The organism is Mesorhizobium sp. P2_C7 (assembly GCF_056404515.1).
Genome location: NZ_JBFUDW010000005.1, coordinates 281,502 through 393,734 on the forward strand (window position 1 = coordinate 281,502; position 112,233 = coordinate 393,734).

Below are 112,233 nucleotides of genomic sequence, written 5' to 3' on the forward strand. Positions count from 1 at the left end.
ACTTGCCGGCCTCGCCTTCAGTGATCCGGGTGAGGAACGCGCCGCCTTCGCCGACATGTCCAGCCGCTGGCCGAACGCCATCTATGTCGAGGACATGGCCGCGACGGGGCCCTATGCGGCGCGCATCTTCGACCCGACCCTGTGGCGCCCCGACCAGCCGCTGCATGTCGTCATGATCGGCACCGACTTCCAGGTTCGCGTCTGGGAGGCGCTGCTCAACATACCGATGGGCAAGGCCCGCACCTATTCCTCGATCGCCGCCAGCATCGGCGCGCCGAGCGCCAGCCGTGCCGTCGGTGCCGCCAACGGCGCCAACCCGCTCTCTTTCGTGGTTCCCTGCCACCGCGCCATCGGCAAGTCCGGCGACCTCACCGGCTATCACTGGGGTCTGACCCGCAAGCGAGCCATTCTGGGTTGGGAAGCAGGGCAAGTGTCGTCGTGAATGTCGATTTTCCAAGAACCCCCCGCAGAATCTATAAATGCCGGACTTATCAAGTATAAGTGCGATTATTGCATCAGATTTTCTTGATTGCAACCAAAAGCAACCTCTGGTTTAGCGATTGTTATTTTAAGCAATTGTTCAAGTTAACTCTAAATTAACTACGATAAAGTGATGATGACCCATATTAACTCGGACTATCCGGCTTAATGGGAGGTCTCGATGACATCGTTTCGCGCCGTCTTCGGCGCAGCCCTGCTGGTCGCCTGTATTGACCAGTCCGCATTGGCCACAACGCAAAATGTCATTTTCAATGGCACGATCACCGCAACCTGCACGCTTGTGGTCGCCACCAACGGCACGATGACGGTGAGCCCCGATCTTCAGTCGCTAAGCTCGCACAACAGCGGCGGCTTGGCCGGAACGGTCACGCTGACCACCACCGGAGGCGTATCGCTCAGCGTAGACCCGGTCACCATCACCACTGTGCCCGCTGCCGACACCACGTCGACCACCTGGACACCGACCTACTCCGCCGCCGGTACGCACTCCATCGCCGAGACCGGCTCGGCCACCAGCCTCGGCACACCCGGCGCCGACCTCGTCTCGGTCAACCTCGCCGGCACCAAGGGCGGCAGCAACCGCTTCGCCTCCGGAAACTACCAGGCAACGGTGACGGTGCGCTGCGAATAAGCTCTCGGAAGGAGGGGCCTTTGACACATGCTCGAACCTTGGCGACGGCGCTGGCCGTCGGCCTGATGCCCATTGCCGCCGCTGCCCAGTCGATGTCGCCGATGCGAGGCGAGGTCAACAGCTTCACTGACGTCTTCGCGGTCCGCGTATTCCCGGCCAATCCCTACGACCAGAAGATCAGGGTCGAAATCCACGTCTACGATCAGGATTTTCAGCCGGTGGCCGCCAGGATCTCTCCGAGTGCCTTCCAATTGGCTTCCCAGGCTTCCCGTCCTGTCCTTGTGGTCGTGCCCTTCGGCGGCGCTGCCGAGCGCAAAGTGCGTATCTGTACCGAAAGCATCCCCTTTCCCAATCAACAGACGCAGATAAAGGCACAGATATGCGGCAAGTTTTTTGGGCACCGCAAATCCTGACAGTCGCACTTGCAGCGATGTCTGCGGGGATTTCGCCGGTTCTGGCCGAGGATGTCTACAATCTCAACCAGAATGAGAGCGGCTTCAACCTGCCCGGCGTAACCTTGCCTCAGGGGCAGGACGAGGTCCACGCTTCCGACGGCACCACCTGCCGTTCGGCGGTATCGGGTACCGGCGCCTATGTCGACCTCGGCGTCATCAGAGGGAATAACCAGTCGAACAATGACGTCGCGACCTACGGTCGCGTGGTGATCCCGATCGGGCGCTCGCCCAAGCGCGTCGATTGCAGCCGCCTCTACGAGCTTGAGGTCGAGCGCCTGCAACTGGAGTTGAAACTCCTCAAAATGGGCCTCGGCGCCGACGGCCCGACGGCGAGCGTGGCCGCCAGCGCTCCCGCTCCCGCGGTCGCATCACCGGGATGGGCCAACGAAGGCTGGAGCATCAGGACCGGAAATGGCGATGGCAAGAAAAAGAAGAAGAAATAACCGCGCGGTGCTTGCGACCGCAGCACTTGCCGGCCTCTGCCTTCCGGTGCAAGCGGCGATCATCGGCACCTGCACCATCATGGTCGGGGCGTCGGGAACGATGACCGCAAATCCTGCCATCAGCATCCTGGGCTCCAAACAGGCAGGCGGGTCGAGTGCGACCGCCACCATCACCGCCAGTTCGCTGCTTTGCACCTTGCTCAACCTGCTCGACTGTTATTCCGTTTCCGCGCCGGCGCCCGCCTCGTTCTCGTCAGCGCCAAGCGGCGGCGGTACCAACGTCAACTTCAGCACCGTCTACCGCCTCGACGGCACCGGCGTCGACACCTCCGGAAGCGTGGCGCAGCGTGTCGTCAACGGCACCCACCCCATGCAGGTCGACCTCACCGCCACCAAGTCGAGCGGTATCTTTCCCGCCGGCAACTACCAGGGCACGGTCACCGTGCGCTGTGAATAGGCACAAATCGAGCTGGACCATTCGCGTGGTCTGGCAAGCCGCGGCCTTACAGGCTAGCTTCCCGCGCGATAGGAACGACCTGCGTTCGCCCGGACGCTCAAAAGACGCTCCAATATTTGAATTTGTGCTGGCAGGAGGCCTTGCTTGATTATCGTTATCGGCTCGATCAACCTCGACCTGATCGCCAATGTCGACCGCTTGCCGAGCCCTGGCGAAACAGTAGCCGGCTCGACTTTTGCCACCGCGCCCGGCGGCAAAGGCGCCAACCAGGCGCTGGCGGCGGCACGCGCCGGCGCTTTGGTGCGCATGGTCGGCGCCGTCGGCAAGGACAGCTTCGCCGCCGAGGCGCTGGCATTGCTGCGCGACGGCAAGGTCGATCTGTCCGGCGTCGCCGAGACTTTTGCGTCGACAGGCACAGCCCTGATCATGGTCGGCGACGACGGCGAGAACATCATCGCCGTGGTGCCGGGCGCCAACGCGTCCGTATTGCCCGGCGACCTCTCCAAAGCCTTCTTCAAAAAGGGCGATATCGTACTCCTGCAACATGAGATCCCGCTGGCGACCGTCGGTGCCGCGCTCGACCAGGCAAGGGCGGCTGGCGCCATCACCGTGCTCAACACCGCGCCTTTCCAGGGCGAAGCAGCCGCCTTTCTTGCCAAGGCCGATTATGCAGTCGCCAACGAAACCGAATTCGACCTCTATGGCGAGGCGCTGTCTCTCAACGGCCGCGACCGGGCGGCGCGCATGCGAGACTATGCCGGGAAGACCGGCCGCACCATCGTCGTCACGCTCGGCGGCGACGGCGTGATGGCGGCGACGCCAAGCGATTTCCTGACCGTTCCGGCAATGAAGATCACTCCTGTCGACACGGTCGGCGCCGGCGACACATTCTGCGGTTATTTCGCCGCCGGCCTGTCATCCGGCCTGACGCTCGAACAGGCGCTGGCGCGCGCCGGCGCGGCGGGCTCGCTGGCCTGCCTGAAGCCAGGCGCCCAGCCGGCAATTCCGCTGGCCAAGGATGTCGACCAGGCATTGCAGGAAACGCGTTGAAATGCTGCGCCCTCAGACGAAACATGCCGTGGCGCCGGCCAGCGACATCTGTCGCCTGTCCGCGGTCGCACTTGCCGACGCGATCCGCCAAAGGAAACTTTCCGTCCGCGAGGTGGTGACGGCATTCGTCGACCGGATCGAGGCGGTCAACCCGCTGGTCAACGCCATCGTCTCCTTGCGCGACCGTGGCGACATCCTGCGCGAGGCCGACGCTGCCGATGCCCGACGGGCAGATGCCGAAACCGGCTCGTTGTTCGGCCTGCCAATCGCCATCAAGGACCTCGCCTCGACCACTGGCCTCAGGACCTCGCTCGGCTCGCCGATCTTCGCCGACTTCGTGCCGCAGGAAGACGATTTCTTCGTCGAGCGTATCCGCAACGCCGGCGCCATCATCATCGGCAAGACCAACGTTCCGGAATTCGGGCTTGGCTCCAACACCTACAACAATGTGTTCGGGCCCACGCTGAACGCCTTCGATCCGGCGCTGACCGCCGGCGGCTCGAGTGGTGGCGCGGCGGTGGCGCTGGCGCTGGATATGCTGCCTGTCGCCGATGGCAGCGACTTTGGCGGCTCGCTGCGCAACCCGGCCGCCTGGAACAATGTTTTTGGCTTCCGCCCGTCGCAAGGGCTAGTTCCCGGCGGACCCGACGTCGAGGTCTTTCATGCGCAGATGGGTGTCGATGGGCCGATGGGCCGCAACGTCTGCGACATGGCCCTGCTGCTCGACGTGCAGGCGGGTTATCATCCGCAAGCGCCATTGTCCTATGAGAAACCTGGCTCGTTCCTCGACGGGCTTGCGACAGGGACTACTGGCGGCCGCATCGCCTGGTTCAGCGACCTCGGCGGTCATCTGCCTGTCGAAGCCGGGATTCTCGATCTCTGCAAGACAGCGCTCGGCCGGTTGGCGGATGCATCCTCCTTCCCCTGGCAGCCTCTGCAGCCGGATTTCGATTTCGAAGCGCTGTGGCAGGCTTTTGTCACACTGCGCCAGGCCAGCAGCGGCTGTGCGCTCAAAACCCACTACGACGATCCCTCGAAGCGCGGCCTGCTGAAGCCGGAAGCCGTCTGGGAGGTAGAGAACGCTATGCGGCTGACGGCGCCGCAGATCCGCGCGGCCTCAGTCATCCGCACGTCCTGGCATCGCACGCTGCTGTCGATCTTCGACCGCTATGATCTGATCGCGCTACCGACCGCGCAGGTCTTCCCCTTCGATGTCGGCACGCCCTGGCCGCGCGAGGTCGCCGGACGGGCGATGGACAGCTACCACCGCTGGATGCAGGTTTCCGCATTCGCCACCCTGGGCGGCTGCCCGGCGGTCAACGTGCCGGTCGGCTTCGACGACAAGGGCCGGCCAATGGGCATGCAGTTGATCGGCCGGCCACGCGGCGATCTTGCAGTGTTCAAGGCGGCAGCCGCCTATGAGGCAACGCTGCCGTGGCAGACCGGCGCCTGAACCGGTGCATTGGCGTATCGCAGAGCTTGGCGTACCGGCTTGCGCCGGCTGCGCTGCCATGCATTGATTGCCGTCAGCCCGCGCCGCTCTGGCGGCATCCTTGAGGAAAAATCATGTCGCTGGAACTCTACGCCGCCTATGTCCTCGCTTGCATCGTCATCATCCTGGTGCCCGGCCCAACGGTTACGCTGATCATCGCCAACAGCATCCGCCATGGCTCCCGCGCCGGGCTCGCCAATGTCGCCGGCACGCAGGCCGGGCTTGCCGTGATGATCGCCATCGTCGGCATCGGCCTCAACACGCTGATCTCGGGCATGGGTCATTGGTTCGAATGGGTACGGCTGATCGGCGCCGCCTATCTGATCTGGATGGGCGTGCAGATGTTCCGTTCCAAGGGCACGCTGAACGCCGACGGAACGGCAAGGAAACCGCGCGGCGGCTTCTTCCTGCAGGGCCTGCTGGTGGCGCTCAGCAACCCCAAGACGCTGGTGTTCTTCGGCGCCTTCTTTCCGCAGTTCATCGCGCCTCAGGGCAATTACTCGCTGCAGATCGTCGTCATGGGCCTCACCGCCATGATCTTCGCCGCCATCTCTGATTCGACCTATGCACTGGCCGCCGGCCGCGCCGGGCGGCTGCTGTCGGCCAGCCGCATCAAGCTGATGTCCACGATCAGCGGCAGCTTCCTGGTCGGCGGCGGCCTGTGGCTGGCGTTTTCACGGTCGAAGTAGTCGCAGACCTACGGCTGATGAGGGCTGATTGAAAATCAGCCTTCTCGCCACCAAATGAATCCGCGCCGGGGATTCATATCTATGTCTTGGACTTATGCTGATTTGAAAAGGAACGCGCCTGGCGTGATCCTGGTTGGCTCTCTGTTCGCGGTGATGGTTCCCTCGGCTCTGAACAAATGGACCAATGACGCAAGCCCGATCCATTCGGTTGAGGCAGTCGAGGCAACGATCAAAAGTGCTCAGTGGGGCAAGGGTCGCAGCGTCTACGTGCTATCCCTTGAGAGCGGTTCGTTAGTTCTCGTCGACGACGATCGCCCGCCCCTGATCGGCTCACGCGTTGGCATCGAGCGCGTGACACGCGACAGTGGCTTCGTTTTCTACCGGTTTGCGGATTGAACCATGGCCAAAGCGCGGTATGGCCTTGCCTTCATGACCCTTCGCGAAAATCTTCGGGGCATAGTCATCACCAGCCTAGTTGTGGGCGCATGCGCTGTGGCAATCGGCACCTTGATTGCGAGGCAAAGCAGGCCGATCGTCAATGTGGAGCGCGTAACAGGCACGGTGGTCAACGTCCTCAATGCGCCTCCGAACCCAGAGGGTTATGTCGGTGGCAGACCCAGCTATCTCTACGGAATCCGCCTTTACGAAAATAATCTGCTGGTGTTCGCGTACGGCGACGCAACATCACCGCGAGCCATCGGTTCGGAGGTTTCGGTCGAACGGCAGCATCGCCGGAATGACACCGAAACATATCGCCTGCTTCGCGAGTAATCGCCTGATGCACGCCGCCCAAAAGCGCAAGTGCTTTTGGGCGGATGATATGCATCTGGAACAGGGAACTAAAGCCGCCCCAGCCTCTCGACCAGCAGCGCAAAGAAGCGATCATGGTCGATGTCGCGCATCACCATGGCGTTCTTCGGCCGCTTGGTGACGCCCCACCAGTCGATGACGGTCATCCCCATGGTCAGTTCCGAGGTGGTTTCAACGCTGACATTGCAGGTGCGGCCTTTGAACAGCTCCGGCTTCAACAGATAGGCGATGACGCAGGGGTCGTGCAGCGGCCCGCCGTCGGTGCCGTATTTCTCCTCGTCGAAGCGCTCGAAGAATTCCAGCATGTCGGCGGTCGCCGTGCCGACCTTGGTGCCGAGTTCGCGGAAGGCCTGCGTGCGCTTGGCGGTGGTCAGCGCCTTGTGGGTGACGTCGAGCGGCATCATCACGATCGGAATGCCGGATTTGAGCACGACGTCGGCGGCTTGCGGATCGACATAGATATTGAACTCGGCGGACGGTGTGACATTGCCGCCTTCGAAGAAGCCACCGCCCATCAGCACGATTTCCTTGATGCGCTGTGCAATCCGCGGTTCGCGGATCAGCGCCAGCGCAATGTTGGTGAGCGGGCCGAGTGCGCAAAGCGTGATGGTGCCGCTCTCTTCCTTCATCAGCGTCTCGACGATGAAATCGACGGCATACTGGTCCTGCAGCTTCATCGTCGGTTCGGGCAATTGCGGCCCGTTGAGACCGGTCTTGCCATGCACTTCCTCGGCGGTAACCAGCTCGCGCATCAACGGCCGGATGGCGCCGGCATAGACCTTGATGTCCGGCCGACCGGCCAGCTCGCAGACCTTGCGGGCATTCTTTTCGGTAAGCTTCAGCGGCACGTTGCCGGCAACGGCTGTGATGCCGACGATCTCCAGCTCGGAGCTGCCGAGCGCCAGCAATATGGCGACGGCGTCATCCTGGCCGGGATCCGTGTCGATGATGATCTTGCGTAATTGAGGCATTTCAATTCCTTGTTTGGCGAAGCCATGGACTTGGGATGAATCCGGAACGACGCCGAAGCGGCTGCGGGCTGCCAAGTCGAACCGCTCGACCGGGGAAGACAATCCCGACCTGCGCGCTTCTCCTTGCATCTGCTGGCCGTTTCAAGCGCCATGTCGATCATTCCTGTGAGTCCACGACCTGGTCTTTTTGGGCGGGTCTTTTGATGGCTTGAACTTGGTCGCGGGGCGGACCATATCAAGACCACCGGGAAAAATGCCATCTGGGTTTTTCCACTTTATGTCGCTCTACAGAGGACAGTGTAACATGAGCCGAATGACGCCCTTTTCCAGCCCGCTTCTCCTTGGTTTCGACGCCATGGAAAAGACTCTGGAACGCCTGGCGAAGTCCGGCGACAGCTACCCTCCCTACAACATCGAACGCCTCAGCGGCGCCGACGGCAAGACCGAAAGGTTGCGCATCACATTGGCGGTCGCCGGTTTCGCCGAAAGCGATCTCGATGTCACCACGGAGGAAAACCAGCTGGTCGTGCGCGGCCGTCAGTCCGACGATACCGAGCGCGAGTTTCTTCATCGCGGCATCGCCGCGCGCCAGTTCCAGCGCTGTTTCGTGCTGGCCGACGGCATGCGGGTGATCGCGGCGGAACTGAAGAACGGTCTTTTGTCGATCGATCTTGATCGGCCGGAGTCCGAACGGCTGGTACGGAAAATAAACATATCGGTGAAAGACTGATCTTTACCGATGGCTCTCATGCGGGATGGCCTTGAGCGGCGTCCTCGCGCCAAGGAGGCTTTGAAATGACCAGAACTGATGAAAATCTCACCATGACCAGCGGCGAATTCGCCCATCTCGGCGAGGGCTCGGTCGCCTATCTGCGCAAGGTCTCGAGCGACGAATTGCTCGGCCGTTTCCCGAACCTCGGTGAAATCGCGCCCGGCATGGAACTGTGGGCGCTGTTTGCCGCCAATGGCCAGCCGATCCTGCTTTCGGATGCGCGTGACCGCGCGCTGGCCGGCGCCATGGAAAACGACCTCACCACGGTCGCCATTCACTAAGTCAGGCGCGCCGGGCTTAAAATGGACAGGGCCGCCCGTGGCGGCCCTTGGCTGGATGTTCCAATCAGAAAATGTCAGGCCGCGTGCGAGGCCTGGGTATCCGACAAAAGCGCGTGGATCGCCGCGGCGTCACGCGTCCCCCTGATCTTGGCCACCGTGTCGGCGTCGCGCAGCACCCGCGCGATGCGCGACAAGGCCTTGAGATGGTCGGCGCCGGCCCCTTCCGGCGCCAGCAGCAGAAACACCAGATCGACCGGCTGATCGTCCAGCGATTCGAAATCGACCGGCGTCTCCAGCCGGGCGAAAACCCCGGCGATGCGCTTCACGCCGGCCAGCTTGCCATGCGGAATGGCGATGCCGTTGCCGACGCCCGTCGAGCCAAGCCGTTCACGCTGCAGGATGGTGTCGAACACTTCCCGCTCCGGAATGCCCGAAATCGCGGCTGCCCGTTCGGAAAGCAATTGCAACAGCTGCTTTTTGGAGTTCGCCTTCAACGCCGGCAGTATCGCCGGAACGTTGATAAGATCGCTCAGATCCATGCTTGAAAATCCCTTGTTCGCCTGCCGTCACCAGTCCTCACCCCTCGTGCGGCCGGCTCTTATCCTTGTGCGACCTTGGTCGTGGACGGGTCGATCCAGCCGATGTTTCCATCGGGCCGGCGATAGACGATGTTGAGATGGTCGTTTCCGGCGTTGCGGAAGACGAAGACCGGGCTGTCCTTGGTGTCGAGCTCGATGACTGCCGAAGCCACCGACATGGTCTTCAGCGTCATGGTTGATTCGGCGACGATGGCCGGCGCGAAATTATCCGGAATATCCTCGTCGTCATCGGCCAGCGGCGCCATCACCGTGTAGGCAATGTCGGTCGGATCGCCATTGGCGGCGCCTGAATTGTGCGATTTCAGCCGGCGCTTGTAGCGCCTCAGGCGCGTTTCCAGGCGATCGGCGGCGGCCTCGAAGGCAACCGTCGGATCCTGGGCATCGCCGGTGGCCTGCAGCGAAGCACCGGAATCCAGCCGGATCATGCAATCCGCCGAATAGCGCGAACCTGATTTGATGACTGTGACGTGTCCGGCAAAGCCGCGATCGAAATATTTGCCGATCGCTTCGCCGACACGATCGTTGATGCGTGTACGAAACGCATCGCCGATATCCATGTGTTTTCCCGATATGCGCAGATTCATCTGAAAACTGACCTTCCTTGCTCAGGCTTCAAACTCGCCCGAGTTTATACTCGTGGTCCGTGCGCACAAGCTTTGCGGCGTCACTCGCGCCGATTTTAAATCCGAACTTTCCGGTTGATCACAAGCCGCCCTTTTGACCGTCCCGAGGCCAACGTCGTGACGGACCATCCACACGCGGGCATCTAGCCCCACTCATGCGGGCGGGCTTCTAGCCACTTCGCCGCGGCTTGTCAATGAAGTGCTGGCCTGAGGAAAATTGAACCGTGTCAGCGCCCGGCGCTGGCCAGCGCCCGTTTCTCGCGCCGGCGCTGCACCGAGGAGGGAATATTCATGCCTTCCCGGTACTTGGCGACCGTGCGCCTAGCGATATCGACGCCACTCTCGCGCAACATGTCGACGATCGCATCGTCGGAAAGCACGTCGACGGGTTTTTCCTCATCGATCAGCTGCTTGATGCGGTCACGCACCGATTCCGAGGAATGCGCATCGCCGCCACCCGACGCAGCGATCGAAGCGGTGAAGAAGTACCGCAGCTCGAACACGCCGCGCGGCGTCAGCATGTATTTGTTCGCGGTGACCCGGCTAACCGTCGATTCGTGCATGCCGATGGCATCGGCCACCGTGCGCAGGTTGAGTGGCTTCAGCTGGCGCACGCCATGGACGAGGAAGGCATCCTGCTGGCGAACGATCTCCGAGGCGACCTTGAGGATGGTCTTTGCCCGCTGGTCGAGGCTGCGCGTCAGCCAGTTGGCGTTTTGCAGGCATTCGGCGAGGAAGTCCTTTTCCGCCTGGTTCTTCGCCTGCGGCGAAACCTGGGCGAAATAGATATGGTCGACCAGCACGCGCGGCAGCGTTTCGGCATTGAGCTCGACCGTCCAGCTGCCGTCATTGGCGGCACGCACCTCGACATCGGCGACGATGGCGTCACTGGCGCCGCCCGAAAACGCCATGCCCGGTCGGGGATCGAGGGCACGGATCTCGGCCAGCATGTCGAGCAGATCCTCCTCGTCGACGCCGCAGATCCGCTTCAGCGCATGGAAATCACGCCGTGCCAGCAGTTCGAGATTGGCGACCAGCGCCTTCATCGCCGGATCGAGCCGGTCCCGCACGGCAAGCTGCAGCGACAGGCATTCGGCAAGGTCGCGGGCAAACAGGCCGGCCGGCTCGAAAGTCTGGCACACCGCCAGCACCTTTCTCACCGCAGCAGCGTCCGTGCCGAGGCGGGCGGCGATCTCGGCCAGGTCGCCGCGCAGATAGCCGGTCTCGTCGAGGCCGTCGGCAAGGTCGGCGGCGATCAGCCGTGCCGCCGGATCGACGAAGGCGAGCGCCACCTGTTCGCCGACATGGTCGCGCAGCGTGATCGCCGCGGCCGCCATGTCGCCGGCATCAATGCCCTCGGATGAGGAACTCGCACCATTGCCGGAAGCCGATTTCCATTGCGCCGTCAGGTCGGGACCGAGTCGCTCGCTCGTCCCCGGATCATCGGGAAACAGGTTTTCCAGCGACGTATCGAGCTTGTCGGAGATCGCCTCGGCGCTCCACTGCGTCTCGTTTTCGAACCAGTCGCCATCGGCGGCAGCGGCGGCTTGCGGCTCCGCCTCGATCTTCTGCGACTGGTCGCTGGCTGCATCGTCCTGCGGCTCCGCGCGCTCCAGCAGCGGATTGCGCTCGATTTCGTCATCGATGAAATGCTCGAGCTCGGTATGGGTGAATTGCAGCAGCCGAATCGACTGCATCAGCTGCGGCGTCATCACCAGCGACTGCGATTGTCGTAGCTGTAGTTTCGCCGCCAACGCCATTGTCTAGTTTCAAACGCCTCGTCTACGCATCCGGGCTTCCGGACAGGAATTTTTGCAGCGGGTCATAGAAACTGGCCCAGCTTTTGCTTGTCAAGGCAATAGCTAGCAAAACTCACTTACCGGAGCGTTATCTGGCGGCAAAATCGGAGAAAAAGCGCGGTGAAGGCACCAAAAATCGTGTCAGGAAACAAATTTCACGCTCAGAGCGTGAAACCCTCGCCGAGATAGAGCCGGCGGACATCCGGGTTTGCCACCACTTCGTCGGCCCGCCCATGGGTCAACACCTGACCGGCATGGATGATGTAGGCGCGGTCGATCAGGCCGAGCGTTTCGCGCACATTGTGATCGGTGATGAGGACGCCAATGCCGCGCGCCGTCAGGTGACGCACCAGTTGCTGGATATCGGCGACGGCGATCGGATCGATGCCGGCAAACGGCTCGTCGAGAAGCATGTAGGCCGGGCGCGTTGCCAGCGCACGCGCGATTTCCAGGCGCCGCCGCTCGCCGCCGGAAAGCGACATGGATGGCGCCTTGCGCAGATGGCTGATGTGGAATTCCTCGAGCAGTTCGTCGAGATTGCGTTCGCGCTCCTTGCGGCTCTTTTCGACCACTTCGAGCACGGCGCGGATGTTCTGCTCGACACTCAGGCCGCGAAAGATCGATGCCTCCTGCGGCAGATAGCCGATGCCGAGGCGCGCACGACGGTACATCGGCATCGAGGTGACGTCGAAGCCGTCGATCTCGATCGTGCCCTCGTCCACCGGCACCAGGCCGGTGACCATGTAGAAGCAGGTCGTCTTGCCGGCGCCGTTGGGGCCGAGCAGTCCAACCGCCTCGCCCGCGCGCACACCGATGGTGACGCCGCTGACGACCTTGCGGCCCTTGTAGCTCTTGGTCAGACCCTTTGCGATCAGGGTCCCCTTGAACTTTCCCGTATCGACGGTCACCGTGGCCGGCGCCGAAAGCTTGCCGGCGGCCCGCCCCGGAAGACGCGCCGTCAGCGACGACAGGCTGGCCATCAGGGGTTCGCCGCTCCCGATTTCGGCGGCGGTGTGATCGACATCTGGACCCGTTGCCCAGCGCATGGATCAACCTGGGCCAGCCCTGTTTTCATCTGCACGACGAGCTTGCAGCCGACCAGCACGTTGTCGTTTTGCGACAGGACGACCTTTTTGCCCGAAAGCACCAGAACCTGGCTCTTCATGTCGAAGCTGCCTTGATCGCCGGTGGCGATCTGCGCGTCCGACTTGATGTAAACCTTGTCGGAAATCTCCAGGTGGTCAATGTTGGCCGAGCCGGTCATCGCCGCGCCTGCGGCTTCCGTGCCCTTGGCCGCGGCGTTGGGATCCTTCACATAATAGACCGTCATCTTGCCAGCCTTCATCAATGTCGGCCCCTGGACGACGCTGACATTGCCCGTGAAGATGGCGACATTTTCTGCCTGGCGGACTTCCAGCTTGTCGCTTTCGATCTGGATCGGCTTGTCGCCGGACAGTTTCAGACCTGATTGGCTGGTGGACTGCGCCAATGACGGCACCAGCCCGAGCAGCAGCAAAGCCGAAATTGCAGCCGCGAGCCGCGTCGAACTACTGAGCCGCATTGATTTCTCCGCTGTTTCCCTCTGCCGTCTTCAAGGCGGCGGAATCGATGTTGACGCGCACTTTGTTCTCGAAAACCAGAACCTTGCCATTGTCCTGGACCGACATCGAATCCGCCGTGATCCGTGACCCCTCACGGCTGACATCGACGGGATCTCCCGTCTTCATAGTGCCTTTGCCCATGTCGAGGAAGACCGATTTGAACTTGGCCTGCATGCCGTCAGTTGTGGTGATGTCAACGTCGCTGGTCAGGTTCATCGTATTGCCGTTGCGATCGTAGGTGCCGTGCGAGGCCTTGATCGCCGCGATATTGTCAGGTCCGACCGGGATCTTGGCGTCGATGCCTTCCAGTTCGATGATGCCTTGCGTGCTGACATCCTGGATGGCGCGCAGCGCCGTCATCGAATAGGGCTGCTTCTGCTTGGTGAACCCGTTGAGCTTGGGATTGGCCATCACCAGCTTGCCGTTGGAAAAAGCGGTGCCTTCCGCCTGGACCGCGACGGAGACCGGTGCGGCCAGATAGGAATAGACCGGGAAGGCGACAGCGATCAGGACCGCGGCCAGCGGCACGGCAAACTTGAGAACACGCACGCGGCGCGAATGACGCTGGGCGCGGTCGAAAGCATCGCCACGCATCCGGACGTCCGCCGGGGGAGCCAACTCCGTCTCGGCGTTGGTCGATTCAATCGGTCGCGCTAACATTCAACGCTTTCTTCTAACCCCTTGCCCACCCGCGAGCACCGCCTATAGGTGGGACGCCGCCGCCTGCAAGCAAGCACAAGCCCATGAAAACTGCAAAAATGTGACAGCCGCGTTTGTACAGATGAAAATGAGATCCGCACAACTGCCCGTTCTTCATAGCAGAAACAGACACGCGGCGTAAAATTTATCAGCTGCCGATCTTCGCCGCCAGACCTCGCGGCGATTGCACAAATACGTGAAGAGACCTGTGCCTGGAGAGGGGCGGAGCCCGCCCTGACCTGCCCGATGGCGCAACCGGCATGGCCAACTCGACTGTCCGCGCGGATTGTCTTGTTGCGCCGGAAAAGAGAATTGCTTCCAGATGGGAAGATGATGGTCTAAAAGCGTCTCCTCCCGCCGACTGAAAGGCTGACCATGGCACTGAGAGCCGACGACCTGATCGACCGCCGCCGCTTGCGGCGCAAGCTGACATTCTGGCGGATTGCCGCCATCGGCATCGTGGCACTTGGGGTGATTGCACTTTCAACCTGGTTCTATGGCGACGATTTCACCGGCTCGGCCGTCGACCATATCGCCAAGGTCAAGATCGAAGGCACCATCACCGAGGACGAGGAGCTGATCAAGCGGCTGGAAACCATCCGCCAGTCGTCGAAGGTGAAAGGCGTGATCTTGTCGATCGATTCGCCTGGCGGCACTACGGTCGGCGGTGAATCGATCTATGAAGAGGTGCGCAAGCTGGCCGCCGACAAGCCGGTGGTCGCGGAAGTCGGCACGCTTGCCGCATCGGCGGGCTACATGATCGCCAGTGCCGCCGATCATATCGTTGCCCGCAAGACCTCGATCGTCGGCTCGATCGGCGTGCTGATCCAGTATCCTGATGTCAGCGGCCTGATGGACAAGCTCGGCGTCAAGCTGGAGGAAGTGAAATCCTCGCCGCTGAAAGCCTCGCCATCTCCCTTCAAGCCGACCAATGACGACGAGCGCGCCATGGTCCGCAAGCTCATCCTCGACAGCTACGACTGGTTCGTCGGCATCGTCGCCGAGCGCCGCAAGATGACCCGCGAGCAAGCGCTGGCGCTCGCCGATGGCTCGATCTTCACCGGCCGCCAGGGCGTCGCCAACGGGCTGATCGATGCTGTCGGCGGCGAGACCGAGGCGGTCGGCTGGCTGGCGACCAAGGGCGTCGATGCCAAACTGAAGGTCGTCGAGTGGAAGGATACGGGACGGCGCGGCGGCTTTTTGTTCTCGAAAGCGATGGCGCAAACCATCGGCAGCGCGCTCGGCCTGCCCGCCTACAGCGGCGATGTCATTCATGAACTCGGCGCCGACCGCTTGTTTCTTGACGGTCTCGTTTCCGTCTGGCACCCTTGAGATGCCGTTTGGGGCAAGTGAAAAAGCAAATAAAATCATCCTCATAATTTTGACCGTACTGCTTTCACGGGGACCCGTCTGATGATCAAGTCCGAACTTGTGCAGATTATTGCCACGCGCAATCCGCATCTTTTCCTGCGCGACGTCGAAAACATCGTCGGCGCGATCTTCGATGAGATCACCGACGCTCTTGCCGAAGGCAACCGCGTCGAGCTGCGCGGCTTCGGTGCATTTTCGGTGAAAAACCGTCCCGCCCGCACCGGCCGCAATCCACGCACTGGCGAGTCCGTCGAGGTCGAGGAGAAATGGGTGCCGTTCTTCAAGACCGGCAAGGAGCTGCGCGAAAGGCTGAACGGCGGCAAATAGGCGCGGCGTCAGCGCCAGACAGCCATTCCGACGGAAAACATCATGTTCAATCGCTTCATGCTCATCGTGGTCTTCGTGCCCCTGGCGATCATCCTGATCGCGCTCGCCGTCGCCAATCGCGAACTGGTCGCCTTCACGCTGGACCCGTTCAACCCCGGCAATCCAAAGCTGACGCTGACCTTGCCGCTGTTCATCTTCCTGTTTTTGGCGCTCGCCATCGGCATGGTCGTTGGCAGCCTGGCAACCTGGGTCAAGCAGGGCCGCTACCGCAAGCTGGCGCGCCAGCGTGGCGTCGAAGCCGAGAACCTGCGCCAGGCGGTTAGCCGCGCGCCGGCGGCACCACAAGGATCTGCCCAAGGGTCAGCCCAGGCATCGGCCTTGCCGAAGCCAACCACTTGAACCGCCGGTCGGCGGTTTTCTCTCCGCGGAGTTTTCCATGCTGACCATTTCGGCCGCCGAGGTCGATCATGCGCTGACCTTTTCCGGACTCGTGGATACGCTGCGCGCCGCGTTTCGTGACGGTGCGGTGCAGCCGGTCAGACATCATCACTCGGTCGAACGGCCCGACGGCGCCGCCTCGACACTGCTTTTGATGCCGGCATGGACCGACTTCAACGCTGCCGGCACGTCGGCCAGTGGTCACATCGGCGTCAAGATCGTCACCGTTTCGCCTGACAACAACACCATCGGCAAGCCGGCGGTGATGGGGCTCTATCTGCTGCTCAATGGCGCCACCGGCGAACCCGAAGCCTTGATCGACGGCCAGAGATTGACGCAGTGGCGCACCGCCTGCGCCTCGGCGCTGGCTGCTTCCTACCTCGCCCGCGAGGACGCCTCGCGGCTGCTCGTGGTCGGCGCCGGCGCGCTGTCGCCCTTCCTCGCCAAGGCGCATTGCGCCGTCCGGCCGATCAAGACCATCCGCATCTGGAACCGTACCCCTGCCAATGCCGAGAAGGTCGCCGCCGATCTGCGCGCCGAAGGCTTCACGGCCAGCGCGGCAAGCGATCTCGATGCCGAACTTGGGCAGGCCGACATCGTCTCCTCGGCGACGATCACCACGACACCGCTGATCAAGGGCGCGTTGTTGCAGCCGGGAACCCATGTCGACCTGGTCGGCGGCTTTACGCCGACGATGCGCGAAAGCGATGATGACGCGATCGCGCTTGCCCGCGTCTATGTCGACACCCGCGCCGGTGCCACTAAGGAGGCCGGCGATATCGTTCAGCCACTGGCCTCCGGCGTGCTGAAGCCGGACGCCATTGTCGCCGACCTGCACGAATTGACGCGCGGTCAGAAGAAGGGGCGCGAGAGCGCCAGTGAGATCACGCTGTTCAAGTCGGTTGGTGCTGCACTCGAGGACCTTGCCGCCGGCATTGCCGTCTACAAGGCGCTCGTGGCTTAGTTCACCGCCGCAGCCGTTTTGGCGCCCATCGCCTCTGCGATCAGCGAAAAATCATGCGCGCTGATTTCGAAAAGGCCGAAGCGCAGTTGATAACCCCAGTTGGACTTGCCGGCGCTGAAGTCCAGCCTGTCGAGCAACGGTTTGATCGATGTTTCCTCGGCCTTTGCCCACGCGACATCGCGGCGGAACGGCGTGAAGCCGGCGCCCATATCGCCCTGATAGGGCTCGCCTTCCCGCACCGTGCCAATTGCCGTGAACGCTTGCAGGCCGTCTTTTTCGCCGAGAATGGTGGTTGGCGAATAATAGGCGATGCCGTCACCCGGCTTGACGCGGCGCAGGGGTGCTGCCTTGCCGTGATTGACCTGCATGAAGCCACCCTGGCGCCCGCGCCGGACATGTTCGGCCGACGCCACCGCGATCCAATGCGCACTCATTTCTGCCCCCCATCGGTCTGTTCCTCATCGGACAGCCAGCAGACGCGCAGGCGATGATTGTCGGGATCGAGCGCGACGAAGGTGCGGCCGAAATCCATGTCGGTCGGCGTCTGCAGGATCTTCAGCCCGCGCCCGGCCCAGTCGGCATGGGCGGCATCGACCGCGTCCGGCGTATCCAGCGCAAAGACGATTTCGGCGCCGCCGCCCGCCGCGGCTGCGGCCGGCTCCACCGTATGGCGCGACCAGAGGCCGAGCTTGAAGCCCGCATCGAGTACGAACAGCACGAAGGTCGGCGAACTTTCGACGGGCTCGCGACCGAGCAGCGCGCTATAGAAGGTGCCGCTCTGCTGCGGCTGGTCGACATAGAGGATGACGAAATTCGGGGCGATCATGTCTGCTCTCCAAGGTTCAGTGTTTCAACTTGGCGACCATAGAATGAGCTACTGTCAGATTCTGGCAGCAGTCGTCACGAACTGCGAGGCTTGTCGAGCGTTGCCCGCCATTCCTTGAGGAGCGCCTGGCGACGGCGCGGATAGCGCGTATCGGTGGCGTTGAGGCCGGATATCCGATCGGCGCGAAAATGCCGGAAATCCTGGCGCATCTCGCACCACGCCACCACGACCCGCACCTTGTCGAAGAACCCCAGCGCAAACGGCCAGACCACCCGTTCGGAGGCCGCGTCGCCGGCGTCGCGGTACAAGAAGCCGAGCTTGCGCTCGTTGCGGATCGCCTGCCGCACCAGGCCGAGGTCGATGCCCTCGATGACTGCTGCGGGAGGCCCGACCAGCAGCGTGCTCGCATCGAGATCCTCGCGCAGATCATCCGGCAGCACGGCGGCGATCTTGGCCAGCGCGTTGGCGGCAGCGGCCGACAGACGCTGGTCCGGCTGCTTGGCGACCCAGCGCGAGCCGAGCACGATGGCTTCGATCTCCTCGTCGCTGAACATCAGCGGCGGCAGCATGAAGCCGGGCTTGAGCACATAACCCAGTCCCGTCTCACCCTCGATCGGTGCGCCCTGGCCCTGCAGCGTGGCGATGTCGCGGTAGAGCGTGCGGATCGAAATCCCGAGTTCATCGGCCAGCGCCTGCCCGCTCACCGGCCGGCGGTGCCGGCGCAGCGTCTGGATCAGGTCGAGCAGGCGTTCAGAGCGGGACATGATTCTCCGGGCTTTGTAGTCTCCACGATAATGCATCTCGTTCGGAAGTGTACGGGTGGTCCAAGCCGCGACATCAGAGATGGAATACCTTGACTTCGTTGCCGCGTTCCAAGGCCTTGTTGGCGACGAACATCTGCGTCTTCGACATGTCGACTTCACGGTCGGCAAGGACGCGCAACATCGCCTCCAGCCGCCTCAGTGCGATCGCCTTGTTGCGGTGTTGCGATCGCTCGTTGCGTGCCGTGACGACAATGCCTGTCGGCAGGTGAACGGCCCGCACCGCGCTGTCGGTGGTGTTCTGATGCTGTCCGCCGGGACCACCAGCCCGCAAGGTTTCGAACCGGACATCGGACAGTGCGACCGACACGGCAGCGGCCACCGTCAAATCCACGGTCTGCACGCCGACGAACCAGTTCTGCCGTTTGTGGCCCCGCCGCACCGGGCTCTTGAAGACGAACTTGACGGTGCCGCAATATTCCTCGGCAAGTGCCTCGGCGTTGCGCCCCTCAAGGCTGAGTATGGCGGATTTGGCGCCATGCCGGTCCGGTTCGTGACCAAGCGTAACTTCGATCGCATAGCCAAGCCTGCCAGCTTCGCTCTTGATTATGTCGACCAGAGCCATCAGGGCGATGCGGCATTCCACCGGTCCGCTGCCCGATGTGAGAAGCATGTCAACTGCGGCCATGATCTGCCCTCCTCGATGCGCGTTCACGCGATGGCTTCTTGCGCGTCCGGTCGAGCGGGCCGTCTATCGCCTTCTTGTAAGTCACCAGCGGTTTCATCGCCGCCAGCGTCACGACCAAGCCGGCATCGGCGAGATCTTGCACCACTTGCCCGGCATCCTTGTAGGCCGAAGCCGCTTCCTCGATGACCAAGTTACGGTCATCGCAGATCAGCTGCCCTCCCCACACGTTCCTCAGCAAGGCGTCGCGCTCCGACCTGTTGCGCCCCGAACGGCCATGCATGGTGGCGCGGTCGTATTTGCGCCCGGCGCCATGCGAAATGCCGCCCAGCGATGGACCTGTTCCGTCGAGCGCCCGCACGACATAGCTCAGGCTGGCGCGCGAACCCGCGATCGGCGCGACATCTCCCATCCGCACGGCGGCCGACCCCTTGTGATGGACGAAACCATTGGCCCGGTCGCGGACTAGATTATGCGGCACATCAGCCACCACCCGGACCTCGCTGCGCAAGGCGCTTGCCGCACGCTCGGCGATCAGCCTGCGGTTGAGCGATGCCCAGGTGACGCAGAGATCATGCTGGCGGCGCCAGTTCCTTCCCTCGGCGGACTGCGGATCAAGCCCAGCGATGAACGCGGATTGAAGGTCGAACATCTGCCCGAACACAAAGGAACCAAGCCCACGCGAGCCGGAATGCACCAGGAGATACAGCTTCTGGCGGTCGAACAGGCTTTCACCAGCCGCATCGATCGCCCGATCAACCGCCTGCAGCTCGCAGAAATGATTGCCGCCGCCGATCGTGCCCAACGCATCAGGGTAGAGATCCAGCGGCAGGTCCGCGCCAGCGAGCGCCGCATGCGGGTCGATATCCTCCGCTTCGATCTGGCGCAGGCATTCGACGGCCTTGTCGATCCTGAGTTTGCGCAGCGGCAGATCGAGCTCGAACAGCGACATGCCGCAGCCAATGTCATTGCCGATCAGCTGCGGATGCAGCCGTTCCGACAACACGGCAATCCCGGTCGGCCCATATTTGCCGGGATGTAGGTCGGGGAACGCGGCAACCGAGGTAACGCCGGGCAGAGCCGCGACGGTTTTCAGCTGCTGAAGTGCTGCTCCTTCGATCCAGGTACGCGGTGAAAAACAATGCTGGATATGCGCCGTCGCGACGACGCGCGGCGAAGAGGAGCCTGAGCTCCCAATCAAATTGCCCATGATGGAACACTTCTGGATACAGGTCAGAAATCGGACGCCATCAGGCATCCGTTCGACCGGCGGCAGTCAGCAAGATGCTGGCTTACGCCGGAACCCTCGAGGGGTGCGCGGTGAAGATGTTCGTCATCTATCGCTCCCATTCCAGAAAACAATCCGGGCCTCATAAACGAAGCGCGTGGAAAAACAAGCGCAATGCTGCAACACCCGCCGCACTGTTTCGAACGCGAAGGCTTCAGGCCTGCGCCAATCGACCTGCAGGCCATCGCTTGTTGCACCGCCGCTGTCCGCATGCCAAAAGCGGCCACGCCGCTCGGAGTTGCTCACGCTTGAAGTCTTTTCGCGACAAACGCCGCGACAACCGTCCGCATCAATCCGCGAAGGGTGCGGGGGACCAGCCACGTCCGCAGGCCGGCCGCGCCCCCGCCAGACCGGAACCGCAGCCGCGCGAGCGGCTTGAGGCGAAAGCCGACGACCGCTCCGAGCCGAAATCGGTGCCGCGCATCCTTGCCCGGCGCGATGGCGCCCTGCCCACCGAGCACCTCCCCGTGATCCTCGAAGTGGCGCCGAATGCCGATTATGCGCTGCTCGACAGCGGCGCCGGGCAGAAGCTCGAACAATACGGCCCCTACCGCATCGTGCGGCCCGAGGGCCAGGCAATCTGGCAAAAGGCCTTGCCGGCAAAGGACTGGGAGCGAGCCGACGCCATTTTTACCGGCGATACCGACGAGGAAGGCATCGGCCGCTGGCGGTTCCCGAAGACGCCGCTCGGCGAAACCTGGCCGATGAAGCATGACGGCATCGACTATCTCGGCCGTTTCACCTCGTTTCGCCATGTCGGCGTCTTTCCGGAGCAGGCCTCGCACTGGGACCATATGGCCGGGCTGATCACTGCGGCCAAGCGGCCGGTCAAGGTGCTGAACCTGTTCGGTTATACCGGTCTTGCCTCGCTGGTGGCGGCCCGCGCCGGCGCCGAGGTCACCCATGTCGATGCCTCGAAGAAGGCGATCGGCTGGGCCCGCGAAAACCAGGAAATGGCCGGGCTCGGCAGCAAGCCGATCCGCTGGATCGTCGACGATGCGGTGAAATTCGCCGAGCGCGAGGAGCGCCGCGGCAGCCGCTATGACATCATCCTGTTCGACCCGCCGGCCTATGGTCGCGGCCCGAAGGGCGAAGTCTGGCAGTTGTTCGAGGACCTGCCTGACTTGACCGACCTTTGCCGCGCGATCCTGACACCGAAACCACTCGCCATGGTGCTCACCGCCTATTCGATCCGCGCATCCTTCTTCGCCATCCATGCCTTGATGCGCGACACCTTTGCCGGCATGGGCGGCACGGTCGAATCGGGAGAGCTCATCATCCGTGAAAAGTCCGCCGGCCGGGCGCTTTCGACCTCATTGTTTTCGCGTTGGGTGGCCTGAAATGAACGAGCGGCATGCGGGCGCACCCGGGCTGGTGAAGGAAGTCACCAGCCTCGCCAATCCGCTGGTCAAGGACATCAAGGCGCTCGCCCAGAAGAAATTCCGCGACCAGCAGAATGCCTTCATGGCCGAGGGGCTGAAGCTGGTCATCGATGCGCTCGATCTCGGCTGGCAGATCAGGACACTGGTTTTCGCCAAGGCCGGGCGCGGCAACGCCGCGGTGGAGAAGGTCGCTGCACGCACCGTTGCCGCCGGTGGCACGGTGCTCGAAGTGTCGGAAAAGGTGCTCGTCGCCATCACCCGCCGCGACAATCCGCAAATGGTGGTCGGGGTCTTCTCGCAAAAATTCCTAGCCTTGAAGGATATCCGCGCCGACAATGGCGATGTCTGGGTGGCGCTCGACCGGGTGCGCGATCCCGGCAATCTCGGCACCGTCATCCGCACCGTCGATGCTGTCGGCGCCAAGGGTGTCATCCTGGTCGGCGACACCACCGATCCCTTTTCGGTGGAAACGGTGCGCGCCACCATGGGTTCGATCTTTGCCGTGCCGGTGGCCAAGGCGACGACCGAGGCCTTCCTTGCCTGGCGAGGCGGATTTTCAGGCCTTGTCGCCGGCACCCACCTGAAAGGCGCCGTCGACTACCGCTCGGTCGACTTTTCCCGCGGTCCGGTGCTGCTGATGATGGGCAACGAGCAGCAGGGGCTGCCCGAAAGCCTGGCGGCGAGTTGCGACAGGCTGCTTAGAATTCCGCAGGCTGGCCGCGCCGATTCGCTCAATCTTGCCGTTGCCACCGGCATAATGCTGTTCGAGATCCGGCGCGGCGCGCTGAAGCTCGAACCAATCGTGGACCCGCAATGAAGGTTGCCCGCCCGTGAGATCATGGTCCCCCTACGCGATGCTCGTCGTCGCGGCCATAGCGCTCGACCAGTGGATAAAACATCTCGTCGAGACCGGCCTGCCCTTTCAGGAAAAGCTCGATCTCGTGCCGTTCCTGGCGCTCTTTCGCACCTACAACACCGGCATCGCCTTCTCTATGTTCTCGACCTTCGGCGACACCGGGCTGATTGTCATCTCGCTGGCGGTGGTTGCCTTCGTGCTGTTCCTGGCGACGCGGATCGCGCCGTCCCAGATCCTTGCCCGCACCGGCTTTGCTCTGATCGTCGGCGGCGCCCTCGGCAATCTGATCGACCGCGCCATATACGGCCATGTCATCGATTATATCCTGTTCCATACGCCGGTCTGGTCCTTCGCCGTCTTCAACCTGGCCGATGCCTTCATCTCAGTGGGCGCGGCCCTGGTCGTCTTCGACGAACTGTTCGGCTGGCGGCGCGAGCCCAGACCTTCGAATGCCAAGTCTTCCAAAGATTGACCCCGTGCGGCCATCGCCGCACAGTCCATGTCGCCAAACAAGATCGCGGAGAAAGAGATGCCCGAAACCTTCAAAGCCATCCTCGTTTCGCGTGACGCCGAGAAAAAGCAGTCGGTAGCCGTGACCGATCTCACCGAGGCCGACCTAATGGAAGGCGATGTCACCATCGCGGTCGAGGCGACGACGGTGAACTACAAGGACGGCCTTGCAATCACCGGCAGGGCGCCGGTGATCCGCCGCTGGCCGCTGGTGCCGGGCATCGATTTCGCCGGCACCGTCATCTCGTCTTCCCATCCTGACTGGCGCACCGGCGACAAGGTCATCCTGAACGGCTGGGGCGTCGGCGAAACCCACTTCGGCGCCTACGCTGGCCGCGCCCGCGTCAAGGGCGACTGGCTGGTGCCGCTGCCGCAAGGGATGAGCCCGCATGACGCAATGGCAGTCGGCACCGCCGGCTATACCGCCATGCTCTGCGTCATGGCGCTGGAACGACACGGCATCCTGCCCGATCGCGGCCCGGTGGTGGTGACGGGGGCGGCAGGCGGCGTCGGCTCGGTCGCGGTCTCGATCCTGTCCAGCCTCGGCTACCATGTCGTTGCTTCCACCGGCCGCAACGCCGAAAGCCCCTATCTGATCAACCTTGGCGCCGCCGAAGTGATATCGCGCGACGAGCTTGCCCAGCCGGCCAAGCCGCTGGCCAAGGAGCGTTGGGCCGGCGGCGTCGACGCGGTCGGCAGCCACACGCTGGCCAACGTCCTGTCGATGACCTCCTATGGCGGCGCGGTCGCCGCCTGCGGCCTGGCCGGAGGCATGGACCTGCCTGCGAGCGTCGCCCCCTTCATCCTGCGCGGCGTCTCGCTGCTGGGCATCGATTCGGTGATGGCGCCTAAGGCAGTCCGCCTCGAAGCATGGCGGCGCATCGGCACCGATCTCGATCTGCAGAAGCTTGCCAGCCTGGCGACGACCATCGGCTTCGACGGCATCATCGATGCCGCCCATGACATCGTCGACGGCAAGATCCGCGGGCGCGTCGTCGTGGATATGTGAGCCGCTCGACTGCCCTGAGAGGGCGGACGGATTGCCACGTGTGCCGGCAAATCCACCACCGCCGGGGCGAAAAGCACTCATCCGCTAAAATTCGAACGATCCGCCGCAATTTTCCATAATCTCTATCTGGCAAGGGTTTCGCATGATCGCGGAATCCGGCAGCCAACAGGTGGACACGGGCGAAGACGTCGATGCGGCGCCGACGCCAACGCGGCGCTTTGTCGCCGCGCCGCCGCTGGTGCCCGAGCCCGAACCCGCCGGGCGCGAAGGCCTTCCGTTGCTGGCCTTCGCCGCCATCGTCGTGCTGGCAGGCCTTGCGCATCTGACCGGAGCACCGATCTTTATCAGCGTCGCATTGCTGGCAGTCGGCCTAGCCGGCGTTGCCCTGCATCTGCGCGTCAGGCGGAGCGAACACCGCACGGCGGTCCTGCTCGACGAGACCACTGCCCGCAGCCGCGCCGAGATCGAGACGCTGGCCGACCGCATGTGGGAAATGCAGGAGAGCGAGGAGCGCTTTCGCGGCCTGATCGACGCACTTGGCGACCTCGTCATTCATCGCGACCGCGATGGCTACATCGTTTATGCCAACAAGATCTTTGCGGACCTCGTCGAAAGCGATCAACGCGACCTCGCCGGCAAGACCCTGGCGGAACTCGGCATCGATGTCGGCATCGTTCCCGATGCCGCCTTTTCCGATCATGAATGCCTGAGTTCCACCGATGTCTCCATCCGCACGCCGAGCGGTCCGCGCTGGTTTTCGTGGATCGAACTGTCGGTGCGCGACAAGGACAGCGGCGCCGTTTCGCATCGCGCCATCGCGCGCGACATCACCGCCCGCAAACGCGCCGAATCCTCGCTGATCACCGCTCGCGAGCGGGCCGAATACGCCAGCCAGGCCAAGTCGCGCTTCCTCGCCACGGTCAGCCATGAAATTCGCACGCCGATGAACGGCATCATGGGAATGGCCAGGTTGCTGGCCGACACCAGGCTGTCGCCGGAACAGCAGACCTATGTCGGCGCCGTCTCGACCTCGGCCAGCGCATTGCTCGCCCTGATCGAGGATCTGCTCGACTACTCCAAGATCGAGGCGGGGCGCTTCGACCCGGAGCCGCAGCCGATGTCGGTGCGCGAGATCGCCGACAACATCGTCGAATTGCTGGCTGCCCGCGCCTTCACCAAGGATATCGGGCTGGGCTGCCATGTCGAACCCGACGTGCCGCAATTGATCACCGCCGATCCGGGCAAGGTCAGGCAGGTGCTGCTCAACCTCATCGGCAATGCCATCAAGTTCACCGACAGCGGTGGTGTATTGGTGAGCATCGCACGCGCGCGCACCGAAACCACCGACCGCATCTGCTTCACGATCGCCGACACCGGTCCAGGTCTGCACGAAGACGACCTGGAGCGCATTTTCGAGGAGTTCGAGCAGGCCGACGGCACGTCGACGCGCACGCATGGCGGGGCCGGCCTCGGCCTCGCCATATCCAAACGCCTGGTCGCCGCCATGGGCGGCACGATTTCAGTATCGAGCCGGCTCGGTCAGGGATCCGAGTTCGTCTTTGAAATCCCGGCAATATCGGCCACCGAAGCGCCGCAGGGCCGGCAGAACGCGCTCTCGGGCAAGCGCGCGGTGATCCTGTCGAAAAATGCCGTCGAGGCCGATGCCATCGCCCGCACCATCCGCGCCAATGGCGGCGCGGTCGATGTCGCCATCACCGTCGCGCAGGCCGCGCCCTTCGCCGACGGCTGCGATGTGCTCCTGGTCGACGCGGCGATGGAAGCGAGCGATGGAAGGCTGCTCAAGCGCCTGCGCCAGAGCGGTTTCGCCGACAGCGAGGCCATTACGCTGATCGCACCGACCGACCGCGGCATGCTTGGCGAATTTCGCGCCAGCGGCTACGCGACCTTCCTTGCCAGGCCGGTGCGTGGCGGAACGCTTCTGCGTGTGCTGTTGAGCAGCAATGCTCCCGCCCTCGCCCCGCCGCAGCCGGAAAACCGTCACGCGCCCGCGCTGCGTGCCGCAGGCAATCGCCAACGGGGCCTGTCGGTGCTGATCGCCGAGGACAATGACATCAACGCCATGCTTGCCCGCGCCACGCTGCTGAAGGCCGGGCATCGCGTCAAGGTGGTTGGCAACGGCAAGGCGGCCGTCGAGGCTGTCACCGGCGCCGGGCACAACCATCGCTTCGACGTGGTTCTGATGGACCTTCACATGCCGGTCATGGACGGGCTGGACGCGATTGCCGCCATCCGCCGCTACGAGGAGGAAACCGCCGTGCCGCCGGTGCCGATCATGGTGCTGTCGGCTGATAGCCAGGAAAAGACCCGCCATGCGGTGCTTGCCCATGGCGCCAGCGGCTTCGTTACCAAGCCACTCGACCCTGACGCGCTGGTCAATGCCGTCGAGGGACAGGTCGCGGCCTAGGGCATGATCGCGAGCCGAAGGTCAGGAACTTCGACAGCCCATCCACCCCGCCCGCAGGCGTAACGTAGCCGGTTGACCGTATTCGCCAGCCGACGAAGTATTGCCCACGACGTCGTATCACGGTACTGTCACAATCCTGTTGCACCTACACCGTATCCCCGTGCCAAGAGGGATGGCTCGAAGGAGAATCCTCGTGCATACAGTTATGCCGGAATGTGACACTCGGCCGAACGCCAGCAGCGCCTTGCTTGCCGGACGTAACGTCGATTCCGTCATAAAGGGCGCAGCACTCGGCCGTATCGGTAATCTCGAAGTGCGGCTCGCCCGCAACGAGGCCGAGATCGCGGCCGCGCAGGAAGTCCGCTACCGGGTGTTCTACGATGAACTCGGCGCCAGGAAGGATTTGTTCCAGGCGCCGGATCGCCGTGACGCCGACCGGTTCGATCCGCTCTGCGACCATCTGCTCGTCTTCGATACTTCGCTTTCCGGCCCCGAACATCGACGTATCGTCGGCACCTATCGCCTGCTGCGGCAAGAAATCGCGGCCGCCGCTGGAGGCTTTTATTCCGAAGGTGAATTCGAGCTGACCAAGCTTATCGCCCGTCACCCCGGTCAGCGTTTTCTCGAGCTCGGCCGCTCCTGCGTTTTGCCTGAATATCGTTCGAAGCGCACCATCGAGGCGCTGTGGCAAGGTATCTGGGCCTATATCAACCACTACGAAATCGGTGTGATGACCGGTTGCGCGTCCTTCCACGGCACTGTGCCGGCGGCGCATGCCGAGGCGCTTACCTATCTCGCCCACCACTGCCGGACGAATTCGGCCTGGGACGTGTGCGCGGTGTCCGGGCGCTACTGTTCGATGGATCTGATGCCGATCGAGGCGGTCAATGCCAAGGCGGCGATCGCGGCGATGCCGCCGCTGGTCAAGGGCTATCTGCGCGTCGGCGCCCGCATCGGCGATGGCTGCGTCATCGACCGCGAATTCTCGACGGTCGACGTGTTCGTCGTGATGCCGGTCAAGGAAATCGGCGCCCGCTACGTCAACTACTACGGCGGGGAAGCGCAGCGCTTCGCAGCGTGAACAGCCGAATAGCGAATAGCGAATAGCGAATAGGACGTCGTAGCCGGAGTTGCGCGGCAACAACCGCTATTCGCTACTTCCTATTCGCTATTCCCTCTTTTCACGGAATATCTTCCGGTCGCCGGCCGGGCCGGCTCTTGTAGGGCGGAAACGCCCAGCCGAAGCGAAGCGCGCCGCCGCGCACGGCGAACGCCGCGGCGAAGCCGGCCCATCCTGAGACAATCTGCGGTAAGCAAGCCACATCGCCTGCTGTAAAGATGGCAGCGCCGACGAGCGCGGCCGTGACATAGATTTCGGGCTTCAGCAGCACCGAAGGCTCCCCGGCCAGAAGATCACGCAGGATACCGCCGAATGTAGCGGTCAGCATGCCGGTGATCACCGACACCGCTGGCGAGCCGGTGATGGCGAGCCCCTTGGCCGCGCCCATCACGGAAAACGCGGCAAGGCCGATTGCGTCGAGCCAGAGCAGCAGCTTGTAACGGGATTCGACACGGTGCGCGGTGAAGAACACCACCACCGCCACCACCGCGCAGATCAGCAGGTAGTCCCGGTTTCCCACCCAGAACACCGGCACGTTGAGGATCAGGTCGCGAAACGTGCCGCCGCCGATGCCGGTGACGCTGGCCAGGAACAGGAAGCCGATAATGTCGAGCTGCTTGCGTGAAGCAGCAAGCGCCCCGGTCGCGGCAAAGACGGCGACGCCGGCATAGTCGAGAAGCGCGATGGGGTTCATGAGTGAGCGAATAGCAAGAAGGGAGTAGCGAATAGGGAATAGCACGAAGCCACTTGGCCGCTATCAACTATTTCCGATTCGCTACCCCTATTCGCTACTCACTCTCGTCAGGCATCCTTCTCAGCCTGCTCATTGACAGGCCCAGGCTCGACTGGGGCTTCGGCGGCAAACTTCGGGCCGCCCTTGGCGACGCCGACCATGGCCGGGCGCAGCACCCGCTCACCGATCGAATAGCCCGGCTGGACGACCTGGACCACGGTGTTGGCCGGGACATCAGGATTGGGCACTTCAAACATCGCCTGGTGGAAATTGGGATCGAACTTCTCGCCTTCAGGCGCGAGTTTCTTGACCCCATGCCGTTCCAGCGCCGACAGCATGGCGCGCTCGGTGAGGTCGACGCCTTCGATCAGCGCTTTGAAGCCGGCGTCCCCGGATGCCTTTGCTTCAGCCGGGATGGCGTCGAGCGCGCGGCGCAGATTGTCCGACACCGACAGCATGTCGCGCGCGAAATTCGCCACCGCGTAAGTGCGCGCGTCGTGCACGTCGCGCGCGGTGCGGCGGCGCAGGTTTTCCATCTCGGCCGCGACGCGCAGCGCGCGGTCCTTCAGATCCTCATTTTCCTTCAGCAGCCGCACAAGGGCTTCATAGTCACCATCGATGCTGCCTTCCGCGCGCTCGGCATTGGCCTCGGTCGCCTCGACTTCATCGGGCGCGCGTTCGTCTTTTGCCTGGTCGCTCATCGCCGTTTCCCGTCAATCTCGAATGATATGGATTTTGAGCCCGATATCGAGGTTTGGCGGCCAAAAATCAAGGGGTAAGCGATGGTAGAGGCCCTTGACCAGGGCAGGACAACGAACGGCACCGTCTTTCGATTTTAATTCAAGCTTTACCTTAAATGACCGCTTTGCTTGCCACAAAGGCGTGGTGCGGGAACCATTCCCCTGCTGGAGGAGTTTCGAAGCTGACACAGGATTTTGAGATTATGACCCGCAACAAAGGCGAAAAGGGAGAACGGTTGGCCACCGAGGTCAGGCGCCAGTTCGGTGCCGAGGCGGTGACGCGCTTTCTGCGTACCTTGCCGGCCTTCCGCACCGAGACCGACATTCCCGACCGCCTCAGGGAGCTGCTCGACCGCCTCGACGGGGTGGAGGACAGCGACGCCGGCTGGCGCCGGCAGTAAACGCAACGATCGATCCGGCAACAACCCTCCATCGGCAATAGCCTGAGAGAGTCGAACCATCTAGTGATGGATGCGTTATGATTCAGATGGAGGACGTAGTGCGCACGGTTTCGATCACCTCATTGCTGTCGGCGCTTGTCGGCCTTGGCGCCGTTGCATTGGTGGCCTTTCCTTCACAGGCAGAGAGCCTGCAGTTGGAATTGGGCAAACATGGCCCGCGGCTGAAGCTCCTGCCAGATTGCGATCCCAACGACGACGATTGCGATGTCCGCAGCGACGACTGGCGCGACCGTCGTCACTCACGAGGCTGCACGGAAGACCGGGCTCTCGACAAGGCGGAACGGATGGGCATCCGCCGGGCAAGGATAGAGTCCATCGGCCGCCGCGAGATCACCGTCCGGGGCAGACAGTATGGCGATCGCGTGCGCGTGACTTTTGGAACCGAGCGCGGCTGCCCCATCCTCGATCGGGAGTAGTGATCGCCCCAAAKCAGAAAAACCCGGCGCTCCAGGGTGAATCATCGAGTGGTCAAGTTGGGACTGACCGGGTCGACCGCCGAGCCACGCGACAATTACGCACAGTAATTTTGCGTGATCCCCGTCTTGCGGCGGCGGGACACCCCGCCTATGCTTCCTGATGAACATGATTTCCCCTGAGACGGCCGCCAACAGCAAGCGCGCCTGGCTGAAGATTCTGGCGCGCTACAAGAAGCCTGACCGGCGCCGCAGCACGCTCGAACTCGCCATCACCCTTATTCCCTTCGTCACGCTCTGGGCGCTCTCTTCGGCCGCCTACTCCTACGGTCATTGGTGGGGTTTGGTCCTCGTTCTTCCGGCGGCCGGGTTCCTGGTGCGCATCTTCATGATCCAGCACGACTGCGGCCATGGTTCCTTCTTCGCCAATCGTTATGCCGACGACTGGATCGGCCGCGCGCTCGGCATCCTGACGCTGACGCCCTACGACTGCTGGCGGCGCGCCCACGCGACCCATCATGCCAGCGCTGGCAATCTTGACGAGCGCGGCATGGGCGACATCAGGACCTTGACCGTTGCCGAATACCGGCAATTGTCATGGCGAGGCCGTCTCGCCTACCGTCTCTATCGTCACCCGCTGGTGATGTTCGGGCTGGGACCGATCTGGCTGTTCATCTTCGAGCAAAGGCTGCCTGTCGGCATGATGCGTGGCGGCCTGACGCCTTGGGTGTCGTCAATGACCACCAATCTTGGCATCGCGGTTGCGGCGGCTATCCTCATCTGGTTCGTCGGCCCCGGCGCGTTCTTGGTTGTCCATCTCCCGATCGTCATCCTTGCCGGTTCGGCGGGCATCTGGCTGTTCTACGTCCAGCACCAGTTCGAGGAGACGGAATGGGCAAAGGATGCGGACTGGGAGTTCCAGCACGCCGCCTTGCACGGATCGTCCTACTACGACCTGCCGCCGGTGCTGAACTGGTTCACCGGAAATATCGGCGTCCACCACGTCCACCACCTCTCCGCCAAGGTGCCGGGCTACCGGTTGCAGGAAGTGCTGCGGGATTATCCGGAACTGCGCGGCATCGGTCGCGTCACGCTGCTCGACAGCCTGCGCTGCGTCAAACTGGCGTTGTGGGACGAGAACCGCCGCAAGCTGGTGTCGTTCCGCGAGGCGCTGGCGGCATAAAGAGACCGCCGCACCATACGGCGCGGCGGCATTTGGCAAATCCTGGATTTGTCTTGCGTAATTCCGGACGGAAAACCTTTCACCCTTTTCCTGGAATTGCCCGGCGGGTCAGGCCGCCTGACGCTCTTCGCGCATCAGGATCTCGCCATGGCGGATCTCGGTGCCCAGCACCTTCAGGCATTCGCGGATAAAATTGGACAGGCCCGGCCAGCCCTTGGCTGAAACAAGATTGCCGTCGACATGGGCGCCGGTCGGCGCGACGTCGATGTAGATGCCGCCGGCCAGCGTCACCTCCGGCTCGCAATAGTGAAGCGCTGCAACTTCCCGGCCCCGCACCACGCCGTCGACGGCGATCAGGATCTGCACGCCGTGGCAGATGGTGAAGATCGGCTTGCCGGCCTCATGGAAATGCCGCACCAGCCCCTGCACCCGCTTGTCGATGCGGATGTATTCCGGCCCGCGCCCGCCCGCCGCATAGACGGCATCATAGTCGTCCGGCTTCACCTCGGCGAAGGTCTTGTTGAGGATGTAGTCGTGGCCGAGCTTTTCTGTGTAGGTCTGGTGGCCTTCAAAGTCGTGCAGCGACGTCTTCAGGATGTCGCCGGCCTTCTTGTCGGGGCACACGACATGCACCGTATGGCCAACGGCATGCATGGCCTGTTCAAAGACGAAAATCTCGTACTCCTCGCTGAACTCGCCAACGAGCATCAATATCTTCTTGCCAGCCATTCCCGGTTCCTCCCTTGTGGCCACATTTATTTCGGATGATGAAATAATGGACCTATCCTAAGGGCAGGAAGGCGAAAGGGAAAGCACAAATCCCCCGTTGGTAAGACCAGTTCCCGTCGGCCGGGGATGGCATCGCCATAGATCGCTTCAAAACAGGCGAAATTAGCAACTCTGGTTCGACCAGAACTCCTTCAGGCCACCGCCTTGATCATATCCGCTGCCTTTTCGGCGATCATGATGGTCGGTGCATTGGTGTTGCCGCCGATCAGCGTCGGCATCACCGAGGCGTCGACCACCCGCAAGGCCCGTATGCCGCGCACGCGGAGCTGCGGATCGACCACTGCCATGTCGTCGATGCCCATCTTGCAGGTGCCCGCCGGGTGATAGATCGTATCGGCGCGGGCTCGGATATGGGTCATCAGCTCGGCATCACTCGATACGCCGGCGGTGTAGATTTCCCTGGCGCGGTATTTGGCCAGCGCCGGCGCCTCCAATATGCCGCGCATCATTCTGACACCCCTGAGCAACAGCTCGGCGTCGCGTTTGTCGGACAGAAAACGCGGATCGATGCGCGGTGGCGCCAGCGGGTCCCGCGCCGATAGCCCGACCTCGCCGCGCGAATGCGGCCGCAGCACGCAGACATGGCAGGAAAAGCCATAACCCAGATGCAGCTTGCGACCATGATCATCGACGATGGCGATGCAGAAATGCAGTTGCAGGTCGGGACGGTGGATCGCCGGGTCGGATTTGAGGAAGGCGCCGCCCTCAGCGTAGGGCGTGGCGATCATACCGCCGCCATCCCTGCGCCAGCGCCGCAGATGCCGCAGCAGGCCAGGCAGACCGCGCAAGCCGATGCCCATCATGTCGGTATTCTTCGATGTCCAGCCCATGATGAAATCAAGATGGTCCTGCAGGTTCTTGCCGACGCCGGGCAGTTCATGGACGATCGGAATTCCGTGCGCTGCAAGCTCGACAGCCGGGCCGATCCCGGACAGCATCAAGAGCTGTGGCGAGCCGAAGGCACCAGCGCAGACGATGACCTCGCGCCTGGCTTTCGCAACGGCTTCATTCTTGCCGGCGCGATAACGCACGCCGGCGGCGCGCTTGCCTTCAAGGACGATACCCGTGGCGTGCGCTCCGGTGACAACAGTGAGGTTTGGCCGGCTCATCGCCGGGTGTAGATAGGCGGCGGCTGCCGAACAGCGCTCGCCATTGCGGCGTTCGCCCCAGAATTGCGTGACCTGATAAAGTCCGGCCCCTTCCTGTTCGACGCCGTTGAAATCATCGTTGCGCCGGATCTGGTTTTCGCCACAGGCCTCGACAAAGGCCTTGGAGAGCGCACGCGGCTCCTGCTGCTCGGCGACCCGCAATGGTCCCTCGCCACCGTGCAAGGCATCCGCGCCACGCTGATTGCCTTCCGCACGCCGGAAATATGGCAGCACCTCGCCCCATGACCAGCCGTCGCAGCCGAGATTGGCCCATTCGTCATAGTCGCCGCAGTGCCCGCGTGTGTAGAGCATTGCATTGATGGCGCTCGAGCCACCCAGCGCCTTGCCGCGCGGCTGGTACCCCTTGCGACCGCCGAGGCCTTGCTGCGGCACCGTCTCGAAGGCCCAGTTGTTGATCTTCGGCCGCCCCGGCAACAGCGCGATGACACCTGCCGGCGCGCGGATGAGCACGTTTTTGCCCTCGCCGCCGGCTTCGATCAGGCATACCTTTTTCGATGGATCTTCGGAGAGCCGCGCGGCAAGCGTGCAGCCGGCGGACCCGCCACCGGCAATGACATAGTCGAAATCCATGATCTCCTCCCGGACACCCGGCGGATGTTTCCGTCCGGATGGCCAAGAGAAGGCCCTATCAGAGGCGTTGTAAAGGCACGCGGAATTACCGCTGCGTCAGCTGACGCGAACGCGCCGCCAAGAATATTTTGGTCCCTTGGGCTCCGGCACGGCGGCTGGCTGGTAATAGAGCCCCAACCCGCCGGTGCGGCCCTCTTCCAGCCGTTTCAACAGCACCGGGTTAGATATCTCGAATTCGTCGAAGCCGAGCCGCAGCATATGCGGCAACTGGTCGACCAGCACCTGGCCGGTGGCGCGCACCGCACCCTCGAAATGATAGCGGCTGCGCAGCAATTCGCCCTTGGAGAAGGAACGGCCATCGCTGAAGGCCGGGAAGGCCAGTGCCACCAGCGACAATTGGTCGAGCAGATCGGCAATCTTCTCGAGCTGGTCGCCGGGCTGCAGCGCGACGCCGAGCCGCTCCCTGGCGGACCGGCGCACCTCCGGATCGAGAGCGAGGAACGCCTGTAGGGGCAGGATGAAGCGGCCATTGCCGGACAGCGCGTCCGCGCCTTCGGCATGAGCCCACTCGTCCTCGCGAAAACCCGTCGGGGTCCAGAGGCGTGTCTCCGGTGTCGTCGGTTCGGTCATCAAAAATTCCTAAAGCACAAAGATTCCCAGGGGGTTGAAACTTGGCTCAGCCCAAGCCGAGCACCGGAAGCGCAGGAAACCGCCCTTTGCAGTCCGGCTGAATATCAACATAGCCTATAGTGATGCGTCGGTCAGCGACTTCTCCAGTCCCGACAGGTGAATGCCGCACTCGGTCTTGGCATGACCGGCCCAGCGGCCGCTGCGCGCGTCCTCGCCGGGCTGCACCGGCTGCGTGCAGGGGAAGCAGCCGATCGACAGATAGCCATAGGCGACCAGCGGATTTTCGCGCAGCGCATGCGCGCGCATGTAGTCCGCCTGGTCCGATGTCGTCCAGTGCGCCAACGGATTGATGCGGATGCGCGGGCCGACCGCCTCGAACACCGGAAGCGTTGCCCGGGTCGAGGCCTGGAAGCGCTTGCGGCCGGTGAACCAGGCGCGGAAAGGTGCAACGCCACGCGCCAGTGGCTCGACCTTGCGCACGTCGCAGCAGGCGTCGGTATTGCTCTGGTGCAGATTGCCCGTCGGGTCGATCCGTTCGAGCGCTGCTTCTTCGGGCTTGATCACCCGGATGTTGGTCAGCCCGAAATCGGCGGCAAGCGCGTCGCGATAGCTGAGCGTCTCCTCGAAATGCTTGCCGGTGTCGAGGAAGATGACCGGCAGCGTCCGGTCGATCTTGGAAATCATGTGCAGCAGCACTGCCGAATCCGCGCCGAATGACGACACCGCGGCGATCTCGTCGTGGAACAGTTCGTGGGCCGAGCGTTCGATGATCTCGAGCGGGGTCAGATGGCCATAAAGCGCATCGAGCCCCGCCGCTTTCGCAGCTATGCCGTCATCGACGACGTCGACGATCTGGTCAAGCGGCCTTGGCTTCGTCAGCATAGAGCGCCTCCTTGAACGGCGCGGGACCGACCCGGCGGTAGGCGTCGATGAATTTTTCTTGTGGGTTGAGCCGAAGGCCGAGATAGGTCTCGACGATCTGCTCGATGGCGTCGGTGATCTCTTCCGAGCTGAAGCCGCGGCCGATGATCTCGCCGACCGACGTATTCTCGTCGGCCGAGCCGCCCAGCGTCACCTGATAGAGCTCGGAGCCCTTCTTCTCGACACCGAGGATGCCAATATGGCCGACATGGTGATGGCCGCAGGCATTGATGCAGCCGGAGATCTTCAACTTCAGTTCGCCGATCTCGCGCTGCCGCTCCAGCGAGGCGAAGCGGCGCGAGATTTCCTGCGCGATCGGGATCGAGCGCGCCGTCGCCAGCGCGCAATAGTCGAGGCCCGGGCAAGCGATGATGTCCGATATCAGGTTGGAGTTGGCCGTCGCCAGTCCGATGTCGACCAGTCCGTCATGGACCGCCTTGAGATCGGCGCGCGCCACATGCGGCAGGATCAGGTTCTGCTCATGGCTGACACGAAGCTCGTCGAAGGCGTATTTCTCGGCGATGTCGGCGACTGCTTCCATCTGGCTGTCGGAGGCATCGCCCGGCACCTCGCCGATGCCCTTCAGCGAAATGGTCACCGCCGCATAATCGGGATGGCGGTGCGTCACCACGTTCTGGTCGAGCCAATCGGAAAAACTTTTCGAATCGAGGCGCGCCAGCTTAACCGCTGCGTCGCCGTCCGGCCGGTCGGTGAGCGCCGGAGGCGCGAAATAGGCTTGGATGGCGCGGATATCGGCATCCGGCAATTTCAGCTCGGCGTCCTTCAATTCCTGCCACTCGGCCTCGACCTGGCGGGTGATTTCCTCGACGCCGGTCTCGTGGACGAGAATCTTGATGCGCGCCTTGTACTTGTTGTCGMGGCGGCCATAGAGGTTGTAAACGCGCAGGATCGCCGTGCAGTAGGACAGAAGGTCGGCCTCCGGCAGGAAGTCGCGGATCTTCCTGGCCACCATCGGCGTACGGCCCTGGCCGCCGCCGATATAGACGGCGAAGCCGAGTTCGCCGGCGGCGTTCTTCTTCAGGTGCAGGCCGATGTCATGGGTCTGTATGGCGGCACGGTCGCGCTCGGCACCTGTCACCGCGATCTTGAACTTGCGCGGCAGGAACGAAAATTCCGGATGCACCGACGACCACTGGCGCAGGATTTCGGCATAGGGGCGCGGATCGGCGACCTCGTCGGCGGCGGCACCGGCGAAATGATCGGCGGTGACATTGCGGATGCAGTTGCCGCTGGTCTGGATGGCATGCATCTCGACACTTGCCAGATCCGCCAGGATCGCCGGAATATCCGACAGCGCCGGCCAGTTGAACTGGATGTTCTGGCGCGTGGTGAAATGGCCGTAACCCTTGTCGTATTTGCGCGCGATGTGGCCGAGCATGCGCAACTGCTTGCCGTTCAGCGTGCCATAGGGCACCGCGATGCGCAGCATGTAGGCGTGCAGCTGAAGATAGACGCCGTTCATCAGCCTCAGCGGCCGGAACTGGTCCTCGGTGATCTCGCCGGCAAGGCGGCGCTGGATCTGGTCGCTGAACTCGGCGACGCGGGCCTGGACAAAATCGTGGTCGAACTCATCGTAACGGTACATGCTTCGTCTTTCAGGGCGCGTCCGCCCATGTCTGGTGTCTTGTTAAGCTGCCCGAGTCGCCTGCTTGGCAGCCTGCTTGCCGAGATCGTTGCGGATGGTCGGGCCGGCGGCACGGATCTTCTCGCGCAACCGCACCGGCTCGACCATGCCGTTAACGACATCGGCGTCGATCAAATTGACGTCGACCACTTCGTTGTTGGCATACGCCTTGGCGCCGATCGCCTCCAGCCGATCCTCGGCCGCCTTGTCATGCGCAAGGTCGGCATGGTCTACCGTCTCGGCCCAGCCGCCATCGGCATACCAGACGGCAATGCCGTCACTGAGGCGGTTGGCGGTCAGTATCTTCATTGCTGAACTCCCTCAGTGGCAGCTGCGGACACGCCTGCATGCCTGTGAGCCGCAAGCGGCTCGGACCGTTCAAAGTTGGCGCCGGCAACCGCATCGCCGATGATGGTCATGACCGGGCCGGAAAGATCGGCACGCGCTTCCAGCGACGGCAGGTCGGCAAGCGTGCCGTGGAAGCGACGGCGATTGGCCAGGCTGGCATTCTCGACCACGGCCACCGCCGTGTCGGGCGACAGACCGGCCTCGATCAGCCGCCCGGCAACCTCGGCCGCCACCGAGCGGCCCATATAGACGGCAACGGTCGCCCCCGAAATGGCAAGTTTGGCCCAGTCGGGCAGCGAATTGCCCTTGAGGTCGTGGCCGGTCGTGAACACCATCGACGAGGAAACGCCACGCAAGGTCAGCGGCAATTCGAAATCGGCGGCGGCGGCGAAGGCCGCGGTAACGCCGGGAACCACCTCATAGGCGATGCCGGCATCACGCAGTGCTGCCATCTCCTCGCCAGCCCGGCCGAACACCAGCGGATCGCCCGACTTCAGCCGCACGACACGCTTGCCTTGGCGCCCAAGTTCGACCAGCAGCGCATTGATCTCGGCCTGGCTCTTGGTGTGGCAGCCCTTGCGTTTGCCGACCGGCAGGCGCTCGGCATCGCGGCGTCCCATGGCGACGACCGCTTCCGGCACCAGCGCGTCATGGACAATGACATCGGCTTCCATCAGCAGGCGGTGGGCGCGCAAGGTCAAAAGATCCTCGGCGCCCGGACCGGCACCGACGAGCGCGATATGGCCCGAAGCCGGTGTGTTCGAAAGCAGAAGATCGACAGCGGCGTCATGCGCCTGCGACAGCTGGCCGGCGTCCACCGCATGGGCAGGCGCGCCGCCGAAAAAGTCGCTCCAGAAGCGGCGACGGGCGTTGCCTTTCGGCAGCAGCTTCTCGGCAGCACCGCGAAACGACGCGGCAAGCGTTGCCAGCGGGCCAAGCGACGGCGACAGCAACTGGTCGATGCGGCTGCGCAGCATCTGGGCAAGCACCGGGCCTGCCCCTTCCGTGCCGATGGCGATGGCGACCGGTGCACGGTTGACCAGCGCCGGGGTGAAGAAATCGCAGAGTTCCGGCCGGTCGACCGCATTGACCGGGATACCCAGCCGGCGCGCGTCCGCAGCCACGCGGCGGTCGAGTTCCTCGTCGCCGCTGGCGGCAAATACCATGACCGCGCCTTCGAGCTGCGACGCGTCGTACGCGGCAACCACATGGCTGGCATCGGATTGGGCGATGAACGCGAGCAGGTCGGCCTCGGCATCTTCAGCTATGATGCGCAGGACCGCGCTCGACTGCCCAATCAGCCGCGCCTTGGCCAGCGCCTCGTCACCACCGCCGACGATGGCCACGGCTTGCCCCTCGACCCGCAGGAAGACGGGGAAGGCATTGAGCTTGGGAGTTGTGTGCGACATGGACGCGAGCGTAATCCTGAACAGGCCTGCAGTTCTACGCGCGGGCGCGAAAAACCAGAAGGAACGCACTCGCGCATCGCTTGTCGGGATGCAATCGCTTTTCTGAAAGCCTGTCGGCCAAGAGAAAAATATTCCTCGTTGGCACATGGAGCGGATTCAAGCTGCTGCCGCAGGCCTTGATTTGCGCCTCTTTTAGCGCCCGACAGAAAATATCGCAAAACACTTTTTTCTAAATTCTACCAATTTAGTAGATTAAAGCCGCCTGCATCAAAACCCATGCATGGCAGCAAAATCGCTGCCTTTTTCGATCAGGCGATGACATGATCTGCGTGAATTCTGGCGGCTATTTGTTTTCTGCGCCTCTCGCCGTTGATTTTGCCAGCTTGCGGGTTGCATCGTCGACACCCCTTCCACCATATTGCAAACAGGCGGCGGCTTCGGGCGGCGCACATCCGACATCTCTGGCTTGAAAGGCGCTCCATAGACAATGCCGCATGACACGCCCCTTATCGCCACCATCGTCGCCGGTCTGGGGCTGGCTTTCGTCTTCGGGGCTCTCGCCAACCGCTTCCGCATTCCGCCACTGGTCGGCTATCTCGTAGCCGGCGTGCTGGTCGGGCCGAACACGCCCGGCTTCGTCGCCGATGCAGGCCTTGCCAATGAGCTCGCCGAAATCGGCGTCATCCTGCTGATGTTCGGCGTCGGCCTGCACTTCTCGCTGAAGGATTTGCTGTCGGTGCGCGCCATCGCCGTACCCGGCGCCATAGTCCAGATCGGCTTTGCCACCGCACTCGGCGCCGGGCTGTCCTGGATGCTCGGCTGGTCGATGGGCGCGGGCCTGGTTTTCGGCCTGGCGCTTTCGGTCGCCTCGACCGTGGTTCTGCTGCGCGCCTTGCAGGAGCGGCGGATGATCGAGACCGAGCGCGGCCGCATCGCCGTCGGCTGGCTGATCGTCGAGGACCTGGCCATGGTGCTGGCGCTGGTACTGCTGCCGGCCCTTGCCGGCGTGCTCGGCGGCCAGGAGCAGGCGGACACCCATGTGAGCGGCCTGCTGTCGCTGCCGGCCAGCTACGGCATCTGGGGCGTCGTTGGTATCACGCTGGCCAAGGTCGCCGCCTTCGTCGTCGTCATGCTGGTCGTCGGCCGCCGGGTCATCCCCTGGATCCTCCACTATGTCGCCCACACCGGCTCGCGCGAACTGTTCCGGCTCGCCGTGCTGGCCATTGCGCTTGGCGTCGCCTTTGGCGCGGCCAAGCTGTTCGGGGTTTCGCTGGCGTTGGGCGCCTTCTTTGCCGGCATGATCATGAGCGAGTCGGAGCTCAGCCATCGCGCCGCCGAGGAATCGCTGCCGCTGCGCGATGCCTTTTCCGTGCTGTTCTTCGTCTCGGTTGGCATGCTGTTCGACCCGTTCAGCCTGATCAGCAATGGCTGGCCGATCCTGGCGACGCTCGCCATCATCGTCATCGGCAAATCGCTGGCGGCATTCGTCATCGTCATTGCCTTCGGCTATCCGCTGGCCACGGCGCTGATGATTTCGGCGAGCCTTGCCCAGATCGGCGAATTTTCCTTCATCCTGGCCGAACTCGGTGTCGGGCTGAAGCTATTGCCCGAACAAGGCCGTGACCTGATCCTGGCCGGCGCCATCCTGTCGATCGTCCTCAATCCGCTGATGTTCCTGGCCATCGACTGGATGAAACCGTGGCTTGAAGCCCGCGCCGCCAAGACGGCGCCACCAGTCGAGGCAAAGCCGCTCGGTCCGGCGACGGAACCCGGCCAGGTGGCCTCGGTCGCGGCGACGACCAACAGGGGAGATGGGCCGCCGCCCAGGACAACCCTCGCCAACCACGCCATCCTGATCGGCTATGGCCGTGTCGGCAGCCTCGTCGGCGCGGCGCTGAAAGAGGCCGCCCTGCCCTTCCTCGTCATCGAGGATGCCGACAAGACGCTGGCCAGGCTGAAGGGCGACGGCATCGAGACCGTGTCCGGCAATGCGGCGAATGCCGAAGTGTTCGCCGCCGCCAATCCTGAAGGCGCCAGGCGGCTGATCCTGGCCATCCCCAATGCCTTCGAGGCCGGCCAGATCGTGCTGCGGGCGCGGGCCGCCAACCCCGGCATCAACGTCATCGCCCGCGCCCATTCCGACGCCGAGGTCGAGCATCTCAAGGGGCTCGGCGCCGACACGGTCATCATGGGCGAGCGCGAGATCGCCCGCGGCATCGTCGAAGAGGTGCTTGGGCACAAGCCACCCGAGGCCTCTGAACCGTCCGCTGCTGAGCCGATCTTGAACGATCACGGGTCGCCACCGGCCGATGGCCGGCGACAGATTGCATCGTCGATCTCAAGCGTCCGCCCTCAATCGAATTGATCACGCAACGAATGCTGAGCCGCCATTCTGCGCAACGCTGCTGAGATACTGTGCAGGCGGCTTGCCCAGCGCCTTCTTGAACATGGTGATGAAGGCCGTGACGGACTCGTAGCCGAGATCTGCAGAAACCTGCTGCACGCTCGCGCCAGAGGCCAGCTCCCGTATCGCGACGATCAGATGCAGTTGCTGCCGCCAGCGTCCGAAGCTCAGGCCCGTCTCTCTCACCACCAGGCGAGCCAGGCTGCTCTCGCTGAGAGCGACACGCCGGGCCCATTCGGCCAGATTGCTGCGGTCGGCAGGATCCTCGGCCAAAGCATCGACGATCCGCCTCAAGCGCGGCTCTGACGATATCGGCATATGCAGCTGCTGGACGGGCATGCGCGGCAGCTCGCTGAGCAGAACCGTCGTCAGCACGGCCTTCCGTGAATCGTCGTCCTGCCCGTGATCGGCCAGCTCGACGATCAGTTCGCGCAGCAGCGGCGAGATCGACAGCGTGCAGCACCGGTCCGGCAGATCGGCGGCTCCCGGCTCGATGTACACGAAGAAGATCCGGGCGTTGGCGGTGGCGATGTTGCTGTGCTCCATACTGCCGGGAATCCACACCCCGCAATGCGGCGGCACCATCCACAGGCCGCTGGGAACGCGGCAGGTGACGCCGCCACCGAGCGCGAAGACAAGCTGGCCTTTGCGGTGCCAATGGGAGGGGACCTCGGCCCTGGTCTCGGTGACGTCGACGCGCACGGCAATCGCCGGCTCGGAAAGCGCATCCACATCGAAATCGAGCCAGGGGTAGCGAAGAGGCTGTCTCATGATTGACTGTTTTTAGCGATCGATTGCGTTGATAGCTAAATTATTCAAGTGGGAAAGTCGATAGGTTTCGGCTTGCGAATGAGCACGTCTGGGGCGCGCTGCGGGGTTCTTCGATCGGCGGCCATCTGCCCGCCAGCGAGACCGATGCATAGCAGCCGCCCCAAGGCTATGCGCCCACCACGCAGCAATGAGGTATGAACAATGCTCGCCCTGGCCATCTCTCCGGATAGCGCAACCGGGCTGAAGCTCGCGGAGCTCGACGAGCCTCAGCCGGCCTCGAACGAGGCGCTTGTCTCGGTCCACGCAACCTCGTTGAACCGCGGCGAACTGCGCCTGCTCGCCATTCGGCCGAACGGCTGGATACCCGGCCAGGACATCGTCGGGGTTGTCGAACGCCCAGCAGCCGATGGCTCCGGGCCAGCCGCGGGCGCCCGGGTCGCGGCTTTGGTCGACCAGGCCGGCTGGGCCGAACGTGTCGCCGTTTCAACCGACCGTCTCGCCGTCCTGCCGGACGACGTCAGCTTCGCCTCCGCCGCCACGCTTCCGGTCGCGGGCACGACGGCGCTACGGACCTTACGCCATGGCGGTGACCTGGCCGGCCAGCAGGTCCTGATCACCGGTGCAAGCGGTGCGGTCGGGCGTTTCCAGATCCAGATCGCCCGCCAGCAAGGCGCTTCGGTGACAGCGGTCGCTGCCTCCCGACACGACGAGGATCTCCGCCGCCTGGGAGCCGGGCAGGTTGTCGAGTCCATCGAGCGGGCTGAGGGGCCGTTTGCGCTGATCACTGAATCAGTCGGCGGCGAAAGCCTCGCACACGCGATCGAACGCGTCGCACCTGGCGGGACCATAGTCATGTTCGGCTCGAGCAGCGGCGAACTCACGCCAGTCGGATTCCGCCAGTTCGTTCCGGGTCACGAGGGGGCGAGGCTTCAGACTTTCGCGTATTACACTTCCGGTTCAGGCATTGGCGCGGATATCGCCTCGCTACTCGCCATGGTCGCGGCGGGCCGGCTCGAAACGCGCGTGGTCTTGACCGTCCCGTGGACAGACGTCGCCCAAGCCCTCGACGCACTGCGACAGCGCAGCATCAGCGGCAAGGCTGTTCTCACCATAACCGGATGAGCAGCCCTAGCCTGAGTCGGCCGCTCACACGTGCTGGCCGCCATTGATGTGGATTTCCGAGCCGGTCACATAGGACGCCTGCTGCGAGCACAGGAAGAAGATGATGTCGGCGACTTCCGCGGTGGTGCCAAGGCGCCTGAGCGGAATGGTCTCGACGATCTTGTCCGTGCCCGGCGACAGGATCGCGGTGTCGATCTCGCCCGGCGCAATGGCGTTGACGCGAATGCCGTGCGGGCCGAAATCATGCGCCATCTCGCGCGTCAGCGAGCCGAGGGCCGCCTTCGACGTCGCATAGGCGGTGCCGGCGAACGGATGCACGCGCGTGCCGGCGATCGACGTGACGTTGACGATCGAGCCCTTGGCCGCCGCCAATTCCTTGAACAGACCGCGCGCCAGCATGATCGGCGCGAAGAAATTGACCTGGAACACGTCGCGCCAGACATGCATTGGCGTATCGATCGAGTCCATCCGGCTGTTGCCGTCCTTGAGCTTCGGCGAAATGCCGGCATTGTTGACCAACGCGTGCAGCTGGCCGCCATGCGACTCCAGCCGGTGCCGAATTTCCGACACCGCGATGCCGACATCTTCCTGGTCGGCGAGATCGACCTTGATGTGGTCTTCCGGCCCGGCCGGCCACGGGCAATCCTCGGCAAAAGCCTGCCTCGAACAGGTGATGACGCGCCAGCCCTCGCGCGAAAAGCGCTTGACCGTGGCGTGGCCTATGCCGCGGCTGGCGCCGGTCAGCACGATGGTTTTTCGGGTGTCGAGTTCAGCCATTTTGGGTCTCCAGTCGGCAGATGTAGCCGAATGCCGCCGACGTAGCGAGAGGCCGAAATGTCACCATTCGACCGGACATGAGACCGGGAAGCCGACAGGCCAGCGTCCTTCTCGCTAGTAGCAGGTCGGGCAATCAAAAAGCAGGGCGAGATTAAGAAGAAAAGTTGCCGGTGCCAAAAACCAGAGAACACATTGGAAGCCGACGCGTGATCTCCGCATCAGGTGCCCACAGACCCAGGCAATGCCATAGGGTACCAGACACCCAATAATGACCGTTCCGATGATCGCGCCTATTCTTTCGTGGAACAGATACGCTGGATCAGAAAAACGCAAGTTCGGCAAATGCCTGAACACCACAACGCACGCTGGCATCGACAATAGCAAGAGCCATTGCCACCAGCTCAAATGGTTGAATTTTTCCCTTTTGACGTCGTCCATTCCAGCCTCGTCCATCGGTAGCGACAGCCGACCGGCCTCCGGAGCAGCTTAGCCGCCGCCGAGGATGTCGAGGATCGAGGTCTGCTTCTTCTTCAGCGGACCGCCGACATTGCCGGGCGGCACCGGATGCTTGATCGAAGCGGTGGCGCCCTCGTCCTCCGGCATGGCAAGGCCATCGGCATCAACGGTCTGGGCGGGACGCACGGCGCGGACCGGGGTTGGCGGAGGCGCGACCGGCGCAGCAGCCTGCGCGGCCGGCGCCTGCTGGCCAACGGACGCGGGCGGAACCGGCGCCGGCTGGCTGTTGTTTGCCGAAGGTATCTCGTCGGGCACGATCGTGTCGGCGGGGGTCGACTTCCAGGTGCCGGGCAGCGGCCGCACCGGCACGCCCTCATGCGCGGCGACCATGAATTCGTGCCAGGCCTGCGCCGGCAACGCGCCGCCTGTGACCTTCTTCATCGGGCTGCCGTCGTCATTGCCGAACCAGACGCCGGTGGTGAGATTGGCGGTGTAGCCGACGAACCACGCGTCACGCGAATTCTGACTGGTGCCGGTCTTACCGGCCGACGGCCAAGCAAAAGCCGCCTTCCTGGCGGTGCCGGTCTCGACTGTGCCGGTCATCATCGAGTTCATCATGCCGACGATCTCGGGCTTGACGACGCGCGGCGCGCTGCCGCCGCCGCTGTCGTAGAGCACCTTGCCGTCGGTGGTCGTCACGCGGCGGATGAAATGGATGTCCGGCTTGTAGCCGCCATTGGCGAAGGGTACGTAGGCCGATGTCAGTTCCAGCGGCGTCACCTCCGAGGTGCCGAGCGCGATCGAGGTGTTGGACTGCAGCTCCGACTGGATCCCCATGCGGTGTGCCGCCTCGACGACGGCGTTAGGCCCGACCTCCATGGTCAGCTGGGCAGCGACCGAATTCAGCGATTTTGCCAGCGCGGTCGCCAGCGTCACCTTGCCGAAATACTTGCCGCCGTAATTGTCAGGCGTCCAGTTGCCGATCTTGATCGGCGCATCGTTGCGCACGCTGTCGGGCGTGCGCCCGGCCTCGAGGGCTGCCATGTAGACGAATGGCTTGAACGCCGAGCCGGGCTGACGGCGTGCTTCCGAGGCGCGATCGAATTGGCTGGTCGAATAGTCGTAGCCACCGACCATGGCGCGCACCGCGCCGGAATCGTCGATCGACACCAGGGCGCCCTGGGTGACGTTGAGCTTCTTGCCGCTGTCGTCGATCAGCTTGCGGATCGACTGTTCGGCGAGTTTCTGCAGCGTCAGGTCGACGGTGCTGTCGACGACGATGTCGCCGCGCACGTCGCCGATCAGGTCAGGCAGTTCTTCCATGATGGTGTCGGCGACGTAGTTCTCCGAGCCGGTCCAGTACGACGGCGCGCGCGTCGCCGGCGCGCTCATCGCGGAAGTCAGCTCCTTGGCGCTGATCTTGCCCTCGTCGCGCATGGCGGCAAGCACGAGCTGCGAGCGTTCCTCGGCGGCCTTCGGATCGCGCGCCGGTGACAGCCGCGACGGCGCCTTCAGCAGGCCGGCAAGCAGGGCTGCTTCCGACAGGGTGACGTCGCGCGCGCTCTTGCCGAAATAGCGGCGCGAGGCCGCCTCGACGCCGTAGGCGCCGGAACCGAAATAGACCCGGTTGAGGTACATTTCGAGGATCTGGTCCTTGGTGTGCTTGTGCTCGAGCCACAGCGCCAGCAGCACCTCCTGCACCTTGCGCTCCAGCGTACGGTCTGGCGTCAGGAACAGGTTCTTGGCCAATTGCTGGGTCAGCGTCGAACCGCCCTGCGAGAAATGCCCGCCAAGCAGATTGGTCACCATCGCGCGCGACAGCCCGATCGGGTCGATGCCGAAATGCGAGTAGAAGCGGCGATCCTCGATGGCGATGACGGCCTCGGGGATATAGGGCGACATTTCGTGCAGGCCGACGGCCTCGCCACCGCTCATGCCTCGATTGGCCAGCAGTTGGTTGTCGACTGAGACGATCTTGATGTTGGGCGCGCGGTCGGGGATCGACCAGGTTGTCGCCGCCGGCATCTTGGCGCCGTAGTAGATGACGATGCCGGCCGCCGCGATGCCGCCCCAGATGGCGAGCACGAAGCACCAGTAGAACAGCCGGCCGAGCACGCCGAACAGGCCGCGCCGGCTTCTGCCGCGCCCGCCGCGCGACGATTTTCCCTTGGCCGGCTTGCGTTTTGCGGAGGCTTTGCGGTTGCTCGGCACGACGCGATCCTCCTCGTTCACCGAAAGACCCGCCGAGGATTTCGCCTGCGGCGGTCCCTCGAAACTGGGTTCGATGCGACTGTCTCTGCGGTTCGCCATGCGCTGTGCTTGATATCCCCGATGCCTATGGCGTTCGGGTTGAAGAGTAGATGCGGCGGTTTAAAGGCGGGTTAAGTCGAGAAAAATCGAAGCAATGTGGATTCAATTGCTTGCGGATCGGCCGGAACGGCATATCAGCGCCGCCCGTTTACGCAACAAGGCGACGGCGGTCGGCGTCGGTCCGATGCGATCAATTCTGCTGGATCGAGATGCCCTTGTCGTCGATCTTGAGCTCGACGCCCTTCGGTTTGGTCTGCTCGCGATAGACGTAGATGCCGAGCGCGATGACCACGACGACGAGCGCGCCAATGACGAGATAGAGCGTATTCTGTTTCATGGCGCGCTCTTTCGGTTGTCGAGCGTCAAGCTCGTTTCAGGACCTTGACCAGCACCAAAAGGATGATGGCGCCAATCGTGGCGTGGATGATTGCTGCGAGAACGCCGCCGCCGATGGAGAAGCCGATCCGCGGGAACAGCCAGCCGGCGATGAACGCGCCGACGATGCCGACGATGATGTTGCCGATCAGGCCGAAACCGAAGCCGGACACGATGAGACCGGCGAGCCAGCCGGCGATGGCACCAATGATGATGAAGACGAGTAGGCTTTCGACACCCATGACGATTTCCTCCGAGCAAGAGGCGAGCGCGGAGCGGAAAGCTCCGAATCGGCCTCGATATCAACCATTTCAGGCTATTCGAAAGCTGCCAGCCTCGCCAGCGGCGCGCTCATTGGTCGTCATCGTCGCTTGCGGCAGGCCGCCAACTGGTCGGCTCGACCTTCTTTTGCGTATGACTGTCGGTGTAGACCCACCAGCCGTCGTCGCGATATTGCGCGATGGATTCGTTGATGACGCCGTCGCTGTCCTTCCAGGTGACGGAGACCTTTGAACCGTCGGTCGGCGCGGTCGCTATCGGCTTTCTGTCCGCCATGTCGTCCCCCCTTTGAACAGACCAGACTCAGCCGACAGAACGCGGCGCCCTGCATCTGGTTCCAAACGGGTCAGCAGAGTCTAAACAAGGTCATCAGCTGTGGGCGAAGATATCCTCTTCGTCCCAGCCCATGAGGTCGAGTTTGGCACGCGTCGGCAGGAAGCGGAAGCAGGCATCGGCCTCCTTGGTGCGCCCGTCTCGCGCCAGCCGCCCGGCCAGCACATCGCGCAAACGGTGCAAATAGAGCACATCGGAAGCGGCGTATTCGAGCTGTTCGGGCGACAGCGTCTCGGCCGCCCAGTCCGACGATTGCTGTGCCTTGGACAGGCCGACGCCGAGAAGCTCGAAGCAGATGTCCTTCAGCCCGTGCCGGTCGGTGTAGGTGCGGGTCAGCCGCGAGGCGATCTTGGTGCAGAACACCGGCTCGGGCATCACCCCGAACGCATTGTAAAGCACGGCAAGGTCGAAGCGCCCATAGTGGAACAGCTTGGTCACGCCACGATTTCTCAGTAGGCTTACGAGGTTAGGCGCCTTCTTCTGGCCTGGCGCGATCTGGATCACGTCGGCTGTGCCGTCGCCCGGCGAAATCTGCACCACGCACAGCCGGTCGCGATGCGGGTTGAGCCCTAGCGTCTCGGTGTCGATGGCCACCGCCCCGACATTGTAGTGCGAAAGGTCGGGCAGGTCATTTTTGTGGAAACGGATGTCGGCCATTGTCTTCTCCGGTCGAGTCTGCGGCATCACTTGAAGCGCAAGGGGGTGCCGCAACGCTTTTGTCTCGTGGCCCGTCCTCGCCGCGATCCGTTGAAAAATCAACAGGAAAACTGGGGTCTCGCCACCTCAGCGCGTTAACGCCTCAAGAATCCGCGCCCACGAACGCTGGCCCTTGTGGAAGGAGCTCAGCTCGTATTTCTCGTTGGGCGAGTGGATGCGGTCGTCGTCGAGGCCGAAGCCGACCAGCAGTGATTCCATGCCGAGATAAGTCTGGAAGTCGCCAACGACGGGAATCGAGCCGCCACCGCCCGTCGTCACCGCCGGCTTCGGCCATTCGTCCGACAGCGCGTTCTTGGCCTTGGCCAGGAACGGTGAGTCGTAGGAAAGCTGGATTGCCGGCGAGCCGCCATGCGGGTGGAATTCGACCGAACAGTCGGCCGGAATGCGCTCCCTGACGAACTTCTGGAACGCAGCGCGGATCTTGGCCGGGTCCTGCTTGTGGACGAGGCGGAACGAGACCTTGGCCGAGGCTTCCGCCGCGATCACCGTCTTGAAGCCCTTGCCGGTGTAGCCGCCGATGATGCCGTTGAACTCGGCCGTCGGCCGCGCCCACGTCAGTTCCAGCACCGAGCGGCCCTTCTCACCCGACGGGATCGACAGGCCGACGGGTCCGAGGAACATCTCGGCCGTCTCGCCAAGCGTCTCCCATGATTTCAGGATCTGCGACGGCGTTTCCTCGACGCCGTCATAGAAGCCTGGAATGGTGATGTGGCCGTCCTTGTCGTGGATATCGGCCAAAACCTTGGCCAGGATGCGGATCGGGTTGGCGGCGGCGCCGCCATAGAGGCCGGAATGCAGGTCGCGATCGGCGGCCTTCACCGTGATCTCCTCACCGACCATTCCGCGCAGCCCGACGCAGATCGACGGCGTGTCGCGGTCCCACATGCTAGTATCGCAGACCAGCGCGAAATCGGCCTTCAGCTCGTCGGCATTGGCTTCGAGGAACGGTTTCAGCGACGGTGAGCCGGATTCCTCCTCGCCCTCGAACAGGATGGTGATGCGGCACGGCAAATTGCCATGCACCTGCTTCCAGGCCCGGCAAGCCTCGACGAAGGTCATCAGTTGGCCCTTGTCGTCGGCCGAACCACGCCCGGTGATCACCTTGCGGCCGGGCTCGATTTCCTTGACTGCAGGCGAAAACGGATCGCTTTCCCACAATTCGATCGGATCGACCGGCTGCACGTCGTAGTGGCCGTAGAACAGCACATGCGGCGAGCCGGCTGGTCCATCATGATGCGCAACGACCATCGGGTATCCGGGCGTGTCGCGCACGCTGGCGTCGAAACCGATCAGCTTGAGGTCTGCCGCCAGCCATTCCGCCGCCTTGCGGCAGTCGGCGCCATAGGCCGGATCGGTGGAGATCGACTTGATCCTGAGCAGGCCGAACAGGCGCTCAAGGCTCTGGTCGAGATTCTTGTCGAGGCGATCGAGAACGCGGGAAACTGCGGACATTTGTGAAGCCTTTCGATTCAGTGCCGGGACCGTAAAGGCAGACTGGGCGAACGAAAAGCCCGGGACGATTGGACCAAGGCGCGCAATGCCTCTCGAACAACAAAAAAAAGACCGCCGTGGTGGAGGGGGAACCACGGCGGTCTTCTACTCGAAACGATGCGGCAGCCCGGAGAGGGGGGATAGGCTGCCGCAGGTGTCCGGGATAGGCGGGGGACGGGCCTTGCTCCGGACTTCGGCGAAAACTGCCGATGACGTTTATTTGGGTCTTTGAACGTGGCGATTCAAGGGCATCAAAATTACACTTTTGTAACATGGGCGTGAGCAGGCCGGCCCGCGGCCATTCTGTCAGGGTGTTGCCGGAACCGGTGGGTGCCGGCGCCTTTGGCATGGACCGCAGCATCGAGCCGCGCTATCCCTGCCGACATGAAAAAAGGCGATCATCTCTTCCTTATCGACGGCTCCGGTTACATCTTCCGTGCCTATCATGCACTGCCACCGCTGACCCGCAAATCCGACGGCCTGCCGGTCGGCGCCGTTTCCGGCTTCTGTAACATGCTGTGGAAGCTGATGTTGGATGCCCGCAACACCGATGTAGGCATTGTGCCGACGCATTTCGCCGTTATTTTTGATTATTCCTCGAAAACCTTCCGCAACGATCTCTACCCCGAATACAAGGCCAACCGTTCGGCGCCGCCGGAAGACCTGATCCCGCAATTCGGCCTGATCCGCCAGGCGACCAGGGCGTTCAACTTGCCTTGCATCGAGATCGAAGGCTACGAGGCCGACGACCTGATCGCCACTTATGCCAGGCTGGCCCGCGAAGCGGGCGGCGACACCACCATCATCTCCTCCGACAAGGACCTGATGCAGTTGGTCGGCGACACGGTCGGCATGTACGATCCGATGAAGGACCGCCAGATTGGCATTCCGGAAGTCATCGAGAAATGGGGTGTGCCGCCGGAAAAGATGGTCGACCTGCAGGCGCTGACCGGTGATTCCGTCGACAATGTGCCAGGCGTGCCCGGCATCGGGCCGAAGACGGCGGCGCAACTGCTGGAGCAGTTTGGCGACCTCGACGGGCTGCTGGCTCGCGCCGGCGAGATCAAGCAGGACAAACGGCGCGAATCGATCATCGGCAACGCAGACAAGGCGCGCATTTCACGTCAGTTGGTGACGCTGAAGGCCGACGTTCCGGTGGCAGAGGGTCTGGACGACTTCATCCTGCACGCCCCGGACGGACCGAAGCTGATCGGCTTCCTCAAGACCATGGAATTCACCTCGCTGACTCGCCGCGTGGCGGAAGCGACCGGCACCGAGGCCGGCGACGTCCAGGCCGTCGCGGTGACCGTCGAGCGTGCCGACGCCGCGCACGGCCCCGATGTTGGCGCGGGAACTTCCAACGTCCGACCTGCCAAGACCGGCGAAGACGGCGCGGCAAACCAGGCCCCGGGCGCCGACAAACCCATCAGCGGCGACACCCCTTCCCTGCTCGCCGCACTGCGGTTGGAGAGCGCCGCCACCCGCAAGATCGATACGTCGGCCTATCATTGCATCCGCGATGTCGCGACCTTGAAAGCCTGGGTCGCCGAGGCAACCGAGACCGGGCTTGCCGCTTTCGACGTGAGGGCGACGTCGGCCGATCCGATGCAGGCCGAGTTGATCGGCATGTCCATTGCCACGGCGCCCGGCCGCGCCGCCTACATTCCTTTTGCCCACAAGAGCGGCAACGGTGATCTGCTCGGGGGCGGCGCGGTCGAAAACCAGATCCAGCTTCGCGAGGCGCTGGCCGTGCTGAAACCGCTGCTGGAGGACAGGTCGGTTCTCAAGATCGCCCAGAACCTGAAATACGATCTGGTCATCATGAGCCGCTACGGCATCGATGTCGCGCCTTTTGACGACACCATGCTGATCTCCTATGTGCTCGATGCCGGCACCCCTCATGGTCACGGCATGGACTCGCTTGCCGAGAAATGGCTTGGCCACACCCCTCTCCAGCTTAAGGACGTTACCGGTTCCGGCAAAAGCTCCGTCGGTTTTGATCAGGTCGACATCGACAGGGCGACCGCTCATGCCGCCGAAGACGCCGATATGACGATGCGGCTCTGGCTGGTGCTGAAGCCGCGGCTTGCCGCCAAGGGCCTGGTGTCGGTCTATGAACGGCTGGAGCGGCCGCTGGTGCCGGTTCTGGCGCGCATGGAACAGCGCGGCATCTCCGTCGACCGGCAGATCCTGTCGCGGCTCTCGGGCGAACTGGCGCAGGGCGCCGCTCGCCTCGAAGAGGAAATCTATCAGCTCATCGGCGAGCGCATCAACATCGGCTCGCCAAAACAGCTGGGCGACATCCTGTTCGGCCGCATGGGTCTGCCCGGAGGTTCGAAAACCAAGACCGGGCAATGGTCGACCTCGGCGCAGCTTCTCGAAGACCTCGCCGCCGAAGGCCATGAACTGCCGCGCAAGATCGTCGACTGGCGCCAGCTGACCAAGCTGAAATCGACCTACACCGATGCGCTGCCCGGCTTCATCCATCCGGACACCAAGCGCGTCCACACCTCCTACGCGCTGGCGGCGACCACGACGGGCCGGCTGTCGTCATCGGATCCGAACCTGCAGAACATCCCGGTGCGCACCGCCGAAGGCCGCAAGATCAGGACCGCCTTCATCGCCGACAAGGGCAACCGGCTGGTCTCGGCCGACTACAGCCAGATCGAGCTGCGGGTGCTCGCCCACGTCGCCGAAATTCCGCAGCTGCGACAGGCCTTCGCCGATGGCGCCGACATTCATGCCATCACCGCATCGGAAATGTTCAACGTGCCCGTGGAGGGCATGCCTTCGGAAGTCCGCCGTCGCGCCAAGGCGATCAATTTCGGCATCATCTATGGCATTTCCGCCTTCGGCCTCGCCAACCAGCTGTCGATCCCGCGCGAGGAAGCAAGCAACTACATCAAGAAGTATTTCGAGCGCTTCCCCGGTATCCGCGACTACATCGAGGAGACCAAGGCCTACGCCCGCGAGCACGGCTTCGTCGAAACGATCTTCGGCCGCCGCATCCACTATCCTGACATCCGATCCTCCAATCCCTCGGTCCGCGCGTTCAACGAGCGCGCATCGATCAACGCCCGCCTGCAAGGCACCGCCGCCGACATCATCCGCCGCGCCATGGTGCGCATGGACGAGGCGCTGGAGAAGGCGAAGCTGTCGGCCCGCATGCTGCTGCAGGTGCATGACGAGCTGATCTTCGAGACGGTCGAAGCTGAAGTCGAGGCGACGATCCCCGTCGTGCGTCACATCATGGAGAACGCGGCGATGCCGGCGGTGTCGATGTCGGTGCCGCTGCATGTCGACGCCCGCGCCGCCAACAACTGGGACGAGGCACATTGAAGTGAGTGAAATGCTGCCGTTTTCAACGGCCACATTCCTCTCATTCGCGCTGGCGTCGCTGTTGATCGAACTGACGCCGGGCCCCAACATGACTTACCTGGCACTGGTTTCGGCGAGCCACGGCCGCAGGGCGGGCTTCGCCACCGTGGCGGGCATCGCATCGGGTCTGGCGGCCATTGGCGGCATCGCCGCCCTGGGCGTCGCCGAAGTGATTCAGGCGTCGCCCTTGCTCTACGAGGGTCTCCGCTGGGCAGGCATTCTGTTCCTGCTTTATCTCGCTTGGGAGGGTTGGACCGCTGGAACCGATGTGGTTTCGAACAAGGGCAATCCGGGTGGGAAGTATTTCTGGCGCGGATTTGTCACCAATCTCCTCAATCCGAAGGCGGCGATCTTCTATGTCGCCGTGCTGCCGACCTTCGTCGAGGCCGGACGGCCGATACTTGCGCAGACTGTCCTGCTTATCCTGACCTATGTGGCCATCGCGACAGCCATCCATGGACTGATCGTCGTGTTGGCGGGAGCGCTGCAGCCATTCCTCAACGATCCACGGCTGGAACGAACCAGCCGACGGCTGCTTTCGGCCTTGCTGGCGCTCGTTGCGTTCTGGTTCGCCTGGTCGACCGCGCGTTAGGCCGCTTCAGCCAAACACTTCGCACATGTCCCGCGAAATTCGATCACCGCCTTCTTGGCGGCGAAGCCTGTCGAGCGCACCCATTCGTCCAGCCGGTGGTCGACATCGTGATCGGACATTTCGGTGACCTGCCCGCATGTGTCGCAGATGGCGAAGGCGGTCATTGAATGGCTGTGGTCATGCGGCTCGGCGCAAGCGACGAAGGAGTTGATGCTTTCGAGCCGATGCACGAAGCCGGACTTCACCAGCGTGTCGAGCGCCCGGTAGACCTGCAGCGGCGCGCGAAAGCCGCGCTCGCGCAGCTGGTCGAGCAACGTGTAGGCGCTGAGCGGCCCGCTGGCGGCCTCGAGTTTCTCGAGCACGCACAGCTGGTTCTTCGTCAGCACATCCCTCGCCGCCATGATCCTGTTTCCAACCTGTCTTGCGTCGCTCGCGCATCATTTCCGCGCGCAAACGATCCCTACCCATCCAGATAGCGACGAACAGCCATTTTTGCTACTGTTTACAACATCTCTGCGCCGGAAGGCTGTCGAGAAAGCCTATCGTCGACCGGAGCGGGGTAACAGGCGGGTTGCTCTGCGATGCAACATTCAAAATACTGACAAAATCTTCGGCAAGGATTGCCGCGCTTGGGAAATTCGATCGGGCTTGGGGAAGCAATCATGATCAAATTGACGCGGCGGACGCTGCTGGTCGGCACGTCCGCGCTGACGATGGCTGGCATGGTGTCGTTCAGGACCATGGCAGCATCGCGCACTTACCATGCGCTGCTGGTCGCCTGTACCGAATATCCGAACCTGCCGCAGAGGAACTGGCTGATCGGACCGAAGAACGATGCGGGCCTGGTCCACGAGTACCTGTTGAAGAACGTGCCCGACCCGGTGCGGTTCGCGCCCGAGAATGTCACGCTGCTGGCCAAGGACGTCCCGGGCGCAAATGGCTTGCCGACCCATGCCGCGATCAAGGCCGCGCTGGCCGACCTCGCCGCCAAGGTGCAGCGCGACGATTACGTCTATCTGCACCTGTCCGGTCACGGCGCCCAGCAGCCGGAGAGGGTCAAGGGCGATGAGACCGACGGGCTCGACGAGATTTTCCTGCCCGTCGACATCGACAAATGGATCAACCGTGATGCAGGCGTGCCGAATGCGCTGGTCGACAACGAGATCGGTGCTGCGCTCGACGCCATCCGCAACAAGGGCGCCTTCGTCTGGGTCGTGTTCGATTGCTGCCATTCCGGCACCGCGACCCGCGCCGTCGAAGTCGACGACGAGATGGAGCGCAAGGTCGAGTTCGCCGACCTGGTCGGCGGCAGCGAAGCCGAGCGGGCCGCGGCGATCAAGGCCTATGACGAGGTGACATCCGCCGCCGGCTCGCGCGGCGTCGACGACAACGGCACGCGCAAGCCCGCCTTCAACCTGACCCCGACCGGCGGCGAACCGATCACCAAGGGCAAGCTGGTCGCCTTCTATGCCGCGCAGACGGTGGAGACGACGCCGGAGATGCCGCTGCCCAAGGGCACGACGGATGCACCCCGGTTCGGCCTGTTTACCTTCACCATCCTGTCGAAACTGGCTGAGAACCCGAACGTCACCTATCGCCAGCTCGGCCAGGCCGTGCTGCAGCAATATTCGGCCGACAGCCGCACGCGCCCGACACCGCTGTTCGAGGGCGAACTCGACGCCCGCGTGTTCGGCACCGACAAGACGGACGCGGTCATGCAATGGCCTGTTGTCATCAAGGACGGCGACGCGACGATCGGCGCCGGTCTGCTGCATCGCCTCACCCCCGGCAGCAAGCTCGCCATCCTGCCGTCGGCGCTGTCGCAGCTTTCTGACGCTGTCGGCTTTCTCGAGGTGCAGTCAGCCAGGAACCTGGAGAGCCGGGTCAAGCCGGTCGAATTCGACAAAAAGCCGGCGCTGAAGCTCGCCGATATTCCCGCCAACGCCTATGCGCGGGTGGCCGAGATCGCCGTCGACTACAAGCTCGCCGTGGCGCGGCCGGCGGCGACCAAGGGACTGGAAAAGCAAACCGCTCTGGTCAAATCGGTTCTCGACGAATTGGCTACGGCCAAGGAAACCGGCTTCAACATCGAACTGGTCGACCCCGGCAAGAGCGCCGAGCTTCGCTTTGCGGTGATGCGCGAGAATGCCATTGCCGGCGCTGCCAAGGACGCGACCGACAAGCCGGCGCTGTGGTTCCTGCCGGCCTCGGGCGACGTGACCTTGAAGGACGGCAGCAAGCCGCCGCTGATCATCATTCACATGGATGACCGGAAAAAGCTGGTCGAGGCCACGACCAGAAATCTGCGCACCATCTTCCGTGCCACCGGGCTGTCGCGGCTGGCGGCGGCATCCGACTACAAGCCGGAGGACGTCGACGTCCAGTTCCAGGTCAAACGCCGTGACAAGGATGGTCTCGAACCGTTGCAGGCTTCGGTGGTGCCTCGCGTCTCCCCGGGCGACGAAGTGCATGTGCTGGCAAAGAACAGCTCTGATCTGCTGGTCGACATCAACGTGCTCTATGTCGGCAGCGACTATTCGATCACCCACATCGTCGCCGAGCGCCTGGCGCCGCAAGCCTCGATCGAAGAGGGGCTGCTGGCCTTCACCGACACCAGCTTCGGCATGGAAAGGATGATCGCGGTTTTGACCGAGGCGCCGCCGGAAAGCGAAAAGGAGGATCTGAGCTTCCTGGCGCAGGACGGCGTTGCGTCCATGACGCGCGGGCTGGGCCCTGCCAGCTTCTCCGACATGCTGACCGATATCGGCATGGCGCCGGCAACCCGCTCGGTGATGCGGCTCGCCGACAAGAGCGGCCCGAAGGGCGCGGTGATGATCTTCCCTATGGAAACGGTGCCACGCGCCTGACCGAATGCCGGCACAAGGGCCGGACCGGCTCTTGCGCGATCGGCGCGATATGAGAACATTCCCGGCGGGCGCAATGGCGCATGACGGCCTGACGAAGCGGATAGGATCGATTGTGAAGAAATATATGTTTTCCTGGCGTGGATCGGTGGCCGGCCTTGCCGGCAGCCTGTTGCTGATCGCCAATGCTTCGGCGGACGAGGCCTGCGGCCTTTGTGTCAATCAGATCGTCACCAACTCTGAACTGGCAACCTGTTTTCTCGATCAGTATGACCAGATCGCCAAAAGCGGCAACGGAGCGGTTGTCGTCGATCTCAGCAACTGCGCCTCGCGCGGCGTGGTCGAGGCGCTGCCATCACCGAACAAGGGGGCGGCGGAGCCCGATGTGCAGTTCATGATTTCGCGCCTGCAGCTGGAATGCCTGAAAAAGAAGCTGGAGGCGCCCGGCATCGTGCTGGATCCCTCCGCCGTCATCGAACTGGACAGCTGCCAATGAAAAAGCCGGCGGCCAACACCAGGCAAACGGCAGCTGCCGCCGCCCCCGCAAAGGCGCCAGCCACGAAGCCGGCTTTGCCGGAAACCACCGAGGGGTTTCCCTGGCCGAGCAGCCACGAGATCAAGAAGGAAGCGAACCCGTTCACCGACCGCGACTGGCGCATGCTGGTCTATGCCTGGTCGGGCCTGTTGGTGCGTCTGGCCATCATCTTCACCTTGATGTTTTCGATCTACCAGTTCCTTGCCAACCAGGAGCAGAAGCGCGTCGAGCAGACCATGTCGCTGGTTGAGCTCTGGGAAACCAAGGACTACCAGCAGGCGCAGCGCGCGCTGAAGGATCGGCTTGCGGCCCTCAATGCCAAATATGACAATCTGCTCAGCGCCAACCCCTCGCCGACCGAGGAGCAGGTGTTCCGGCAGCGGATCGGCATCGAGGCGATGACCGCCAGCGGTGGCGACATGCCACTCGCCGATTTCAGCGCAAACTTCGACCGCATCGTTTATTTCCTCAACCGCCTGTCGTTCTGCATCGACGGCGATCTGTGTTCGCGCAAAGTGACCGACGCTTATTTCCGCGACTATGCCGTCTCGTTCTGGAGTTATTTTGCCGGCTATGTCGACAAACAGCGCCAGGCGGGTTCACCGACTTTCGCCACGGCGATCGAGGCTTATGTGCGCAATGGGCAACCTGCGGCCGAAGTCAAATAGCGATGGGAGGAGCAGCCCGCCGCCTCCTGCGTGCCTGCTGCTGGCTCGCCATGGCCGTGGCGCTTGCTGTCGCATCGGCTGCTAACGCCGAAGAAGCGGCTGACTTCCACCTCGATCTCGACACCGGCGGTCATAGTGCACAGGTCACCGACCTCACCTTCACGCCCGACGGCGACGACATCGTCTCGGCATCGAACGACAAGACCATCCGCATCTGGGACTGGCAGATCGGGGTGACGCTGCGCACCATTCGCGGCTATCTCGGCAATGGCAGCGACGGCAAGATCTTCGCGGTCGCGGTCTCGCCGGATGGCAAGGCGATTGCCGCCGGCGGCTATTTCGGTGCCAGCCTCGGCGACAAGCCACCTTATGGCGACATCCGGTTGTTCGACTTCGCCACCGGCAAGATGAAGGCGGTGCTCAAGGCCGCCGACTACGCGACCTACGACCTCGCTTTCTCTCCCGATGGCAAAACCCTGGCTGCCGGTGGCGCCGACGGCGTCGTCTATCTCTGGCGGCTGGACGACAAATCCGCGACCGGGTGGACGCTGGACAAGAAGCTCGATGCCGATTCCTGGCACATCGACAAGCTCGCCTTCGCGGCCGCGGGGACTAGGCTGGCGGCGACCACCGCCGACAACGGCATCCGGCTCTGGGACGTCGCAAAGGGCGAGGAGATCGCCTTGCCGGCCGAGGCCGAACCGTTGCGGGATACCAGTGTCATGGCATTGGCCGTCTCGCCGGATGGCAGCCTGTTTGCCACCGGCAGCAAGGACGGGCAGGTCCAGCTCTGGCACGCAGCAGACGGCACAATGGTGCGCGCCATGCCGAAGCAGGATTTCCTCATCGGCTCGCTGACCTTTGCCAAGGGGTCGCGACTGGTCGCCTCCTGCGGCTATCGCTGCGCCGACAAGCACCGCTCCGTCGTGTGGAACACCGGCACTGGCGAGAAGGTGCTCGACTATACCGGCCATGACGGCACGGTCTATGCCAGCACCGCCAACGCCGATGGTTCGCTGGTGGCGACCGCCGGCGGCACGCGCAACGCCATCCAGGTCTGGGATCCCACGACCGGCGAGCGCAAGGCCCTGCTGCAGGGAGTGGGCGAACCGGTAACCGCCGTCGGCATCGACGTAGCGAATGACGTCATCGCCTGGGGCAATGCCAACCCTTGCCCCGAGCGCGTGTCCTGTCCGGAGGAACAAGGCGAACTGGACAACAGGCTGGTGCTGCCGACCACCGAGCGATTCTTCGACGACCCGCAGCCGCTGGCGGAGCCGGGCTCGTTTGCCCGCGCCGCGTTGACAGACGGCCAGAGGTCGCTGCGCACCAGGGAGGGAGGCAAGGACGCGTTGGAAAACGCGGTGCTGGATATCGCCAATGGCGGCAAGATGGTGCGCAGCATCGAGAACGATGCCACCAATGGCTTTGTCCATTCGGCCTTCACGCTGATCGATAACGGCCTTGGCCTGGTCACCGGCGGCAATGACGGCACGCTGCTCGAATATCGGACCGCCACAGCGAGAGTGTCGGGCGAATTCACCGGCCATACCGGCGAAATCAACGCCATGGTCGCTTCGGAAAAAGCCGGCCTGCTGGTCACCGGCAGTGCCGACCAGACGCTCAGGCTCTGGAATCTGAAGACGCACGAGCTGATCGTCTCGATGTTCTTCGCCGGCTCGCAATGGATCGCCTGGATGCCGCAGGGCTACTACTATTCCTCGGATGAAGGCGACAAGCTGATCGGCTGGCAGGTCAACCAGGGCCGCGACCATGAAGGCCGCTTCATCCGCGCCGGCCAATTGAAGAAATATCTCTGGAGCCCGGAGATGGTTCGCCGCGCGATCATCCTGCACAGCGCCAAGCAGGCGGTCAAGGAGATGCGGCCAGGCGTCGACAACGAGTTGCAGAAACTGCTGCAGCGCAAGCCGCCGGAGTTCGACATCCGTCTCGCCGCCGACCAGAGCAAGGTGCGTGACGGTTATGTCGCCGTCGAGATCACCGGCGCCGGGCAAGCCGGGACCGATGTCGCCGGCTTCTCGATCCTGTCGAACAGCCGCAATGTCGGCGACGTCACCGCCCGGTCGGTGGACGGCGACAACACCATCGTCGAGATACCGGTCGAGAATGGCGAAAACACCATCCGCATCACCGGCACCAACGAATTCGGTTATCTGACCGAGCGCAGCGTAACGGCTCTGGCAAGGAAGACCAAGAAGGCCGAGGCGAAGGGCAAGCTCTATGTCGCGGTCATCGGCGTCGACAAATATCCGTTCCTGACCGACGCCTGTTCGGGCCACGCCTGCGACCTGCGCTACCCCGTCGATGATGCCACCGAATTCCTCAAGGTGATTGCGCAGAAATCGGCGCCGCTGTTCTCATCGATGGAGACGCTGGTTCTGGTCAACCGTGAAGCGCTCGACGAGACCCCCGACAAGGCCAAGCAGACTTATTCAATCGCCAGCGCCGACGGCATCATGGAGCCCGACTCCGACACGATCGACGACCAGCTCGCCGATTTCCTCGACAGACCGGGCGAGCACGACACCACGATCATCTTCGTCGCCGGCCACGGCATCAACATCGACGAGGACTACTATTTCATCCCGACCGACGGCCGCAAACAGGATGCCGAGCGCTGGAAGCGCTCCTCGCTTGTCGACTGGTCGGACATCCAGAAATCGGTCGAGCGGGCCAAGGGCATGCGCTTCATGCTGCTCGACACCTGCCATGCCGCCAATGCCTTCAACCCGCGCCTGGAAAAGGATGCGCAGGATGCGCGCATTGTCGTGTTTTCGGCCACCGCCGCCAACAACACCGCCGCCGAACTGCCCGAACTCGGCCACGGCGTCTTCACCTATTCGATCCTCGAAGGCCTGCGCGGCAAGGCCAGGACGTCGGATGGCGGCGTCACGCTGTTCGGCCTTGCCGACTACATTTCACGCGAGGTGGTGCGGCTGACATCATCGAAGCAGAAGCCGTTCTACTATGTCGGCGGCGTGGAGAACATCGTGCTCGCCGAGCCATGAGGGGACTGCGCCAAGACACCCCCCTCGCGCGACTGTGGCCGGCAATCGCAGCAATGCTATTCTGCCTCTTTACCCCACCCTTTCACGCCGTTGCCGCGCCCATAATTTGCCCGCCCGGCGCTGACAACTTTCCGCCCTTCTACGATGACGCCAAACTGTTCAAGGATGCCATCGCAAAGGTGGCCGATGTCGAGCCATCGAACCAGCGGCTGACCGGCATCACCGTCCCGCATCATCTCCTGGCCGCTGACCTGGTGGCGCTGGGGTTCCGGGCGGCGTCCGGCTTCCGCTACAAGCGCATCGTCATCCTGTCGCCGGACCATTTCCACAAGACGCGCAAACTATACGCCACCTCGGTACGCGGCTTCGATACCGTGCTTGGCCCGGTCGCCGCCGACGTCCAAGCAGTACGCCAGCTCGAAACGCACGGCGACATGGTCGAGGAGTCCTGCTTGTTCGACAAGGAACATGGCGTGCGCGCCATGCTGCCTTTCCTGCACCACTACTTCCCCGAGGCGAAAATCGTGCCGGTGGCGATGTCGGTCAAGGCGCGGCGCGGCGACTGGGACACGCTGGCCGAGGCCCTGAAGCCGATCGTCCACCGGGACACGCTGATCGTCGAATCCACCGACTTCTCACACTATCTGCCACAGCACGACGCACGGCGCTTCGACCAGCAAACGCTGAACATGCTGGCCGCCGGCTCGCTCGACGGCATAGCGGCGCTTCGCCAGCCCGATCACGCCGATTCCGTCGGGGCGCTGTACATCCAGACCAGGCTGCAGCGCGAACTGTTCGGCGCCCAGCCGCTGGTCGTCGCCAATGAGAACTCGCAGGAACACACGCCGGACTATGTCGAGCGGACCACCAGCTATGTCGTGGCGCTGTTCGGTGCCTTCGCTCCCGGTTTCAACAACCCGGCACGGCCGAAGGACAGGATCTACTATCTGGCCGGCGACGTGAATTTCGGCCGTGCCATGAAGAAGATACTGGTCCGCGACGGTGTTGCCGACCGGATCGTTGACAGCGTCCTGGCGCTCACCGGTTCACGGCCGCTGATCGTCAACCTCGAAGGCGTCATCCTGCCCAACGTGCCGGAAGCGATCGACGACATGACGCTGGCGATGCCGCAAGGCCTGGCTGTCGACATGCTCAAGAGACTGCATGTCGCCGGTGTCGGGCTCGCCAACAATCATGCCTATGATCTCGGCCCGTCAGGCTATGCCGAGACACTGCGTTCGCTGGACGAAGCCGGCATCCCGCATTTCGGCCAGGGTGAGACGCTGGCGCTTGCCGATCTCGACCTTGTCGGCCTGACCGACATCGACACCAACGGCTCGAAGAACACCGATCTGCTGACGCCTGCCCTGCTTGACCGGCTGCTGCACGAAAACGCCGAGCGGCCGGTCGCCGCCTTCGTCCACTGGGGCCGCGAGTACAAGACCGAACCGTCGGCGCGCGAGGACATGCTTGCCGACCAGATGCGGCTGCGTGGCGCATCGGTCATCGTCGGCGGCCATCCGCATGTATCGAGCGAGGCGATCGTTCCGCTTGCCGGCGGCGATGTTGCGGAGGTCTATTCGCTCGGCAATTTCCTCTTCGACCAGAGCGCCCAGCGGTCGTCGGGATCGATGCTGGAACTGCGCGTCTTTGCCCAAGGCACGGTCTTCACCCGGCTTTTGCCGCTGCCCAACTATTTCGAGATGGGCCGCAAATAGGCACGCCAGGGTGTGTTGAGATTCAGGTCAGGCCGAGCCGGAGTCAAAGACGGTGCGAAGCGACCAAACAAGGCAGATTCCGAGAACCGGAGCGGAGCGTACTTTTGGCTCCGTGAGCACCGGAAGCGCAGGAACCCGCCGTTTGCAGGCCGGCATCACTTGAATATCGATGCACCCTAACCGCAGCCGACCATATCGCGCGGCAGATAGCAGGCCGCCGGCTCGGTCTTGGTTTCGAACAGCGACTGCTTCGGCCGAAAATAGAAGAAGGTGACCGGCTTGCTCTCGCGCACGCTGCCATCGGCAAAATGCGCGGCGATGCTGAAGCTATGGATCGACGACATCGACGACCACATCTTCAGCCGCGCCGTGTAGGCGCTGATCTTCTTGTTGCCGCGCACCGGCATGGCGATGGTGTAATCATGCTTGCCGATCGGGAACTCGATGTTCTGGTAGCGCATCGCTTCCGGCGTGCCGCCGCCGCCATCGCCGCATTCGGCCATCGCTTCCGGCGTCTCGAAAACAGCCATGGTGATAGAGGTGCGGAACGGCTCGCTCTGCTGGTAGACATGACCTTCGTCGTCCGACCAGGAATAGTCGAACTTGCCGATCGCATTCAGCGTCATCGCCTGTTGCATGTTGCCGAGATAATCGGCGACCTCGCCGAACTTGATCTTGTTGGTGAGCTGGCTGCGGCAGACGTTGAGACTATCGACAGAAGGACAGGGAAACCGCCCCGTCTCCAGGCTACCCGTGTCGACGCCAGCCTCTGCGAGCACGCTCTTGATCGACACGTCGACGCCCTCGCCGAAACTGCCGACATCCTTACTGAACATGCGGCTGGGATCACCGGTCGGATTGCCTTCGTCGTCGACCGTGGTGAACTGGATCGACATCTTCATATCCTTGGGCTCGCCCCAACCATTGTTGATGATCGAGAAATCCGGACGGAAGCCGACGCAGCCGAAATGCTCCGATATCGACAGCATCGGCTTGCGATAGGCATCGCTGGCGGCGACCTTCATTTCCAGACTGTCGAGCTTGACCCTGGACTGGTCTGACGTCTTCAGGTCGACCTCGGCAAAGGCCGGCGCGTCCTCCCAGTTCATACCTTCATAGACATTGCTGGTGGTGACCTGGCCGGTGCCGTTCCAGCTGTCATTGTACTGGTCCGACAGCGGATAGATCGCGATATCCTCGTCGCGCACCAGATGCTGGTACTGCATGTCGGATTGCTGGGTCATGCGCTGGTCGACCGCAACGCCGATCTCGACCTTGTCGGCATCGCCGCCGCCGGTCTGCGCCTTGAGCAGCCCGCCGACCCTGGCATCGGCCAGCACGTCGGGACGCATTCCGCCGACCTCCTTGCCCATTGCCCATTGCGACTCGTAGATCGTGCCTCCGGCAAGCCGCGTGCGGCCCTTGCCGTTCTTCAACCCGTCGACAAATGAGCCGGCAAAAATCTCGCCGGTCTTCGACAGCAGTCGCCCCTCGCCATTCGGCGCGCCGGCGACGAACCGACCCTCATAGCGGTTGCCGTCGGCGTCGACATGAATACCCGTCCCGTCGAGTTGCCCGGCACGCCAATGCCCGTCGAAAACCTCGCCAGAACGCAGCTCAAGCCGGCCTTGCCCGTCGGGCCGGCCATTGCGGACGTCACCGAAATAGCTGGAATAGATGGTTTTTGGATCATAGCTCGCCGAGCCACGCACCCGCCACACCAGCCTGCCCTTGCCGTTGATGGTGCCGTCCTCAGTGATCGTCCGGTCAGGCGACTGGCCGGCCGCCGGCTCCCAGACGAAGTCGAGGTTTTTCTCCGGATGGAAATCCCAGACCCGGACCATCCTGCGCAGCACCGAGCGCGTGTCTGCCTGGTAGAGGATCTGGACCCGTTCAGCCCAGGCGCCGCCGGCGGGACCGGTCGGTGGATCAGCGAAGGCCGGTGATAGCATCAGCGCGGCCAGCATCGATGCGGCCGCGATCCCGAACATTGTCCTTGTCCGCACCATCCCTTGAGCCCCTCTGGATGCCAACCCCTTGGCCCCTTAAGCGTAGTCGGCGAGCCGACCTCGTGCAAGAGAAGCCGCATCGGAAGCATCGGCATGAAAAAGGGCGGCGGGATTACCCCGCCGCCCTTTGTCTTTGCGGTGATTGCGCAGCGATTACTTGTACAGGCTGTTGATCCACTGGATGTTGGCCGCGTTCAGGCGCACGGCGGTGTTCGCGTCGGGGCTTTCGGCCACGTTGACGCCGGTGATGATGCGCTGCTTGGAGTTGTTGTCATAGGCATAGACCGAGCTGCCGCTCGACCCCGGGAACGTATCGCAATCATACTGGAAATATTCCGGAGCGATGTTTTCGGCATGCACTTCGCAGTTCGCCTTCCACATCGTGCCCATCGGCTTGTCGCCGGGATAGCCGACGAGGTTGGCGGTGAAGTCGCCGAGATCGTCATAGTTGGCGTAACCCAACCAGCCGAGGTTGGTGCCGACATCCTGCTTCAGCGTGATGATGCCGAGATCCCAAGGGATGACCGAACCATAATAGCCCTGGTAGTTGTCGATGAAGCCCTGCAGCACGTAAGCGCTCTCATAGGTGAAGGCGCCGAACGGTGCGTCGTCTGCTGTGCTGCCGTTGAGGCCCGGCACGAACAGATACTCGGACAGCCAGTCCTTGTCCTCATGGCTGTAGAGGCAGTGCGCCGCGGTAAGCACCGTGCGCGGGCCGATCAGCGTTGCCGAGCAGCTGCCATAGTTGCCCGTCTTCGGCGATTTGGCTTCGAGATAGCCGATTGCCGAGAACGGATAGGTCTTGGTGTTCTTGACCTGCTCACGGTCGTCGGTGCCGAAAACCTGACGGCCGGCTTCGCCTTCGCCAAGGTCAGGATCTTCGGTCTTGCGCTGCGCCCCGTCCTTTCCGTTGGCCGGCGCGTTCAGTTCCTTGATAATAAGATCCCGCAACGCATCGCTCGGCTCGATCTTGATCTCCTTGCCATCGGCGGAACGTCCGACGATGCCATAGGATTTGACAGCCGTTGCCTCGTCAGCAAGCGGTGCGGCGCGGCTGTCTTCGTCAGTCAGCTTCGGCGACGCGATTGGTTTTGCCCGCCCGGGCTTATAGTCGCCTGAAGTTACGTCCCGCATGCTTTCGCCATTTCCGGCACTGGCGGAGCCAGGATCGGCGGCGAAAACCGGGACCGTCCACATTGCAGTTGAAAGCAATGCGGACGCAATGATAGCGTTTGTCAGTTTTGTCATGGTGAGACTCTCCCAAAAGTCAGCAAGGACTTGATCAAAATACAGAAATATTGTCGAGATCGTGGTGAAGCCGAAAAATGAGTTTGGTTACCGGCGCCTGAACCTGATCATCACCCCACGCGGTCTGTCGAAGGCCCCCGCCAAAGACACCCGCGCCGGTATACTGCCTAAATTAATACAACATTGGAATGACAAATCGCTTCCACGTAGCCCGTGGGGGGCTATAGGGTTTTGAACGGGTTCCGCACGGGAACGCGATCCGCGAAGCGGCGCCGGTTTGCTGGCGACTGTTTCGCTGATCGTGCGCCGGAGCAGCTCGTTCGGGAACGTGTCTCAGGAGGATTCAGGTGCACATCATCCATCGGTTCAGGCCGATCGTCGCCGCGTCGGCGCTCGCCATCGCCTCGGCTCTTGCCACCGTCAGCGCCAGCCAGGCGGATGACACCGCCAGGCCCGAAGCGGCGGTCTCGCCGATGAAACGCGTTGCGGATGCCAAGGCCAAGGCTGCGGCGGAAAATCCCGAGGGTGCCGATCGCGTCTATGGCGGCAACCAGGCCGAAAAGGGTGCCTATCCGTTTCAGGTCGCGCTGCTCACCACCGACAGGTTGGACGAGAACCCGGCTTCGCAGGCCAATGCACAATTCTGCGGCGGCAGCCTGATCGCGCCGCAATGGGTGCTGACGGCGGCCCACTGCCTCAACGACAAGGGCCAGCCGATTTCGCCCGACGCGGTCACCGTGCTGACCGGCGCCACCGATCTCAGCGAGGGCAAGCGCCACAAGGTGGTGGAGGTCATCGTCAACGAGGGTTACAGCGAGCAGACGCTCGACAACGACCTCGGCCTGCTGCGGCTTGCAGAGCCGGCCGATGCGCCGACCATCAAGGTCACCCATGACGCCACCCCCGACACCGGCAAGACCACTGTCACCGGCTGGGGCAAGATGCAGGATGGCACCTTTCCGACCACGCTGATGGTTGCCGACCTCGACCTGCAGCCGAACACCGCCTGCAACAGCGGCATCAAGGCCATCTATGCGCATGATCTGAAGGCCGCACTTGGCGATCTGTCCCACCGCATGCGTTATTCGGAAAAAGGCATCGACGCTGCCGCCAATGCGATTGCCGCCGACATGACAGACCCGCTGACCGGCAACATGATCTGCGCCGGCACCACCAGCGGCGTGCGCGATGCCTGCAACGGCGACAGCGGCGGTCCGCTGTTCATGACCGGCGCCGACGGTCCGGTCCAGGTCGGCGTCGTCAGCTGGGGCGAAGGTCCGGCGGACGGAAGTGCGGCCTGCGGCCACAAGGACGCGTACGGCATCTACACACGGCTGGCCAACTACACCGGCTGGATCGAGACGAAAATGAAAACGCGGGCGCCGGCACCGGCAAAGCCCAAGGCAGGGCTAGGCACTGCCCAGAAACCAGCCACGCCCTGAAGCGAAGGCAATTCGCCTGACATGAAAAACGGCGGGAGAGGTCCCGCCGTTTTTATTTGCCGGCTTACCGAGATTACTTTCTCGGTGGACCTTTGCGCTCCGCTGAAGCCGCCCACAAATTGATGTCGGACTCGCGCGCATAGCTATCGATCTCGGCGAGTTCGGCATCGCTGAAGTCAAGCACCTTGAGCGCGCCAACGCAGTCCTCGACCTGTTCCGGCCGGCTGGCACCGATCAGCGCCGAGGTCACCTTGCCCTTGCGCAGCACCCAGGCCAGCGCCATCTGCGCCAGTGTCTGGCCGCGCTTGCCGGCGATGGCGTCGAGCGCCTTGATGTTGGCGATGGTCCTGTCGTTGATGAAGGCTGTCTTCAGCGACTTGCCCTGCGAGGCGCGGCTGCCTTCGGGAATGCCACCGAGATATTTGTCGGTCAGCATGCCTTGCGCCAGTGGCGAGAACACGATGGAGCCGACGCCTAGCCCTTCGAGCGTATCGAGCAAGCCGTCTTCCTCCACCCAGCGGTTAAGCATCGAATAGCTCGGCTGATGGATGACGCAAGGCGTGCCAAGCTGCTTCAAAATATCGGCGGCCTCGCGCGTGCGCTGCGAATTGTAGGACGAGATGCCGGCATAGAGCGCCTTGCCCGAGCGCACCGCATGGTCAAGTGCGCCCATCGTTTCTTCCAGCGGCGTATCGGGATCGAAGCGGTGCGAATAGAAGATGTCGACATAGTCGAGCCCCATCCGCTTCAGGCTCTGGTCGAGGCTGGCCAGCATGTACTTGCGCCCGCCCCATTCGCCGTAGGGACCGGCCCACATCTCGTAACCGGCCTTGGTCGAGATGATCAGCTCGTCGCGGTAACCGGCGAAGTCGGTGCGCAGGATTTCGCCGAAAGCGGTCTCGGCCGAGCCGGGCGGCGGACCGTAATTGTTGGCGAGGTCGAAATGCGTGATGCCAAGGTCGAAAGCCCGGCGCACGATCGCCTGCTTGGTCTTGTGCGGTGTGTCATTGCCGAAATTGTGCCACAGCCCCAGCGATATCGCCGGCAGCTTCAGGCCGGAGCGACCACAGCGGTTGTAGATCATGTTCTCGTAGCGGTTTTCGGCGGGGATGTAGGGCATGGGAAAATCCTCAAATGGAAGCGAGCCAGTCGGCTGCCATCGCGACAGCGCGGCGAGTCGGCTCTGCCGCCCACCCTTACCCCCTCCCGGCCGGAACGGGGAGAGGGTTGGGTGCCTGGTCTACTTCTTCTTCGCCAACAGCGCCTTGGCCTCCTTGACACCAAGTGCGGCCGGCCGTTCGCAACTGGTCTGCATGGCGACGAACTTGCCGGTTTCGCCTGAGCGCAACAGCCCGGTCATCACGTCGACGGCATGCAGCGCCAGTTCCATCGAGCAGCGGTGCGGCCTGCCTTCCGCGATCGCCACCGCCATGTCGGCGAGGCCGGCCGTGCGGTAGTTGGCCATCATGCCTTGCGAATGCATCTCGTTGGGAACGCCGAACGGATGCTTCCATTTCGGCAGCTTCTTGACCGGCTTGCTGTCTTCGGTGAAGCGCACGTCGCCGCCGAAGAAATTCGGATCCGGCACGAACACCGTGCCCGCCTCGCCATAGAGTTCCATCGGCGCGTGGCCATGCGCCCAGACGTCCCAGCTGGTGTTCAGCGTCACCACGGCGCCGTTCTCGAACTCCAGCAGGCCGTGGATGGTCGTCGGCGTGTTGACCGGGATCTTTTCGCCCGCGCGCGGCTTCGAGCTGATGGTGCGTTCCTTGGCGGGCGTCGACGCGAAGGCCGCCACCTGCTTCACCGGCCCGATCAGCTGGATCAGATTGGTGATGTAGTACGGCCCGATGTCGAGCACCGGTCCCGCGCCGGGCTGGAAAAAGAAGTCCGGATTGGGGTGCCAGTGCTCCATGCCGTGGCCCATGACGTGGCAGGTACCGCTGGTGATCTTGCCGAGCTTGCCGGTGTCGATCAGGTCGCGGACCAGCTGATGCGCGCCGCCGAGGAACGTGTCGGGCGCCGAACCGATGCGCAGGCCTTTCGCCTCGGCGCGTTTCTTCAGGTCGAGCCCTTCCTTGACCGACAGCACGAAGGGCTTTTCCGAATAGACGTGCTTGCCCGCGTCCAGAGCCTGCTTCGACACCTCGTAGTGCACCGCCGGGATGGTCAGGTTGACGATGATGTCGATGTCGTCGGCCTTGAGCAGATCGTCGACGGTTTCGGCGCGCAGCTTGAACTCCTTTGCCCGCGCCTTCGCCGCCTCCATGTTGATGTCGGCGCAGGCACGCATCTCGATGCCGCGGAACAGCGGTGCCAGCGAAAAATACGCCTTCGAGATGTTGCCGCAGCCGATGACGCCGATGCCAAGTCTCTTTGCCATGCTGATTGCTCCTAGTAGGTCTTGACGGCTGCGATCGAGCGGCGGGCGAAGCGCTCGATGTCGTTCGGGTTGTCCTGTTCCATGACGTAGTATTGGGCGCCGCTCTTGGCGCGCAGCACCTTGATCAGGCCGGCCCAGTCGATCGTGCCATGGCCGACATCCGACCAGCCATCCTCGTCCAGCCCTTCGCCGGGCTTGGCCATGTCCTTGACGTGGACGGCGCTGATGCGCTTGCCGTATTTGTCGATCCACGCCAGCGGATCGTCGCCGCCGCGCACCACCCAGGCGACGTCGATTTCCCACCCGATGTCCGGCGCTGCCGCGAGGATAAGCTCCTGCGGCACCGAGCCGTCGGCAAGTTTCTTGAACTCGAAATCATGGTTGTGCCAGGCAAAGCCGTAGCCGGCCCTTTTCGCGGCGTCGCCAACCTTTGCCAGACGCTCGCCGAAGCCGCGCCAGCCGGCGGCATCGGATGGGCGCTGGTCGGGCATCAGAAAAGGACAGATGAGCAGCGTGATGCCGAGTGTGTCGGCAATTTTGCGCACGCTGTCGAAATCGTTCTCGAGCGCGTCGATCGAGAAATGCCCGGTCGGCATGGCGAGCCCGTTCTTGTCGAGTTCGGCGCGAAAGGCCTTGGGATCATCATAGACGCCGCCGAAGCCTTCGACCTGGGTGTAACCGACCTTGCCGAGAGTCTCGAGGACGCCTTCCCAGGGTTGGAAATTGCGGGCGCTGTAAAGTTGGAATGACCAGTTCATCGTCTCTGTCCGTTCTGCTTGGGGAGGAGTGGGGCTTGGGAGCTACATGCGGTTGCCGGATTGGCTGTCGAACAGCGAGGCGCGGGCAGGATCAAAGCCGATCCGGATTGGCTCGCCATTGCGCAGCGCCTTTTCCGCCTCAACGCGGAAGGAGAAATTCTGACCGCCGAGCTTCGTCCATACCAGCGTGTCGGAGCCCATCGGCTCGACGATCTCGACGGCCGCATCGATGGCAAAGGGCATGGCATTTGCCGCCTCGCCAAGGGCGACATGCTCGGGTCGGATACCGAACACGCAAGGGCCGCTGCTGTTGCCCGCGCCGTCGAAAGCGTAGCGCTCGAGCGGTATGGATACATTTCCGGTCTTGAAAGCCGCGGTGGCGCCGGTCTCGGCCTGCCCGTCGATGAAGTTCATCGCGGGTGAGCCGAGGAAGCCGGCGACAAAGCGGTTGACCGGGCGATTGTAGATGGTCTGCGGCGCATCGAGCTGCTGGATGACGCCACCCTTCATCACCGCGATGCGATCGGCCAGCGTCATCGCTTCGATCTGGTCGTGGGTGACATAGATCATCGTGTTCTGCAGCTTGCGATGCAGCAGCTTGATCTCGACGCGCAGCTCGGCGCGCAGCTTGGCGTCGAGATTGGACAGCGGCTCGTCGAACAGGAACACGTCGACATCGCGCACCAGCGCCCGTCCGATTGCCACGCGCTGGCGCTGGCCGCCGGAAAGTGCTGCCGGTTTGCGTTGCAGCAGCGGCTCGATCTGCAGGATCTCGGCCGCCCGCGCGATCCGCTTGGCGATCTCGTCTTTCGGTGTACCGGCGACACGCAACCCGAAGGACAGGTTCTTCTCCACGGTCATTTGCGGGTAGAGCGCATAGGACTGGAACACCATGCCGATGCCGCGGTCCTTGGGCTCTTCCCAGGTGACGTTCTTGCCCTTGATGAAGATGCTGCCTTCGGAAACGTCGAGCAGGCCGGCAATGCAGTTGAGCAAGGTCGACTTGCCACAGCCCGAGGGCCCGAGCAGCACGATGAATTCGCCCTCGGCGACATCGAGATTAAGTGTCTCCAGTACGGTCACCACACCGAAGCTCAGTGACAGGTCCTGGATCGAAACGCTGGTACCGTTCTGCGCCATATCCACTAGCCTTTCACCGCGCCAGCGGCGATGCCGCGCACGAACCATCGTCCGGAGATGAAGTAGATGAGCAGAGGCACCGCAGCCGTCAGAATGGTTGCCGCCATGTTGACATTGTACTCCCTCACGCCGGTGGTGGTGTTGACGATATTGTTGAGCTGTACCGTCATTGGCCAGTTGGACCGCCCGGCAAACACGATGCCGAACAGGAAGTCGTTCCAGATGCCGGTAACTTGCAGGATGACGGCGACGACGGTGATCGGCACCGACATCGGCAGCATGATGTAGAAAAAGATGCGCCAGAAACCCGCACCGTCGACACGCGCTGCCTTGAACAGCTCGACCGGTATTGCGGCGTAGAAATTGCGGAACAGCAGCGTCAGGATCGGCATTCCGAAGATGGTGTGCACGATGATGATGCCCGGGAGCGAGGCGAACAGCCCGACCGAGCTCAATCCGATGATCAATGGATAGATCACGACCTGATAGGGCACGAAGGCACCAAACACGAGCAACCCGAAGAGCAGATTGGCGCCCTTGTATGGCCAGAAGGTCAGCGCGTAACCGTTGATCGACGCGCAGATGATCGAGATGATCACGCTGGGCAGGGTGATCTTCACCGAATTGTAAAAGCCTGGACTGAGGCCGTTGCAATCGCGACCGGTGCAGGCGTGGAGCCAGGCGTCGGCCCAGGGTTGAAAGGTCGGCTCGCCCGGAAGGTTGAAAAGATGTCCCAGCCTGATCTCCGGCATCCCCTTCAATGAGGTGACGATCATGATGTAGACCGGGATGAGGAAGAAGAGGGCCGCAACGACCAGGAAAGCATAGATGCCGATGCGGCCGGCCGATATCCGTCGCGGTTTCGGCCCGAAGGGCGTCACGCCAGCCTGATGCGACGCTTCCTGGAGCGGTTGAATTGCGGTGATCTGTCCGACGGTCATGCGCCCGCCTCCCGCAGGCGATTTCGCCGCCATAGTAGAATTCCGCTGAAAGCCAGCACGGTCAGGACCGGCAGCAGCATCATCGTTGCCCCAGCCATGCCTTGGCCGACGTTCTGGCGAACCGTGATGAGCTGGATGACGTAGACTGCCGGCATCGACGTGGCGATGCCAGGCCCACCGCCGGTCATGGCAATGACCAGGTCGTAGACGCGCACCACGCCTACGCATTGGAGAACGAAGGCGGTGGCGAAGGCACCCTTCATCATCGGCGCCACGATGGAAACGTGCGTGCGCCAGGTCGGGATGCCGTCGACCCTCGCGGCTTTCCAGATATCCTCATCAATGCCGCGCAGGCCGGCAAGCAGGATTGCCATCGTCACGCCCGAGCCCTGCCAGATGCCCGCCACGACCAGTGCGTACAGCGCGGTCTCGGCGCTGACCAGCGGGGCGAAGCTGAAACTCGACCAGCCCCAGTTGCGGAGCGCCTCCTGCAGGCCGAGGTTGGGGTCGAGCGCCCATTGCCACACCAGCCCGGTGACGATCAGCGACATGGCGAAAGGATACAGGAAGATCGAGCGGAACAGGTCCTCCTGGCGGATGCGCTGGTCCATGAAAACGGCGAGCAGGTAGCCGAACACCATGTTGCAGGTGATGGACATCAGGCCAAAGAACCAGATGTTGTTGACCGAGACGAGCCAGCGGTTGTCGGCCCAGAGGCGCCTGTACTGCGCCAGACCGACAAAATCGTAGGTGGGGAAGAGCTTCGAACTGGTGAAGGACCATAACACCGAGAAGCCGATGCCGATCACGAACACGCCGAGGGCAACGAGAATCATCGGTATTGTCCCGATGACGGCAGGCAGGTGAAATCTGCGCCTCCAGCTCTTCTGCATCGTCCGTCTTTCTCCGCTTCCACCGACACCTTGGGGCGTTTGCCGACGTGAAGGTCAGCGCTGTCCGAACCACCGGGCTTCAGAYCGCCGCAGCTTCCCGTCCTGCGATTGTCAGCCCGTCGCCGAGAAAAAGAGAGCTTCCTGTCGGGTCGGGACGCGACCGAGGCGCCGCTGTAAGGGCGGCGCCTCGGGGTAGTGATCAGTTCCTAATCGGAATTGCCGATGATCGTGGCGAACTTCGCGGTGGCGTCGTCAGCCGTCATGGAATCGTCTGCGAAGAATTGCGCGACGAGCTCATTAAGCTGCTGATTGGTGTTCTCGGTGATGAACCGGTTCGTCGCAGTGACGATGTTGGCCGGGTTTTCCACCGCCTTCAGCGACTTCTGCATACACGGATCGGCCGTCGACATGTCGACATCGCCACGCACGGGCATGGAACCCTTGGCGTTGTTGAAGGCGACCTGGACCTCCGGGCTGATCAGCAGCGCCGCAAGACGCTTCTGCGCTGCTTCGACATCCGGATTGTTCTGCTTGAAGAACAGGATGATGTCGCCGTCGGTGCTGACCACCGGCTTGGCCTCGTTCAGGCCGATCATGCAGCCGAAATCCTTGACTCCGGTCATGCCGGCCGCCGCGAACTCGCCGCGCGCCCAGTCGCCCATCACCTGAAGTCCGGCCTTGCCGGTGATCACCAGGTTGGTGGTGTCGTTCCAGTTGCGGTTGGCGTAGCCGTTGTCGGTGAACTGCTTCAGGGCCCTCAACTGCGTGAAGACGCCTTTCATCTCTGGGCTGCCCGCAATTTCGGCGCTCTTGGTGGTATACATCTTGTCGCGCTGTGCGACACCGAGAGCCTCGGTAACCATGTCCTGGAAGAGCAACTGAATCTGCCAGCCGTTTCCGTCGCCGCCGATGGCGAAGGGGATGAGGCCTGCCTCCTTGATCTTCGGCGCGGCCGCGAGGAAATCGACCAGGTTCTTCGGCTCCGGCACGCCCGCTTTCTCGAACACCGGCTTGGAGTACCAAGCCCAGTAATTCGAATGGATGTTGACCGGAACGCACCACCAGTGGCCGTCAACGAGACAGGCGCTGCCGATCGCCTTCGGGCGAATAACCTGATCCCACTTGCCAGCGGTCGCGACGTCCGTCAGGTCGAGCAGCTTCCCGCCCGAAATCAGTTCTTCGTACTGCCGGCCGGGATTGAACTGAGCGGCACCGGGCGGATCGCCGCCGAGCACGCGCTGCATGACGGTCGATCGGGCGGTCTCGCCGAGTGCGATGGCGCTGTCCACCCAGCGGTCGCCGTGGCCGTCATTGTCAAAGGCCTTTGCGAACTGCGACACCGCCGCCGACTCGCCCTTCGACGTCCACCAGTGAATCACTTCCAGGTCCGTCGCCGCGGCCGGACCGGCAAATTGCAGAGTAGCCGTCGCTGCCAGCGCAGCGGTCAAAAGTCTGTATCGCATTTCGGTTCCTCCCAGAATCTGAAACGTTACAGATTTTCGATACGGGAATTGCGTGACCTGCGCAACCCCATGATCGAAACGAGTTCGATATTTTTTCGAGCCGCGAACAAATTCACATGAGCAATCGCTTTTATATGCGCCGCAGCATGGATCGCTGCACTGCAAGACATCAAACTGCGCGTGAAAGCCGGCAAAGGCGATGATAAAAGCGATTTCTTCTGCAATCCCAATGGATTTCCGCAAGACAGCCGTCGGCCTCGCCGCGAGTGGCGGCATCTCGATATTGGCAATCTGTAACGTTTCAGTATATTGACGCTTGCCGGGGCTGGAACGCATACCGTATCGCTGTGGCGGCGATTGCCGATCCGGCCTGCGGCTGCTATGCGCCTGACGGGCGGGACGAATGGACAGACGGCGTACGGAAAACAACGAAGAGGCGTTGGCGCAGGGGCGGCCGACTTTGAAGACGCTTGCCTTCATGACCGGGCTCGGCGTCACCACCGTGTCGCGGGCCTTGAAGGACGCTCCGGAAATCGGCGCCGAGACAAGGCGCCGTGTCCAACTCGTCGCCAAGCAGATCGGCTACCGGCCGAACCGCGCCGGCGTACGCCTGCGCACCGGCAGGACCAATGTCATCAGTCTCGTGCTCAACACCGAGCGCGAGATCATGAGCTTCGTCTCGGACATCATCTACGGCGTTTCGGAGGTCATTGCCGACACACCCTACCATCTGATCGTCACGCCCTATTCGCGCTCGCAGGATCCGCTCGACCCCATACGCTATCTGGTCGAGACGGGCTCGGCCGACGGCGTCATCATCTCACGCACGCAGCCGAATGACCCACGGGCCCGCTACATGCTGGAGCACGGCATTCCCTTTGCCACGCATGGCCGCACCGATATGGGGCTGGTCCACCCCTATCATGATTTCGACAACTACGCTTTTGCGGTGGAAGCCGTGCGTCGTCTGGCCGGCATCGGCCGCCGCCGGCTCGCTTTGTTGTCACCGCCCGTCGGGCTGACCTACCACAGTCACACCGTCAACGGCTTTGCCGATGCACTGAGCGAGGTCGGCGCCAGCGAAATCCCCTTCAACACTGTTTCTATCGACCATACGATCGAGCAGATCCGGAGCCGGACCGCGCAAGTGATGCGCCGTGAAGACCGGCCGGACGGCTTCGTCAGCAGCGCCGCCGCGGCGACATTGGCCATCGTCGCCGGCATCGAGGATGCCGGCCTCAAGCTTGGCCGTGACGTCGATGTCGTGTCCAAGCAATCGTCGGACCTACTGCATCTGTTTCGCACGGAATTGCTGGTCGTCAACGAGAATTTCCGGCTGGCAGGCTCCGAACTCGCCCGCTCCGTTCTCGGTTGGATCGGCGGCGCCGCGCCCGGCACGCTGCAGAGCCTGAGCGTACCGAGCGAAGTCCTGGCCTATCGGCGCTCGCTGGATTAGCTATTTTCAGCCTGCCGCACCGCTGCCCCACGGCCCGTGGAATGCACCCGGTCCGTCGATACGCTCGAAGCCATGCGCGCCAAAGAAGTCGCGCTGCGCCTGGATCAGGTTCGAGGTGCCGCGGCCCTGGCGGTAACTGTCGAAATAGGCAAGTGCGGAAGACAGCGCCGGCACCGGGGAGCCTGCCTCCGATGCCCTTGCCACGATACGCCGCAGCGACGGATGCGCTTCCTGCATCAGGGCGATAAAGGCCGGCGCCATCAGAAGATTGGTCGATGCGCCGCCGGAACCGAACGCCTCGGCCATGGTGTCGAGCATCTGCGAGCGGATGATGCAGCCGGCGCGCCAGATCCTGGCGATGGTCGGCATCGGCAGGTTCCAGTTGAACTCCTTGGAGGCGCCGCTCATCACCGCAAAGCCTTGCGCGTAGGCGGCGATCTTGCCGGCGAACAGCGCCAGTTCGAGATCTCCAAGCAATGCGTCCCTGTCGCCGGAAATCTTCGTCACGCCGATATTGCCATAGGCTTTTTCCGCCGCCTGCCGCTCGTCCTTGATCGACGACAGCACGCGCGCCGCCACGGCCGCCTCGATCGCGGTCGCCGGAATGCCGAGCTGCTGCGCCTCGATGACCGACCATTTGCCGGTGCCCTTCTGGCCGGCGCGGTCGAGGATGATATCGACCACCGGCTTGCCGGTCTTCGGATCGTCTGCGGCCAGCACCTTGGCGGTGATCTCGATCAGGTAGGAATTGAGCCTGCCCTTGTTCCAGTTGGAAAACACCGTGCCGATATCCTTCGGCCCCATGCCGAGGCCGTCGCGCAGGATGCCGTAGATTTCGGCGATCATCTGCATGTCGGCATATTCGATGCCGTTGTGGATGGTCTTGACGAAATGGCCGGCGCCGTCGGTGCCGAGCCACGCCGCGCAGGGCTCATCGTTGAATTTGGCGGAGATCGCGGTCAGCACCTTCTCGACGCGTTTCCAGGAATCCTCGGTGCCGCCGACCATGATCGACGGCCCGTGGCGCGCCCCCTCCTCGCCGCCGGACACGCCCATGCCGATGAAAGTCAGACCCGAGCCCGAAAGCTCGGAGAAGCGCCGCATCGTGTCCCGGAAATTGGCGTTGCCGGCATCGATGACGATGTCGTTGGCCGACAGCACGCCACGCAAGGCTTCGATCTGTTCGTCGACCGGCTTGCCGGCCAGCACCATGATGATGATCGGGCGTGGCGGTCGGATCGCGGCGGCGAGTTCTTCCAGGCTGTAGCAAGGCACCACCATGTCCTTCAGCGCGCCGGCATTCTCGACGAAAGCGTCGGTGCGTGCCCTGGTGCGATTGAAGACAGCGATGCGGTGCCCGTGCTCGGCGATGTTGAGCGCCAGGTTGGAGCCCATCGTGCCAAGGCCGATCAGGCCGATTTCGGCTTTTTCCATCGTTTCTTCCCTGCTTTCGGATCTTGTTGGTTCGAGCTCGCGGTTTGCCGGGATGCCCATTCTTCGGCGAGATGATTGACGGGCCTTTCGGGCCGCGTCAACCGCCTCGCCGAATTGTGTTGCATCGGCCGAGTTCGGGGCACTTGGCGGTCCAGCTTTTACGGTCTGATATCGACAGGCGCTTCGATCTTCACCATCTCGAAGTCCGAGACCAGGATGTCGATGCGCACCGTCCAGCGGCCAGGAACCGGGATGACGAGGTCGTCGACACGCCAGCTGCCATCGCCGGGCTTGGTCGCGGCACGTTTGAGCGGCTCAATGCCTGAATCGGGCTTCGACAACACCAGCGTCACCTCCATGGCGTCGAGCGGTCCGAAATCGCCAGTCATGATGATCATCGAGGCGACGACCGGTCCGGTATGGCCGGGTGTGATGCTGAGATCCGCCATCGCTTGCAGCGCATGGATATGGACCGAAACCGGCTGCGCCGCGGCGATCGCCAGTGCCCGTGGCGGCGGCGTGAAGCGCCAGCCCGCGGCGACAGCGAAGATCGCCAGCACGATCAGCATTTCGACGCCGATCGAGCGGGCGAGCCTGCGCTGCACTTCCGTCGCTCCGGCCTCGGCCGATGCAGTGAGCTTCCAGCGATTGACGGCGGCAAGCGTGAACAGGAAGACCAGCAGCCCGAGCTTGATCAAGAGCAGCTTGCCATAAACGGTGCTGACCAGCGCCGCCGGCGTCTGCACCTGGATGACGGCAAGCACGATGCCGGCAGCGACAAGCACGGCCACCACCGGCACGATCATGCGTGAGAACCGCCGCAGGAATGGCGCGACCTCCGCCGACTGACCTTTCAGCGCCAGACAGAGCGGCATCAATGCGCCGGCCCAGAAGGCGATGCCGACGCCGTGCAGGAACACCATCGGTCGCGTCAGCCATTGCGGCTCGGCGGCACTGGCATGGCCACTGGCGGCCAGCGCAATACCCACACCGGCAAGTCCAGCCAGCGCGACCGGCTTGGCGGCCAAGCGTGGCCCGGCCAGCGACAGCAGGCCGAGCCCCAGCGCGATCAAGGCGGCCAGCACCGTCCAGCCGAAGCTGGTATCGAGCCCGGTCCGCCAGATGACCGGCTGCGCCAGATGGGAGAGCGGCGCCCCGAGCGCATCAAGCCCCTGCAAGCCGAGCGACAGCGGGGCCGCGACCAGCCCGCACAGGATTGCCCCGATAGCGAAACGCCGGCCGGACGGCCCGCCCTGGGTCAGCCAGGCAAGGGCGAAAGCGCCGCCGACGCCAAGGAAAAGACCAATGTAGAGAAGAACCTTGCCGAGCCAGATTGCCGACCGCTGCGGCCAGTCGACGGCCTCGGAGGCGACCGGCGGCTCCGTTGGTGCGCCAATGGAAAACAGCAGCGAGCCGCCGACCGGATGACCATCGGCGGAGATGACGCGCCAGCTCAGCACATGCGTGCCGGATTTGAGGTCCTGCGGATTGTCGATTTCGACCGTCTGGTCGCTGAGGCGGAAAGCGGTCAGCGGAACCGGCGTGCCGTCGGGCTTCACCAGCGTCAGCACCAGCGGTGAGACCGGCTCGCTGAAGGTCAGCGAGAACTGTGCCGGCCCCTGTGCCAGCACCACACCGTCGGCCGGGTCGGTCTTGATCAACGCGGCATGGGCAAAGGCCGGACTAGTCGAGGCCATGGCGATGAGCAGCATCATCATCGCCAGAAAGCCCCCGGCAACCCGGCTGACGAGCTTGCTGGCCATGTGAATCATCCGCAGTGAGGATATCGCGATCATGCCATTGCCATGAAATGGCGGCGCATTCCGCGAACGAAGTGCGCCGCCGAAAGACATCATTTCTTCGGCAACAGCTTGATGCCGGGCGCCGGATTTTCCAGGGCGTCTTCATCCTGTCCTGCTGCCGGGATCTCGATCCAGCGATCGGCGGCGCCGTCGCATTCCTGCACGACAGGGAAGTAGAGCTTCTGGCCCACGGGCAGATCGGCCGTCAGCGTCGCGCGGAATACAAACTCGTCATAGAATTCATCCGGCAGGCTGCCGCCGCTCCAGTCGACTTCCTTGACCCCATCGGTCACCGCCTGACCGTAGAGCTGGTAGGATTTGTCGTACTTGCCCTTCTTGACCTGCAGCGTCCAGCCCGGCTTCGGCATCGGCTTCACCGCGATCACCCCTTCCGGGATCTGCACGCGCACGGCGATCGTCGCCTTGCCGTCGCAACCATGCGGCACGCGCAAGACAGCCTTGTAGGTCGAGCCGACGGCCGCTTCCTGGGTTTCGAGCGTGATGTGCGCGAAGACAGCACTTGTCCCGAGGAGAAAAAGCGCACCGGCCGACAAAAGGTACTTGTTCATAATGGTCCCTCTGATTTCAGATTTTATCGAAATGGTGCGATCAATCGGCATGGTCGTCCGTGGCGCCGCCCATGCCCTCGACGGCGAAGTCGACGCTGACGGTGCCGGCCTTCTCGAAGGTCAACGTGGCGGAGAAGGTTTCGCCTTGCTTGGGTTGCCGTTTCAGGCCGATGAACATCAAATGATAGCCGCCAGGCGCCAGTGCGACCTTGCCGCCGGCCGGAATCTCCAGGCCGCCGGCAACGGGCCGCATGGTCATGACACCGTCCTTGACGCTCATTTCATGCAGTTCGGCCTTGTCCGAGATGTCGGTGGAAATCGACAGCAGCCGGTCCGACGTGCTGCCTTTGTTGGTGATGGTGAAATAGCCGCCGGCCACCTTGGCGCCTGCCGGCGTTGCACGTGACCAGGGGTGCCCGATCTCGAGATCGCCGATCTTGAACCCATGCGCGAAGCCGGTCTGGGCGCCGGCGAACAACAGCGCAAAAGCCAGTACGGCGATGCCAAGGCGCGCCTCGAAGCTGCGCAACAAGCTGCCGGGCATAGGACGCGCGGCGATGCGAAAAAATTGGGACATGGTTGCTCCATGAAGTGAAGGTCGCGCCGTTACCGGTCGCGGACAGTTTGATGTTTGGATGGGTACGCCCGCGAAAGGTTCCGCCGGGCAGACAGACTCAGGCCGTCCGCGGCGGCGCGCGCGGATTCGACGGCGAGCGCTCACGCGCAAAGTCGAGATGGATGGCCGCCGGAAAGACGAAGGCGACGGCCTCAAAGGAACGCGCCCCCAGTGCCAACCCGGCAACGGGTGGCGGCGCAAAGGCCGGCGAAAACATGCTGCAGCCAAGCACGCAACATGCCGGCAGATGCGACGGTGGCGGGTTGCCGCCAGGAAGCTGGGTCGCACCCTCACGGGTGCAGATGACGTTGCCGAAGGCATCGAGTTGTGACGCATTCGGCGCAGTGCCGAAGGCGAACGCACCGAGCGTCGACTGGAGCAGCAGCAGATGGGCCGCGACAAGCGCGACCAGAATGCTCCACCGCTTCTCCCGGCTGTTCAAACGATCTGCCTCATCAAGCAATCACCGGAGAGATACCTATCACGGGAGGGACAGGTCGAAAATCGGCAATTCGATGCTGCGGCAACGCGGCATATCAGGGTTTCAGGGGCGGCCGGCTCTCCGGGATCGAGGTCAGCAATGTCTGGCGCGCCGACTTCAGGTGCTTGCGGCAGGCGGCGTCGACCTTGCCGAGGTCGCGCGATTTGAGCGCCGCGATATAGGCGAGATGCTCACCGATCGCGACCTCGTTGCGCTCGCGCTCCTGCGCCTTGTTCCACTGGTAGTGATAGTGGAAGATCATGGCGATGACGTCGTAGAAATCGACGATGAAGCGGTTGTGCGACGCCCGGTGGATGAGCCGATGGAAGCGCTCATCCAGCTCCGAGAATTCGTTGAAGCGCGTGGCGATTTCGCTTGCCAGCTGGCGATGCTCGTCCTCCAGCCGGTCGAGATCGGTCCAGACCGCGCTGTCCTGCGGCAGAGCGGCGAAGGCCGCCGCCGACCGCAGTTCGAACATCTCGCGGATTTCGGTCAGTTCCAGCGCGAAGGCACGGGTAAAGCCCTTCAGCACCCAATGGCTGTTGCGGCGCTTCTCGATCAGGCCGAAGCGGGAGAAGCGGATCAGGAACTCGCGCACGCTGGTGGTGCCGACGCCGATCTCGCGCGCCAGTTCGAGCTCGTTGATCTGCATGCCTGCCTCGGCGCCGCTGGCGAGCAGCCGTCGCATGAACGACCGTTCGATGATCTCGGCTAGCGTGTCGGTCTCTTCCTCGGGGAAGAAATCATCGGGACGCGGTTCGCGCAGCACCGTCTTGGCGCGCTTGTTCCAGGCGATCAGCCCGGTCTCTTCCATGCGCGCCAAGATGGTGCGGACGGTCGTCCGGCTGACACCAAGCAATGTACCCAGCTCCGGCTCCGAAGGCAGGCTACGTGTTTCATCGAGCAGCCTGAGGCACCTGTTGTAGGCATCCTTGTAGACGTTGTTGCTCTTCGACATCCCTGACCCGTTGCACGCCGTCGCTTGCGGCTGCTGGCTTGAAGCGCAATATGACGTTCCCATGACCCCTGAAAAGCTAAATCGCTTTCGGAACACCCAAGGACATGCGGAACTCCCCAGCGAAAAAACAATTGACGCAAAACTGTTTTTTCACGATAAAAGACATTATCTTTTAACAGGCGCGTGTCAATCCGCCCGCGCATCCCAGGATCACCCAGGAAACCGCCCGTGAACGCCTCCAACAGCATTCTTCTGTCTCCCGCCGACAATGTCGCCGTCGCCAACGGCCGCATCGAGATCGGCACCACGCTGCCGGGCGGTGCCGTCGCCACTGCGCTGATCGAGCCCGGCCACAAGGTGGCCATCAAGCCGATCGCCGCCGGCGAGGCCGTGGTGAAATACGCCCAGGCAATCGGCCGCGCGACACAGGACATCGCGCCGGGCGAGCACGTTCATTCGCACAATCTGGTTTTCGAATCCGGCCGTTTGCCCGTAGTGCCGCCGAGCGAGGCCGAGCATGCGACAGAAGCCGACCGCAGCCGCACCTTCATGGGTTATCGCCGCGCCGATGGTCGTGCGGGTACGCGCAACTTCATCGGCATCATCGCCAGCGTCAATTGCTCGGCCACGGTTTGCCATGCCATCGCCGACCAAGCCAACCGGACCCTGCTGCCGAAATATCCCGGCATCGACGGTTTCGTCCCGATCGTCCACGGCCAGGGCTGCGGCATGAGCGGCACCGGCGACGGCATGATGGTGCTGCATCGCACGCTCGCCGGCTACGCCCGCCACCCCAATTTCGGCGGCGTGCTGATGGTCGGGCTCGGCTGCGAGGTCAATCAGCTCACCCTCTATGGCCAGAAGGGCGCTGCCGCCGGCAAACGCCACTTCAACATCCAGGACGCGGGTGGCTCGCGCAAATCGGTCGAAAAGGCGATGCTGGTGCTGGCCGAGATCGCGGAGGAAGTCGGCCAGCTGAAGCGTGAGCCGATCCCGGTCAGTGAGATCGTCGTCGGCCTACAATGCGGCGGCTCCGACGGCATGTCTGGCATTACGGCCAATCCGGCGCTGGGCGCAGCCGTCGACATCCTGGCCGGCGTCGGCGGCATCGGCATCCTTTCAGAAACAACCGAGATCTATGGTGCCGAGCACCTGCTCGCCTATCGCGCGGCAACACCGGAGATCGCGCAGAAGCTCGACGGTTTCGTCAAGTGGTGGGAGGATCACGTCGCCAAGCATGGCGCCTCGATCGACAACAACCCCTCGCCCGGCAACAAGCGCGGCGGCCTTACCACCATCCTGGAGAAGTCGCTGGGCGCGGTCGCCAAGGGCGGCCAGACGCCGCTCAACGGCGTCTTCGGCTATGCCGAAAAGGTCACCGGCAACGGACTGGTGTTCATGGACACGCCCGGCTACGACCCGGTCTCGGCCACCGGACAGGTGGCGGGCGGCGCCAATGTCATCGTCTTCACGACCGGCCGTGGCTCGTGCTTCGGCTGCCGGCCGACGCCGTCGATCAAGGTCGCCAGCAACTCGACCATGTATCACACAATGGAAGAGGATATGGACGTCAACTGCGGCGTCATCGCCTCGGGCGAGAAAACCATCGCCGGCATGGGCCGCGAGATCTTCGAACTGATCGTCGAGACGGCTTCCGGCCGCAAGACCAAGAGCGAGGATTTCGGCTACGGCGACAACGAGTTCGTGCCCTGGCATCTTGGTGCAACGCTCTAACCCGTTGTTTTTGCGTAATTCCCAAGGGAAAGCGCTATGCGCTTTTCCCGGGAAAACCGTTACACGTCTTTCCAGGAATTGCTCTAGATTGAACTGACATCTGAAGGCTGCCAACCGGACAACGGTCGGCAACAGGGAGGTTTTCGCATGAACAAGCGCCGCATCGGTCAGACCGCGCTCGAGGTCACCGAGATCAGCTTTGGCGGCGCCGCGATCGGCGGTCTCTACCGCGCCTGTTCGCGCGAGTCGGCAATGGAAACGCTGCAAGGCGCCTGGGAGGCCGGCCTGCGTTATTTCGACACCGCACCCTTCTACGGTTTCGGCCTGTCGGAACGCCGCTTCGGCGACTTCCTGCGCTACAAGCCGCGCGACTCCTATGTGCTGTCGACCAAGGTCGGCCGCCTGTTCCGCCCCGTGCCGGACGACCGTGTTCCCGATCACTCCTATGTCGACCCGCTGCCGTTCGCGCTGGACTATGACTATTCCTATGACGGCATCATGCGTTCGGTCGATTTCAGCTATGCGCGGCTTGGCCTCAACAAGATCGACATCCTGTTCGTCCACGACATCGGCGCCTATACGCATGGCGTCGAGAAAACCAAACTGCATTTTCGCGAGTTCATGGATGGCGGCCTCAAGGCACTCGAAGAGCTGAAGCGTTCCGGCGTCATTTCCGCCTATGGGCTTGGCGTCAACGAGGTCCAGATCTGCCTCGATGTGATGCGTCGCGCGCCACTTGATTGTATCCTGCTCGCCAGCCGCTATTCCTTGCTCGACCGCAGCGCCGAAGCGGAACTGCTGCCATTGTGCAGGGCACAACAAACGTCACTGGTCATCGGCGGTGTGTTCAACTCCGGCATCCTGGCGACCGGGCCTGTGCAAGGCGCGCATTTCGACTACCTGCCCGCCAACCACGACGTGCTGGACCGCGTCGGTGCGATGGAAAGGATCGCCACCGAGGGTGGCTATCCGCTGGCCGCTGCCGCGTTCCAGTTCCCCTTGCATGAACCCGCGGTCGCCACGGTGCTGACCGGCACCGCCAAGCTGGCAAACCTGACCCGCAACCTCGAATTGCTCGACGTCGACGTGCCCGAGGCGGAATACGCCAGATACCGACCCTATACTCTGGTGCAGGAGCTGGCGTGAAGCTCCCATCCACCCCCCCGTGAAAGCTGACCCATGCTTCACATTCTTGCGATCTCATAAAAGAATGAATATTCCATATTGACTAAAGAGTGGAATTAATATTCCATGTCTTCACGGAACGGAACGGGAGCATTTGACGGCGGCAAGGGAGGAGTGGCGCGGTTATTTTGCCCCTGCCAGACCTCGGCAGGGTTGAAGCGAAACACCGCTTGCATCGGACAGGTCGATGCACTATCAAAACACTGTAAATGTTTTTTATTGATAAAGTTCTGTTTGGGCCACGCCTATCCGGACGGAGCTTCCGTAACGTTCACCGGGCGACTTAGGGAGGATTCCTAATGAAATTCGTAACCAGCATTCTCAACCGCCGCGCCGTGATGACGTTGGCAGCAGCTTCGATGCTCGCCGGCGTCATGCACTCGGCGCCGGCCTCGGCGGCGGACGTGACCATTCCGATCATCGTCAAGGACACGACGTCCTTCTACTGGCAGATCGTTCTGGCCGGCGCACGCAAGGCCGGCAAGGACCTGGGCGTCAACGTACCGGAACTCGGCGCCCAGGCTGAAACCGACGTCAACGGCCAGATCTCGATCCTCGAGAATGCCGTCGCCGGCAACCCGGCCGCCGTCGTCATCGCGCCGACCGAAGCCAAGGCGCTTGGCAAGCCGATCGACGAAGCCGCTGCCAAGGTCAAGGTCATCGGCATCGACTCCGGCGCCGACTCCAAGGCCTTCACCTCGTTCCTGACCACCGACAACGTGCAGGGTGGCCGCGTCGCCGCGGACGGTCTTGCAGCAGCCATCGGCGAAGCCAATGGCGGTAAGGTCGAGGGCAAGGTCGCGTTGATCACGGCACTTCCCGGTGCCGGCTCGCTGGAACAGCGCGCCCAGGGCTTCAAGGAACAGCTCAAGGCAAAATATCCGGGCCTCGAGCTCGTCGCCGACAAATATGCCGACGGCCAGGCCACCACCGGCCTCAACATCGCCACCGACCTGATCACTGCCAATCCGGACCTGAAGGGCATCTTCGCCTCCAACCTGATCATGGCGCAGGGCGTCGGCCAGGCGATCGCCGAGAACAAACTTGCCGGCAAGGTCGGGCTGATCGGCTTCGACAGCGACGAGAAGCTGATCAAGTTCCTCAATGACGGCGTCATTTCCGGCCTCGTCGTCCAGGACCCGTACCGGATGGGCTATGACGGCATCAAGACGGCGCTCGCCGCCTCGAAGGGCGAGAAGGTCGAGGCCAATGTCGACACCGGCGCCAACCTCGTCACCAAGGCCAACATGAAAGACCCGAAGATCGACGCCCTGCTCAACCCGAAGCTCTGAGCCGTCGCATCCAAATCGTTTCCGGGGCCTCGCGCCCCGGAAACATCCACTGCCGGCACAAACGGCTTGGCAATCCACAAGCTTGAGCTAGGCTGCCTTTCGAGGCCTATCTTTGCCTTGCAGCGTGCCAATCGTGAGGCCAATCTGGGAGGATTGTCATGACGTCGACGGCGCAGGACCTGCATCCGGCACCCGTGCTGGAACCAGGGCGGACCATCCTCGAATTGCGCGGGCTGGAGAAGCGCTATCCCGGCACCCACGCGCTGAAGCCGGTCAACCTCGCTTTCAAATCCGGCGAGATCCACGCCATCGTCGGCGAGAACGGCGCCGGCAAATCGACGCTCATCAAGCTTCTCACCGGCGTCATGCCGCGCACCTCCGGAGAGGTGATCTGGGAGGGCCAGCCGGCAGCCTTGGCGACACCGCATGAGGCGATGGCACTCGGCATCAATGCCGTGCACCAGGAGGTCGTGCTCTGCCGTCACCTGACGGTGGCAGCCAACATGTTCCTCGGCGAGGAGAATTCGCGCTTCGGCATCCTGCAGCAACGCGCCATGGTCAAAGAAGCACAGAAGATCATCGACGATCTAGGCTTCGATCTGCCCGCGCATGTCACGCTCGGCGACCTCACCATCGGCCAGCAGCAGCTGATCGCCGCCGCCCGCGCCACCGTGCGCGGCACGAAATTCCTGATCTTCGACGAGCCGACCGCCTACCTGACCCGCAAGGAGGCCGACCAGCTCTTCACCCTGATCCGCCGGCTGAAGGGCGAGGGCGTGACGATCATCTACATCAGCCACCGCATGGAGGAAGTGTTCGAGCTGGCTGACCGTGTTTCCGTGCTGCGCGACGGCACGCTGGTCGGCACCCGCAACATCGCCGAGACCAACGACGCGGAGCTGGTCAAGATGATGATCAACCGCTCGATCGAACAGATCTACCACAAGGAACATTTCACACCGGGCGCGGCGATCCTCGAATCCAGGAACCTTTCCGGCAAAGGCTTCGAGAATGTATCGATGACGGTCCGAGCCGGCGAAATCGTCGGGCTCTACGGCCTGATCGGCGCCGGGCGCAGCGAGTTCGTCACCACGCTTTACGGCCGCCACCGTAAATCGGCCGGCCAGATCCTGTGGGAAGGCAAGCCGGTCCAGATCAACTCCGAGCATGACGCGATCAAGCTTGGCATGGCGCTGGCACCGGAAAGCCGTCGCGATCAGGGTCTCTGCCTCAACCTTTCGGTCGGCCTCAATCTCAACCTGCCGATCTACAAGCGCATCTCGAACAATCTGCTGATCTCCAATGCGCAGGAAAGGACCCAGGCCGACCGCCAGATCGCCGATCTCAGGATCAAGACGCCGACGCGCAGTGCACTGGCGTCCAGCCTGTCCGGTGGCAACCAACAGAAGATCGTCATCGGCAAATGGCTGGCCCACGGCGCCAGGCTGTTCATCTTCGACGAGCCGACGGTCGGCGTCGACGTCGGCACCAAGGCCGAGATCTACCGCCTGTTCAGCGTATTGTTGTCGAAGGGAGCCGGCATCATCCTGATCTCGTCCTACCTGCCCGAGGTTTACGAACTGGCCGACACGCTGCACGTATTCCGCCGCGGCAAACTGGTCGCCACGCACGGGTTCCGCACCGCCGACCATGAGGAAATTCTCACACAGGCGCTCGCCGAGAAACAAGAAAAGCTGGGAGAACAGATATGAGCACCGAGGCGATTCCTGCCGAAAAACCGAAGCGCAACTACAATGCCCTGTTCGGGCTGACGCTGCTGGCGCTGCTGGTGCTTCTGTGGGTCATCCTGTCACTGTCGACATCAAGCTTTGCTTCGGCCAACAACATCTCGAACCTGCTGCGCCAGGGCTCGATGATCGCCATCCTGGCCGTCGGCCAGACCTTCGTCATCATCACCGGCGGCATCGATCTTTCGGTCGGCGCCGTGGTTGGCTTCGCCACCGTCATAGCCGCGATGCTGATCAATGCCGGCATCCCGGTCTTCCTCGCCATCCTTATCACCTTGCTGGTCGGCGTCGCCATCGGCCTGTTCCATGGCTTCGGCATCGTCAAGATGGGGCTGCCGCCCTTCATCATCACGCTGGCAACGCTGACGTCGTTGCGCGGCATCGGTCTTTTGATGACCAACGGCAATTCGATCTCGATCAACAACGATGCCTTTCAGGAATTCTCGCGCAACTCCTTCCTCGGCGTCCCAAACCTGTTCTGGATGGTGATCCTGGTCGGCATTCCGGCCTACATCTTCCTCCATCACAGCCGTTGGGGCCGGTATTTGTTCTCAGTCGGCTCCAATGCCGAGGCCTCGCGCCTGTCCGGCGTCAATGTCCAGCGAACCATCTACATGGCTTACACGCTGTCGGGTCTCTGCGCGGCGTTCGTCGGCGTGTTGCTGGCCTCACGCATCGGCATCGGCAACCCGACCCAGGCCGAGGGTTGGGAACTGCAAGCGATCGCGTCGTCAGTGATCGGCGGCACCTCGCTGTTCGGCGCGGTCGGCTCGGTGCACGGGCCGCTGCTCGGCGCCTTCATCCTGGCCACCATCAACAACGGCGCCAATCTCTTGAACGTCAACGCCTTCTGGCAGCGCATCATCACCGGCGCGCTGATCATCATCATCGTCTATTTCGACGGGCTGCGACGCCGCGGTAGCAAGTGACAATAATTTGAGATCGATCGCCGGCCCTGTCGCGAAAATGGGCCGGCGATTTTCATGACAAACTGGATTGAAGCATGAAAGCCGTCGTCTGCCGCTCGCCTGGCGAGCTCGTCCTGGAAGACCGTCCGGCGCCGAGCGCGCCACCTCCCGGCTGGGCGCTGGTGGCTGTCAGCCATGTCGGCATCTGCGGCACCGACTATCATATCTTCGAAGGCAAGCACCCATTCCTCGCCTATCCCCGCATCATGGGCCATGAAGTGTCGGGAACGATCGTCGAGACCGGCGAAGGCGTTGCACTTTCCGCTGGCGAGCCGGTGGTCATCAATCCCTATCTTTCCTGCGGCAAGTGCATTGCCTGCCGGCACGGCAAGCCGAATTGCTGCGTCAAGATCGAGGTGCTCGGCGTCCATCGCGACGGCGCCATGTGCGAACGGATTCTGGTGCCGGCACAAAATCTCTATCCGGCAAACGGCCTGTCGCTGGCCGACGCCGCCGCTGTCGAGTTCCTGGCCATCGGCGCGCATGCTGTGCGACGCGCAAGCGCCGATCCCGGCGCCCGCACGCTGGTCATCGGCGCCGGTCCGATCGGGCTCGGCACCGCCATCTTCGCCGGCATCGCCGGGCTTGACGTGACGCTGCTCGACATGAGCAGCGAAAGGCTTGCCTTTGCCGCGAACGAGCTCGGCTTCCAGACCCTCGACGGTTCGCGCGGCGCGGTGTCTGATCTGGTCGGGCAAGCGACCGCTGGCGAAGGCTTCGATGTGGTCTTCGACGCCACCGGAAACACCCAGTCGGTGCAGTCGGCCTTCGCCCATGTCGCGCATGGCGGAACACTGGTGCTGGTCAGCGTCGTCAAGGACGACATCACCTTCTCCGATCCGGAATTCCACAAGCGCGAGATGACCCTGATCGGCAGTCGCAATGCGTTGCGCGCCGACTTCGACCACGTCGCCGCCTCGATCCGCAATGGCGCCGTGCCATTGGCCAAGCTCGTCACCCACCGCACCACGCTGGCCGGCACGCCACATGATCTCGCACGCTGGGCACACGAGAAATCCGGTCTGATCAAGGCTGTGATAGAAGTCGGATGAGTGCAATCCTGGAAAAGTTTGAAGCGGTTTTCCCGGGAAAAGCGCTTAGCGCTTTCGCTAAGGGAATTGAATTCGACAATCTAGGCAACCGGCGGTCTCGGCTCACAACGCCGACAATTTGAGTTCGACCCGCTCGGCCGGGAACCGTGACTCGGAAAACTGGATCGGCTGGCCGTCGGGCGTGACGTTGACGGCGACCGTGACCAGCACGATGGCGCCAGGCTGCAGGTCTAGGTCGGCAAGGTCGGCGGCATCGGCATGGCGTGCTGACAGCATTGTCGATTGCCTCAAGTAATCCTCTATGCCGAAACGTGCCAGCGATGCGGTGATCGAGCCGGTTTCAGCCATGGCGGCATCGATGCCGGCAAAGCGCCTGGCCTCGAACCAGCCCGCAGCACGCGACACCGGGCGACCGTCGGCTTCGCCGCGTGTTTCCAGCCGGATCACGTTTGTTCCCCTCGCTAAGCCCAGCCCCTCGGCGACGCGCTGGCTGGCCGGCTCCACCGACGAGGCAAGCAGGACTATATGCCGTTCCGACGCCTGCCCTTGCAGGCCTGCCGAAAACCGTGTGCGCGCGCCGATCGGATAGGACAGCCGCTTGCGCGACAGCACGAAGGTGCCACGTCCCTGTTCGGCCCGCAGCACCCCTTCCTGCACAAGGGCTGCTATGGCACTGCGCACCGTGTGACGGTTGACGCCATAGCGCTCGGCCAGCGCAACCTCCGGCGGCAGCGCTGCATTCTCGGCGAAATCGCCGATGGCGATCGCATGCAGGATCTTGTCGGCGATCTGCCGCCACAGCGAGACACCACTCCGCCGCTCGATGCTGTCCGCTGCCAACTGCCCGACCATTAATTGCCCCAGCCTCCGATTGCTTGTCATCCACCCGTCATGGACTCGCGCTAGATAATAGGTATAATTTGTATAGTTGTCTATATCAATAGACAAATCTAGCCAAGAGGAATGTTGCTCATGCGAGGACAGGAAGCCCGCGATCAGGCCGAGCGCAAGGCCGCCATGGCAACACTGGCGCAATCCAGCGGCGATGACGTCGTCCGGCTCTGGAACGCTACCGGGCTGCCCTCGGAAGCTGAGCTGCTGCGCGGCCCGGAGACCGGCTTGGTCACCGTGCGCGGCCGCATCGGCGGTGGCGGCTCCCCTTTCAATGTTGGTGAGACGACCGTTACCCGCGCCACTGTCCGGCTGCCGTCCGGACAGGTCGGCCATTGCTACGCGCTTGGCCGCGACAAGCAGAAGGCGAGGCTGGCGGCAATCGCCGACGCGTTGTGGCAGGACCCGGCGCGTCGCGCCGAGGTCGAGACCGGGCTCATAGCGCCTCTGCGGTCGGCTCTGGCCACGGCGCATGAACGGCGCCGCGCCGAGACGGCGGCAACGAAGGTGGATTTCTTCACCATGGTTCGCGGAGAAGACTGATGGAGATCGCAGCGCAATCGATCGAAGGCGGATTCGCCGATCCGGTCTTCGACGCCCAGATCGTGTTTCGCGCGGTCATGGACGCGATGGCGCGGCCGGGCAGCGTGCAACCCCTGCCCGCCTTCGCCCGCCCGCCGGTGCCGCTTTCAGCGACCGCCGGCGCCGTAGCGCTGGCGCTTTGCGACAACGACACCCAACTCTGGCTCGACCCGGCTTTGCAGCCCTCTACCGCGATCAAATCCTGGCTTGGTTTCCACACCGGTGCGCCCTTGGCCAACACGCCGGCCGATGCGCATTTCGCTTTGATCGCCACGCCGGCCGAGATGATGGCGCTCGATGGTTTTTCGCAAGGCACGCAGGACTATCCCGACCGCTCCACCACGCTGATCCTGCAAGTCAGTGATCTCGTTTCGGGTGCCCCGCTGCTGCTCGAAGGCCCCGGCATCGAAACCAGTGCCACGATCGCGCCGGCGCAGATGCCGCGTCATTTCGTCGAACAGTGGAAGCAGAATAACCAGCGCTTTCCGCGCGGCGTGGATATCATCCTCGCCACATCGGATGGCGTCGCCTGTCTGCCGCGCACAACGCGCATCAAGACGATGGGGGCCTGAGATGTATGTCGCGGTAAAAGGTGGCGAAGCGGCCATTGCCAACGCCCACAGCCTGCTCGCCGACCGCCGGCGCGGCGACCGTTCGGTGCCCGCCCTTCGCCTCGACCAGATCGTCGAACAGTTGGCGCTTGGCGTCGACCGGGTGATGAGCGAAGGCTCGCTCTACGACCGGGAACTGGCGGCGCTTGCCATCGTCCAGGCGCGCGGCGACCTGATCGAGGCGATCTTCCTGGTGCGCGCTTATCGCACCACGTTGCCGCGCTTCGGCTACTCCAAGGCGATCGACACTGCCACCATGCTGGTCGAGCGGCGCGTTTCGGCGACCTACAAGGACCTGCCCGGCGGCCAGCTGCTCGGCCCGACCTTCGACTACACGCACCGGCTGCTCGACCCTGAGCTTGCCGCCGGCGGCGATGTCGCCGAGCCGCTGCAGCGCGAGACCGAAACGCAGGCCATGCCGCGCGTTTCTGCGATCCTTGCTCGCGAGGGCCTGATCGAGCCGGATGGCGAGATGCCGCAGGACCATGTCCCCGGCGACATCACCTGCGAGCCGCTGGAATTCCCGATGGCGCGCGACATCCGCCTGCAGGCGCTGTCACGCGGCGATGAGGGCTTCTTGCTGGCGCTCGGCTATTCCACGCAGCGCGGCTATGCCCGTAACCATCCCTTCGTCGGCGAGATCCGCATCGGCGAGGTCGAGCTGGAACTGGATGTCCCCGAACTCCCGTTCGCCGTGCCGCTCGGCACCGTGCGGATCACCGAATGCCAGATGGTCAACCAGTTCAAGGGCTCGGCCAAGGCGCCGCCGCAATTCACCCGCGGCTACGGCCTGGTCTTCGGCCAGAGCGAGCGCAAGGCGATGGCGATGGCGCTGTGCGATCGGGCATTGCGCGCTTCGGAACTCGGCGAAGATGTCGTCGCCGCCGCGCAGGACGAGGAGTTCGTCATCTCGCATTCCGACAATGTCCAGGCTACCGGCTTCGTCGAGCACCTAAAGCTGCCGCACTATGTCGACTTCCAGGCCGAACTCGACCTCGTGCGCCGCATGCGCGCCGAATATGACGCCCGCGAAAACCCGGTGAAGGCGGACGACAAGAGGGAGGCCGCGGAATGACCGCTCAACCGACAGACATCGCCACCTACAACTTCGCCTACCTCGACGAGCAGACCAAGCGGATGATCCGCCGCGCGATCCTCAAGGGCATCGCCATCCCCGGCTATCAGGTGCCGTTCGCTTCGCGCGAGATGCCGATGCCTTATGGCTGGGGCACCGGCGGCGTCCAGGTCACCGCTTCGATCATCGGCCCCGACGATGTCTTGAAGGTCATCGACCAGGGCGCCGACGACACCACCAACGCGGTCTCGATCCGCGCCTTCTTCAAGAAGGTCGCCAACGTCGCGGTGACGACCGATACCGCGAGCGCCACCATCATCCAGACCCGCCACCGCATCCCCGAGCATCCCCTGACGGCGGGCCAGGTGCTGGTCTACCAGGTGCCGATCCCCGAGCCCTTGCGCTTCCTCGAGCCGCGCGAGACCGAAACGCGCAAGATGCATGCGCTGGAGGAATACGGCCTGATGCATGTCAAGCTCTACGAGGACATCGCCAGGCACGGCCGCATCGCCACCACCTATGCCTATCCGGTCAAGGTCGAGGGTCGCTACGTGATGGACCCGTCGCCGACGCCGAAATTCGACAATCCCAAGATCCACCGCTCGCCCGCTTTGCAGCTGTTCGGCGCCGGCCGCGAAAAGCGTATCTATGCCGTGCCGCCCTTCACCGAAGTGGTCAGCCTCGACTTCGAGGACCATCCGTTCGAGGTGCAGACCTTCGACCAGCCCTGCGCGCTGTGCGCGGCCGAGAATGTCTATCTCGACGAGGTCATCCTCGACGACCACGGCGGCCACATGTTCGTCTGCTCCGACACCGATCACTGCGAGAAGCGGCGTGAAGAGGGTCATCTTGGCCATCTTGCCCCAGAGACGATGGAGCCGGCGCAATGACCGACGAACCATTGCTGCGCGTCTCGGCGCTCTCCAAATTCTACGGCTCGCGCGTCGGCTGCGACAACGTCTCCTTCGACCTGTGGCCCGGCGAAGTTCTGGCTGTGGTCGGCGAGTCCGGTTCCGGCAAGACGACCCTGCTCAACTGCCTGTCGACCCGGCTGTTGCCGAGTTCCGGCACCGCCAGCTACCGCATGCGCGACGGCCAGTTCCGCGAGCTCTACCGGATGAGCGAGGCCGAACGCCGCTTCCTGATGCGCACCGACTGGGGGTTTGTCCACCAGAACCCGGCCGACGGCCTGCGCATGACGGTGTCGGCCGGCGCCAATGTCGGCGAACGGCTGATGGCGGTCGGCGACCGCCACTATGGAAAGATCCGCGCCACGGCCGTCGACTGGCTGTCGCGCGTCGAGATCGACGAAGACCGCATCGACGACGAGCCGCGCGCCTTTTCCGGCGGCATGCGCCAGCGCCTGCAGATCGCCCGCAACCTCGTCACCGAGCCACGGCTGGTGTTCATGGATGAGCCGACGGGCGGCCTCGACGTCTCGGTGCAGGCACGCCTGCTCGACCTGCTGCGCGGCCTGGTCACCGACCTCGGTCTCGCCGCCATCGTCGTCACCCACGACCTTGCCGTGGCGCGTCTTCTGTCGCAGCGCATGATGGTGATGAAGGATGGCCGCGTCGTCGAAAGCGGTCTCACCGACCGCGTACTCGATGACCCGCGCGCGCCCTACACCCAGCTTCTCGTTTCCTCGATACTTCAGGTGTAACCCATGCCGACGCCCCTCGTTGTCTCCGACGTCGCCAAGAGCTTCGCCATGCATCTGCGCGACGGCATCAAATTGCCTGTCGTGGCCGGTGTTTCGTTCTCGATCAGGGCTGGTGAATGCACCGTGCTCGGCGGCCCGTCCGGTGCCGGCAAGAGTTCGATCCTGAAGATGCTCTACGGCAACTACGCCGTTGACGAGGGCCAGATCATCGTCAAGCACGATGATGGGCTGATCGATCTCGCCACCGCCAGCCCGCGCACCGTGCTTGCCATACGCCGGCAAACGATCGGCTATGTCAGCCAGTTCCTGCGCACCGTGCCGCGCGTCTCGGCGCTGGACGTCGTCGCCGAACCGCTGGTCGAGCGCGGCGAGGACCGCGAGAACGCGCGCGGCAAGGCACGCGCCTTGCTGGCGCAGCTCAACCTGCCGGAAAAACTCTGGGCGTTGCCGCCGGCAACCTTCTCCGGCGGCGAGCAACAGCGCGTCAACATTGCGCGCGGCTTCATCACCGAGCACCCGATCCTGCTGCTCGACGAACCGACCGCCTCGCTCGATGCCAGGAATCGCGACGTTGTGATCGAACTCATCGCCGCCAAGAAGGCCGCGGGCGTCGCCCTGCTCGGCATCTTCCACGACCACGACGTGCGCGAGGCCGTCGCCGACCGCATCATCGACGTCACCGCTTTCGCGCCCGGAAAAATCGCCGCATGACGAAAAAGTTGTCAGAGACGCCGCTGATCCACCCGACGGCGGACGTGCAGAACTCGACGCTTGGCCGCTGGACCGAGATCGCCGACAGAAGCCGGGTTTCCGAGAGCATCCTCGGCGACTATTCCTACATGATGCAGGACTGCGCCGTCTGGTGCGCGACGATCGGCAAGTTTTCCAACATTGCAGCCAGCGTGCGCATCAACGCCACCAACCACCCGACGTGGCGGCCGACGCTGCACCATTTCACCTATCGCGCTTCCGACTATTGGGACGACGCAGAGCACGAAAGTGAATTCTTCGCCCAGCGCCGCGCCAAGCGGGTCACCATCGGCCACGACACCTGGCTCGGTCACGGCTCGACCATCCTGCCCGGCGTCACTGTTGGCGATGGCGCCGCGGTCGGCGCCGGTGCCGTCGTCTCGAAGGATGTCGCACCTTACACCATCGTCGGCGGCGTGCCGGCCAGACCAATCCGCGAGCGTTTCGACCGCCGTACCGCCGAACGCTACCAGGCGCTCGCCTGGTGGGACTGGGACCATGCCAAGCTGCGGACAGCACTGGATGATTTCCGGGAACTGTCGGCCGAGGCCTTTCTGGAAAAATATGGCGAATAGGCGATCACATCATTGTCATGGGTGAGCCTGTTTCATCTCCCTGACACATCGCCGGGGCGGGACGCCATCTGCCCTGGAGATCGCAAATGCCTGTTTCTGTCAGACCCTCGCTCGCCGGATTCTTTGCCGGCTCCAATCCGAAGCCACCCGTTCATCTCGGCACGCGCTACGACATGTCGGGCAATTTCCTGATCGAGCCCGGCAACACGGTCGTCAGCCATCTCGTCAGCGGTTCGCCCTCCGAGGCCGTGGTGCTTGAGGTGCGCGACCGGATGCTGGCGATGCCCGATGCCGACCGGCTGGCCTTCACCCCCGTCTCCAGCCTGCACATGACGCTGTTCCAGGGCATCATCGAATATCGCCGCCGCTTGCCTTACTGGCCGCATGACGTGCCGCTCGACACCAGCATCGACGCAATGACCCGCCTCTATTTGGAACGCCTGAAGGGTTTTAAGGGCTTAGGCCCGTTCAACATCAAGGTGGTCGAAATCGTACCGACCGGCCTCACCGTCGCCGGCGCGACCGACGAGGACGTGCGCATCATGGGCGCATGGCGCGATGCCTTGGCGGTGCCGTTCGGCTACCGGCATCCCGACCATGACAGCTACGTCTTCCACATCACCTTCGCCTATCAGATCCAGCGTCTTGCGGATGACAGGGCGGCCGTATGGCAGCAACTGTTCGATGACTCTCTCGCGCTTTTCGCGCGGCAGGCTCCGGCGATCGAGATCAAGGCGCCGGCCTTCTGCAGCTTCAGGGACATGGAGCATTTCGAGGAGTTGCAGGTGCTCAGCTGATCGACACCACCAGGCGCCTGACGCCGCGCCTGTGGGCAGTAACAAAACTGACATCAATCCGACACCGCAGGTTCATGGCGCTGCGCTAGCGAAGTTCTTAACAGACCTTCAACGCGACTGGACTGGAAACGACCATGTCAGCCACGCTCGAAATCCGCGGCGTCACCCGACGATTTGGCAAGAACACTGCCGTCAGCGATATCAACGTCTCGATCCCGCAGGGTCAGATGGTTGGCATTATCGGCCGTTCGGGTGCCGGCAAATCAACCCTTCTTCGCATGATCAATCGTCTCATCGATCCCAGCCAGGGATCGATTTTTTTTGACGGCGCCGAGGTTTCCCAGCTCCGCGGTTCGCCGCTCCGGCGCTGGCAGCGCGACTGCGCCATGATCTTCCAGCAATTCAACCTGGTGCCGCGCCTCGACGTGCTGACCAATGTGCTGCTCGGCAAGCTGAACCACCGTTCGACCATGTCGAACCTGCTCGGCATGTTTTCCCGCGCCGAGTGCGCCGAGGCGGTCGCCGCGCTCGAGCGGCTCGACATTGCCCGCACCGCAATGCAGCCTGCCGGTACTTTGTCGGGTGGCCAGCAGCAGCGCGTCGCCATTGCCCGCGCCATGATGCAGCAGCCCAAGGTGATCCTCGCCGACGAGCCGATCGCTTCGCTCGACCCACTCAACGCCAAGGTGGTGATGGATTCGCTGCAGGACATCAATCTGCGCGAAGGCATCACCGTCGTCACCAATCTGCACACGCTGGACACTGCCCGCGCCTACTGCAACCGCATCATCGGCATGGCCGCCGGCAAGGTCGTCTTCGACGGCCCGCCGGAAGAGCTCAACCGCGAGGCCGTCCGCCTCGTCTATGGCGCCGACAGCAATGGCGGCGAAATCTCCGAGGCCATCACCTCGACCAGCATCGCCTACAAGCAAAAGATCACTGCATCCGCCGGACCGCTCGAGCCCGCATTCCCGGGATATTGAGTCAAGAAAGAGCGACCTGGATCGCCAGCCCGCGTCAAGGGCACCTGTCAGAATAACCAACGCTACCGGCGCGGGGCCGGAACCCACAGGAGAGATATCCAATGTTCAGGAAGATGGTTTTCAGCGCCGTTTCGGTGCTCGCCATGGCAACCAGCATGGCCCACGCCGCCGATATGAAGGAATTCCGCGTCGGCATCCTCGGCGGCGAGAACGAAACCGACCGGCTGCGCAACTACCAGTGCCTGGCCGACCATCTGAAGGCCGAATTCGGTTTCGAGAAGGTCTCGCTGTTCCCCGCCGCCGACTATGACGGCGTCATCCAGGGCCTGCTCGGCGGCACCCTCGACTTCGCCGAACTCGGCGCTTCCGGCTATGCCAGCATCGCCCTCAAGGACCCGAAGGCGGTAACCCCGATCCTCACCACCCAGCAGACTGACGGCGCCACCGGCTACTATTCGATCGGCCTGGCGCTCAAGTCTTCCGGCATCACCGACATCAAGTCGGCCAAGGGCAAGAAGCTTGGCTACGCCGATCCGGATTCGACCTCCGGCTATCTGATCCCGCTGACCCAGATCCCGAAGGACACTGGCGCTTCGAACGAAACCTTCTTCGCTTCGACCCAGTTCAATGGCGGTCACGAGAACAACGTCCTGGCCGTGCGTGACGGCAAGGTCGACGTCGCGGTGGACGATTCCTCGGGCATCGGCGATTTCAAGAACGGCTACACCTCTGGCACCTTCCACAAGGAAGTCGCCAAGGGCGCCGTCGACCCTAACGACTTCGTCGAAGTCTGGCGCTCGGGCCTGATCCCGAACGGCCCGCTGGTCGTGCGCACCGCGCTCGGCGACGACATGACCGCCAAGCTGACTGCCTTCTTCACGGCCCTGCCGGCCAAGGACAAGGCTTGCTTCGAGGGCGTCGAAGGCGGCGATTTCACCGGCTACGTTCCGGTGAAGGCGGACTTCTACAACGTCATCGTCGAAGCCCGTAAGGCGGCCATCGGCGGCTAACGGCAAAAATCAGAAGGGCGGTGTTGAAAGCACCGCCCTTTCTGTTTGTCCGATCATGACCCTTTCCGTGACAGCCCCCTCCGCCGCCACCCATCAGATGGCCGATGCCTGGCGACGCCAGATATCGCTGCGCCGGCTCTATACGGTGCTTGGCGTCGGTTTACTGCTTGCCGCGACGTTTGCGAGCATGTGGTTCGCCGACGAAGCCAATGCTGGGCACTTCTTCGACCGGCTGCCGCATATTCTGGACTTCCTGAGCTGGCTGATCCCCAAGGATTGGAACGACGTCTGGCGGGCGCTGTTCGACATTGCCTCGCCGCATGACACCGGCACCCAGGAATTCAACTTTCCGCTCGGCCGCGTCTATGTCTGGGGCGGCTTTTACATCCCTGAATATTTCGAGCTCATGCTGACCACGGTGAACGTGGCCCTGGTCTCGACGTTTATCGGCTTCATCTTCGCCGTGCCGTTTTCCTTCATCGCCGCGCGCAACCTGACGCCGCATCCGGTGCTGAGGCTCGTCGTCAAGCGCTTCATGGAGCTGCTGCGCGCTTTTCCGGAGATCGTCATTGCCGGCCTCTTCGCCGCCATCGTCTCGACCGGTCCGATCGCTGCCATCATCGCCATCGGCCTGCATTCGATCGGCGCGCTCGGCAAGCTGTTCTATGAGATCAACGAGAACATCGACATGCGCGCCGAGGAAGGCCTGAGGGCGGTCGGCGCCAACTGGTTCGAGCGGGTGCGCTTTGCCGACCTGCCGCAGGTGCTGCCCAACTTCATGTCCTACACGCTGCTCCGCGTCGAGATCAATGTGCGCGCTTCGACCATCATCGGCGCCGTCGGTGGCGGCGGCATCGGCGAGGAATTGAAACTCTCGATCTCACGCGGCTTCGGCGCCAAGACGCTGGCGCTGGTGCTGCTCTTGTTCACGACCATCTTCATCATCGACCAGTTCTCGGCCTGGCTGCGCCGCAAGCTGGTCGGCGAACAAGCCTTCCTGATGGGTGCTTAGCCATGATCCCGAAAAGTGGAATCCGGTTTTCGGAAAAGACCATGGCAAAACCAAAAGATAGAGCCCCATCCCGGTCCTATCGGGATGGATCAGGTTCTTGATCATGGCGACGATGACCGCCGACGAAATCCGGTTGATCGAGGAGCGCTACCCGCAAGTGTTCCGGCGGCCGACGTACAAGCGCTTCGCCCCGCTGTTCCTGTTCGTCGGCATACTGCTTTACCTCATCTATGCCTTGTGGTTCTTCAGCCTGCCGCAAGTGCTGCGGGAATCGCACTGGGAACGACTGCCGCTCTTCCTGACGCAGTGGGTCAGCTATGACCTGCAGCCGGAATTTCGGCTCGACCAGCCCGAGATCACACCGAAATACCCGCGCTTTTCCGCGCTTGGCGAGAACCCGAATCCAGACTGGGTCATCAAGAACGCGGACGGCACTTTCAGCGTCCTGATCGACGGCCCCGGCAAGTCCGTCACCTTCGACAAGACCAAGGCGACGATCGTGGCCAATGGCGAGACGGTGCCGGTGTCGCTGACCGGCGGCAAGCCGGTGATCTCGGGCCCGGTGCCGGACTGGATCACCGCTCATGACGACGAGGTGGTGGCCAAGATGGGCTTCGCCGGCGAAGTGCGCGTCACCGTCGACCGCGTCAAGGTCCGCAAGCGCTTCCTCGGCTGGGCAAATTTCGTCTTCGACACGCGCTCGCCCTTCTTCGGCAAGTCGGCCAGTGAAGTGGCCTCGCTGATCGTGTCCGGCCCCGAACTCAAGCCGGGCACCTCTAACCTCGCGCTGGCGGGATACAATATCTGGAACAACGCCCAGTGGCAGCACGGCGACGTCTGGACGAAGTTGTTGCAGACCATCGTCATGGCCTTTCTCGGCACGCTGCTCGGTGGCATCGTCGCCTTCCCGCTTGCCTTCTTCGCCGCCCGCAACATCACGCCGAACGGGCTGCTCAGCCAGGTGCTCAAGCGTTTCTTCGACTTCATGCGTTCGGTCGATATGCTGATCTGGGCGCTGTTCTTCACCCGCGCCTTCGGCCCCGGTCCGCTGGCCGGCAGCGCCGCGATCTTCTTCACCGAGATCGGCACGCTGGGCAAAACCTATTCGGAAAGCCTCGAGAACATCGACGACAAGCCGCGCGAGGGCATCAAGTCGACAGGCGCCAACGGTCTTCTGGTGCAGCGCTATGGCGTGATGCCTGAAGTGATTCCGATCTTCATCAGCCAGACGCTCTACCAGTGGGAATCCAACACCCGCGGCGCCACCATCATCGGCGCCGTCGGCGCCGGCGGCATCGGCCTGAAACTGTGGGAAGCGATGCGCACCAATTCCAACTGGGCCAACGTCTTCTACATGGTGCTGCTGACGCTGGCCGTGGTGTTCATCTTCGACAACATATCCAACTTCCTGCGCCGCAGGCTGAGCCGGACCATACACGACTACAACAGGATCCAGGCCGAGCAAAATTAGCGATCGCGGCGCCTCAGGGCGCCCTATGCCGCATTCTTCCACCCGTTCCTGACATGCTTGTAGCCGTCGCGATAGACGGCTTCCGGGCTCTCGGAAAAATCGCGCCACACCTTGGTCGCCGCCGCCAGGTCCTTGAGCGAACGGCCGAACGCCTCGATCGTCAGCCAGTCGTCATAGCCACTCTTGCGGATGGCGGAGAACGTTTCCTTCCACGGGATGTTGCCGCGCCCCGGCACGCCGCGGTCGTTCTCCGAAATATGGATATGGACGACATTCCTGCGGTGTTTTGTATAGGCGCCGATCGGGTCGGCTTCCTCGATGTTGGCATGGAAAGTGTCATACATCGCCTTGATGTGCGGCCGGTCGATGGCATCGATATGCTCGGACAGATCCGCCATCGTGTTGAGAAGATAGCATTCGAAGCGGTTCAGCGCCTCGAGCCCGATTGTGACATTCCTCTTGCCGGCATGATCGCCGATCGCGCGTTGCGAAGCGACCGAGCGCTTCTTTTCGGCGGCTGTCGGCCCTGAGCCGGAAAAGGCACCGAGCGTCGAATGCAGCGGTCCGCTCAGCGTGCTGGCGCCGAGCGCGTCGGCGCAGTCGATAGCCCATTTCATATAGTCGACGCCGGCCTTGCGGGTCGCGGCGTCGACCGCGATCAGGTTCATCGCCGGATCGCCCATCGCTGACACGGCGGTCCGCTCCAGCCCGATACGGTCGAGCAACTCACCCAGTTTCTTGTAGTCGTCGGGCGTGCCGGCGAAGATCGGTATCTCGACGCCATCAAAACCGGTTGCCTTGATGTCGCGGAGCAACGGCTCGTGTTTCTTCGACACCGCCGTCGTCCACAGGAACATGCACATGCCGATTTTCATCGACGCCCCTCCCCAAAAATTCCCTCGTCAAGCGTAAGGGCGTTGAGATTCAGGTCAGGCCGGCGTCACCTGATATCATCGCCCCCTTGGACTACAGCTTCGTCCAGGCCCCATTCTTCTTCGATGACTTCACGCAAGCCTCGATGAAGGCCATGCCCTCGACGCCGTCCTGAATGGTCGGAAAGACGACGTCCTTTGCCGGCTTGCCGCCCTTCTTGCGCGCCGCGCGGATGGCGCGCGCGGCCTCCTGGTAGATGTTGGCGAAACCTTCGAGGTAACCCTCGGGATGGCCCGGCGGAACCCGGCTGACACGCCCCGCCACAGGCAGCGCCCCGGCGCCGTTGCGGGTGATCAGTTGCTTCGGCTGGCCGAAGGGCGTGTACCAGAGATAGTTCGGGTCGGCCTGCACCCATTCCAGCCCGCCCTTCGAGCCATAGATGCGCAGCTTCAGCCCGTTTTCATGGCCCGGTGCCACCTGGCTTGCCCAGATCATGCCCTTGGCCGGATGCGTCTTGCCGTCGGGCTTGAAGCGCAGCATGACGTTGACATTGTCGTCGAGCAGCCTCCCCGGCACGAAGGCGTCGAGATCGGCCGAAAGGGAATCGAGCTCCAGTCCCGAGACGAAGCGCGCCAGATTGTAGGCGTGGGTGCCGATGTCGCCGAGCGCGCCGCCTGCCCCTGCCTGCTTGGGATCGCCACGCCACGACGCCTGCTTCTGGCCGGTGGCGGCGAGGTCCTCGGTCAGCCAGTCCTGTGGATACTCGGATTGCACGATGCGGATGTCGCCGAGCGCGCCCTTGGCCACCATCTCGCGGGCCTGCCGAACCATCGGATAGGCTGTGTAGTTGTGGGTGAGCACGAACACCTTGCCGGTCTTCTCGACCACGGCGGCCAGCTTCTTGGCCTCTGCAAGCGTCGTCGCCAGCGGCTTGTCGCAGATGACGTGGATGCCGGCCTCGAGGAAGGCCTTGGCCGCCGGCACATGGACATTGTTGGGGGTGACGATGGCCACCGCCTCGATGCCGTCAGGCCGCTTGGCCTCGGCCTTGGCCATCTCGGCATAGGAGCCGTAGCTGCGATCCGGGTCGAGCCCGAGTTCGGCGGCCGACGCCTTGGCGCGAGCCGGATCGGAGGACAGCGCACCGGCGACCAGCACGAAATCATTGTCGATGCGCGCCGCGATGCGGTGCACCGCGCCGATGAAGGCGCCTTGCCCGCCACCGACCATGCCATAGCGGATCGGACCGCCTCCCGTTTCCGACTTCGATGCGCCGACCATGTCTTTTCTCCTCGTGTCTGAAATATCCCGGCCCCTTGACGGGAGGTCGATCCGCGCTGCGGATCGGGTGGGTCGTAGAGGTAGAGCTCGGTTGAACTGACCCTACCCGGGCCCGTCGGCCACCCTCCCTCGAGCGGGAGGGAAGTCGCGTTAAATCCCCATCAGGCCGCGCAGCACTTTCTTGTCGGTGGTGCCGCCCGCAAAGTCGTCGAATGCCTTTTCCGTCACCCGGATGATGTGGTGCTGGATAAATGGTGCGCCCTCTGCCGCGCCGTCTTCTGGGTGCTTCAGGCAGCATTCCCATTCCAGCACCGCCCAGGAATCGTAGTTGTACTGCGTCAACTTGGAAAAGATGCCGCCAAAATCCACCTGTCCGTCGCCGAGCGAGCGGAAGCGGCCGGCGCGGTTGGTCCAGCTCTGATAGCCGGAATAGACGCCTTGCCTCCCGGTCGGGTTGAACTCGGCGTCCTTGACGTGGAACGCCTTGATGCGCTCGTGATAGATGTCGATGAATTCGAGATAGTCGAGTTGCTGCAGCAGGAAGTGCGACGGATCGTAATTGATGTTGCAGCGCTTGTGGCCCCCAACCGCTTCGAGGAACATCTCGAAGGTGGCGCCGTCGAACACGTCCTCGCCGGGATGGATTTCGTAGCCGACATCGACGCCATTGTCCTCATAGACGTCAAGGATCGGCTTCCAGCGCTTGCCGAGCTCCGAAAAAGCCTCCTCGATCAGGCCGGCCGGCCGTTGCGGCCACGGATAGAGGTAAGGGAAAGCCAGCGCTCCGGAGAAACTCACAGAGGCGTTCAGCCCGAGATTGCGCGAGGCCTTGGCGCCGAACTTCATCTGTTCGACCGCCCATTTCTGACGCGCCTTGGGATTGTTGTGCACCGAAGCCGGCGCAAAGCCATCGAACTGCGCATCATAGGCCGGATGCACCGCCACCAATTGCCCCTGCAGATGCGTCGACAGTTCTGTGATCTCGATGCCGGCGTCGGCACAGATGCCTTTCACCTCATCGCAATAGGCCTTGGAAGATGCCGCCTTCTTGAGATCGAACAAGCGCGCGTCCCAGGTCGGGATCTGCACGCCCTTGTAACCAAGACCAGCCGCCCATTTGGTGATCGAAGCCAGTGAATTGAACGGCGCGGCGTCACCTGCAAACTGCGCCAGAAACAGTCCAGGGCCCTTCATCGTCGTCGGCATCGGCATCCTCCCTCATTTTCCTCGCGACCGAGCATAGCGCCGATTGGAAGCAGGGCCAGCCACTTTGGTCTTTTCACACCGGGCGCTTGTGCGCGCCGCTATTCTGGTATTACCAAATACAAGGATTTGGTCAAGTCTTGTAGTGCATCGAGGGAACCCCTGAGGCAAGCAAAAAAGGGATACATATCTCAATATAATCAATGAAATAATTCGGAGTGAGCGCAGCGGCCCGCCGCTTCTTGCCGTCCATGGGAAATTGCTGTAGACCTCGCTTCAGGCCCAATTGGTCGAACCAGTTTGCGAAAAAAGGCTGGGGATGCCTTGGGGAGGAACCCTTGTGTCGCCTTTCAGCGATGCATGTGCAGGCGAACCACAAAGACGAATTTGGGAAGGACAGACCATGCACCTTTCGACGCACAACTGGATGCGCGCGGAACCGCTGGAGACGACGCTCAAGCGCATCAAGAAATTCGGCTACGAGTCGATCGAGATTTCCGGCGAGCCTGAGCAGTACAAGACCAAGGAGACGCGGGCGCTGCTGAAGGAGCATGGGATCCGCTGCTGGGGCGCGGTGACCTTGATGCTGGGCGAGCGCAACCTTGCCGCCAAGGACCAGGGCCAGCGCGAGCGTTCCGTGCAGTATGTCAAGGACGTGCTGACGATGATCAGCGAACTCGATGGCGAGATCATCACGCTGGTTCCGGCGACGGTCGGCAAGGTGGTGCCGGATGGCACCGAGGAAGAGGAATGGAAATGGGTTGTCGACGCGACCCGTGAATGCTTCACCCACGCCAAGAAGGTCGGCGTCAAGATCGCCGTCGAACCGCTCAATCGCTTCGAAACCTATCTGTTCAATCGCGGCGCCCAGGCCCTGGCGCTGGCAGACGCGGTCAGCCCCGAATGCGGCGTCTGCCTCGACGCCTACCACATCCACATGGAGGAATTTAACGTCCATGACGCGATCCGGCAGGTCGGCAAGCGCCTGTTCGACTTCCATGTCGCCGACAACAACCGCTTTGCCGCCGGCCTCGGCCAGATCGACTGGCCGAAGATCGTCGCCACGCTGAAGGAAGTCGGCTACGACGGCGCGCTGACCAACGAGTTCGTCGCCCCGGTCGACCGCACGCCGGCCGCGCCCTATCCCGACATGGTCGAGCGCCATCCGGTCGACATTTCGCCCGAACAGCTGAAGTTCATCCAGGATCACGGCTCCAGCGTGCTGACCGAGAAATTCTACACCGACCAGATGCGCATCACCGCAGAAACGTTGCTGCCGCTGATCAAGTAGTCGACTGCCTGTTGGGAAATTGCCCTTTCGCCCTGACCGGCGGCAGGGCCGGGGAAGACCATGCGCATCAAGACCGTCCAAGCCTGGTGGATCCGCATCCCGATCGAAGCCGCTCGGCAACACCGCAGCGACTTCGGTCAGGTGACGACCTTTGACGCCGCCATCCTGCGCATCGAGACCGATGACGGGCTGGTCGGCTGGGGCGAAGGCAAAAACGCCGCCGGCAGCGCCGGCAGCTACGGGGCGCTTGTCCACATGCTGAACCATGAGGTCGGGCCGCAATTGATCGGCCGCGATCCGGCCGACATCGGCGTCATCTGGGAGATGCTCTACAACGGCGTTCGCCACGACAGCGCCGCCCGCGCCGGCCATGCCATGCCGCAACTGGCGCGGCGCGGCATGAGCATAGCTGCCATCAGCGCCGTCGATATCGCGCTCTGGGATATCCTGGGCAAATCGCTTGGCGTTCCGGTCTGGCGGCTCCTCGGCGGCCGCAAGTTCGACCGCATGCCGGCCTATGCGTCCGGCGGCTGGGCGTCCGCCGACGCCATCGGCGAGCAATTGAAATCGTATATCGCCAAAGGCGGCTTCAAGGCCCTGAAGATGCGGGTCGGCGCCATGGACGGTGCCGCGCATGTCTCCGCCGCCCGCGTCCGTGCCGCACGGCAGGCGCTCGGCCCCGATGTCGAATTGATGGTCGACGCCCACGGCACCTACACGGTGGCCGAAGCCAAGCGCTTCATCCACCTCGTCGACGATCTGGACCTCGCCTGGTTCGAGGAGCCGATCATCGCCGACGACAAGCCAGGCATGGCCGAAGTGCGGACAAGCGGTGCCGTTCCGATCGCCACCGGCGAAAGTGAGGCAACGCGCTATGCCTTCCGCGACCTTGCCGTGCTGAAAGCCGCCGACATCTTCCAGCCCGATCCGGCCTTCTGCGGCGGCATCAGCGAAGCGATGAAGATCGGCACCATCGCCAGCGCCTTCAACCTGCGCTTTGCGCCGCATCTGTGGGCCGGCGCGCCGTGCTTCTTCGCTGGACTGCACATCTGTGCTGCTTCGCCGGCTAGTTTCACCGTCGAATATTCGCTCGGCGCCAACCCGATGATCCATGATCTGATCGAAGAGACTGTCGAAGCCAAGGACGGTATGATAGCGATCCCGGAAAAGCCGGGTCTGGGGTTCACCATTTCGGAGCGGTTCCTGGAGGCGCACGCGCAACGCGATTGACATGAAAGAAAAGAACCTTCTCGCGGAACTCGCTGCCTACCTGTTCTCCCATTCGGACAAGGAGACCGGCCGAACGCCGTCGGAACGTGAGCTGGCGGAGCAGTTCGGCGTCAGCCGCGGCCAGATCCGCGAGGCGCTCGCCATCCTCGAAGCCATGCGTATCGTCGAGCGCAGGGCCAAGTCCGGCATCTACATCGACACCAAGCAGGCCAGCGTCGAGGCGATGGCGCTGTTCGCGCGCGCCGGCCTGCCGCTCGATCCGATCCAGATCTACGAGACGGTCGAATTGCGCAAGATCCATGAGATCAAGGCGGCCGAGCTTGCCTGTTCGCGCGCCACCGAAGAGAATTTTGAGCGTCTGCGCGAGATCCTGAAAGCTTCGGAAGAGCGCATCGCCGCAGGCGAGGGCCTGGCCAAGGAAGACCGCGAATTCCACCTTGAGATCGTACGCGCGACCAAGAACAGCGTCTTCCACAATGTCTGCAGCGTCTACTACATGATGGGCGAGCAGCGCCTGCCGATCTATTTCAACGATCCCGAGCGCAGCGTGCGCTCGCATGCCGAGCACATCCAGATCTACGAGGCGCTGCTGCGCCGCGATGGCAATCTCGCCCAGGCGCTGATGAGCGCTCATCTGCAGGGCGCCGAGAGCTACTGGAAGGGCCTGATCGAGGGCCATGGCGAGGAACCTCAAAGCCCGACGCTCGAAAGAGCCTGACCGACATGGCCCGCATCCTCACCACACACCCCCTGCATCCGCGCGCCTCGGCCATGCTGGCCGGCGCCGGCGAGCTTGTTGTCGCTTCTGCTCTCGACCCAGCGACGCTTGTTGCCGAGGCGAAAAACGCTGACATTGTCATCGTGCGCGCGCCTCTGCCGCCACAGCTCTTCGAGGGTGCAGGGAAGCTGAGGGCAGCAATCCGCCATGGCGCCGGGCTCGATATGATCCCGATGGAAGCAGCATTCGCGGCCGGCGTGCTGGTGGCGAATGTGCCGGCGGTCAATGCCCGCTCGGTTGCCGAACACGTCATGTTTGCAGCACTTGCCCTGCTTCGCCGCTTCCGCATCGTCGACCGCGACTTGCGCGCGAAAGGCTGGCTCGCCGGCCGCGAGCACGCCAACTCCAACAGCGAACTTGCCGGCAAGACGATCGGCATCGTCGGCCTTGGCGCCGTTGGCCAGGCTGTCGGACGTATAGCGGCGCATGGTTTCGACCTGAAGGTGGTGGCAACGACGCGCAGCATGCAGCCGGCGCCGGAGAAAGTCGGCTTCCTGTCGATCGACGCCCTGGTCGAGCAGAGCGACATCATCGTTCTGTGCTGTCCGTTGACGCCGGAGACGCGCGGCTTGATCAATCGCGAGCGGATCGCCCGCATGAAGCCCAATGCGCTGCTGATCAACGTATCGCGCGGACCGGTCGTCGATGACGACGCCCTGATCGAAGCCTTGCAGAAACGCCGCATCGGCGGTGCCGCACTCGATGTGTTTTCGACGCAGCCGCTGCCGCCAGATCATCCCTATTTTGGCTTCGACAATGTCATCATCACCCCGCACATGGCCGGCATCACCGAGGAATCGATGATGCGCATGGGCGTCGGCGCGGCCGGTGAAGCCTTGCTGGTGCTGGCCAACAAACTGCCGGTCAATCTGCGCAACCCCGAAGTGGTCGATCACTACCGCCGGCGGTTTCCTGCGAGCGTGTAACGCATCGCCGTTTCGCCTCATTTTCTGGCGAGGCTCGCTCCCATGTCCAGTCTTCGCTCCGCGCTGTTGTTTGTTGCCACCGCTTCGACAGCCGTCTTGCCGTCGCTTGCCGCTGCGGAGAGCAGCTATGTCTACTGCGACAACGGGCTGCGCTGCTTCAAGGCACCCTGCCCGTCGAACAGCGCGCTCGACCTTGCCACCGGCACGATCATCAAGGGCGTGTCGATCGACAGCAGCGGATTGCCGCAGGCCGACAAGGCGATAACGGATCTTTCAGACGCGCTTTACGCCGGAAAGATCGTCGTCAGGGGATCGATCGAACATCGCACGCAGACCATCACCGGCAAGGACTACAGCCTGCCCTGGCTGGTTGCGACCGGCATCGTACGCACCGCCAAGGAAAGCGAACGCAAGCACTGTTCGTCGCACTGATATTCAGTTCAGCCCTCGTCAAGAGCCAAGCAGCGACTCTATTTCAGCGGCGATGCGCAGCAGTCGCCGGTCTTGGCCGTTGCGCGCCACCAGCATCAATCCTGCCGGGCGCACCATGCCCGGCATCGGCAGCGAGATCGCACAAAGGTCGAACTGGTTGGCAACCTGCGTGTTGCGCAGCAGTAGGCCTTCGGTGCGGTCGCGCAGTTCGGCATCGTCGACCATCGAAACGATGGTCGGCGCCGTCACCGGTGTGGTCGGTAGGGCCAGCATATCGACCGATGCCAGCCGCTCGTCCATGGCGGCCGCGAGCGCGGCGCGACGACGCATTGTCCTGATGTAAACTGGCGTCGGCAGCACAGCTGCCCGCGACAAAGGCCCGCTGACATGTGGGTCGACCGGCACCGATGCCCCCGTCGCCAACCAGTCGGCATGGATCTCCGCCCCTTCCATGGCAGCGATCGAACCGCGCTTGGTTGCCGCGCGCATCTCTCCAAGCAGATCGTCTATCGACAGATCCGCCACCCCTGCACCCGCCAGTTCGACCTTGCGAAGGCATCGATCGAACGCGGTCGCCACCTCGCCTTGCGTTTCTTCGAATAGGACGCCGCGCGGGATGCCTATGCGAAGCCCTACAAGGGAAATCGACGTCAGCGCAGCCGCTTCCTCGCCGGCCATCACGGCGTCGGCGACGGCGCACTGGGCGACGGTTCGGGCAAGCGGCCCGATCGAGTCCAGCGTGCCGGACAACGGGAAAGCGCCGGTGAGAGGCACCCGCCTAGCGGTCGGCTTGAAGCCGACGACACCGTTGAGCGATGCCGGAATGCGTATCGAACCACCGGTGTCGGAACCGATGGAGATTTCGCTCGTCCCCTCGCCGACGGAAACGCCGGCACCCGAGGAGGAACCACCAGGAATGAGGCTGGGATCGGTGGCATTCCCGGGCGTGCCGTAATGCTGATTGTCACCGATCGCGGTGAACGCGAATTCGGTCATGTTGGTCTTGCCGACGATCACCGCGCCGGCCTGCCGCAACCGGCCAACGATGGCGGCGTCGCGCAGCGCAGGTGCAGCGGTCCTGAGCATGAGCGAGCCGGCCGTGGTAGGTTCGCCTGCGACATCGAACAGATCCTTGATCGAGACAATGGTGCCGTCGAGCGGCCCCAGCGTCACACCGGTTCGTTTGCGGGCATCGCTGGCGTCAGCCGCGGCGCGCGCGGCCTCGGCATAGAGCTTCGTGAACACGTGTTCTTCGCCGGCACGGGCGGCGAGGCGCGCGAGGATGGTTTCGAGATAATCGCGGGCTGATTGCATTTCAGTGTCGGACTCCGGACGCCTTGAACGTCTTGAATGTAGCGGCCGGCACATGGCCTGCCGAGACTTTATCCGACACAGGCGGTTTTGCACCCCGTCGAACACGAGGAAAGCATCCGATGCTCTACAAAGGCAGTTGTCACTGCGGCAAGGTCGCCTTCGAGTTCGAAGCCGAACTGACCGGCGCCGTGCGGTGCAATTGCTCGATCTGCTCGCGCAAGGGCGCCCTGTTGTGTGCCATCCCGCACGAGACCTTGCAGGTGCTGGCCTGGGGCGATGACTTGGGCATCTACACATTCAGTAACCACGCCATCGCGCACCGCTTCTGCCGCACCTGTGGAGTCCACCCCTTCGCTGAGGATGTCGGCGAAGGCCGTGAACGCAGCGCCTACGTCAACATGCATTGCGTTGCGGATTTTAACCCTTCGACCTTGCCAGTCTTCGACTTCGATGGCCGCTCGGTCTGAATCTATCTCCCGTCGCATCGGCAAGGTTCGCTTTGTCGCTTGCCGCATAACAGCATCGGCCCGAAACCGGGATGGTTCGTGGGCCGATGCCTGGCGTCAGGAAGTCATCGCCAAATGGTGAGTCCGACGGCTAGTTGACCTGCTTCGGACCGCGCAGGAACACCACGATCGCCGCCAACAATGTCGCCGTGCCGCAATAGGCGAAGGCGCTTGCCACGCCGGCATGGTCGACCAGCAGGCCACCGAAGACAGCACCGAGCGCAATCGCCACCTGGAACGTCGCCACCATCAGCCCGCCGGCGCTTTCTGCCTGATCGGGCGCGGCCCGCACCAGCCAGCTCTGCAGCCCGACCGGCACCGCGCCGAAGGCAAAGCCCCACGCCGCAACCGCGGCGGCAGCGACCATGGGCGAGGCACCGAAAACCAGCATCGAGGCAGCCGCCGCCGCAATCAGCAAGGGCGCCAGTGCAACGGCTGCCTTGAGGTTGCGTTCGGCCAGGATGCCGCCGGCGACATTGCCGAAGAAGCCACCAATGCCATAGGCCAGAAGCACCAGCGAGATTGTCTCGATGTCGAGCACGGGGACCTTCTCGAGGAAAGGCCGCACGTAGGTGAAGCCGGCAAAGTGTCCCGAGGCAATGAGCAGCACGACCAGCAGTGCCACCCTGATGGAGGGGCGCTCGAGCACATCGAGCAAGGTACGGAAGCTTGCCACGCCCACGGGTGGCAGCTTCGGAATGGTGGCCACCTGCACCAGCAGCGCCAGGGCGCCGACGACAGT

112 protein-coding genes (2 of these 112 running past the window's edge) are annotated in these 112,233 nt (G+C 63.1%); 60 read left to right on the forward strand and 52 right to left on the reverse strand.

All coding sequences use genetic code 11. The features are described from left to right. The 10 genes from AC1D2G_RS13235 to AC1D2G_RS13280 all read left to right on the forward strand — a co-directional run. A protein-coding gene (locus tag AC1D2G_RS13235; RefSeq protein WP_457151911.1) for a methylated-DNA--[protein]-cysteine S-methyltransferase crosses the window boundary here: on the forward strand, positions 1–442 show its 3' portion. Its footprint begins 437 nt before the window's first position; 442 of the gene's 879 nt are visible here — the last part of the coding sequence; the start codon falls outside the window, past its left edge; the stop codon is at positions 440–442. A 219-nt stretch (positions 443–661) separates the two neighbouring features. Next, entirely contained in the window at positions 662–1,132 is a 471-nt protein-coding gene (locus AC1D2G_RS13240) for a hypothetical protein (RefSeq protein ID WP_477227917.1), read from the forward strand. Between the two features lie 20 nt (positions 1,133–1,152). Next, the gene (locus AC1D2G_RS13245) at positions 1,153–1,545 is read left to right on the forward strand and encodes a hypothetical protein (RefSeq protein WP_184876885.1); all 393 of its coding nucleotides are present in this window, start codon (positions 1,153–1,155) and stop codon (positions 1,543–1,545) included. Further along, on the forward strand, positions 1,512–2,030 hold the full coding sequence (locus tag AC1D2G_RS13250; RefSeq protein ID WP_477414432.1) for a hypothetical protein: 519 nt from the start codon (positions 1,512–1,514) through the stop codon (positions 2,028–2,030). The genes AC1D2G_RS13245 and AC1D2G_RS13250 overlap by 34 nt, the downstream gene beginning before the upstream one ends. Next, the gene (locus AC1D2G_RS13255) at positions 2,005–2,487 is read left to right on the forward strand and encodes a hypothetical protein (protein ID WP_477414434.1); all 483 of its coding nucleotides are present in this window, start codon (positions 2,005–2,007) and stop codon (positions 2,485–2,487) included. Before AC1D2G_RS13250 ends, AC1D2G_RS13255 begins: the two co-directional genes overlap by 26 nt. A 144-nt stretch (positions 2,488–2,631) precedes the next feature. Then, positions 2,632–3,537, forward strand: coding sequence for a ribokinase (locus AC1D2G_RS13260; protein WP_477414436.1), 906 nt, complete (start codon positions 2,632–2,634; stop codon positions 3,535–3,537). 1 nt (position 3,538) lies between these two features. Then, positions 3,539–4,990 (forward strand): amidase, encoded by a 1,452-nt coding sequence (locus AC1D2G_RS13265; protein ID WP_477414438.1) that lies wholly within the window; start codon positions 3,539–3,541, stop codon positions 4,988–4,990. A 113-nt stretch (positions 4,991–5,103) separates the two neighbouring features. Further along, on the forward strand, positions 5,104–5,718 hold the full coding sequence (locus AC1D2G_RS13270; RefSeq protein ID WP_477414440.1) for a LysE family translocator: 615 nt from the start codon (positions 5,104–5,106) through the stop codon (positions 5,716–5,718). A 123-nt stretch (positions 5,719–5,841) separates the two neighbouring features. Beyond that, positions 5,842–6,114, forward strand: coding sequence for a hypothetical protein (locus AC1D2G_RS13275; RefSeq protein ID WP_457151904.1), 273 nt, complete (start codon positions 5,842–5,844; stop codon positions 6,112–6,114). A gap of 3 nt (positions 6,115–6,117) precedes the next feature. After that, positions 6,118–6,489 (forward strand): hypothetical protein, encoded by a 372-nt coding sequence (locus AC1D2G_RS13280; protein WP_477414442.1) that lies wholly within the window; start codon positions 6,118–6,120, stop codon positions 6,487–6,489. A 68-nt stretch (positions 6,490–6,557) separates the two neighbouring features. Here the strand turns inward: AC1D2G_RS13280 and AC1D2G_RS13285 are convergent, their stop codons facing one another. Continuing rightward, positions 6,558–7,499, reverse strand: coding sequence for a nucleoside hydrolase (locus tag AC1D2G_RS13285; RefSeq protein WP_477414444.1), 942 nt, complete (start codon positions 7,497–7,499; stop codon positions 6,558–6,560). A 304-nt stretch (positions 7,500–7,803) separates the two neighbouring features. On the opposite strand from AC1D2G_RS13285, the gene AC1D2G_RS13290 reads away from it, so the two are divergent. Continuing rightward, the gene (locus AC1D2G_RS13290) at positions 7,804–8,229 is read left to right on the forward strand and encodes an Hsp20 family protein (RefSeq protein WP_095084706.1); all 426 of its coding nucleotides are present in this window, start codon (positions 7,804–7,806) and stop codon (positions 8,227–8,229) included. Positions 8,230–8,294: 65 nt separating this feature from the next. After that, entirely contained in the window at positions 8,295–8,552 is a 258-nt protein-coding gene (locus tag AC1D2G_RS13295; RefSeq protein WP_095084707.1) for a BQ00720 family protein, read from the forward strand. Positions 8,553–8,626: 74 nt separating this feature from the next. On the opposite strand, the gene ptsN is transcribed toward AC1D2G_RS13295, so the two are convergent. From ptsN to lptC, 6 genes are all read right to left on the reverse strand, one after another. Beyond that, positions 8,627–9,091, reverse strand: coding sequence for a PTS IIA-like nitrogen regulatory protein PtsN (gene ptsN / locus AC1D2G_RS13300; RefSeq protein ID WP_013529589.1), 465 nt, complete (start codon positions 9,089–9,091; stop codon positions 8,627–8,629). A gap of 59 nt (positions 9,092–9,150) precedes the next feature. Beyond that, positions 9,151–9,735: a ribosome hibernation-promoting factor, HPF/YfiA family gene (gene hpf / locus AC1D2G_RS13305; protein WP_095084708.1), complete on the reverse strand. Its 585-nt coding sequence runs from the start codon at positions 9,733–9,735 to the stop codon at positions 9,151–9,153. Positions 9,736–10,001: 266 nt separating this feature from the next. Continuing rightward, entirely contained in the window at positions 10,002–11,534 is a 1,533-nt protein-coding gene (rpoN, locus tag AC1D2G_RS13310) for an RNA polymerase factor sigma-54 (protein ID WP_477306961.1), read from the reverse strand. A 200-nt stretch (positions 11,535–11,734) separates the two neighbouring features. Beyond that, positions 11,735–12,553, reverse strand: coding sequence for an LPS export ABC transporter ATP-binding protein (gene lptB, locus AC1D2G_RS13315; RefSeq protein ID WP_095084710.1), 819 nt, complete (start codon positions 12,551–12,553; stop codon positions 11,735–11,737). Then, a complete protein-coding gene (locus tag AC1D2G_RS13320; RefSeq protein ID WP_477414446.1) occupies positions 12,553–13,134 on the reverse strand; it encodes an LptA/OstA family protein in 582 nt (193 codons plus the stop codon). Before AC1D2G_RS13320 ends, lptB begins: the two co-directional genes overlap by 1 nt. Continuing rightward, positions 13,121–13,834 (reverse strand): LPS export ABC transporter periplasmic protein LptC, encoded by a 714-nt coding sequence (gene lptC, locus AC1D2G_RS13325; RefSeq protein WP_457154470.1) that lies wholly within the window; start codon positions 13,832–13,834, stop codon positions 13,121–13,123. Before lptC ends, AC1D2G_RS13320 begins: the two co-directional genes overlap by 14 nt. 414 nt (positions 13,835–14,248) lie before the next feature. On the opposite strand from lptC, the gene sppA reads away from it, so the two are divergent. From sppA to lhpI, 4 genes are all read left to right on the forward strand, one after another. Beyond that, positions 14,249–15,205, forward strand: a complete 957-nt coding sequence (sppA, locus tag AC1D2G_RS13330; RefSeq protein ID WP_477414448.1) for a signal peptide peptidase SppA — start codon at positions 14,249–14,251, stop codon at positions 15,203–15,205. Between the two features lie 81 nt (positions 15,206–15,286). Continuing rightward, positions 15,287–15,571: an integration host factor subunit beta gene (locus AC1D2G_RS13335; RefSeq protein ID WP_006200394.1), complete on the forward strand. Its 285-nt coding sequence runs from the start codon at positions 15,287–15,289 to the stop codon at positions 15,569–15,571. 42 nt (positions 15,572–15,613) lie between these two features. Continuing rightward, positions 15,614–15,970 carry a DUF1049 domain-containing protein gene (locus tag AC1D2G_RS13340; RefSeq protein WP_477227907.1) on the forward strand — a complete coding sequence of 119 codons (357 nt, stop codon included), beginning with the start codon at positions 15,614–15,616 and terminating at the stop codon, positions 15,968–15,970. A 37-nt stretch (positions 15,971–16,007) separates the two neighbouring features. Next, positions 16,008–16,973 carry a bifunctional Delta(1)-pyrroline-2-carboxylate/Delta(1)-piperideine-2-carboxylate reductase gene (gene lhpI / locus AC1D2G_RS13345; protein WP_477414450.1) on the forward strand — a complete coding sequence of 322 codons (966 nt, stop codon included), beginning with the start codon at positions 16,008–16,010 and terminating at the stop codon, positions 16,971–16,973. Here the strand turns inward: lhpI and AC1D2G_RS13350 are convergent. The 5 genes from AC1D2G_RS13350 to AC1D2G_RS13370 all read right to left on the reverse strand — a co-directional run bounded on the left by AC1D2G_RS13350 (position 16,970) and on the right by AC1D2G_RS13370 (position 20,455). Further along, positions 16,970–17,407, reverse strand: a complete 438-nt coding sequence (locus tag AC1D2G_RS13350) for an EVE domain-containing protein (RefSeq protein ID WP_477414452.1) — start codon at positions 17,405–17,407, stop codon at positions 16,970–16,972. The genes lhpI and AC1D2G_RS13350 overlap by 4 nt on opposite strands. Further along, on the reverse strand, positions 17,404–17,799 hold the full coding sequence (locus AC1D2G_RS13355) for a VOC family protein (protein WP_477414454.1): 396 nt from the start codon (positions 17,797–17,799) through the stop codon (positions 17,404–17,406). The genes AC1D2G_RS13350 and AC1D2G_RS13355 overlap by 4 nt, the downstream gene beginning before the upstream one ends. 74 nt (positions 17,800–17,873) lie before the next feature. Beyond that, a complete protein-coding gene (locus tag AC1D2G_RS13360) occupies positions 17,874–18,563 on the reverse strand; it encodes a helix-turn-helix transcriptional regulator (protein ID WP_477414456.1) in 690 nt (229 codons plus the stop codon). Positions 18,564–18,636: 73 nt separating this feature from the next. Continuing rightward, the gene (gene prfH / locus AC1D2G_RS13365; protein WP_477414458.1) at positions 18,637–19,248 is read right to left on the reverse strand and encodes a peptide chain release factor H; all 612 of its coding nucleotides are present in this window, start codon (positions 19,246–19,248) and stop codon (positions 18,637–18,639) included. Further along, positions 19,235–20,455, reverse strand: coding sequence for an RNA ligase RtcB family protein (locus AC1D2G_RS13370; RefSeq protein WP_477414460.1), 1,221 nt, complete (start codon positions 20,453–20,455; stop codon positions 19,235–19,237). Before AC1D2G_RS13370 ends, prfH begins: the two co-directional genes overlap by 14 nt. A gap of 326 nt (positions 20,456–20,781) precedes the next feature. On the opposite strand from AC1D2G_RS13370, the gene AC1D2G_RS13375 reads away from it, so the two are divergent. The 6 genes from AC1D2G_RS13375 (at position 20,782) to olsB (ending at position 27,796) form a co-directional block, all read left to right on the forward strand. Beyond that, positions 20,782–21,873, forward strand: coding sequence for an RsmD family RNA methyltransferase (locus tag AC1D2G_RS13375; protein WP_477397483.1), 1,092 nt, complete (start codon positions 20,782–20,784; stop codon positions 21,871–21,873). A 1-nt stretch (position 21,874) separates the two neighbouring features. After that, positions 21,875–22,732: a TrmH family RNA methyltransferase gene (locus AC1D2G_RS13380; RefSeq protein WP_477414462.1), complete on the forward strand. Its 858-nt coding sequence runs from the start codon at positions 21,875–21,877 to the stop codon at positions 22,730–22,732. A gap of 13 nt (positions 22,733–22,745) precedes the next feature. After that, positions 22,746–23,243 carry a signal peptidase II gene (gene lspA / locus AC1D2G_RS13385; RefSeq protein ID WP_477414464.1) on the forward strand — a complete coding sequence of 166 codons (498 nt, stop codon included), beginning with the start codon at positions 22,746–22,748 and terminating at the stop codon, positions 23,241–23,243. Positions 23,244–23,300: 57 nt separating this feature from the next. Next, complete coding sequence (gene acuI, locus AC1D2G_RS13390) at positions 23,301–24,290, forward strand: acrylyl-CoA reductase (NADPH) (RefSeq protein ID WP_477414466.1); 990 nt, start codon at positions 23,301–23,303, stop codon at positions 24,288–24,290. Between the two features lie 142 nt (positions 24,291–24,432). After that, positions 24,433–26,715 carry an ATP-binding protein gene (locus tag AC1D2G_RS13395; protein ID WP_477414468.1) on the forward strand — a complete coding sequence of 761 codons (2,283 nt, stop codon included), beginning with the start codon at positions 24,433–24,435 and terminating at the stop codon, positions 26,713–26,715. A gap of 205 nt (positions 26,716–26,920) precedes the next feature. Beyond that, positions 26,921–27,796 (forward strand): l-ornithine N(alpha)-acyltransferase, encoded by an 876-nt coding sequence (gene olsB, locus AC1D2G_RS13400; protein WP_477414585.1) that lies wholly within the window; start codon positions 26,921–26,923, stop codon positions 27,794–27,796. A 100-nt stretch (positions 27,797–27,896) separates the two neighbouring features. Here the strand turns inward: olsB and AC1D2G_RS13405 are convergent, their stop codons facing one another. Beyond that, a complete protein-coding gene (locus AC1D2G_RS13405; RefSeq protein ID WP_477414470.1) occupies positions 27,897–28,529 on the reverse strand; it encodes a trimeric intracellular cation channel family protein in 633 nt (210 codons plus the stop codon). 107 nt (positions 28,530–28,636) lie between these two features. Further along, the gene (grpE, locus tag AC1D2G_RS13410; protein ID WP_477414472.1) at positions 28,637–29,269 is read right to left on the reverse strand and encodes a nucleotide exchange factor GrpE; all 633 of its coding nucleotides are present in this window, start codon (positions 29,267–29,269) and stop codon (positions 28,637–28,639) included. Between the two features lie 239 nt (positions 29,270–29,508). Here grpE and AC1D2G_RS13415 point away from each other — a divergent pair, with 239 nt between their 5' ends. From AC1D2G_RS13415 to AC1D2G_RS13425, 3 genes are all read left to right on the forward strand, one after another. Continuing rightward, on the forward strand, positions 29,509–29,709 hold the full coding sequence (locus AC1D2G_RS13415; RefSeq protein WP_457151052.1) for a hypothetical protein: 201 nt from the start codon (positions 29,509–29,511) through the stop codon (positions 29,707–29,709). Positions 29,710–29,786: 77 nt separating this feature from the next. Then, complete coding sequence (locus AC1D2G_RS13420; RefSeq protein ID WP_477414474.1) at positions 29,787–30,185, forward strand: hypothetical protein; 399 nt, start codon at positions 29,787–29,789, stop codon at positions 30,183–30,185. 160 nt (positions 30,186–30,345) lie between these two features. After that, complete coding sequence (locus AC1D2G_RS13425; RefSeq protein WP_477414475.1) at positions 30,346–31,365, forward strand: fatty acid desaturase; 1,020 nt, start codon at positions 30,346–30,348, stop codon at positions 31,363–31,365. A gap of 108 nt (positions 31,366–31,473) precedes the next feature. Here AC1D2G_RS13425 and AC1D2G_RS13430 read toward each other — a convergent pair whose 3' ends face one another. The 7 genes from AC1D2G_RS13430 to cysG form a co-directional block, all read right to left on the reverse strand. Next, positions 31,474–32,094, reverse strand: coding sequence for a DJ-1/PfpI family protein (locus tag AC1D2G_RS13430; RefSeq protein WP_457151042.1), 621 nt, complete (start codon positions 32,092–32,094; stop codon positions 31,474–31,476). A 191-nt stretch (positions 32,095–32,285) separates the two neighbouring features. Further along, entirely contained in the window at positions 32,286–33,893 is a 1,608-nt protein-coding gene (locus AC1D2G_RS13435) for a GMC family oxidoreductase (RefSeq protein WP_477414477.1), read from the reverse strand. Positions 33,894–33,989: 96 nt separating this feature from the next. Further along, positions 33,990–34,523 (reverse strand): DUF934 domain-containing protein, encoded by a 534-nt coding sequence (locus AC1D2G_RS13440; RefSeq protein WP_477414479.1) that lies wholly within the window; start codon positions 34,521–34,523, stop codon positions 33,990–33,992. A gap of 114 nt (positions 34,524–34,637) precedes the next feature. Beyond that, positions 34,638–35,405: a phosphoadenylyl-sulfate reductase gene (locus AC1D2G_RS13445; protein ID WP_477227893.1), complete on the reverse strand. Its 768-nt coding sequence runs from the start codon at positions 35,403–35,405 to the stop codon at positions 34,638–34,640. Further along, positions 35,380–37,050: a nitrite/sulfite reductase gene (locus AC1D2G_RS13450; RefSeq protein ID WP_477414481.1), complete on the reverse strand. Its 1,671-nt coding sequence runs from the start codon at positions 37,048–37,050 to the stop codon at positions 35,380–35,382. The genes AC1D2G_RS13445 and AC1D2G_RS13450 overlap by 26 nt, the downstream gene beginning before the upstream one ends. Before the next feature lie 42 nt (positions 37,051–37,092). Beyond that, a complete protein-coding gene (locus tag AC1D2G_RS13455; protein WP_477414483.1) occupies positions 37,093–37,398 on the reverse strand; it encodes a DUF2849 domain-containing protein in 306 nt (101 codons plus the stop codon). Continuing rightward, positions 37,395–38,846 carry a siroheme synthase CysG gene (cysG, locus tag AC1D2G_RS13460; RefSeq protein ID WP_477414485.1) on the reverse strand — a complete coding sequence of 484 codons (1,452 nt, stop codon included), beginning with the start codon at positions 38,844–38,846 and terminating at the stop codon, positions 37,395–37,397. The genes AC1D2G_RS13455 and cysG overlap by 4 nt, the downstream gene beginning before the upstream one ends. Positions 38,847–39,333: 487 nt before the next feature. Here cysG and AC1D2G_RS13465 point away from each other — a divergent pair, with 487 nt between their 5' ends. Next, positions 39,334–41,211: a cation:proton antiporter domain-containing protein gene (locus AC1D2G_RS13465; protein ID WP_477414487.1), complete on the forward strand. Its 1,878-nt coding sequence runs from the start codon at positions 39,334–39,336 to the stop codon at positions 41,209–41,211. Here AC1D2G_RS13465 and AC1D2G_RS13470 read toward each other — a convergent pair whose 3' ends face one another. After that, complete coding sequence (locus AC1D2G_RS13470) at positions 41,212–42,021, reverse strand: AraC family transcriptional regulator (protein ID WP_477414489.1); 810 nt, start codon at positions 42,019–42,021, stop codon at positions 41,212–41,214. A gap of 201 nt (positions 42,022–42,222) precedes the next feature. Here AC1D2G_RS13470 and AC1D2G_RS13475 point away from each other — a divergent pair, with 201 nt between their 5' ends. After that, positions 42,223–43,143: a zinc-binding dehydrogenase gene (locus AC1D2G_RS13475; protein WP_477414491.1), complete on the forward strand. Its 921-nt coding sequence runs from the start codon at positions 42,223–42,225 to the stop codon at positions 43,141–43,143. A gap of 24 nt (positions 43,144–43,167) precedes the next feature. Here the strand turns inward: AC1D2G_RS13475 and AC1D2G_RS13480 are convergent, their stop codons facing one another. The 8 genes from AC1D2G_RS13480 to AC1D2G_RS13515 all read right to left on the reverse strand — a co-directional run bounded on the left by AC1D2G_RS13480 (position 43,168) and on the right by AC1D2G_RS13515 (position 49,842). Then, complete coding sequence (locus tag AC1D2G_RS13480; RefSeq protein WP_095084738.1) at positions 43,168–43,920, reverse strand: SDR family NAD(P)-dependent oxidoreductase; 753 nt, start codon at positions 43,918–43,920, stop codon at positions 43,168–43,170. A gap of 114 nt (positions 43,921–44,034) precedes the next feature. Further along, complete coding sequence (locus AC1D2G_RS13485; RefSeq protein ID WP_477306841.1) at positions 44,035–44,358, reverse strand: hypothetical protein; 324 nt, start codon at positions 44,356–44,358, stop codon at positions 44,035–44,037. A gap of 48 nt (positions 44,359–44,406) precedes the next feature. Continuing rightward, positions 44,407–46,686, reverse strand: a complete 2,280-nt coding sequence (locus AC1D2G_RS13490) for a transglycosylase domain-containing protein (protein ID WP_477414493.1) — start codon at positions 46,684–46,686, stop codon at positions 44,407–44,409. A 190-nt stretch (positions 46,687–46,876) separates the two neighbouring features. Continuing rightward, positions 46,877–47,023, reverse strand: a complete 147-nt coding sequence (locus tag AC1D2G_RS13495; RefSeq protein WP_013529552.1) for a hypothetical protein — start codon at positions 47,021–47,023, stop codon at positions 46,877–46,879. Between the two features lie 25 nt (positions 47,024–47,048). Beyond that, on the reverse strand, positions 47,049–47,303 hold the full coding sequence (locus AC1D2G_RS13500; RefSeq protein WP_457153965.1) for a GlsB/YeaQ/YmgE family stress response membrane protein: 255 nt from the start codon (positions 47,301–47,303) through the stop codon (positions 47,049–47,051). Positions 47,304–47,412: 109 nt separating this feature from the next. Next, entirely contained in the window at positions 47,413–47,616 is a 204-nt protein-coding gene (locus tag AC1D2G_RS13505; RefSeq protein ID WP_095084999.1) for a hypothetical protein, read from the reverse strand. Positions 47,617–47,709: 93 nt separating this feature from the next. Continuing rightward, on the reverse strand, positions 47,710–48,330 hold the full coding sequence (locus AC1D2G_RS13510) for a ribonuclease D (protein WP_095084743.1): 621 nt from the start codon (positions 48,328–48,330) through the stop codon (positions 47,710–47,712). Between the two features lie 126 nt (positions 48,331–48,456). Then, positions 48,457–49,842: a M20/M25/M40 family metallo-hydrolase gene (locus AC1D2G_RS13515; protein WP_477414495.1), complete on the reverse strand. Its 1,386-nt coding sequence runs from the start codon at positions 49,840–49,842 to the stop codon at positions 48,457–48,459. 423 nt (positions 49,843–50,265) lie between these two features. On the opposite strand from AC1D2G_RS13515, the gene polA reads away from it, so the two are divergent. Together polA and AC1D2G_RS13525 are read left to right on the forward strand one after the other, a co-directional pair. After that, positions 50,266–53,220, forward strand: a complete 2,955-nt coding sequence (gene polA / locus AC1D2G_RS13520) for a DNA polymerase I (RefSeq protein WP_477414587.1) — start codon at positions 50,266–50,268, stop codon at positions 53,218–53,220. A 10-nt stretch (positions 53,221–53,230) separates the two neighbouring features. Continuing rightward, positions 53,231–53,851 (forward strand): LysE family translocator, encoded by a 621-nt coding sequence (locus AC1D2G_RS13525; protein WP_477227882.1) that lies wholly within the window; start codon positions 53,231–53,233, stop codon positions 53,849–53,851. On the opposite strand, the gene AC1D2G_RS13530 is transcribed toward AC1D2G_RS13525, so the two are convergent. Then, complete coding sequence (locus tag AC1D2G_RS13530) at positions 53,848–54,252, reverse strand: Fur family transcriptional regulator (protein ID WP_095084745.1); 405 nt, start codon at positions 54,250–54,252, stop codon at positions 53,848–53,850. The two genes, AC1D2G_RS13525 and AC1D2G_RS13530, sit on opposite strands and share 4 nt — an antisense overlap. 261 nt (positions 54,253–54,513) lie before the next feature. Between AC1D2G_RS13530 and AC1D2G_RS13535 the strand changes: the two genes are divergently transcribed. The 5 genes from AC1D2G_RS13535 to amrB all read left to right on the forward strand — a co-directional run bounded on the left by AC1D2G_RS13535 (position 54,514) and on the right by amrB (position 62,665). Then, positions 54,514–56,718 carry a caspase family protein gene (locus AC1D2G_RS13535; RefSeq protein WP_477414497.1) on the forward strand — a complete coding sequence of 735 codons (2,205 nt, stop codon included), beginning with the start codon at positions 54,514–54,516 and terminating at the stop codon, positions 56,716–56,718. Between the two features lie 145 nt (positions 56,719–56,863). After that, positions 56,864–57,211, forward strand: a complete 348-nt coding sequence (locus AC1D2G_RS13540) for a hypothetical protein (protein WP_245331095.1) — start codon at positions 56,864–56,866, stop codon at positions 57,209–57,211. Then, positions 57,208–57,918: a DUF4760 domain-containing protein gene (locus AC1D2G_RS13545; protein WP_477414499.1), complete on the forward strand. Its 711-nt coding sequence runs from the start codon at positions 57,208–57,210 to the stop codon at positions 57,916–57,918. The genes AC1D2G_RS13540 and AC1D2G_RS13545 overlap by 4 nt, the downstream gene beginning before the upstream one ends. 2 nt (positions 57,919–57,920) lie before the next feature. After that, positions 57,921–60,947 carry a WD40 domain-containing protein gene (locus AC1D2G_RS13550; RefSeq protein ID WP_477414501.1) on the forward strand — a complete coding sequence of 1,009 codons (3,027 nt, stop codon included), beginning with the start codon at positions 57,921–57,923 and terminating at the stop codon, positions 60,945–60,947. Between the two features lie 53 nt (positions 60,948–61,000). Next, a complete protein-coding gene (amrB, locus tag AC1D2G_RS13555) occupies positions 61,001–62,665 on the forward strand; it encodes an AmmeMemoRadiSam system protein B (protein WP_477414503.1) in 1,665 nt (554 codons plus the stop codon). A 176-nt stretch (positions 62,666–62,841) separates the two neighbouring features. Here amrB and AC1D2G_RS13560 read toward each other — a convergent pair whose 3' ends face one another. Both AC1D2G_RS13560 and AC1D2G_RS13565 read right to left on the reverse strand, forming a co-directional pair. Then, positions 62,842–64,656 carry an MORN repeat-containing protein gene (locus tag AC1D2G_RS13560; protein WP_477414505.1) on the reverse strand — a complete coding sequence of 605 codons (1,815 nt, stop codon included), beginning with the start codon at positions 64,654–64,656 and terminating at the stop codon, positions 62,842–62,844. Between the two features lie 171 nt (positions 64,657–64,827). Beyond that, on the reverse strand, positions 64,828–65,922 hold the full coding sequence (locus AC1D2G_RS13565; RefSeq protein ID WP_095084751.1) for a trypsin-like serine peptidase: 1,095 nt from the start codon (positions 65,920–65,922) through the stop codon (positions 64,828–64,830). A gap of 347 nt (positions 65,923–66,269) precedes the next feature. Here AC1D2G_RS13565 and AC1D2G_RS13570 point away from each other — a divergent pair, with 347 nt between their 5' ends. Next, a complete protein-coding gene (locus AC1D2G_RS13570; protein ID WP_477414507.1) occupies positions 66,270–67,364 on the forward strand; it encodes a S1 family serine peptidase in 1,095 nt (364 codons plus the stop codon). A 73-nt stretch (positions 67,365–67,437) separates the two neighbouring features. Here AC1D2G_RS13570 and mgrA read toward each other — a convergent pair whose 3' ends face one another. The 7 genes from mgrA to AC1D2G_RS13605 all read right to left on the reverse strand — a co-directional run bounded on the left by mgrA (position 67,438) and on the right by AC1D2G_RS13605 (position 75,422). Then, entirely contained in the window at positions 67,438–68,484 is a 1,047-nt protein-coding gene (gene mgrA / locus AC1D2G_RS13575) for an L-glyceraldehyde 3-phosphate reductase (RefSeq protein WP_457153347.1), read from the reverse strand. Positions 68,485–68,604: 120 nt separating this feature from the next. Continuing rightward, the gene (locus AC1D2G_RS13580) at positions 68,605–69,747 is read right to left on the reverse strand and encodes a Gfo/Idh/MocA family protein (RefSeq protein WP_477414509.1); all 1,143 of its coding nucleotides are present in this window, start codon (positions 69,745–69,747) and stop codon (positions 68,605–68,607) included. An 11-nt stretch (positions 69,748–69,758) separates the two neighbouring features. After that, positions 69,759–70,505 carry a sugar phosphate isomerase/epimerase family protein gene (locus AC1D2G_RS13585; RefSeq protein WP_477414511.1) on the reverse strand — a complete coding sequence of 249 codons (747 nt, stop codon included), beginning with the start codon at positions 70,503–70,505 and terminating at the stop codon, positions 69,759–69,761. Positions 70,506–70,547: 42 nt separating this feature from the next. Beyond that, positions 70,548–71,645 carry an ABC transporter ATP-binding protein gene (locus AC1D2G_RS13590; RefSeq protein WP_477414513.1) on the reverse strand — a complete coding sequence of 366 codons (1,098 nt, stop codon included), beginning with the start codon at positions 71,643–71,645 and terminating at the stop codon, positions 70,548–70,550. Between the two features lie 5 nt (positions 71,646–71,650). Next, positions 71,651–72,586: a carbohydrate ABC transporter permease gene (locus AC1D2G_RS13595; protein WP_477414514.1), complete on the reverse strand. Its 936-nt coding sequence runs from the start codon at positions 72,584–72,586 to the stop codon at positions 71,651–71,653. Continuing rightward, a complete protein-coding gene (locus AC1D2G_RS13600) occupies positions 72,583–73,479 on the reverse strand; it encodes a carbohydrate ABC transporter permease (protein WP_477414516.1) in 897 nt (298 codons plus the stop codon). The genes AC1D2G_RS13595 and AC1D2G_RS13600 overlap by 4 nt, the downstream gene beginning before the upstream one ends. Before the next feature lie 206 nt (positions 73,480–73,685). Next, positions 73,686–75,422: an ABC transporter substrate-binding protein gene (locus AC1D2G_RS13605; RefSeq protein WP_477414518.1), complete on the reverse strand. Its 1,737-nt coding sequence runs from the start codon at positions 75,420–75,422 to the stop codon at positions 73,686–73,688. On the opposite strand from AC1D2G_RS13605, the gene AC1D2G_RS13610 reads away from it, so the two are divergent. Next, on the forward strand, positions 75,346–76,398 hold the full coding sequence (locus tag AC1D2G_RS13610; protein WP_095084759.1) for a LacI family transcriptional regulator: 1,053 nt from the start codon (positions 75,346–75,348) through the stop codon (positions 76,396–76,398). The two genes, AC1D2G_RS13605 and AC1D2G_RS13610, sit on opposite strands and share 77 nt — an antisense overlap. A gap of 6 nt (positions 76,399–76,404) precedes the next feature. On the opposite strand, the gene gndA is transcribed toward AC1D2G_RS13610, so the two are convergent. The 6 genes from gndA to AC1D2G_RS13640 form a co-directional block, all read right to left on the reverse strand. Continuing rightward, positions 76,405–77,832 carry an NADP-dependent phosphogluconate dehydrogenase gene (gene gndA, locus AC1D2G_RS13615; protein WP_477227876.1) on the reverse strand — a complete coding sequence of 476 codons (1,428 nt, stop codon included), beginning with the start codon at positions 77,830–77,832 and terminating at the stop codon, positions 76,405–76,407. 158 nt (positions 77,833–77,990) lie between these two features. Further along, positions 77,991–79,595 carry a copper resistance CopC/CopD family protein gene (locus AC1D2G_RS13620; RefSeq protein WP_477414520.1) on the reverse strand — a complete coding sequence of 535 codons (1,605 nt, stop codon included), beginning with the start codon at positions 79,593–79,595 and terminating at the stop codon, positions 77,991–77,993. Between the two features lie 89 nt (positions 79,596–79,684). Continuing rightward, positions 79,685–80,203 (reverse strand): YcnI family copper-binding membrane protein, encoded by a 519-nt coding sequence (locus AC1D2G_RS13625; protein WP_457152188.1) that lies wholly within the window; start codon positions 80,201–80,203, stop codon positions 79,685–79,687. A 40-nt stretch (positions 80,204–80,243) separates the two neighbouring features. After that, on the reverse strand, positions 80,244–80,780 hold the full coding sequence (locus tag AC1D2G_RS13630; RefSeq protein WP_457152187.1) for a copper chaperone PCu(A)C: 537 nt from the start codon (positions 80,778–80,780) through the stop codon (positions 80,244–80,246). Between the two features lie 97 nt (positions 80,781–80,877). Then, a complete protein-coding gene (locus AC1D2G_RS13635; RefSeq protein WP_095085006.1) occupies positions 80,878–81,234 on the reverse strand; it encodes a DUF2946 family protein in 357 nt (118 codons plus the stop codon). 121 nt (positions 81,235–81,355) lie between these two features. Further along, positions 81,356–82,258, reverse strand: a complete 903-nt coding sequence (locus AC1D2G_RS13640) for a GntR family transcriptional regulator (protein WP_457152186.1) — start codon at positions 82,256–82,258, stop codon at positions 81,356–81,358. 228 nt (positions 82,259–82,486) lie between these two features. Here AC1D2G_RS13640 and AC1D2G_RS13645 point away from each other — a divergent pair, with 228 nt between their 5' ends. The 6 genes from AC1D2G_RS13645 (at position 82,487) to AC1D2G_RS13670 (ending at position 90,237) form a co-directional block, all read left to right on the forward strand. Continuing rightward, on the forward strand, positions 82,487–83,992 hold the full coding sequence (locus AC1D2G_RS13645; RefSeq protein WP_457152185.1) for a UxaA family hydrolase: 1,506 nt from the start codon (positions 82,487–82,489) through the stop codon (positions 83,990–83,992). Between the two features lie 147 nt (positions 83,993–84,139). Continuing rightward, a complete protein-coding gene (locus AC1D2G_RS13650; RefSeq protein WP_457152184.1) occupies positions 84,140–85,138 on the forward strand; it encodes an aldo/keto reductase in 999 nt (332 codons plus the stop codon). Positions 85,139–85,476: 338 nt separating this feature from the next. Further along, positions 85,477–86,469: an ABC transporter substrate-binding protein gene (locus AC1D2G_RS13655; RefSeq protein ID WP_457152183.1), complete on the forward strand. Its 993-nt coding sequence runs from the start codon at positions 85,477–85,479 to the stop codon at positions 86,467–86,469. A 158-nt stretch (positions 86,470–86,627) separates the two neighbouring features. After that, positions 86,628–88,181, forward strand: coding sequence for a sugar ABC transporter ATP-binding protein (locus AC1D2G_RS13660; RefSeq protein WP_095084766.1), 1,554 nt, complete (start codon positions 86,628–86,630; stop codon positions 88,179–88,181). Next, positions 88,178–89,146: an ABC transporter permease gene (locus AC1D2G_RS13665; RefSeq protein ID WP_477227872.1), complete on the forward strand. Its 969-nt coding sequence runs from the start codon at positions 88,178–88,180 to the stop codon at positions 89,144–89,146. The genes AC1D2G_RS13660 and AC1D2G_RS13665 overlap by 4 nt, the downstream gene beginning before the upstream one ends. Positions 89,147–89,220: 74 nt before the next feature. Continuing rightward, positions 89,221–90,237, forward strand: coding sequence for a zinc-binding alcohol dehydrogenase family protein (locus AC1D2G_RS13670; protein WP_477414522.1), 1,017 nt, complete (start codon positions 89,221–89,223; stop codon positions 90,235–90,237). Positions 90,238–90,339: 102 nt separating this feature from the next. Here AC1D2G_RS13670 and phnF read toward each other — a convergent pair whose 3' ends face one another. After that, the gene (phnF, locus tag AC1D2G_RS13675; protein ID WP_477414589.1) at positions 90,340–91,089 is read right to left on the reverse strand and encodes a phosphonate metabolism transcriptional regulator PhnF; all 750 of its coding nucleotides are present in this window, start codon (positions 91,087–91,089) and stop codon (positions 90,340–90,342) included. Positions 91,090–91,209: 120 nt separating this feature from the next. Between phnF and phnG the strand changes: the two genes are divergently transcribed. The 12 genes from phnG (at position 91,210) to phnE (AC1D2G_RS13735) (ending at position 101,657) form a co-directional block, all read left to right on the forward strand. Beyond that, entirely contained in the window at positions 91,210–91,671 is a 462-nt protein-coding gene (phnG, locus tag AC1D2G_RS13680; RefSeq protein WP_477306798.1) for a phosphonate C-P lyase system protein PhnG, read from the forward strand. Continuing rightward, positions 91,671–92,282: a phosphonate C-P lyase system protein PhnH gene (gene phnH, locus AC1D2G_RS13685; RefSeq protein ID WP_477414524.1), complete on the forward strand. Its 612-nt coding sequence runs from the start codon at positions 91,671–91,673 to the stop codon at positions 92,280–92,282. Before phnG ends, phnH begins: the two co-directional genes overlap by 1 nt. 1 nt (position 92,283) lies before the next feature. Next, the gene (locus AC1D2G_RS13690) at positions 92,284–93,396 is read left to right on the forward strand and encodes a carbon-phosphorus lyase complex subunit (RefSeq protein WP_477414526.1); all 1,113 of its coding nucleotides are present in this window, start codon (positions 92,284–92,286) and stop codon (positions 93,394–93,396) included. Continuing rightward, on the forward strand, positions 93,393–94,286 hold the full coding sequence (locus AC1D2G_RS13695; protein WP_477414528.1) for an alpha-D-ribose 1-methylphosphonate 5-phosphate C-P-lyase PhnJ: 894 nt from the start codon (positions 93,393–93,395) through the stop codon (positions 94,284–94,286). Before AC1D2G_RS13690 ends, AC1D2G_RS13695 begins: the two co-directional genes overlap by 4 nt. After that, positions 94,283–95,059, forward strand: a complete 777-nt coding sequence (gene phnK, locus AC1D2G_RS13700; protein ID WP_477414530.1) for a phosphonate C-P lyase system protein PhnK — start codon at positions 94,283–94,285, stop codon at positions 95,057–95,059. The genes AC1D2G_RS13695 and phnK overlap by 4 nt, the downstream gene beginning before the upstream one ends. A gap of 3 nt (positions 95,060–95,062) precedes the next feature. Then, positions 95,063–95,770: a phosphonate C-P lyase system protein PhnL gene (gene phnL, locus AC1D2G_RS13705; protein ID WP_477414532.1), complete on the forward strand. Its 708-nt coding sequence runs from the start codon at positions 95,063–95,065 to the stop codon at positions 95,768–95,770. Further along, a complete protein-coding gene (locus AC1D2G_RS13710) occupies positions 95,767–96,384 on the forward strand; it encodes a DapH/DapD/GlmU-related protein (RefSeq protein WP_477414534.1) in 618 nt (205 codons plus the stop codon). Before phnL ends, AC1D2G_RS13710 begins: the two co-directional genes overlap by 4 nt. 86 nt (positions 96,385–96,470) lie before the next feature. Beyond that, positions 96,471–97,181: a DUF1868 domain-containing protein gene (locus tag AC1D2G_RS13715; RefSeq protein WP_477414536.1), complete on the forward strand. Its 711-nt coding sequence runs from the start codon at positions 96,471–96,473 to the stop codon at positions 97,179–97,181. 134 nt (positions 97,182–97,315) lie between these two features. Next, positions 97,316–98,164, forward strand: a complete 849-nt coding sequence (phnC, locus tag AC1D2G_RS13720) for a phosphonate ABC transporter ATP-binding protein (protein WP_095084778.1) — start codon at positions 97,316–97,318, stop codon at positions 98,162–98,164. 101 nt (positions 98,165–98,265) lie between these two features. Beyond that, positions 98,266–99,174, forward strand: a complete 909-nt coding sequence (phnD, locus tag AC1D2G_RS13725; RefSeq protein WP_457153002.1) for a phosphonate ABC transporter substrate-binding protein — start codon at positions 98,266–98,268, stop codon at positions 99,172–99,174. Positions 99,175–99,229: 55 nt separating this feature from the next. Beyond that, positions 99,230–100,186: a phosphonate ABC transporter, permease protein PhnE gene (gene phnE, locus AC1D2G_RS13730; RefSeq protein WP_477414538.1), complete on the forward strand. Its 957-nt coding sequence runs from the start codon at positions 99,230–99,232 to the stop codon at positions 100,184–100,186. A gap of 103 nt (positions 100,187–100,289) precedes the next feature. Further along, complete coding sequence (gene phnE, locus AC1D2G_RS13735; protein WP_477414539.1) at positions 100,290–101,657, forward strand: phosphonate ABC transporter, permease protein PhnE; 1,368 nt, start codon at positions 100,290–100,292, stop codon at positions 101,655–101,657. A 23-nt stretch (positions 101,658–101,680) separates the two neighbouring features. Here phnE (AC1D2G_RS13735) and AC1D2G_RS13740 read toward each other — a convergent pair whose 3' ends face one another. From AC1D2G_RS13740 to AC1D2G_RS13750, 3 genes are all read right to left on the reverse strand, one after another. Then, complete coding sequence (locus AC1D2G_RS13740; protein WP_477414541.1) at positions 101,681–102,532, reverse strand: sugar phosphate isomerase/epimerase family protein; 852 nt, start codon at positions 102,530–102,532, stop codon at positions 101,681–101,683. A 91-nt stretch (positions 102,533–102,623) separates the two neighbouring features. Beyond that, complete coding sequence (locus AC1D2G_RS13745; RefSeq protein WP_477414543.1) at positions 102,624–103,811, reverse strand: Gfo/Idh/MocA family protein; 1,188 nt, start codon at positions 103,809–103,811, stop codon at positions 102,624–102,626. Between the two features lie 150 nt (positions 103,812–103,961). Then, positions 103,962–105,017: a sugar phosphate isomerase/epimerase family protein gene (locus AC1D2G_RS13750; RefSeq protein ID WP_477414545.1), complete on the reverse strand. Its 1,056-nt coding sequence runs from the start codon at positions 105,015–105,017 to the stop codon at positions 103,962–103,964. 400 nt (positions 105,018–105,417) lie between these two features. On the opposite strand from AC1D2G_RS13750, the gene AC1D2G_RS13755 reads away from it, so the two are divergent. The 5 genes from AC1D2G_RS13755 to AC1D2G_RS13775 are packed head-to-tail and all read left to right on the forward strand — an operon-like array spanning position 105,418 to position 109,671. Then, complete coding sequence (locus AC1D2G_RS13755; RefSeq protein ID WP_095084784.1) at positions 105,418–106,305, forward strand: sugar phosphate isomerase/epimerase family protein; 888 nt, start codon at positions 105,418–105,420, stop codon at positions 106,303–106,305. A gap of 60 nt (positions 106,306–106,365) precedes the next feature. Further along, a complete protein-coding gene (locus tag AC1D2G_RS13760) occupies positions 106,366–107,535 on the forward strand; it encodes a mandelate racemase/muconate lactonizing enzyme family protein (protein WP_477414547.1) in 1,170 nt (389 codons plus the stop codon). Position 107,536: 1 nt separating this feature from the next. Next, complete coding sequence (locus AC1D2G_RS13765; RefSeq protein ID WP_095084786.1) at positions 107,537–108,253, forward strand: FadR/GntR family transcriptional regulator; 717 nt, start codon at positions 107,537–107,539, stop codon at positions 108,251–108,253. Between the two features lie 5 nt (positions 108,254–108,258). After that, positions 108,259–109,239 carry a hydroxyacid dehydrogenase gene (locus AC1D2G_RS13770; RefSeq protein ID WP_477414549.1) on the forward strand — a complete coding sequence of 327 codons (981 nt, stop codon included), beginning with the start codon at positions 108,259–108,261 and terminating at the stop codon, positions 109,237–109,239. Between the two features lie 42 nt (positions 109,240–109,281). Then, complete coding sequence (locus AC1D2G_RS13775; RefSeq protein ID WP_457152527.1) at positions 109,282–109,671, forward strand: hypothetical protein; 390 nt, start codon at positions 109,282–109,284, stop codon at positions 109,669–109,671. A gap of 18 nt (positions 109,672–109,689) precedes the next feature. Here AC1D2G_RS13775 and AC1D2G_RS13780 read toward each other — a convergent pair whose 3' ends face one another. Next, positions 109,690–110,985, reverse strand: a complete 1,296-nt coding sequence (locus AC1D2G_RS13780; protein ID WP_477414551.1) for an amidase — start codon at positions 110,983–110,985, stop codon at positions 109,690–109,692. A gap of 119 nt (positions 110,986–111,104) precedes the next feature. Here AC1D2G_RS13780 and AC1D2G_RS13785 point away from each other — a divergent pair, with 119 nt between their 5' ends. Next, positions 111,105–111,452 carry a GFA family protein gene (locus tag AC1D2G_RS13785; protein ID WP_477306762.1) on the forward strand — a complete coding sequence of 116 codons (348 nt, stop codon included), beginning with the start codon at positions 111,105–111,107 and terminating at the stop codon, positions 111,450–111,452. A 130-nt stretch (positions 111,453–111,582) separates the two neighbouring features. On the opposite strand, the gene AC1D2G_RS13790 is transcribed toward AC1D2G_RS13785, so the two are convergent. After that, positions 111,583–112,233 carry the 3' portion of an MFS transporter gene (locus AC1D2G_RS13790; protein ID WP_477414553.1) on the reverse strand. Its footprint extends 564 nt past the window's final position, so 651 of the gene's 1,215 nt are visible here — the last part of the coding sequence; its start codon lies off the right edge, out of view; its stop codon occupies positions 111,583–111,585.

Excerpts from the sequence above, each read along its gene's own strand:
- AC1D2G_RS13650 (WP_457152184.1), top strand. The coding sequence starts at position 84,140 with ATGAACAAGCGCCGCATCGGTCAGACCGCGCTCGAGGTCACCGAGATC.
- AC1D2G_RS13755 (WP_095084784.1), top strand. The coding sequence starts at position 105,418 with ATGCACCTTTCGACGCACAACTGGATGCGCGCGGAACCGCTGGAGACG.
- acuI (WP_477414466.1), top strand. The coding sequence starts at position 23,301 with ATGCCCGAAACCTTCAAAGCCATCCTCGTTTCGCGTGACGCCGAGAAA.
- hpf (WP_095084708.1), bottom strand. The coding sequence starts at position 9,735 with ATGAATCTGCGCATATCGGGAAAACACATGGATATCGGCGATGCGTTT.
- AC1D2G_RS13500 (WP_457153965.1), bottom strand. The coding sequence starts at position 47,303 with ATGGGTGTCGAAAGCCTACTCGTCTTCATCATCATTGGTGCCATCGCC.
- AC1D2G_RS13670 (WP_477414522.1), top strand. The coding sequence starts at position 89,221 with ATGAAAGCCGTCGTCTGCCGCTCGCCTGGCGAGCTCGTCCTGGAAGAC.
- AC1D2G_RS13535 (WP_477414497.1), top strand. The coding sequence starts at position 54,514 with ATGATCAAATTGACGCGGCGGACGCTGCTGGTCGGCACGTCCGCGCTG.
- AC1D2G_RS13370 (WP_477414460.1), bottom strand. The coding sequence starts at position 20,455 with ATGGGCAATTTGATTGGGAGCTCAGGCTCCTCTTCGCCGCGCGTCGTC.
- AC1D2G_RS13510 (WP_095084743.1), bottom strand. The coding sequence starts at position 48,330 with ATGGCCGACATCCGTTTCCACAAAAATGACCTGCCCGACCTTTCGCAC.
- cysG (WP_477414485.1), bottom strand. The coding sequence starts at position 38,846 with ATGTCGCACACAACTCCCAAGCTCAATGCCTTCCCCGTCTTCCTGCGG.
- AC1D2G_RS13485 (WP_477306841.1), bottom strand. The coding sequence starts at position 44,358 with ATGGACGACGTCAAAAGGGAAAAATTCAACCATTTGAGCTGGTGGCAA.
- AC1D2G_RS13550 (WP_477414501.1), top strand. The coding sequence starts at position 57,921 with ATGGGAGGAGCAGCCCGCCGCCTCCTGCGTGCCTGCTGCTGGCTCGCC.
- AC1D2G_RS13360 (WP_477414456.1), bottom strand. The coding sequence starts at position 18,563 with ATGTCCCGCTCTGAACGCCTGCTCGACCTGATCCAGACGCTGCGCCGG.
- AC1D2G_RS13470 (WP_477414489.1), bottom strand. The coding sequence starts at position 42,021 with ATGAGACAGCCTCTTCGCTACCCCTGGCTCGATTTCGATGTGGATGCG.
- AC1D2G_RS13610 (WP_095084759.1), top strand. The coding sequence starts at position 75,346 with ATGGACAGACGGCGTACGGAAAACAACGAAGAGGCGTTGGCGCAGGGG.
- AC1D2G_RS13765 (WP_095084786.1), top strand. The coding sequence starts at position 107,537 with ATGAAAGAAAAGAACCTTCTCGCGGAACTCGCTGCCTACCTGTTCTCC.
- ptsN (WP_013529589.1), bottom strand. The coding sequence starts at position 9,091 with ATGGATCTGAGCGATCTTATCAACGTTCCGGCGATACTGCCGGCGTTG.
- rpoN (WP_477306961.1), bottom strand. The coding sequence starts at position 11,534 with ATGGCGTTGGCGGCGAAACTACAGCTACGACAATCGCAGTCGCTGGTG.
- phnH (WP_477414524.1), top strand. The coding sequence starts at position 91,671 with ATGGAGATCGCAGCGCAATCGATCGAAGGCGGATTCGCCGATCCGGTC.
- AC1D2G_RS13270 (WP_477414440.1), top strand. The coding sequence starts at position 5,104 with ATGTCGCTGGAACTCTACGCCGCCTATGTCCTCGCTTGCATCGTCATC.
- amrB (WP_477414503.1), top strand. The coding sequence starts at position 61,001 with ATGCTATTCTGCCTCTTTACCCCACCCTTTCACGCCGTTGCCGCGCCC.
- AC1D2G_RS13590 (WP_477414513.1), bottom strand. The coding sequence starts at position 71,645 with ATGGCGCAGAACGGTACCAGCGTTTCGATCCAGGACCTGTCACTGAGC.
- AC1D2G_RS13255 (WP_477414434.1), top strand. The coding sequence starts at position 2,005 with ATGGCAAGAAAAAGAAGAAGAAATAACCGCGCGGTGCTTGCGACCGCA.
- AC1D2G_RS13660 (WP_095084766.1), top strand. The coding sequence starts at position 86,628 with ATGACGTCGACGGCGCAGGACCTGCATCCGGCACCCGTGCTGGAACCA.
- AC1D2G_RS13600 (WP_477414516.1), bottom strand. The coding sequence starts at position 73,479 with ATGCAGAAGAGCTGGAGGCGCAGATTTCACCTGCCTGCCGTCATCGGG.
- AC1D2G_RS13780 (WP_477414551.1), bottom strand. The coding sequence starts at position 110,985 with ATGCAATCAGCCCGCGATTATCTCGAAACCATCCTCGCGCGCCTCGCC.
- AC1D2G_RS13580 (WP_477414509.1), bottom strand. The coding sequence starts at position 69,747 with ATGGCAAAGAGACTTGGCATCGGCGTCATCGGCTGCGGCAACATCTCG.
- AC1D2G_RS13665 (WP_477227872.1), top strand. The coding sequence starts at position 88,178 with ATGAGCACCGAGGCGATTCCTGCCGAAAAACCGAAGCGCAACTACAAT.
- AC1D2G_RS13290 (WP_095084706.1), top strand. The coding sequence starts at position 7,804 with ATGAGCCGAATGACGCCCTTTTCCAGCCCGCTTCTCCTTGGTTTCGAC.
- AC1D2G_RS13405 (WP_477414470.1), bottom strand. The coding sequence starts at position 28,529 with ATGAACCCCATCGCGCTTCTCGACTATGCCGGCGTCGCCGTCTTTGCC.
- AC1D2G_RS13690 (WP_477414526.1), top strand. The coding sequence starts at position 92,284 with ATGTATGTCGCGGTAAAAGGTGGCGAAGCGGCCATTGCCAACGCCCAC.
- AC1D2G_RS13475 (WP_477414491.1), top strand. The coding sequence starts at position 42,223 with ATGCTCGCCCTGGCCATCTCTCCGGATAGCGCAACCGGGCTGAAGCTC.
- phnE (WP_477414538.1), top strand. The coding sequence starts at position 99,230 with ATGACCCTTTCCGTGACAGCCCCCTCCGCCGCCACCCATCAGATGGCC.
- AC1D2G_RS13425 (WP_477414475.1), top strand. The coding sequence starts at position 30,346 with ATGAACATGATTTCCCCTGAGACGGCCGCCAACAGCAAGCGCGCCTGG.
- phnE (WP_477414539.1), top strand. The coding sequence starts at position 100,290 with ATGGCGACGATGACCGCCGACGAAATCCGGTTGATCGAGGAGCGCTAC.
- mgrA (WP_457153347.1), bottom strand. The coding sequence starts at position 68,484 with ATGCCCTACATCCCCGCCGAAAACCGCTACGAGAACATGATCTACAAC.
- AC1D2G_RS13430 (WP_457151042.1), bottom strand. The coding sequence starts at position 32,094 with ATGGCTGGCAAGAAGATATTGATGCTCGTTGGCGAGTTCAGCGAGGAG.
- AC1D2G_RS13760 (WP_477414547.1), top strand. The coding sequence starts at position 106,366 with ATGCGCATCAAGACCGTCCAAGCCTGGTGGATCCGCATCCCGATCGAA.
- phnL (WP_477414532.1), top strand. The coding sequence starts at position 95,063 with ATGCCGACGCCCCTCGTTGTCTCCGACGTCGCCAAGAGCTTCGCCATG.
- AC1D2G_RS13240 (WP_477227917.1), top strand. The coding sequence starts at position 662 with ATGACATCGTTTCGCGCCGTCTTCGGCGCAGCCCTGCTGGTCGCCTGT.
- AC1D2G_RS13490 (WP_477414493.1), bottom strand. The coding sequence starts at position 46,686 with ATGGCGAACCGCAGAGACAGTCGCATCGAACCCAGTTTCGAGGGACCG.
- polA (WP_477414587.1), top strand. The coding sequence starts at position 50,266 with ATGAAAAAAGGCGATCATCTCTTCCTTATCGACGGCTCCGGTTACATC.
- AC1D2G_RS13335 (WP_006200394.1), top strand. The coding sequence starts at position 15,287 with ATGATCAAGTCCGAACTTGTGCAGATTATTGCCACGCGCAATCCGCAT.
- lptC (WP_457154470.1), bottom strand. The coding sequence starts at position 13,834 with ATGTTAGCGCGACCGATTGAATCGACCAACGCCGAGACGGAGTTGGCT.
- AC1D2G_RS13320 (WP_477414446.1), bottom strand. The coding sequence starts at position 13,134 with ATGCGGCTCAGTAGTTCGACGCGGCTCGCGGCTGCAATTTCGGCTTTG.
- AC1D2G_RS13770 (WP_477414549.1), top strand. The coding sequence starts at position 108,259 with ATGGCCCGCATCCTCACCACACACCCCCTGCATCCGCGCGCCTCGGCC.
- AC1D2G_RS13565 (WP_095084751.1), bottom strand. The coding sequence starts at position 65,922 with ATGACAAAACTGACAAACGCTATCATTGCGTCCGCATTGCTTTCAACT.
- olsB (WP_477414585.1), top strand. The coding sequence starts at position 26,921 with ATGCCGGAATGTGACACTCGGCCGAACGCCAGCAGCGCCTTGCTTGCC.
- AC1D2G_RS13340 (WP_477227907.1), top strand. The coding sequence starts at position 15,614 with ATGTTCAATCGCTTCATGCTCATCGTGGTCTTCGTGCCCCTGGCGATC.
- phnF (WP_477414589.1), bottom strand. The coding sequence starts at position 91,089 with ATGGTCGGGCAGTTGGCAGCGGACAGCATCGAGCGGCGGAGTGGTGTC.
- AC1D2G_RS13505 (WP_095084999.1), bottom strand. The coding sequence starts at position 47,616 with ATGGCGGACAGAAAGCCGATAGCGACCGCGCCGACCGACGGTTCAAAG.
- AC1D2G_RS13695 (WP_477414528.1), top strand. The coding sequence starts at position 93,393 with ATGACCGCTCAACCGACAGACATCGCCACCTACAACTTCGCCTACCTC.
- AC1D2G_RS13265 (WP_477414438.1), top strand. The coding sequence starts at position 3,539 with ATGCTGCGCCCTCAGACGAAACATGCCGTGGCGCCGGCCAGCGACATC.
- AC1D2G_RS13620 (WP_477414520.1), bottom strand. The coding sequence starts at position 79,595 with ATGGCCAGCAAGCTCGTCAGCCGGGTTGCCGGGGGCTTTCTGGCGATG.
- AC1D2G_RS13655 (WP_457152183.1), top strand. The coding sequence starts at position 85,477 with ATGAAATTCGTAACCAGCATTCTCAACCGCCGCGCCGTGATGACGTTG.
- AC1D2G_RS13585 (WP_477414511.1), bottom strand. The coding sequence starts at position 70,505 with ATGAACTGGTCATTCCAACTTTACAGCGCCCGCAATTTCCAACCCTGG.
- phnK (WP_477414530.1), top strand. The coding sequence starts at position 94,283 with ATGACCGACGAACCATTGCTGCGCGTCTCGGCGCTCTCCAAATTCTAC.
- AC1D2G_RS13250 (WP_477414432.1), top strand. The coding sequence starts at position 1,512 with ATGCGGCAAGTTTTTTGGGCACCGCAAATCCTGACAGTCGCACTTGCA.
- AC1D2G_RS13380 (WP_477414462.1), top strand. The coding sequence starts at position 21,875 with ATGAACGAGCGGCATGCGGGCGCACCCGGGCTGGTGAAGGAAGTCACC.
- AC1D2G_RS13515 (WP_477414495.1), bottom strand. The coding sequence starts at position 49,842 with ATGTCCGCAGTTTCCCGCGTTCTCGATCGCCTCGACAAGAATCTCGAC.
- AC1D2G_RS13525 (WP_477227882.1), top strand. The coding sequence starts at position 53,231 with ATGCTGCCGTTTTCAACGGCCACATTCCTCTCATTCGCGCTGGCGTCG.
- AC1D2G_RS13740 (WP_477414541.1), bottom strand. The coding sequence starts at position 102,532 with ATGAAAATCGGCATGTGCATGTTCCTGTGGACGACGGCGGTGTCGAAG.
- AC1D2G_RS13745 (WP_477414543.1), bottom strand. The coding sequence starts at position 103,811 with ATGGTCGGCGCATCGAAGTCGGAAACGGGAGGCGGTCCGATCCGCTAT.
- AC1D2G_RS13625 (WP_457152188.1), bottom strand. The coding sequence starts at position 80,203 with ATGAACAAGTACCTTTTGTCGGCCGGTGCGCTTTTTCTCCTCGGGACA.
- AC1D2G_RS13295 (WP_095084707.1), top strand. The coding sequence starts at position 8,295 with ATGACCAGAACTGATGAAAATCTCACCATGACCAGCGGCGAATTCGCC.
- AC1D2G_RS13445 (WP_477227893.1), bottom strand. The coding sequence starts at position 35,405 with ATGCTGACGAAGCCAAGGCCGCTTGACCAGATCGTCGACGTCGTCGAT.
- AC1D2G_RS13285 (WP_477414444.1), bottom strand. The coding sequence starts at position 7,499 with ATGCCTCAATTACGCAAGATCATCATCGACACGGATCCCGGCCAGGAT.
- AC1D2G_RS13785 (WP_477306762.1), top strand. The coding sequence starts at position 111,105 with ATGCTCTACAAAGGCAGTTGTCACTGCGGCAAGGTCGCCTTCGAGTTC.
- grpE (WP_477414472.1), bottom strand. The coding sequence starts at position 29,269 with ATGAGCGACCAGGCAAAAGACGAACGCGCGCCCGATGAAGTCGAGGCG.
- AC1D2G_RS13495 (WP_013529552.1), bottom strand. The coding sequence starts at position 47,023 with ATGAAACAGAATACGCTCTATCTCGTCATTGGCGCGCTCGTCGTCGTG.
- AC1D2G_RS13605 (WP_477414518.1), bottom strand. The coding sequence starts at position 75,422 with ATGAAGGCAAGCGTCTTCAAAGTCGGCCGCCCCTGCGCCAACGCCTCT.
- AC1D2G_RS13420 (WP_477414474.1), top strand. The coding sequence starts at position 29,787 with ATGATTCAGATGGAGGACGTAGTGCGCACGGTTTCGATCACCTCATTG.
- AC1D2G_RS13395 (WP_477414468.1), top strand. The coding sequence starts at position 24,433 with ATGATCGCGGAATCCGGCAGCCAACAGGTGGACACGGGCGAAGACGTC.
- lhpI (WP_477414450.1), top strand. The coding sequence starts at position 16,008 with ATGCTGACCATTTCGGCCGCCGAGGTCGATCATGCGCTGACCTTTTCC.
- phnC (WP_095084778.1), top strand. The coding sequence starts at position 97,316 with ATGTCAGCCACGCTCGAAATCCGCGGCGTCACCCGACGATTTGGCAAG.
- AC1D2G_RS13440 (WP_477414479.1), bottom strand. The coding sequence starts at position 34,523 with ATGACCGAACCGACGACACCGGAGACACGCCTCTGGACCCCGACGGGT.
- AC1D2G_RS13480 (WP_095084738.1), bottom strand. The coding sequence starts at position 43,920 with ATGGCTGAACTCGACACCCGAAAAACCATCGTGCTGACCGGCGCCAGC.
- lptB (WP_095084710.1), bottom strand. The coding sequence starts at position 12,553 with ATGGCCAGCCTGTCGTCGCTGACGGCGCGTCTTCCGGGGCGGGCCGCC.
- AC1D2G_RS13750 (WP_477414545.1), bottom strand. The coding sequence starts at position 105,017 with ATGCCGACGACGATGAAGGGCCCTGGACTGTTTCTGGCGCAGTTTGCA.
- AC1D2G_RS13775 (WP_457152527.1), top strand. The coding sequence starts at position 109,282 with ATGTCCAGTCTTCGCTCCGCGCTGTTGTTTGTTGCCACCGCTTCGACA.
- AC1D2G_RS13280 (WP_477414442.1), top strand. The coding sequence starts at position 6,118 with ATGGCCAAAGCGCGGTATGGCCTTGCCTTCATGACCCTTCGCGAAAAT.
- AC1D2G_RS13710 (WP_477414534.1), top strand. The coding sequence starts at position 95,767 with ATGACGAAAAAGTTGTCAGAGACGCCGCTGATCCACCCGACGGCGGAC.
- AC1D2G_RS13640 (WP_457152186.1), bottom strand. The coding sequence starts at position 82,258 with ATGTCGAAGAGCAACAACGTCTACAAGGATGCCTACAACAGGTGCCTC.
- AC1D2G_RS13435 (WP_477414477.1), bottom strand. The coding sequence starts at position 33,893 with ATGGATTTCGACTATGTCATTGCCGGTGGCGGGTCCGCCGGCTGCACG.
- prfH (WP_477414458.1), bottom strand. The coding sequence starts at position 19,248 with ATGGCCGCAGTTGACATGCTTCTCACATCGGGCAGCGGACCGGTGGAA.
- AC1D2G_RS13530 (WP_095084745.1), bottom strand. The coding sequence starts at position 54,252 with ATGGCGGCGAGGGATGTGCTGACGAAGAACCAGCTGTGCGTGCTCGAG.
- phnD (WP_457153002.1), top strand. The coding sequence starts at position 98,266 with ATGTTCAGGAAGATGGTTTTCAGCGCCGTTTCGGTGCTCGCCATGGCA.
- AC1D2G_RS13355 (WP_477414454.1), bottom strand. The coding sequence starts at position 17,799 with ATGATCGCCCCGAATTTCGTCATCCTCTATGTCGACCAGCCGCAGCAG.
- gndA (WP_477227876.1), bottom strand. The coding sequence starts at position 77,832 with ATGGAAAAAGCCGAAATCGGCCTGATCGGCCTTGGCACGATGGGCTCC.
- AC1D2G_RS13560 (WP_477414505.1), bottom strand. The coding sequence starts at position 64,656 with ATGTTCGGGATCGCGGCCGCATCGATGCTGGCCGCGCTGATGCTATCA.
- AC1D2G_RS13455 (WP_477414483.1), bottom strand. The coding sequence starts at position 37,398 with ATGAAGATACTGACCGCCAACCGCCTCAGTGACGGCATTGCCGTCTGG.
- AC1D2G_RS13350 (WP_477414452.1), bottom strand. The coding sequence starts at position 17,407 with ATGAGTGCGCATTGGATCGCGGTGGCGTCGGCCGAACATGTCCGGCGC.
- phnG (WP_477306798.1), top strand. The coding sequence starts at position 91,210 with ATGCGAGGACAGGAAGCCCGCGATCAGGCCGAGCGCAAGGCCGCCATG.
- AC1D2G_RS13595 (WP_477414514.1), bottom strand. The coding sequence starts at position 72,586 with ATGACCGTCGGACAGATCACCGCAATTCAACCGCTCCAGGAAGCGTCG.
- AC1D2G_RS13465 (WP_477414487.1), top strand. The coding sequence starts at position 39,334 with ATGCCGCATGACACGCCCCTTATCGCCACCATCGTCGCCGGTCTGGGG.
- sppA (WP_477414448.1), top strand. The coding sequence starts at position 14,249 with ATGGCACTGAGAGCCGACGACCTGATCGACCGCCGCCGCTTGCGGCGC.
- AC1D2G_RS13545 (WP_477414499.1), top strand. The coding sequence starts at position 57,208 with ATGAAAAAGCCGGCGGCCAACACCAGGCAAACGGCAGCTGCCGCCGCC.
- AC1D2G_RS13715 (WP_477414536.1), top strand. The coding sequence starts at position 96,471 with ATGCCTGTTTCTGTCAGACCCTCGCTCGCCGGATTCTTTGCCGGCTCC.
- AC1D2G_RS13630 (WP_457152187.1), bottom strand. The coding sequence starts at position 80,780 with ATGTCCCAATTTTTTCGCATCGCCGCGCGTCCTATGCCCGGCAGCTTG.